Raw genomic sequence first — 114,393 nt, 5'->3', positions numbered from 1 at the left:
CGCAGGCAAACCGTCGCGGCGGGCTGAACGCCCACCTTACTGCGGCAGCAGCCCGAGCCGCTTGGCGATGATGCGGTCGAGCGTCCGTTTCGGCAGCACGGCACTGATCAGATAGCGCAGCGGCTCCGGCGTGATCTGGTAACGCACCTTGGGGCTTGCCGCGGTCAGCGCCTCGAATACGACCTCGGCCGGCGATCATGTAGGAGAAAGGTGCCAGGACGCAATGGCACATGGTCTCGCGCTACGCGTGATGAGACTGCGGATGAAGAGTCGAATGCTTGCCCCTGAAGAGGCAGACGTTTTGGTGCTGGAGAAGGCCGCGAGAGCGTCTGAAAAGGGACGCGAGATCAAGAAAGTGGTTTAAGCGTCAGTTCTTCGCGTTCAGGCTGCACTTCAGCTCGCGAAGAATTTGAATGAAGCAGCAATGCTTGGCGCGAGAATGAAAAGAGCGAACGCTGTTTGTGACTTCGCTCAACACTAATTGCGAAGGTTTAAGATTTGGTTTGACGAGCGAAGCTCGTGTTTTCGCTCATGTCCCGGACAAGCGCAGCGAAGCAGAGCACAGAGCCCGGACCCGGAAGCCGCAAGGGCCCCCGGCTCGGCAGCGCACCACTTGCGTGATGCGCTGCGTCCGGGGAACGGTGACTTAGTTCTTGCTCTTGTCGACCAGCGCGCCCTTCTTGATCCAGGGCATCATGTCGCGCAGCTTCGCGCCGACTTCCTCGATCGGATGGGCGGCGAGCTTGGCGCGGGTCGCCTTGAACGAGGTCTGGTTGACCTTGTTCTCGAGCATCCAATCGCGGGCGAACTTGCCGCCCTGGATGTCAGCCAGAACCTTGCGCATCTCCTTCTTGGTCTCGTCGGTGATGATGCGCGGGCCGGTGACGTACTCGCCGTACTCGGCGGTGTTGGAGATCGAATAGTTCATGTTGGCGATGCCGCCTTCATAGATCAGGTCGACGATCAGCTTCACTTCGTGCAGGCACTCGAAATAGGCCATCTCCGGCGCGTAGCCGGCTTCGACCAGGGTCTCGTAGCCGCCCTTGATCAGCTCGACCAGGCCGCCGCAGAGTACCACCTGCTCGCCGAACAGGTCGGTCTCGCACTCTTCCTTGAAGGTGGTCTCGATGATGCCGGCGCGGCCGCCGCCGATCGCGGAGGCGTAGGACAGGCCGAGATCATGGGCATTGCCCGAGACGTCCTTGGCAATCGCGATCAGGCAGGGCACGCCGCCACCGCGCTGATACTCCGAGCGCACGGTGTGGCCGGGGCCCTTTGGCGCGATCATCAGCACGTCGAGGTCGGCGCGCGGATCGAGCAGGTTGAAGTGGACGTTGAGGCCGTGCGCGAACACGAGGGCAGCGCCCTTCTTCATGTTGTCGTGCAGGTGTTCGCGGTAGATGTCGCCCTGAAGCTCGTCCGGGGTCAGCATCATGACGAGGTCGGCCCATTTGGCGGCTTCCGCAACTTCCAGCACCTTGAAGCCGGCAGCTTCCGCCTTCTTGGCCGAGGCCGAGCCGTTGCGCAGCGCAATGGCGACTTCCTTGACGCCGGAATCCTTCAGGTTGAGCGCATGGGCGTGGCCCTGGCTGCCGTAGCCGACGATGGCGACCTTCTTGCCCTTGATCAGGTTCAGGTCGGCGTCGCGATCGTAATAAACACGCATAGTCGTTTCCTCGTTCAGGGCCGAAAATCGGCCAATGGTCAGTGTCCGAAGGGTGAAATTTGCGGATTTCGGGGGCTGTCTAGAGCATTTTCAGCCCCGAGGGAAACCCGTTTCTGCATGGAAATCCGCGACATCATGCATCCATGAAAACGGGGTAGAGGGAAGCGAGCAGCAGGATCGCCATCAGGATATTGAAGACGCGGACCAGCCGCTCGGAGGTCAGGATCGGCCGCAACGCGGTGCCGAACAACGCCCAGACCACGGTCGAGACCGTGCCGACGACGAGGCTAATCACGGTCTGGATGGCGATGTTGAGCGGGAATTGGGCGATCGCGGCATAGGCGGTGATGGTACCGATCACGATCACCCAGCCCTTGGCGTTGATCCACTGGAACATGGCCGCACCCCAGAAGGTCATCGGGCCGCGGGCTTTCTCCTCGCCCGGCTTGGCCGGACCGGACATGGCGATCACGGCGGCCAGGTAAATCAGGTAGGCGGCGCCGGCGTATTTCAGGATGGTCTGGAAGATCGGATAGGCCAGGAACACGGTACCGAGCCCGAGGCCGACTGCAGCAACCATGAAGGCAAAGCCGAGGACGATCCCGACGATGTGCGGGATGGTGCGCCGGAAGCCGTAGGTCAGGCCCGAGGACAACAGCATGATATTGTTCGGTCCTGGCGTGAAGTACATCACGACCATGAAAATGAGGAAGGCATAGAACAGCGACTGGGACATGCTCACCTCACGCTGTCTTCGGCAGGACTTGCGGGCGCTTCGCCAGCACCATCACGGCGATACCACCGATCACGGTCAGCATGCCGGCAAGCCGCAACGGTCCGAACCGCTCGCCGAACACGATGCTGGAGGCAGCCGAGCCGACGAACGGCACCAGCAACGCGAACGGCACCACTTGCGCGGCGGGATAGTCGCGCAGCAGGCGGCCCCACAGCCAATAGGCGATGCTGGTGGAGATGCCGCCGAGCATCAGCATGCAGAGCACCGATGTCAGCGATATGTGCGTCAGAGACGTCCAAGTCGTCGCCGGCCCATTGGCGATCAGTGCCAGCACGAACAGCGGCACTGCCGAAGCGAGGCACAGCCACGCGAACAGATCGAACATCGGCACGCCGCGCGCGCTGCGCAGCAGCAGATTGCCGACGGCAAAGCTGAGCGGCGATATCATCAGCACTGCGAAGGCCGCGACGCTGAAATCATGGCCGACTGTGCCGCAGATCATCAGCAGGCCCGCCGCGGCAATGACGATGCCCAGCGTCTGCACCGGTGTGGGCCGCTCGCCGAATGCGAGCGCTGCGAAGCCGATCGTGAACAGCGCCTGGCTCTGCACGACGACGCTGGTCAGGCCCACCGGCACGCCATGGGCGATGCCATAAGCCTGGGACAGGAACTGACCGAGGAACAGCGTGAAGCTGATCGCGATCAGCAGCGACCAGGCCACCTTCGGCTTGGGAATGAACAGGCACGGCACCGCGGCGATCGTAAAGCGCAATGCCGTCATCAGCTCCGGTGAAAGCTCGTCGAGCGCGATCCGGCTCGCCACGAAGGCAAGCCCCCAGATGATCGCCACCATGACGGCGATGAGGATGTCGGCCGGCTTCATTGTTGTTTCCGGTTCTGCTTATCGTGCAGCCCTGTTGTTGTTCTGGTCTAACCTTGATCGCCGGCTTTCGGTTTCCGCAGCAGATACGTGCCGTGCATGGGGGCGTGGTAGTCGGCCGAGACCAGCGCGAAACCGACGTCGGTCAGCATCCGCTCCATCACCCAGCCGAAGGTGGAATATTCGTCGCGCATATGCGTCACTACGCTCTCCCGCGCGAAATCGTGGTTCTTGATCTGGAAATCGGCCCATTGCTCGACGTCGCGTTCGACAGCGTCAGGCATCGACGCATAGACGATGTCGCGCAAGTAAAAGCTCGCACCCGGCTTCAGGGCGCGATAGATCCGCGACATCGCCACCGCCTTCCAGAAATCCGGCAGATGGTGCAGCGTGAACTCGCTGACGATCAGGTCGTAGGACTCCGGACGGTAGGCGAAGCTGAGCAGGCCTGCGGACTGGGTGCGAACCGGCGCCTTGCGGTCGCGGGCGTAGATCTCGGCGAGCGCCAGCATCGCCGGCGAGATGTCGATGGCGTCGACCTCGGCACCCATCAGCGCGGCTTCGGTCGCAAGCACGCCGTTGCCGCAGCCGATATCGGCAATGCGCCAACCGCGCTGGACCCCGAGCATTTTCAGCGCGGCGCGCGCCCGCAGATCGGCATCGTCATGGTTGTCGTAGATCGATGCCACAGCGGGCTCGATCCCCATCCGGTTCCGCTCGTTATAGTACCAGTCGCGCGCCAGCATGGTTCACATCCCTTCAGGCCCGCGGCCGATCGCGGCAACACCGGTGCGCGACACTTCGACAAGGCCGAGCGGGCGCATCAGGTCGATAAACTGATTGATCTTGTCCGTATTGCCTGTGATCTCGAACACAAAGCTTTCGGTGGTGGCGTCGATCACGCGGGCGCGGAACGCGTCCGCCAGCCTGAGCGCCTCGACCCGATGCTCGCCCTGGCCACGCACCTTCACCATCGCCAGCTCGCGCTCGATCGAGCGCTTGGTCTGGGTCATGTCGACGACGCGATAGACCGGGATCATGCGGTCGAGCTGGTGCTTGATCTGCTCAATCACCATCGGTGTGCCCGTCGTGACGATGGTGATGCGCGACAGGTGCTTCTGCGCCTCGGTCTCCGAAACCGTGAGGCTCTCGATGTTGTAGCCGCGGCCCGAGAACAGGCCGATGACGCGCGCGAGCACGCCCGGCTCGTTCTGCACGAGCACGGCGAGCGTGTGCGTCTCGTTGGGATCGTGACGGTCCTCGATGAAATAGGCGGATGCGGGCTGGTTCATTGTCGTCCCCTCTTGTCTCTCCGTCACGCCATCGCTGGCGCATCCGTCCCGACCCAACGGCGGAACAGATCGAAATCGATGTTGCCCCCGGACAGCACAAGACCGACGCGCTTGCCCTTCATCTTGCTCTTCTCTTGCTGCGCGGCGGCGAGCGCAGCTGCACCCGCGCCTTCGGCGAGATTGTGGGTGTCTGTCCAGTAGGCGCGGATCGCGGCTGCGACCTCGTCGTCGGTGACCTCTACGATGCGCGAGGCGCCCTTGCGGATCAGCGCGAACGCATCCGCGTCCGGAATGCGCGTCGCCATGCCGTCGGCACGCGTGTTGCTGGTCTCGGTCGTAACGATCTTTCCGGCCGCAAACGACAGCGCATAGGACGGCGCCTCCGTCGACTGCACGCCGACGATCTCCGTCTTCAGGCCGAGCAGGTCGCGAGCCATGATGCAGCCGCAGATGCCGGAGCCCTGCCCGATCGGCACGTAGAGGATGTCGAGATCGGGCGCGGAGCGGAACAACTCGAGCGCGTAGGTGGCGACGCCGAGCACGAGATCGGGATGGAACGACGGCACCATGTGCAGGCCGGTAAACTGGGCGCGCCGCTGAGCCTCTTCGGCCGCCGCCTGAAAATCCTCGCCATGCTCGACCAGCTCGGCGCCGAAGGTCTTCATCGCGCGGTTCTTCTCGACCGAGTTGCCGCGCGGCACATAGATCACCGCCGGCACGCCGTGGCGCCCCGCGGCAAAGGCCAGGCTCTGACCGTGGTTGCCACGCGTCGCCGAGATGATGCCCGGCGTGTTCGGCCGCTCGCGCTTCAGCCGTTCGAGATAGACGAGCCCGCCGCGCACCTTGAAGGCGCCGATCGGGGTATGGTTCTCGTGCTTGACCACGACCTCGGTGCCGAGGCGCTCGGCGAGCAGCGGCCAGGCATGCGCCGGCGTTGCCGGCACCGCCCGCCCCACGATCGCATGTGCGCGCTCGAGCTCCTTCAGGTCGAACATTGGAGCCCTTCCATCGACGCTCCCAGACAGCAGTCATCCCCGCGAAAGCGGGAATCCAGTATTCCAGAGGCCCGCGAGATTGATCGCGAGGCCGCGGCGTACTGGATCGCCCGGTCGAGCCGGGCGATGACAGCGGAGTTTGTAATCATCGCGCTCACACCAGCGCCTTGCCGCCCGCGAACGCCTTGGCCGTGGCCTCGTCGTTGGCCTGCTCCGGCAGCAGCATCTCGTTATGCGCCTTGCCAGAGGGGATCATCGGGAAGCAGTTTTCGAGCGCGGCGACGCGGCAGTCGAACAGCACCGGTCGCTTGACCGAGATCATTTCCCTGATGGCGCCATCGAGATCGGCCGGCTTGTGCACCTGGAGGCCGACGGCGCCATAGGCTTCCGCGAGCTTGACGAAGTCCGGCAGCGCTTCGGAGTAGGAATGCGACAAGCGGTTGCCATGCAGCAGCTGCTGCCACTGGCGCACCATGCCCATGTACTGGTTGTTGAGGATGAAGATCTTGATCGGCAGCTCGTACTGAATCGCCGTCGACATCTCCTGCATCGTCATCTGCACCGAGGCATCGCCCGCGATGTCGATCACGAGGCTGTCCGGATGCGCCACCTGCACGCCGACCGCGGCCGGCAGGCCGTAGCCCATGGTGCCGAGACCGCCAGATGTCATCCAGCGATGCGGCTCCTCGAAGCCGTAGAACTGCGCTGCCCACATCTGGTGCTGGCCGACCTCGGTCGTGATGTAGGTGTCCTTGCCGCGCGTCGCCTCGAACAGGCTCTGGATCGCGTGCTGCGGCAGGATCACGTCGTTGCTCTTCTTGTAATAGAGCGAGTTGCGGGCGCGCCACTGCGCGATTTGCTGCCACCACGATTTGATGTCGGGCTTCTTCGCCTCCGCCTTGAACACCTGGAGGATGTCGCCGAGGACGTTGCCGCAATCGCCGATGATCGGCACATCGACCCGGATGTTCTTGTTGATCGAGGACGGATCGATGTCGATGTGGATCTTCTTCGAGCCCGGCGAGAACGCATCGACGCGGCCGGTGATACGGTCGTCGAAGCGCGCGCCGACGCACAACATGACGTCGCAATCATGCATGGTCATGTTGGCCTCGTAGGTGCCGTGCATGCCGAGCATGCCGAGCCAGTTCTTGCCCGACGCCGGATAGGCGCCGAGGCCCATCAGCGTCGATGTGATCGGAAAACCGGTGACCTCGACCAGCTCGCGCAGCAGCTTGGTCGCCTCGGGGCCGGAATTGATGACACCGCCGCCGCTGTAGATCACGGGACGCTTGGCATTCGCGAGCAGCGAGACAGCCTTGCGTATCTGCGTCGCATCGCCCTTCAGGCGCGGCGCGTAGGAGCGGTGCACGTCGGACTTGCGCGGCGGATGATAAGTGCCGGTTGCGAACTGAACGTCCTTGGGAACGTCGACCAGCACTGGGCCCGGACGGCCTGAAGTCGCGACATAGAAGGCTTCGTGCAGCACCTTGGCGAGATCATTGACGTCGCGCACCAGCCAGTTGTGCTTGGTGCAGGGACGCGTGATGCCGACGGTATCGCATTCCTGGAACGCATCGTTGCCGATCAGATGCGTCGGCACCTGGCCGGAGATGCAGACCAGCGGAATGGAGTCCATCAGCGCGTCGGTGAGCGGCGTCACCATGTTGGTAGCGCCGGGACCGGAGGTCACCAGCGCAACGCCCGGCTTGCCGGTCGAGCGCGCATAGCCCTCGGCGGCATGGCCCGCGCCCTGCTCGTGACGAACCAGGATGTGCTGAACCTGACTCTGCTGGAAGATCTCGTCATAGATCGGAAGCACCGCGCCGCCGGGATAGCCGAAAATGTCGGTCACGCCATGATCGATCAGCGCACGGACGATCATTGCGGCGCCGGTCATCTGGTTCGGATCGTGGCTCTTGTCGCTCATTGGCTTGCTCCGGATGCGCTGTTGCCAGCGCTTCATTCGTGTCGGGTTCGGGAAATAAAAAAGGCCCCGAAGAGGGCCCACGCACACCGCCTGTCTTATGGATGGCAGCTAGCCACCCCCGGCGGTGTGCCTGGGTACGACGGCGATAAGGAGGATGGTAATAATGTTACGCATGGCAGGCGCTCGGCTTCCCAAAGGTTGCGCGAAACATAGCGGCCAAAGCCCGGATGTCAAGGCAATGCGGCCGTTCCCGCGCGATTTCCGGAATGTAGCGGTGTTCCCGGGGTTCGGCGAGAGGTAAATTCGGGAACCCGGGCACAAAAGCGTGTCAGCCAGGGTCCTCAGTCGCGCTCACGATCGCGGTCAGCCACCCCCTCGCCTCATCCGGCCTCACCCATTCGAATTCCGGCAATTGGTGCCGGAACCAGGTGAACTGGCGCTTGGCATAATGGCGGGTATCGGCCCGGCCGATTCCGGCGGCCTCCTCCAGGCTCAGCTCGCCGCGCAGATGCCGGATCAAGGCCGGCACCCCATGGGCCTTCATCGCCGGCAGCAGCGGATCGAGATGTCTGGCGGCGAGCCGCTCGATCTCCCTCAGCGCACCAGCACCCAGCATGGCATCGAAGCGGGCATCGATGCGGGCATACAGCTCGTCGCGTTCGGGGGCGAGAAACACCGCGCGAAAGCTGTCCTTCGGCAGCAGCGGTGGCTGCCCCTCCTGCTGCCAGTCGAGCAGCGAACGCCCGGTTGCCTCGATCACCTCGAGCGCGCGCGCAATCCGGGTGCGGTCGCGCAAGTTCAATCGCTCGGCCGCGCGCGGATCGCGGCGCGCGAGTTCCGCGTGCAGCGCCTCGACGCCGTTCCGTTCCAACCGCGCGCGCACATCATCGCGCGCCTCGGCAGGGATCGGCGGCACCACGGAGAGGCCCGCCGTCAGCGCCTTGAAATAGAGCCCGGTGCCGCCGATGAAGATCGGCAGACGTCCCAGAGCCCTTGCTTCATCGAGCGCCTTCGCCGCGTCGCTTACCCAGGCACCAGCCGAGAAGTTCACGGCGGCATCGACATGGCCATAGAGGCGATGCGGCACGAGCGCCTCATCCGCCGCTGTCGGCCGCGCCGTGATGATGCGCAGATCGCGGTAGACCTGCATGGAATCGGCATTGATGACGACACCATCGGTCGCGAGCGCAAGCTCGAGCGCCAGCGCCGACTTGCCGCTGGCGGTCGGGCCTGCGATAAGCATGGCCTTGCCTGAATGCCCCTCGCTCACGAAAACCTCAAAATGTCCCTCGTTGCCACGCTGATCTGCAACCCTGACAATCCCGCGCTCGACTCGACCATCGTCGACGGCGCCCGCGCCGTGCTGCCTCAGGCAGCTCCCGCGCACTGGCTGTTCGACGGGGTTGCGGTCGACATTCCCTTCGGCGTCGACAGCAACCTCGAAGGCGACCGCCACGCCATCGAGCAGCGGTTGCGCGAGCTCCGCGGCGACCTGCCCATCGACATCGTCGTGCAGCCAGTCGGTTTCCGGCGCAAGAAGCTTTTTCTCGCTGACATGGATTCCACCATGATCGGCCAGGAATGTATCGACGAGCTCGCCGATTTCGTCGGGGTGAAGGCGCATGTCGCCGCCATCACCGAGCGTGCGATGCGCGGCGAGATCGAGTTCGAACCGGCGCTGCGCGAGCGCGTCGCGTTGCTCAAGGACCTGCCCGCCAGCGCGGTCGATGAGGTGCTGGCCAAGCGCATCACGCTGACGCCGGGTGGCCGCGAGCTGGTCGCGACCATGCGCGCCCATGGCGCCTACACCTGCCTCGTCTCGGGTGGTTTCACGCTATTCACGACCGCGGTTGCCGCCAAGCTCGGCTTTCAGGAGAACCGCGCCAACGAGCTCGTCGTGCGCGACGGCAAGTTCACCGGCGAGGTGAAGGAGCCGATCCTCGGCCGCGCCGCAAAGCTCGCGACGCTGGTGGACCTGATGGAGTCGTTCGATCTCGACGACCTCGACTCGGTCGTGGTCGGCGACGGTGCCAATGATCTCGGGATGATCCAGGCGGCGGGGCTCGGCGTAGCCTATCACGCCAAGCCGGCCGTGGCAGCCGCGGCAGCTGCGCGGATCGATCACGGCGATCTTACCGCGCTGCTCTATGCGCAGGGGTATCGGCGGGACGAGTTCGTGGAGGGCTAACTTCCTCCCGCTGTCATGCCCCGCGACCCGGCTACGCCAAGCTTCGCCGGGGTTGAGGCCCAGGGGGCGCCGAAGCTTTAGCGAAGGCGACAAGCGGGGCACCCAGTATTCCAAAGACCATGCGAGGATACGGAGAAGCCGCGGCGCACTGGATGCCCCGGTCAAGCCGGGGCACGACAGTTTGAGTGTGAGGCGCGAACAGCTCCCTACTGCACGCTCAGCGCGACAAACCGCAGCTCGCCGTCGGCGTTGGAGACCAGCAGCAGCACCGATTTCTTGCCGTCCTTCTTGAGCTGATCGACCCGCTTCTGGATGTCGGCGCCGCTCGACACCGTCTCCTGCGCCACCTCGACGATGACATCGCCGGCGGACAGGCGCTTCTCGGCGGCGTCCGAATTGGCGTCGACGTTGGTGACCACCACGCCTTTGACGCTGTCCTTGATCTTGTAGCGCGTGCGCAGATCCTTGTTCAGCGTTGCGAGATCAAGGCCGAGCGCCTTTTGAGTCACCAGCTTCTCCGGCGCCGGCTCGTCAGTCTTCACCGCAGCCTGCACCTTTTCGGGATCCTGGAGGCGGCCGAGCGTGACCTTCTTGGTCTCTTCCTGGCCCTTGCGGATGATGACGACATCGACCTCCTTGCCGACCGCCGTGTCGGCGACGACGCGCGACAGGTCTTTCGGGTCCTTGACGTCCTTGCCGTCGAACTTGACGACGACGTCGCCGGGCTCGATGCCGGCGGGCTTGGCCGGGCCCTTGTCATCGACGCCGGCGACCAGCGCACCGCGCGCAGGCTTGATGTTGAGACTCTCGGCAATCTCGTCGGTGACGCTCTGGATACGCACGCCAAGCCAGCCACGGCGCAACTCGCCGAACTGGCGGAGCTGGTCGACCACGCCCACCACCGTCTTTGACGGTACGGCGAAGCCGATGCCGATGGAACCGCCGGAGGGGGAGATGATCAGCGTGTTGACGCCAATGACGTCGCCGTCGAGGTTGAACAGCGGACCGCCGGAATTGCCGCGGTTGATAGAGGCGTCGGTCTGGATGTAGCTGTCATATGGCCCTGAGGAGATGTCGCGGTTCTTCGCCGAGACGATGCCAGCGGTCACCGTGCCCCCGAGGCTGAAGGGGTTGCCAATCGCGACCACCCAGTCGCCGAGGCGCAGCTTGTCTGAGTCGCCGAACTTCACCGCGACCAGCGGCTTCGGCGGCTTGATCTTAAGTACGGCGAGATCAGTCTTCTTGTCGACCCCGACCAGCTCGGCCTTGATCTTGGTACCGTCGTTGAGGATGACATGGATCTCGTCGGCGTCCGCAATGACGTGGTTGTTGGTGACGACGATGCCCGATGTGTCGATGATGAAGCCGCTTCCGAGCGAGTTGGTCTTGCGCGGCGGGTTGTTGTCGCCGCGCTCGCCGCCCTTGCCGCCACCGGGGCCCCGGCGGTTCTTGAAAAAGTCGTCGAAGAACTCTTCGAACGGCGAGCCGGGCGGCAATTGCGGCATGGTGTTGCTGCCGCTACCCTTGGCGTCGACCGTCTGCGAGGTCGAGATGTTGACGACCGCGTCGATCACCTTCTCGGCGACGTCGGCGATGCCATCCGGTCCGCGCGCATGGGCCGGCGTGCCGAACGCGCTGAAAGCACCGACGGCGAGCGCGGCCAGCCCAATTCGCACACCAAGTCGCACGCGACGGCGCGAGCGGGACGGGGCAGTGGTGGCAGCGGTCATTGTGATCTCCAGACAAAGGGATTCGGCGCCAGACTGCGCTCGAACGGGGGCATGGCGCAAGCGCGGAGCTTAACGGGCCTCAAGAGCCCGATAATAGGGCGAAAACCGGTCCGGCGCCTTCACTTTGGCGTTGGCCTGACACCTAAATCGGGCGCCGCATAACCCAGATCAGGACCAGGCCGGCCACGGCCGAGCCGATCCCGACCGCCCGCAGGATGTTGTCCGGCGTGGCGATGGCGCTCTTCATGGCTTTGCGCATCCAGTTGGGACTGGCCGCGAACAACAAGCCTTCCAGCACGAACAGGATGCCTAGGCCGATGAGGAAGTCGGCGAACGCAATGGACCTCATCGGAATGGAACCTCCCGGTATGCTGTTCTTGTCTGGACAAAGGGCGGCGAGATCCGCCGCCCTTGTCTAGCTTACGGCTTCGCCGGCGTCTCGGTTGCCGTCTTGCCGGACGGGTTACCGAAGTACCGGAAGAAATCCGAGTCCGGCCGCAGCAGGAAGCGGGTGTCGCTCGCACGCAGCCCGTTCTCATAGGCCGTCATCGACCGGTAGAATGCGAAGAAGTCGGCGTCCTTGCCATAGGCTTCCGCAAACAGGCGGTTGCGCTCGGCATCGCCCGCGCCGCGGGTCTGCTCAGCCTGCGAATTGGCTTCCGCGATGATGACGGTCGCCTCACGGTCGGCCTTGGACTTGATCTCCTGAGCCTTCTGTCCACCCTGTGCACGGAACTCGGCGGCCTCGCGCTCACGCTCGGTCTTCATGCGCAGATAGACTGCCTGGCTGTTCTGTTCCGGCAGGTCGGCGCGGCGTATCCGGACGTCGACGACCTGGATGCCGTAGCCGTCGGCCTCGCGATCGAGCTGGTCGCGGATGCGCAGCATCAGCTTCTCGCGGTCGTCGCGCACCACGTTGATGAAGGTGACCTCGCCGAGCACGCGGCGCAGCGCCGCGTTGAGGAGCGTGGTGAGCTGGATGTTGGCGGCCTGGATCGAGCCGACGCTCTGATAGAAGCGCAGCGCGTCCTTGATGCGATAGCGCGCGAAGGCATCGACCACGAGCCGCTTCTGGTCGGACGCGATCGCTTCCTGCGACGGGTTCTCCAAGTCGAGGATCCGCTTGTCGATGTTGATCACCGAATTCCACGGTGCCTTGAAATGCATGCCGGGCGCGGTGACGACGTCGACGGGCCTGCCGAACTGGAGCACGATGGTCTGCTCCGTCTGCTGCACCGTGAACAGCGACATATAGGCCACGATCAAGACCAGGAGCAGCCCGAGCAGCGTGGCGAAACCTGTAACCGGAGACCTCATCGGCTGCCTCCGCTCGACTGCGGACCGGTCATAGGTGTCCGCTTGGGCGCGAGTTCGGGAAGCGGCAGGTAGGGCACGACGCCTTGGCCTGAGGGGCCGCCGTCATAGACGAGCTTGTCGGCGCCGCCGAGCACGCGCTCCATCGTCTCCAGGTAGATCCGTTCGCGCGTCACGTCGGGCGCCTTCTTGTATTCGTCGTAAATCTTCAGGAAGCGCGCGCTCTGGCCCTTGGCCTCGGCAACCGCCTGCTCCTTGTAGCCTTCGGCATCCTGCAGGATCTTGGCCGCGCGTCCGCGCGCCTGCGGCACGACTTGGTTGGCGTAGGTCTGCGCTTCGTTCTGCAACTGCTCCTGATTGGCGCGCGCCGCCTGCACGTCGCGGAAGGCATCGATCACTTGCGCCGGCGGATCGACTTTCTGCATCTGCACCTGGGTGATCTGAATGCCCGCTCCGTAGCTGTCCAGGGTTCGCTGGATCAGTTCCTGCACACCCTGCTCGGTGACGTTGCGCGCTCCGGTCAGGATCGGCTGGATCTGCGAGCGGCCGATCACCTCGCGCATCGCGCTCTCGGCGACCGCCTTCACGGTGCCTTCGGGATTCTGGATATTGAAGAGGAAATCGCCGACGCCGTCCGGCTTGATGCGCCAGAGCACGGTGAAGTCGACGTCGACGATGTTTTCGTCGCCGGTCAGCATCAGGCTCTCTTCCGGGACGTCACGTATGGAGCGGCCGCGACGCGCCGGATCTTCGATCAGCGTCATACCGATGGAGATGGTGTTGACGCGCAGCGCCTTGGGCAGCAGCACTGTCTCGATCGGATAAGGCAGATGATAGTTCAGGCCCGGCTGCACGGTGCGGACATGCTTGCCGAAACGCAGCACGACACCGAGTTCTTCGGACTGCACGCGGAAGAAGCCCGACAGCAGCCAGAATGCGACGATCAGCAGGATGATCAGCGTGATGCCGATGCCGGAGAAATAGCCACCCGGCATGATCTGCTGGAGGCGGTCCTGGCCGCGCCGCAGAAGATCCTCCAGATCCGGCGGCCTCGGCCCGACCGGTTGCGGACCTGAGCCCCATGGTCCCTTTGGACCCGAGCCCCATGGGCCACCGCCCTGATTCTTCCACGGCATTCGACGCTCTCCTCGGCAGGGTGGAATTGCCCCCGCCCGCTTTGTCCGGTCCGGCTTTATAGGGGACAGGCAGGTCCCTTACAACGCGGCCTTGGCCATCTTCCGAGCTATGCTTGGGCACGAAAAAGTCAATGTAAACATTAACGAATGCGGTTAATGGCCCGCCCGCCGACGATATGTCACATAGGAGAAGTCGGCGCTGTCGTCGGGCCCGGCGGGATGACGGACGCGGGTCACCTCGTCCCACTCCGCCTTGTCGATGTCGAAATGCGTGTCACCGTCGGGCCGCGCATGCACTTCGGTGATTTCGAGGCGATCGGCGCGAGCGAGCCATTGCCGAAAGATCTCGGCGCCGCCGATCACCGCGACCTCAGTGACCGAACGCCGCAGGGCATCGCCGCGCGCAACCGCGTCCGCATCCGCCGCCGATGTCGTGACGATGGCACCTGCGGCGCGATAGGCCGCATCGCGCGTGATGACGATATTGGTGCGGCCCGGCAGGGGACGGCGGGGCAGGGATTCGAAGGTCTTGCGGCCCATGATCACCGGCTTGCCTATCGTGAGCGCCTTGAAGCGCGCCATGTCGGACTTCAATCGCCACGGCATCGCATTGCCCGCGCCGATGACGCCGTTCTCGGCGATGGCGACGACGAAGACGATCTCCATCAGGGCGCACTCCCGGCAAGCCGCGTCAGCGCCGGCCCGGTGACGCGGCACAGCGTCCAGTCGTCCATCATGACCGCGCCGAGCGATTTGTAGAACGCGATCGACGGCGCGTTCCAGTCCAGCACCGCCCATTGCAGACGCGACCAGCCGTTCTCGACGCATTCCCTGGCGAGATAGGCCAGCAGCGCCTTGCCGAGGCCCCTGCCCCGATGCGACGGCCGCACGTAGAGATCTTCGAGGTAGATGCCGTGGCGGCCGCTGAAGGTGGAGAAATTCGCAAACCACACCGCGAAGCCGACCGGCTCGCCGTTCCACTCGGCGATCGCGCAATAGAGCTGCGGTCTCTCGCCGAACAGCGCCTCCGCAATGTCAGCCTCGGTCGCCTCGACCTGGTGCGAAAGCTTTTCGTACTCGGCGAGCTCGCGGATGAACGCAAGAACGAGCCCGGATTCGCCGGAGCGCGCGCGGCGGATGTTGACCGACATCTGCGCTAGACCGCGACGTCCGCCTTGATATGCGGATGCGGATCGTAGCCGACGAGTTCGAAGTCCTCGTAGCGGAACGAGAAGATGTCCTTCACATCAGGGTTGATCCGCATCACCGGCAGCGCGCGCGGCGCGCGGGTGAGCTGAAGCCGCGCCTGCTCCAGATGGTTGGAGTAAAGGTGGGTGTCGCCGAGCGAGTGCACGAAGTCGCCGGGCTTCAGGCCGGTGACCTGCGCGACCATCATGGTGAGCAGCGCGTAGGAGGCGATATTGAAGGGCACGCCGAGGAAGACGTCGGCCGAGCGCTGATAGAGCTGGCACGACAGCTTGCCGTTCGCGACATAGAACTGGAACAGCAGGTGGCACGGCGGCAGCGCCATCTTCTCGACGTCGGCCGGATTCCAGGCCGTGACGATCAGCCGGCGGGAATCTGGAGTGCGCTTGATCATGTCGACGACATTGGCGATCTGGTCGATGCTGCGCCCGTCGGCCGTGGGCCAGGAGCGCCATTGATGGCCGTACACCGGGCCGAGATCACCATTGGCGTCCGCCCATTCGTCCCAGATGGTGACGCCGTTGTCGCGCAGATATTTGATGTTGGTGTCGCCCTTCAGGAACCAGAGCAGCTCGTGCACGATCGCCTTCAGCGGCAGCCGCTTGGTGGTCAGCATCGGGAAGCCGGCGGACAGATTGAAGCGCATCTGGTGGCCGAACACCGAGAGCGTGCCGGTGCCCGTCCGGTCGGTCTTCTCGGCGCCGTCCGAAAGAATCCGCTCGAGCAGGTCCTGATACTGGTGCATGTGCCAAAAACCTCAAGAAGACGGGAGCCTTCGGGGAGGCGGCGAACTTAACGGCCACCCCCGTGCTGCGACAGCGGCGATTCGCTGCTCCCATCGATTATACCCGGAAAAATGAGTGTTCCCGGCACAAACGACAAGGGCGGAACCGACGTCCCGCCCTTCTGCCTATCAGCTTGATTGCGTTGCCTAAGTTGCCGGCTTGAGCACCGGGGTCCACTTCGCGATCTCGCTCTTGACCAAGGCTGCCAGCGCCTCCGGCGTGCGGTCCGCACGAGCCGGAATGACGCTGCCGAGCTCGAGCAGGCGCTTGCGCACGGTCTCGTCATCGAGCGCCTTGACGGCCGCAGCGTTCAAGCTCGCCACGATTGCAGGCGAGGTTCCCTTCGGGGCGAACATCGCGTTCCAAGCCTGGGCCTGGAACGTCGGCAAGCCCGCTTCCGCCGTCGTCGGCACGTTCGCCAGCGACGGATTGCGCTCTGGTGTTGCGATAGCATAGGCCTTGATCGTGCCGGCGTTGATCTGCGGCACGGCATTGACGATCTGGTCGCACATGTAATCGACTTGGCCCGCCACCAGCGCATTCATCGCGGGGCCCGTGCCATTGAAGGGCACGCCGACCGGCTTGACGTTGAGGATCGAGTGCAGCAGCTCGCACGAGACGTGCGAGACCGAGCCGACGCCGGCATGCGCGGCGTTCACCTTCTCGGCATTCGCCTTCACATAGGTGACGAACTCCTTGAGGTCCTTCGGCGGCAAGTCCTTGCGCGCGAGGATCAGGATCGGCGTGCCCGCGAGCAGCGCGATCGGCTCGAAATCCTTCTCGGGATGATAGGCGAGCTTCGGATAGAGCGGCACCGATGCTGCATGGGTGCCCATGTGGCCGGTGATCAGCGTGTAGCCGTCATTGGCCGCGCGCGCAGCGCGTGTGGTCGCGGTGGTGCCGCCGGCACCGACGACATTCTCGATGATGATGCTTTGTCCCAGCGTCTGCGCCATGTGCCCGGTGACGATGCGCGCGATCACGTCGGTCGGGCCGCCGGCCGCGAAAGGCACGATCGTGGTGATGCTGCGCGTCGGGTAGATTTGCGCCTCAGCCGGCGCAGCAAAGGCGCCCAGCGATGCGAGCGCTACGGCACATGCGCCCGCGAGCGCGCGAATGAAGGTCATGTCGATCCCCTGTAATCCCTTTGGGCCACAAACAAAATGCCGGCCCAAAGGCCGGCATTTTCATTTCACGAAGCCGTCACTCAAGTCGATTCGACTTCCGAATGCGGCGCGCGGACGCAGGGCGGCGTTCAATTCTCGGATTCGGTGAATACCTCGTCACGCTTGGCGCGTAACACCGGTAGCACCGTAAGGACAAGCAGGCTCGCCGCGACCGCCAGCAGCACCGCCGACAACGGACGCGTCAGGAACACGCTCCAGTCGCCGCGCGAGATCAGCAGCGCCCGGCGCAGGTTCTCCTCCATTAGCGGTCCGAGCACCATGCCGAGCAGCAGCGGGGCCGGCTCGAAATCGTGCTTGATCAGCCAGTAGCCGACGAGACCGAACACGCCGGCGAGGATGACGTCGACCGGCGCGTTGTTCACCGAATAGATGCCGATCGCGCAGAAGATCACGATCGAGGGGAACATCAGCCGGTACGGCACGCGCAACAGCCGCACCCAGATTCCGACCAGCGGCAGGTTGATGATGATCAGCATCAGATTGCCGATCCACATCGAAGCGATCATGCCCCAGACGAGGTCGGGCTGCTTCTGCATCACTTGCGGACCGGGCACGATGCCGTGGATGGTCATCGCGCCCACCATCAGCGCCATCACCGCGTTCGGCGGGATGCCGAGGGTGAGCAGCGGGATGAACGAGGTCTGGGCTGCGGCATTGTTGGCGCTCTCCGGGCCGGCCACACCCTCGATCGCGCCGCGACCAAAGCGCGACGGGTTCTTGGCGAGCTTCTTCTCGAGCGTATAGGCCGCGAACGAGGCGATCACCGCCCCGCCGCCCGGCAGAATGCCGAGGATCGAGCCGAGCACGGTGCCGCGCAGGATCGGCGGCGTCGAGTCGGCCAGATCCTTCCTGGTCGGCATCAGGCCGGTGATCTTCTGCTGCACGAGGTCGCGGTTCATCTCGGCGCCGTGGTCGAGGTTGCGGATGATCTCGGCAAAGCCGAACACGCCCATCGCCACAGTCGCAAAGCCGAGGCCGTCGGCGAGCTCCGGAATGTTGAAGGCCATGCGCGAGGCGCCGGTCTCGATATCCGAGCCGACCATCGACAGCAAAAGGCCGAACACGATCATCGCGATCGCCTTCAGCACCGAGCCCTTGGCGAGCACGACCGCGAAGATCAGGCCGAGCACCATCAGAGAGAAATACTCGGCCGGACCGAAGGCCAGCGCGAGCTTCGTGAGCGGCGCGCCGAGGATGGCAATCAAGACGGTCGCGACGCAGCCGGCAAAGAACGAGCCGATCGCGGCGATCGCAAGCGCCGGGCCGGCGCGACCCTGCTTCGCCATCTGGTGACCGTCGATGGCGGTGACGACCGACGTCGCCTCACCGGGTATGTTGACCAGGATCGACGTGGTCGAGCCGCCATATTGGGCGCCGTAATAGATGCCGGCGAGCATGATCAGTGCGCCGACCGGCGGCAGTCCGAAGGTGATCGGCAGCAGCATCGCGACGGTCGCGATGGTGCCGATGCCCGGGAGAACGCCGACCAGCGTGCCGACCAGGGCGCCGATCAGGCACATCAGGAGGTTGATCGGGGAGAACGCGACGGCGAAGCCGTGAGCGAGGTTGGCAAAGATATCCATCACGCCCTCACTGGATCAGGAAACGCGGAAACATCGGCATCGGCAGCCCGAGCACGTAGGGGAACAGGATTGCGCAACCGAGCGTCAGGCAGGCGCCGACGATGGCCGCTTCCAGCCAGCGCGTCTCGTGCGAGCCCGTCGCCGCGATCATGAAGCTGGCGAAGGCGGTGGCCACGAGGCCCAGCGACCGGATCGCAAGCGCGAAGAAGAGGATCGCCGCCATCACGAACAGCGGTCCACGCCAGGAATAATGGGCGAGCGCCGCTCCCTCGGTCACGAGGCCCGTCAACGCGATGCCGGCAGACAGGGCGACCAAGAGCCCACCGAACATACGTGGCGCGGTGCCCGCACCGAAGGAGAAGCCACGCATGCCCTGCAGGTCGCTCCCTGCCCACAGCGCGAACAGGGCAACCGCCATGAGGACGACGCCTCCGACATAGTCCTGGGCCGACCGGATCGTCATGAACAGCGTGAGGATCGCCACCACGAACAGCGGGTAGGAATAGATCAGCGCGAGCAGCACCTCGGACGATGCCTTCTTTGTGCCTCCACCGAACGAACCGAATATGGCACTGGGCGCGCCGGCGAACAGCGCCGTCGCGTGACTGGTGACGACCGCCGCCGGGCCGCGGCCGGCGCCCCAGCCGAAGATCGTCCCGATCGACCAGATCAATTCGAAAATCTGCGGCGCAATCGCCAGCAGACAAAAGCCGAGCGCCAACCGGGTGTTTCGGGTGGCTGTCGCTGAGTGGCCCATCGTGTCGGCCATGCCTGTCTCCTCCGCGACCCGTAAGTCACGAGCACTGTTGTTCTAAATCGGCTGGAACTGGATACCCCGCCCGGATCACTGCCTAGCGATTTTCATCACACAATGCCAGCAAAACCCAACACGCCTCCAGCGAGCAAGAGCCAGAGTGGATTGATGCGCGAGACCGATGCGATTACCGCAACCATCTCGGGCACCGCAGCCGTAGGGCCGCCGGTGCGAACAGCGACACCGGCGTTGCTCGACAATCGCCGAACCCGGCCAGCGACATCCGGGCGAGGGCCAGAAACAGCGCGACGAGGCCTAGGCGCGCGTGGCGAGATCGTCTGGACGGCCGGTCCTGGATCTGTGGACATGCCAGGAGCTTAGAACCCGGATCAAGCCGCGACCAAACGACCCGGAGCCGATTCCGAGGAACCGCAGTCAATTCGCTCGAAACCCCTGTTTTTCGAAAGCTTTGCCCCCTATATTAGCCGTGCCGGTTCGCCGGCTATGGAAATAAACGGTCGTCGCAATAAACCATTCGGACCCGGGGGCGGTACCCGGCGCCTCCACCAAAGCCCACCATCGGGCATCCCCGGAAGCGGGCTTTGGCGGGGGCGAAATAGGATCGACGAGGGCGTAAAGGGCGAACTTTTTCCCGGTATTGTTCCGCCGTTATCGGGCTACTGCAATAGTTGCCAACGACAACTTTGCTCCGGTTGCTCAGGCTGCGTAACGCAGTTTGAAAGACCACTCTAAAGTCCTAGCGGGTTAAGCTCCGCTAGGCGGGGTTCGGAGGCACCTGGCAACAGAAGCCTCCACTTTAACTCTTTAGATTTCTTCCCCGGCGGGGACTCCTGCTCATCCGTCAGGCGCGGTACTATTGCGGCTTGACGAGTCGGGCCGGCAGGGTCTGGCTTCGGGGATGCAACAGGACCACCATGGCGACCGATCATATCCGATACGATGTGCTGGCCCGCGACGCGCTGCGCGGCGTGCTGCGGAAGGTGCTGACCGATGCCGCAGCCCATGGCTTGCCGGGCGAGCACCATTTCTTCATCACCTTCGTATCGAAGGCCGAGGGCGTGAAGTTGTCGCCGCGGCTGCTCGCGCAGTATCCGGACGAGATGACGATCATCCTCCAGCACCAGTTCTGGGACCTGACCGTGCTCGAGGACCGCTTCGAGGTCGGCCTGTCCTTCGGCGGCATTCCGGAACGGCTGGTGGTGCCGTTCAGTGCCATCAAGAGCTTCCTCGATCCGTCCGTGAAGTTTGGCCTCCAGTTCGACACCTCCGACGTCGCCGAGGTCGCACCCGAGAATTTGCCGGCAGCGCCCGCGCCGTCGGCCGTATCGGTCCCGGCACCTGCCATGGAAAAGACAGAAGCTGCCGATGAACCGCCCCCGCCGAGCCAGGGCGGCGCCGAAGTCGTGCGGCTCGATCGTTTCCGCAAGAAATGATCTAGGTTGGGCCCGAGCCCGTCGCACACGGCCTAACTGCCTGTATAGAGAAGCACATGAAAAGGCCGCGCGGCGTTTCGCGCGGCGGAATGGATGTGCTCATGGCCAAAGCTTCCCGCTCGAAGACCGCCCGCCCCGCGACCCGCACCGAGACCGACAGCTTCGGTGCGATCGAGGTGCCCGCCGATCGCTACTGGGGCGCCCAGACCGAGCGTTCGCGTCAGAATTTCCGCATCGGCACGGACCGCATGCCGATCTCGCTCGTGCATGCGCTCGGCATCGTCAAGCTCGCCGCCGCGCAGTCCAACCTCGAGCTCGGCCTGCTCGACCAGCGCCGCGCCAATGCCATCATCCGCGCCGCGCGCGAGGTGATCGAGGGCAGGCTGGACGATCATTTTCCGCTTGTCGTGTGGCAGACCGGCTCCGGCACGCAGAGCAACATGAACCTCAACGAGGTGATCGCCAACCGCGCCAATGAGCTGCTCGGCGGCGAGCTCGGCGCCAAGAAGCCGGTCCATCCCAACGACCACGTCAACATGAGCCAGTCGTCGAACGACTCGTTTCCGACCGCGATGCACATCGCGGCCGCAAGCCGCATCAATGCCGATCTCGTCCCGGCCCTCGGCGAGCTGCTGCGCGCGCTGCGCAAGAAGGAAAAGGACTTTTCGCAGATCGTGAAGATCGGCCGCACCCATACCCAGGATGCGACGCCCCTGACGCTGGGCCAGGAATTTTCCGGCTATGCCGCGCAGGTCGAAAGCGGCATCGCCCGGCTCAAGGTCGCGGTGAAGGACCTTTATCCGCTGGCGCAGGGCGGCACTGCCGTCGGCACGGGCCTCAACTCGAAACCGCGCTTTGCAAGACTGTTCGCAAAGCACGTTGCCGGGATCACGAAGCTTCCCTTCACCAGCGCCGCCAACAAATTCGAGGCGCTGGCCTCGAACGACGCCTATGTGCTGGCGCACGGCGCCATCAATTCGGTCGCGACCGGCTTGTTCAAGATCGCCAACGACATCCGCCTGCTCGGCTCCGGCCCGCGTTCGGGCCTCGGCGAATTGATCCTGCCGGAGAACGAGCCGGGCTCCTCGATTATGCCGGGCAAGGTCAATCCGACGCAGTGCGAGGCGATGACCATGGTGTGCTGCCAAGTGTTCGGCAATCACACCGCCATCACCGTCGCCGGCAGCCAGGGCCATTTCGAGCTCAACGTCTACAAGCCGGTGCTGGCCTACAACATGCTGCACTCGATCCGCCTGCTGGCGGACGCCGCACGCTCCTTCACCGAGCATTGCGTCAGCGGCATCCGCGCCGACGAAAAGCGCATCAAAGAGCTGATGGAGCGGTCGCTGATGCTGGTGACGGCGCTGGCTCCGAAGATCGGCTACGACAACGCCGCCAAGGTCGCCAAGACGGCGCATGCCAACGGCACCACGCTGAAGGAGGAGGCGCTGCGGCTCGGCTTCGTTTCGGCGGAGGAGTTCGACCGCCTGGTACGCCCGGAGAAGATGACCAGCCCGGGATAAATTCCGATAGGCTCCGTAATGATACGGACGCTCGGCGCCCAAAAATATGCGGCTTTGCTGGCGGGATTTGATTACCGTCAATGTTGCGGCGGGGCGGGGTGCTACGCAGCCCTCTGCCCTCGAGGGGGCGAAATCATCGTTTCATACCCCAAGGGGCCGATTGACGAGGACGAGCGAATGGCGATCAAGTCTTGCAGGGCGCAACGCGGCACCCTGTTTCTGAATGTTTCATCCTACCTGAAGAGGAGCGGATGATGGAGACGCGGCATGGGGAACGTCATCAACCTGAATCGTTTCAGGAAGCGCGCCCAGCGGGAAGCCTCGGCGAAGCAGGCGGACGCCAACCGGGCGAAATTCGGGCGCACGAAGGCGGAACGGTCGGCGGAGGAGAAGCGGGCGGACCAGGCCAAGGAGCATCTGGACCAGCACCGGATCGATCGCGAGGAGCAGCCATGAAGTCGCCGGTCGTGAAACGATCGATCGTCGTCGCCGGTCACAAGACCAGCGTCAGCCTGGAAGAGGCGTTCTGGAACGGCATGAAGGAAATCTCCGGCCTGCGCAACATGACGTTGTCCGAGCTGGTCGGCGAGATCGACAACAACCGCCAGCAGGGCAATCTGTCGTCGGCGATCCGTCTCTTCGTCCTGGACTACTTCAAGAGCCGCGCCATGGCTGCCCAGCCGGACAAGGTCCCGGCGCAATAGCCGTCAGGGGGCGTCCTCGACGGCGCCCCGGCCTCTGCACTTTAAAATCACTCTAAGATGCAGCTTCGGCGGGCGCGCGCGCTTGACCTCAATGCCCTGCGTTGAAAATACAGGGCATGACCGACACCACTGACACGCGTTCGCATATGCCGCTGGGTCTGGCCCAGCGTGGCTATACCGGCGTCATCCAGCACCTTGCCGCCAAGCAGGCGGGCTCGGCGCTCTCGGATGTCGAGCTCGAGAGCCGCCTGATCGAACTCGGCTTCGTCGAGGGCGCCCGGGTCGAGATCTTGCATGAGGGGCTGGTCGGGCGCGACCCGATCGCCGTGCGGGTCGACAGCATCACCATCGCGGTCCGCCGTCGCGAAGCCATGGCCATCATCGTCGCTTAGACCGCGACGGGACGCCTTATCCCGGGCCTTGATACATGGAATTACCCCTGCTGCATCTCGCCCTGGTGGGCACGCCAAACAGCGGCAAGACCTCGCTGTTCAACGCCCTCACCGGCAGCCGGCAGAAGGTCGCGAACTATCCCGGCGTCACCGTCGAGCGCAAGGAAGGCTTCTTCGTCACCCCCTTGGGGCGCCAAGTCTCGGTGGTCGACCTGCCCGGCACCTACTCGCTGCGCGGCCGCAGCCCTGACGAGGAGATCACCCGCGACTTCGTGCTCGGCAAGGCCACCGGCGAGACGGTGCCCGACCTCGTGCTATGCGTCGCCGATTCCACCAATCTGCGCCTGACCATCCGCCTGCTGCTCGAGCTCAAGCGCACCGGACGGCCGATGATCCTCGTGCTCAACATGTTCGACATCGCGAGCCGCCGCGGCGTCACGGTCGACGTCGTGCGGCTCGCCAAGGAGCTCGGGGTGCCCGTGGTCACTTCGATCGCGGTGCGCAAGGGCGGCACGGCCGACCTGCTGGCGCTGACCGACGAGATCTCGGCCAAGCTTGTCACTGAGGCACAGGAGAACAGCTGGCGCGCGCTCAGCGTCAGCGAATTGCGCGCCACCCAGCGCGAGGCCGACCGCATCATCGCCGACTGCGTCAGCCTGCCTGCCAGCCCCGACACCTGGACAGCGCGGATCGACGCCGTGGTGCTGCATCCAGTGGGTGGCCTCATCGTGCTCGCGCTGATCCTGTTCGTGATGTTCCAGGCGGTGTTCGCCTGGGCGCAGCCGCTGATGGAGTTGCTGCAATCCGGCTTCGAAGCGCTGGGCGAACTGGTCCACAACGCCCTGCCCGACGGCCTGTTGCAGAGCTTCCTTCAGAACGGCGTGATCTCGGGCGTCGGCAGCGTGATCGTGTTCCTGCCGCAGATCATCATCATCTTCCTGTTCATCCTGCTGCTGGAAGATTTCGGCTACATGGCGCGCGCCGCGTTCCTGATGGACCGCATCATGGGCGGCGCCGGCCTGCACGGCCGCGCCTTCATTCCGCTCTTGTCGAGCTTTGCCTGTGCCATTCCCGGCATCATGGCGACGCGCGTGATCGACAACAAGCGCGACCGGCTGACCACGATCCTGATCGCGCCGCTGATGACCTGCTCCGCGCGCATTCCGGTCTACACGCTGATCATCTCTGCCTTCATTCCCGCCAGGGACGTCTGGGGCTTCATCAACCTCCAGGGCCTCGTGATGTTCGGCCTCTACGCCATCGGCATCGCCAGTGCGCTGCTGGTGTCGTTCCTGATCAAATTCTTCATGCTGCGCGACTTTGCGCCGGCGCCGTTCATGCTGGAGCTGCCGGACTACAAGGTGCCGCGGCTGAAATCGATCGCGATCGGCATCTACACCCGCGCCAAGATGTTCCTGGTGCGCGCCGGCACCACGATCTTCTCGATGATGGTGCTGATCTGGTTTCTGGCCTCGTTCCCGCAGCCGCCGGCAGGCAGCACCGAGCCCGCCATCGACTTCAGCCTGGCGGCGATGATCGGCAAGTCGCTCGCGCCGCTGCTCGCGCCGGTCGGCTTCAACTGGCAGATCGCGGTCGCGCTGATCCCCGGCATGGCGGCCCGTGAGGTCGCGGTCGCAGCCCTCGGCACCGTCTATGCGATCGAAGGCGGCAAGGAAGCGGCCGAGCAGATCGGCCAGGTGCTGGCGACCAAATGGTCGCTCGCAACCGCCCTGTCGATGCTGGCCTGGTACATCTTCGCCCCGCAATGCGCCTCCACGCTCGCCGTGATCCGGCGCGAGACCGGAAGCTGGGGATGGATGGGTGCGACCTTCACCTACATGCTGGTGCTGGCTTATGCGGCGAGTCTCGTGACGTACAACGTCGCGGTCGCGCTGGGGGCGGGCTAGCGCCTTCCAGAACAAAAACTGCGAAAACAACCCCATGCACAGTAGACGGGGGTTGTGAAATCAATGGGTTACCCGCAGGCAAGAAATCATTCGACCGTAGCCCGGATGGAGCGCAAGCGAGATCGGGGGGAGTACGTCAGAGTTCAAGATTCCCCGATTGCGCTTCGCTCCATCCGGGCTACGAACTCTGCTCGGTTGACCCGTCGAGACTGAGCAAGAACTCGGCATTTTGGTGAGTTGATGTACGATTCTGTTCATGACGAATCGCACATTCAAGACCGGCGAGAGCCGCGACCAGGCCAGCCTGCTTCCTGCTCGGATTGAGGACTATGTCGGACCGGACAACCCCGTCCGGGCGATTGAGAGCTTCGTTCGTGTCCTCGACCTTGCCAAGCTCGGCTTTCGCCATGCGGATCGCAAGGCTGAAGAGGTCGGCCAGCCGCCATACGATCCAGCCGATCTGCTGAAGCTCTACCTTTACGGCTACATCAACCAAATCAGGTCGTCGCGTCGGTTGGAGCGGGAGGCCGGCCGCAATCTGGAACTGATCTGGCTGCTGAGGAATCTGAAGCCGGGTTATCGGACGATCGGCAATTTCCGCAAAGAGAACTGGGCGGCGCTGAAGGCAGCCAACCGCAGCTTCGTGCTGCTGATGCGCGAGCTTGGTCTTGTCGGCGGCAGCGTTGTTGCAATTGACGGCTCGTTCTTCCATGGCGACGCCAGCAAGGCCAGCATCTTTACGCGCAAACGGCTTGCCGATCAGATCATCAAGCTGGACCAAGAGATCGAGGCTTACGGCAAGTGCCTTGAGGACAATGATGCCGCGGAAGCCAAGAAGCCGGGCAAGGATGGCCCCGATGGCGGCGGCGGAGGTGGCGGCGACATCGGTGCGAAGATCGCGGCGCTGCTGGCGAAGCGCTTGCGCGCACAAGGCGACCTTGCTCGGCTGGAAGAGAATGGCGCGACGCAGCTATCCCTGACTGATCCGGATGCCCGGCTTCTGGTCAAGAGCGGCCAGGGCGTCGCAGGCTACAATGTGCAGACCGCCGTCGATGACAAGCACAAGCTCATTGTCGCCAGCGAGGTGGTGAACGACAGCAGCGATGTCGGCCAGCTACATGCGATGGCCATGGCGGCAAAAGAGGCTCTCGAGGTCGGGGCCCTGCAGGCGCTGGCAGATGAGGGCTATTACAGCAGTCGCGAACTGAAGGCCTGTGAAGACGATGGCATCACGCCCTATGTGCCGGTGCCGGAGGGCAACGCCCGGCTCGAGAAGCAAGGCCGCTTTGCCCTCAAGGACTTCAACTATGATGGCGCAACCGACACCTACCGTTGTCCTGCCGGCCAACCGCTACATCCGATGAAGAGCAGGCAAAAGAACACCAGCGGCCGCATCGAGATCCGCTATGCGGCGCGCGGAGCGATCTGCAGGACCTGCCCGCTCAAGGTCCAGTGTCTCTCGTCGAACGCGGCCTACCGGACGATCGGTCGCTGGGAGCATGAAGGCGTTCTTGAACGTCATCGCGCGCGGATGCAGGGTGCAGGCGAGCTGATGCGCCGTCGTTTTGCCATCGTCGAGCATCCGTTTGGCACGCTCAAATGCCGCGCCGGCTATCGTCATTTCCTGGTCCGCGGCTTCGATAAGGTCCGCGGTGAGTGGAACCTGATGGCGCTCTGCTACAACTTTACCCGCGTGCTCAACATTCTTGGCTTAGACGTGTTTCTGGCCGCCCTCGCAAAGACGCTCGCTCCTGGCCGAGGCACCCTCGCAGCCCTCCTGCAGGGCATCCAGCTTGCTCCAGAGGCCTTCTGGATCAATCACCCGCCTCCGATCGCAATCGGTCGCCCACACCGGCCTGACTCCGCCAAAACCAGTAATTCTTGCTCAGTCTCGTCGGGCAAAACAGGGGCATGATGTCATGATCAGCCCGCAGCGATACTAGCATGAACGACGACACGCCACGGAAGCGGCGATCTGTCTCAATGAACCATTTCAGTACCGACAGACTCACCGCCGAGTGGCTGCACGAAAGTCACCTTGCCGATCTTGTCGCGCTCCATCTGGATCCCGAGGTGTCACGCTATATCGGCGGCGTGCGCTCGGCGGAGACAACGAAGGCTTACCTCGACGTCAACGTCGCGCATTGGGACGAGCACGGCTTCGGGCTGTGGGCACTGGGATCGAGCGACGGCGCATTCGCCGGGCGGGCGGGCCTTCGGCACCTCCTGGTCGATGACATCGACGAGATCGAGATTGCCTACGCGTTCAGACGTGAATTCTGGGACCAAGGATTTGCAAGCGAGATCGCGACTGCGCTGACGGACATCGGTCTGTTACAGCTCGCCCTGCCGTCTCTCATCGCCATCGTGAATGTCGGGAACGGCGCATCCCGCCGCGTGCTGGAGAGGTCAAACTATCTCCTCGAGCGGAGCACGAGGCGTCACGGCGAGGACGTGGTGATCTATCGCGTTCGGCAGTGAGCGAGACAACCGTCCGTCATTGCGAGCGCGGCGAAGCAATCCAGACTGTCCCCGCGGAAGGACTGGATTGCTTCGCTTCGCTCGCAATGACGGTGTTGATGCCGTCGTGAGGGACGAGCCCTACCTGAAATACCCCAGCACGAGATCGATATCGGAGCTGCCGGCCACCGTGCCGTTCAGCTCGGCGTCGATGACGCGGCGGCAGGCGTCCACCGCGGCGTGGTCGCCGAGGTCGTTGGCGGCTTCCAGCACGAGCCAGGCGGCGTCCACCGAGGCCTTATCCGGAGCTGCGCCGCCGAGATCGGCGGTGACGGCATTGCTGAGATTCTTCTTGCGAACGGCGGTGCCGAATTGAGGCAACATTGCAGATACTCCCCTCTCGATTCCCGCTGAGTGAACCCGCTCAGTGTATTTGGAGCTCGGGCTGACGGCCCGTCGCGGCTTCGGCGCCAGCGCTGTTCTTGCGCGACTGGTAGAATTTCAAGATGCTGCGCGAGGTCTCGATCTTGAGCCGGCCGAACTCGCGCTCGTTGTCCTGGAGGTCGCGCGCCGTGATCAGGTGATCCTTGGCGCCGAGGAACAGGAGCGACATCGTCGTGTCCCAGGAGAAGTCGAGCGCCTTGCACAAGACCAGGATCATCTCGCGGTTGCGGTCCATCAGCGCACGCTCGATCACGTCGACAGGCAGTGACGAGAGCAGCGACAGTCCGATCTGCACCTCGTCGAAGCGGTGCTGGCGCGCATAGTTCGAGATGGAGTCCTGATTGAGATTGCCCTGCCGGTACTGCGTCGTGACCACGCGCTTGGCGACGAAATAGCTGCGCGAGGACGGGCCGAACTTGGACTGGAGATCGCCGGTGACCTCGGTCACCGAGCTCTGGATCTGCGCCATCATCTCGGGCCGCTCGGTCTCGAGGCGGCGGCGGACGTCCTCCGACGCCTTCGAAATGAGCTGCTGGAAGATGTGGCGCGGCACGTCCTTGCGCAGGCCGAGCTGTTCGGCAAGGATCGAATCGCCCTCGGCGCGGCGGACCATGTGCAGCAGGCCCGATCCGGAGAAGCGCGCGCCTTCGTTTTTCGCAACCGACGTCACGACCTCCTGGTTGCCGCGCTTGACCAGCACGTCGGTCACGGCCTCGCCGAGCGACTGGCGCTGGGAAATCGCGAGCAAATGCGCCTGGCCCTTGGTCATGGCGCTCTCGACCAGCATCTTCTCGTCGATACGCGTGGAGTCGCGCAGCACGGGACCGGCGACCTCGATCTCATCGTCGAGGGCGAGCTTTTCGATCACGTTGAGCGGGGCGTGATCGCAGGCCGACATCACCTCAGAAAGCTGTGCGCGCGCAGCAACCTCGATCTCGTCGGCGAGCCGGCCGATGACCTCGCCGAACATGCTGATCTCGTCGTCGCTGTAGCGGCCGGTGATCAGAATATCGGTCGCATGCCACAACGCCTTCGCCCTGCTTTCGTCGGTGCCGCGCGCGATCGCGTCGTCCAGATCCTGTAGAAGGGATTTCGCCCCGTTCATCTCGATCACCCCAGTTCTTGGTAGCCCTTCGGCGCGCCGTCCCGCCGCTCGTGGCGAGACGCCAAATTCCTTTGGGAATCGACGCTAGAGATGAAACGCGAGAATTCAGTAAAATCGGCAAATCAGTTTTGCCGACGAGAATTCATTCAAATGCGAGGGAATGGATTCACTGATGCGCAGTCTCCCGAGTGCCGAGAAGCTTGAGGCACCGAAGCCTCTCCGGCGTCATGGCCGGGCTTGTCCCGGCCATCCACGCATCGCCGCACGGCGCAAAGAACGTTGATGCCTGGGACAAGCCCGGGCATGACGAGCATCGGCGATGTAGCGATTTAGCTGGAGTCGCCTCACGGATTCTGCGGCGTCAGCACCAGTGGCGGCTTTGGCTTGGGCTTGGGAGGTGGCGGGCCCGGGGCAGGCTTCACGTCGATTGGCGGCGGCAACGGCGCGGCCTGCTGGCTTGCGAGCGGCGGGCTTGTGAGTGGGGGACTTGGCGCGGCGGGAGCGGCCTGCGGCGCCTTCGGCGTCGGCGCGGCCTTCTTGGGCGGCGGCGCACGGCGCGGATCGCGGCCGGGCAGCGGCACATCCAGTAACGGCGGCTCCGGATCGGGCGAGACCAGCGTCGGCAGCGCGGCGGTGGCCGGCGGCGGCTCGCCGCGCTCGATGGCATCGAGCCGCCGCGTCTCGCGATCGATCGTGCGCACCGCAAGCCATGACGAAAGCGGCGCGAGGTCGATGGTGCGACTCAACTTGTCGGGAGGCCCTGCCGCGAACAGCTGGATCTCGGGCGGTGCGCCGGAGAGGCCGGTCATGATCGGCGTCAGGCTGGCGCGAATGTCGGCCTGGTCGGCGGGAATGTCGTAGCCGCCGGAGACGATGGCGCGGGCGTTCTTCGCTTCCAGCGGCGTCGCGCCGACGCGCAGGCGGCCGTCGCGGATCGTGAACGGAATCTGCGCCGAGGGCACCGCAATGGGACCCGCCGACAGCGCAGGCTCGACCAGCTGCCGCAGCCGGTTGTCGTCACTGACCTGGCCGCCGTCGCTGGCGCGGATGGCGATCTCGAAGGCACGGGGATTGAGGCCGGTGATCTCGGCGGACTCGAGCGTCACCGTGCCGTTGCCGGCGAGCGCGCCGGTCAAGGCCGCGACGCTGCGGCCCTGGCTGGTCAGCGCCATCTGCACCGAGGCGCGCCCCTTGGGCAGCGCGAGATCGCGATAGCGCAGCGCCGCCGCGTCGACATTGCTGAGCTCGATGCGCGCGTTCAGCGCAAGGCCAGCCGCGCCATTGCGCGCGTCAAGGCTCGCGGACATCTCGCCGCCGCCGAGGCCGCCCTTGAGCGCATCGAGCGCGAGCGACTGGCCGTCGCCCCGGATCGCGCCGCCGAAGGGGCGCAGCTCGATGCCGCCGGGCAGCGTTCCGCGCAACGCCTGGAAGGCGATGCGGCCGCGCCAGCCGCTGACGAGTCCTGCACTGAGCGGCTCGCCGGACTCATGTCCGGCCGCGCCGATGGCGATTGCGAGCGCCGGCGCGAGATCGAGCGAGTCGAGACCGACCTCGCCGTCGACGTTCTTGTCCTGATCGAGCGTCACCGCGAAACGCCCGCGCAGATGCGAGCCAGCCGCGCTGCCGTCGAGATCGTTAAAGGTGAGGTGGTTGCCGGAGAGCGTGAGGCGCGAGGACAGGCTGACGCCCTGCATGGACTTGTCGGCCGTGCCGGTCCCGAACAGCGGCGCGAGGTTGACGTTGCGCACGCGCAAATTCACGCTGCCTTTAGGCTCCGACAGGTCGACGCTGCCCTGTGCATCCGCGTCCAATCCGCCCCCGCTGATTTTCGCGTTCAGTTGCAGCGGTCGCCGCCAGGCACCGCTCAAGCGGCCTTCGAACTGCGAAGCGCCCTCGCCCGCGGCCACCATGCGATCGAGCCCGAGCAGCGCCAGCAGCGCGCCGGCCTGCGGCGCCGAGACTTTCGAGTCCAGCGTGAAGTCGCTGTTGCGCAGGCGGTCGAGATCGAGGCCGCCGATGGCGGCGGCCGGCGTCTGCGCTGCCAGCGTCGCGGTCGCCTTGAGCTGCGGCGCGTCGAGGTCGAGCACGGCGCGGGCATTGCTGCGGTCGGCATGCTCGGCGTTCTTGTCGAGGCTGAGATCGAGCTTGAGACGGGTCGCGCCAGGCATTGACGGGAGGGCATCGAAGCGCGCGCGCACCGCGGGCGCGAACGGCTCAATCAGCGCGGTCAGCTCACGCAGCGAATTGGCCGAGGATTTCAGCGCGAGCTTGCCGGTGGCGTTGGTTCGGTCGAAGCTGCCGCTCGCCTCCGTGGTCACGCCGCCGACCTGGCCGAAGCGCAACTGCTGCAGCGACAGCGATGCGGGGCTGTAAGCGAGCTTGGCCGCGAACGGCCGCAGCTCCTGGCCGGCGGAGATCGCGCGGCCGATATCGAGCGAGAGCTTTGCTTCCTCCGGCCATTCGCCCTGAGGCCCGGCAAGCGCGCGCACGAAGCTCGCGGCGGCATCGAGATCGAGCCGGTCGGCCCTGAGCTCCGCATCGATCCGCGAGCCCTTGCTCGCGCCTGTCTGCACGAAGGCGATGCGGCCCTCCACCGCGCCGCCCTCGATGTCGGCCTTCAGCCTGTCGATGGCGAGATGATTGGCGGCGATCGTCACGTCGCCGGCGAGACGCAGCGGCCGCGTGCTGCGGCGGTTGATCTCGCTGCGCCCCTGCAGCCAGGCCACCAGCGTGTCCGGGTCTGAGGACTCGACGCTGAGCCGGCCGCTGAAACTGTCGGCGCCGGGAGCTGCGCCATTGAGGGAGAGCTGCGTCATGCCGGGCGCGCGCAGCTCGAGCCGCCGGAAGGTCCAGGACCTGCCGTCGGTCGCAAGCTCGGTCGCGATGTTCTGGAGCGGACGGCCACCGAGCATGATCTGATCGGCATTGAACTCGATCTGCGCCGGGATCGGCACCTGCGGGATCGCGGCGAGCCCTGCGCGTAGCGCCGGCATGACGCGCTGCGGATCAGCATCGTCCTTGGCGGTCAGCTTGTCGGCATCGACCTGCCGCGCCGACAGCACCGCGCGCAGCAGCGGCGAGGCGCCGAACCTGAGATCGCCAACGCCGCCGAGCTTCAGCGCGGTGTCCTCGGTGCCGAAGCTCGCATCGATCTGCTCGAATTTCGCGCCGGCCGGATCGGCCTTGAGCCTGGTCGCGAGCTTCCAGGGCGTCGGTCCCACTTCGCCTGCCTTCTTGGTCGCGGGCACCGCGAGCGTCAGCGCGCCATCGAATTTCGGCTGGCGATTGTCGAAGGCGAGCATGCCCTCGAGATCGGCGAGGATGGCGCGCTCGCCGGGGTCGATGTTGAGGTGGAGACGGGTCGCGCTGCCGTCGGCGCTCGGCCCGGAGGAGACGCGGAACGGGTAGCGCACTCCGCTAGTGGTGAAACTGCCGTCGCCCCGCACCGAGCCTGCGAGCGAGCGCACGTCGCCGGAGAAGGCGATGTCGTTCAATTCCAGCGTCGAGCGGCTGGCGGCATCGTGCAAGGCGATGCGGCCGGTGAGGTTCAGCCGCTCGATGGCGAGCGACGCCAGATTGAAGGCGCCGCTCGCGGTGGACGGCAAATCGACCCGCCCGCGCGCATCGAGGCCAACATCGAGCGCCATGCCGCCCACCGAAAGCTCGGTGGCGCGCCATTCGCCGCGCATCAGGGAGCCCAGGCTGAACTCGACGTCGAGCTTGTCGGCGCGCAGGCGGCCGAGATCGTTGTTGCCGCCGAAGGTGACGGCGCGCAGCCGCAGCGTCGGCGTCGGCAACAGCCGCGCGTCGAGCTCGCCCCCCACCCGCACCGGCACGCCGATGATCTTGCCAGCCTCCGCCTCGAACTGGGGCCTGAACTGGTTCCAGTCGATGTAGTAAGGCCCGATCAACGCGGCCAGCAGCGCAATGATGAAGGCAATCGCCAATCCGAGCAGCGTCGTCTGCACGGGTCTCCCCTCGGCCAAACCGGCCCGGGCCGAACCTGAGGGCCTCAGGCGCGCCGGAACAGCCCCTTATATAGGGGGAAGTGTGGCGAAGTCACAGCGACTGTTGCGCGCGGAGGTTAACGCGCGCCCTCACCAGCTCGCCGGCAGCCGCTTCAGCCCGCGGAGCACGAAGGTCGGCCGCCATTCCGGGTTTGCGACGTCGTCGATGCGCAAATCCGGCAGCCGCCGGAGCAGCGTGGCGATGGCGATCTCGGCCTCGATGCGCGCCAGCTGGGCACCCAGGCAGAAATGGATGCCGCCGCCGAACGACAGCGGCTTGACGTTCGCCCGGGTGACGTCCAGCCGGTCGGGCCTGTCAGGATACACCGCGGGATCGCGGTTGGCCGAGCCGAGCAGGCACAGCACGGTCTCGCCCTTGGGAATCTTCACGCCGCCGAGATCGTCGATATCCTCCAGCGTGACGCGCCCGGTCATCTGCACCGAGGAATCGTAGCGCAGGAATTCCTCGATCGCGCCTTCGATCAGCTCCGGCCGCGCCTTGAGCAGCGCAAGCTGATCCGGATTGCGGTGGAGCGCGAGCAGGCCGTTGCCGATCAGGTTGACCGTGGTCTCATGGCCGGCGCCGAACAAGAGGATGATGTTGGCGGTCAGTTCCTCGTTGGTGAGCTTGTGGCCGTCCTCCTCGGCCTGCACCAGCTGGGTGATGAGGTCGTCCCCGGGATTGCGGCGGCGCAATTCGAACAATTGCTGGAAATACATCTGGGCCATCAGGTTGCCGGCGTTGCCCTGGCTGATCTCCTCCGGCGAGAGCGGCACGGGATCGAGCAGCCGTCCTCCGTCGCGCGAGCTCTTGTAGAACACCTCGCGATGCTCCTCGGGGATGCCGAGCATGTCGCAGATGATGGTGACCGGCAGGCGGAAGGCGAAATCCTCGATCAGGTCCATGTGGCCGCGATCCATCACGGCATCGATGGCCTGGTCGACAATCTCCTGGATCCGCGGCCGCATGTCCTCGACGCGACGAGCGGTGAAGGCCTTCACCACGAGGCCGCGCAGGCGGGTGTGGTCCGGCGGATCGGCTTGCAGCATCCAGTAGCTCATGCTGCGAAACACCGGCTCCTTCATGATTTCAGGACCGTAGCGGCGCGTGGTGCGCTCGACGAAATCCTTGCCGAAGCGCTTGTCGCGCAACACGAGACTCACCTCGGCGTGGCGGCTGGTGACGAACTGGCCGAACGGCGTCACATGGATCGGGTCGATCGTGCGCAGCCGTTCATAGTGGGGATAGGGATCGCGGATGAAATCCGGCGAGAGCGGGTTGAACAGCGGTCCGCCGGCGGGCTGCACTTGCTCGTTCATGGTGACCTCAGATCGGTTGCCGCATGACACGAATACGCAAGGCTGCCCCAATCACCTGGCGTAACCATCCCTGAAATTGTCAACTCGATACATTGTTGTATCGAGTTGCAGTTTGCCCTAACCTGCGCCGATGTCAAGGGTGAGAACCAGACCGACCAGGGACGACACGCGCGACAAACTGTTCGAGGCGGCCGCGTGCGTGTTCGAAGAGGACGGCATCGGCGGCGCGAGCATCGAGGCGATCGCGGCGGCGGCGGGCTTTACCCGCGGTGCGTTCTACTCGAACTTTAGGAGCAAGGACGAACTGATCATCGCCATGCTCGAGGACCATGTCGAGCAGTCGATCCGGCGCAACATGGACATCCTCGCGCAGCACGACACTCTCGACGATTTCATCGCGGCATTGAAGACGATGGATCGCAGCCGGCAGGATCCGCTCGGCCGCTCGCCCCTCCTGCACATGGAGATGATCCTGTTCGTCGCGCGCGCCGAGAAGCGCCGGCCGGAACTTGCCAAACGCCTGCGGGCGCGACGCAAGCTGGTCGCCGACATCGTCGAGGCGACATTGAAGAGCAACGGGCGCAACGACAATCTGAATCCGCCCTGGATAGCCTCCGTCGTGCTCGCGCTGGAGGACGGCTTTCGCCTGCACCGGCTGATCGACCCCGAGACGACGCCGGCCGACAGTTTTCTGCGCGCGATCACGGATCTCAGGCGCAGGACGGGGCTGGCCTCAGCCTAAAGCGGGCGAGCTGCGAGATTTGTCGCAGGATCGGACAAGGCATGTCCGCTTTGGGAAAGACGCTTCGATCCGCGCTGCGCCACAAGCAAGTCCCATCGTTTGAATCCAGGGTTCCGTCCTGCCAGAACTCCCGAGCGGCGCAGCCACGCCGATGTCCCTTGTCGACGCCCTGCGGGCGGTTGCCGGTCTTCCGCCAAAGGCGCGGGCGAGTTTTTGCTGGGGCCGATGCGTTCGCGGCACTTACGCCCCCTCGGATCAGGCCAAGGAGATCACCAAGTCGCGCAGCTTGACCATGCCCTGCCGGGTGCTGGCGCGCTTCTCGGCGGACTGCGGCATCGCCAATGCGGTCGGCACCGACGGGTGCTCGCTGCGCGGCTTCAGCTTTCGGCTCGGCAGCGGCAATCAGCGCTCCGAGATCCTGACCCAGAGCGCCCCGGTTCATTTCGCCAGAACGTCCGACCAGATGCTGGCCTTCCTGCAGGCGCACATGCCGGGACCGGACGGCAAGCCGGACATGGCGCAAGTCGCGGCATTCTCCGCCGCCAATCCCGAAACGCAGCGTCAGGCAAGCTACCTTGCCGCGAATCCGCCGCCCGCAAGCCTTGCCTGCACGACCTATTGGGGCGTGCACGCCTTTCCCGCAACGAACGCTCGGGGTGAGACACGGTTCATCAAGTTCAAGGTGATGCCGGTCGGCCAAGAACGCAGGCCGGCCGAGGACGCAGTCAAGTCCACCGGCTTGTGGCGCGATCTCGAAGCCCGGATTGCGGCGCGCGATGTCAGGTTCAGCGTGATGGTGCTGCTGGACCGTCCCGGCGACCCCGTCATGGACGTGACCATCCGCTGGCCCGACGAGGATGGGCGCGAAGCGGTACGCCTCGGAACGATCGTGATAACAGGCACTGAACCAAGCGAGGCGTGTGACGCGGCTGTGTTCAATCCAGCCAATCTTGCCGAAGGCATCGGCCATCCGCCGGACGAGATATTTGCGGCGCGGCGCGCCGCCTACGTCATCTCCCGGACAAGGCGCCGCTGAGCGGAAACTCAGGTTTCGCTGTCCAGCACACCCTGCGCCTCACGGCGCCACATTCCCGGGCTGATGCCGACCGCCGAGGAGAACACCCGGGTGAAGTGGCTTTGATTGGCGAACCCGGCCGATATCGCAATCTCCGCCAGCGACAGGTCGCGCACCGTCATCAATTGCTTGGCCGTGTCCACGCGCTGACGCAGCAGCCATTGGTGCGGCGGCAGGCCGGTCGAGACGCGAAATGCGCGCGAGAAATGACTGACGGAGAGATCGAACTCGGCTGCGATCTTCTCCAGCGAAAGCTTGCCGCGGAGATCGGACTCCAGCCTTTCACAGGCCCGCTTCACCTGCCATGGGGCAAGGCCGCCGCGCGCCGGCTCGGCGGCGCGCCGCAAACCGCCGTAGGTCGTCGCGACATGTGCGGTGAGCGCGAGCATCATGTGGTCGATGAAGAGCTGGTTGGCCTCTTCAGGCTGTCGCAGCGCCGCCAGGAACGACGCGCCGAGATGGCGGATCGTCACATCGTCATGGCCGACGCCGGGCTGATAGGCGAGTTCGCCGATGCGCGGTGCGCCGGCTTGCCTCGCCATGTCGTCCAACGCCGACCGGGGCAGATGGAAGAACAGGGAATGGAAGGGCTTGTCGATCACGTAGCGCGGATCACGTTTCAGATCGTACAGATAGGTAGCGCCGGCGCGGATATCGCTCTTGATCACGCATCGGCCGCGCTCCCAGCACTCGCAATCGGCGAAATCGCGGAATTTGAGGCTGACGAGATAGGCGTCCTCCGAGGGCATCGACTCGGAAAGTCGCGTCATGGGATGATCATCCCGGGTTTCGGTGACGGCGAGCTCGGCGCTGCGCAGCGAACGCGTGACCAGCGTTGGTGGTGCATCCTTCAAATGCAAAAATCGTTCGAGCTTCTGCGCGAAGGCGCCCTGTGCCATGGGATGCATCTCATATGTGAGCAGACTGGGGAGCGGAGGCGCCACCGCCAAATCACATCCAATTATCCGACATCTGAGAACGACGGTCCAGACTTGCGCCTGGAACCGTAGCCGTGTGACTCCTCGTCGCATCCATTGTCACAAGACGTTTTCACAAGGGATTTCAACGGATTTCGATTCCGCTCGCGCGATCTCCGCTCAATGCTTCGACAACTCGTCGTCTGTCCATCGTGCATTTGTGAAAGCGCGCGCCCGCTCGGAGCATTCGCCTGCGCCGGTCGATCAAATCCTGAGACAACGGCCGGCGCACCGAACCTATTCGGATCCCGCTTTGAGCTCGTGCAGCCGGCCGGCCACGGCCCGCACCTTGCGCGGCGCGGCCTGCCAGATCGCGAACGCCGACAATCCGCTCACGACCATCGCGACGACGAAAGCCAGCGTGTAATCGCCGGCGCGGTCATAGAGGAAGCCCGTCACCCACGGTCCGGCCGCACCACCCGCCAGCGCCGCCAGCATGATCGTGCCGAAGATGCTGCCCTGGTGCCTGCCCTGGAAAATCTCGAACACCACCGCGCCCATGATCGAGGTGAGGCCGTAGCCGAGCGCACCTTGCGTGAACACCATGAGATAGACCAGCCAGAACGAGGATTGATACTTCAGCGCGATCAGCGCGGCGAAGCAGACGACAAAACCTGCGCAGCTGATCGCCCAGACCCATTCCCGGCCAATGCGGTCGGAGACATGCCCGAGCGCGATCTGGCCTGGAATGCCGAGCAGGCTGACGACGCCGAGCGCCCACACCGCAACGCTGGGGCTGAAGCCGATGTCGAGCAGAAACTTGGTCTGGTGCACCTGCACCGCGTACCAGATGTAAAGGCCGCAGAAATAGCCGAGCGCGATCCACCAGAACCGTGCGGTCGCGACGGCGCGTTGCAGCGTCCATTCGGTGCCGGCCCAAACGGGATCGACGATGTTGGAGACGGATTTCGCCGCGCCTGCGGCCGGCGCGGCATCGCCGTCCGGTTGAAGGCCGATGTCCTCGGGGCGCTTGCGCAGCAGCAGATTGATCGGCGCCAGCGCGATCAGGACGAGCAGCCCCATCGCGGTGCAGGCGGTGCGCCAGCCGGTCTGTTCGATCATGTGCTGCACCCACGGCAGCAGCGTCACCGAGCCGATGCCGACACCGGCGAAAGCGATACCGATGGCGAAGCCGCGCTTGCGGATGAACCAGTTCGGCAGGAACAGCGATTGGCCGGAATAGCCGAGACAGACGCTGCCGGCGCCGACCATGACGCCGATGGTCACATAGAGATGCCAGGGCTGGCTGGTCAGCGGTGCGAGCAGCAGCCCGCCGCCCATCAGCACGACACCGAGTTCCATCACCGCGCGCGGACCAGCGCGATCCATCAGTCGGCCGATCAGCGGGCTGACCACGCCCGACACCACGAAGCCGAATGAGAAGGCGCCGGCGGTGACGCCGCGCTCCCAGCCGAATTCGGAGATGATCGGCGGAAAGAACAATGAAAAGGCGGTGCGCGCGTTGACGCCGATGGCCATGGTGACGAAGGTCACGGCGACCACAACCCAGCCGTAGAAGAACGGAAGCCGCATGTTGTGTTTGTTTCATCCCTGGACGGTCCTTCGGACCATCTTGGGATATTGCGGTCAAGCGCTTTTCGCGCATGCCCCTTAGGCGCGCTCAGGCGGCGTCGAGCTCCGAGGATTTGACCGGTGCGTCGAACAGGATCCGCTCGATCGGCCGCGGTCGTCCGAACAAATAGTCTTGCGCAAAATTGACGCCGAGCGTCTTCAGCCGCTCGAACCCCGCAGCTGTCTCGACGCCCTCGGCCGTGACCGACATGTCCAGCCCGCGCGCCAGCGTCACGATCGAGGAGATGATGGCGGAAGAGCGCGGCTGGTGCGTGAGGTTGCGGATGAACGACTTGTCGATCTTGATCTTGTCGAGCGGGAACGCGGTGAGATAGCTGAGTCCGGCGTCAGCGTCGGGACGTTCAGGGCGGTGGACCGGCTGTAGGGGCTAGCGATCGGACTTCTTGCCGTTCGCCTGGCCGTAAGGAGGCTTGTTGTCGGGTTCGGATGTGAGGCAGGCGCTCAGTGACACGCCAATCAGGATCGCCAGCGCCGCTGCGGTCAGAAACTTCATCTGCTCAACCTGCTCAATGAACAATTTCTCGACAAGCACGGAACTTTGACGTCGCAGATCGGGACGAGGTTCAAGGCAGAACAGGATTTGCGGGCCGCCGCGTCCAGCGGTCGGCGTTGACGGCGCCTTGCGGGACCTCGCCTTTGACGATGGCCTCGACCTGCCGCACGGTTTCCAGCGACTGGTATTCGATCGCCTGCGGCGTCAGGCCGCCGACATGGGGCGTGGCGATGACGTTGGGCAGCTTTGCCAGCTCGGGTGTCGGCATCTGGTCGGGAGCGCGGCCGACATCCATTGCCGCGCCGGCAATGCGGTTCTCGCGCAACGCGCGCGCCAGCGCGGCCTCGTCGACGAGATTGCCGCGGGAGAGATTGATGAAGACGGCATGCTTCTGCATGCGCGCCAGCGCCGCCTCCCCGATCAGGTTCTCGGTCTGCTCGTTGGCGATGGCGAGACAGACGACATAGTCCGATGCGGCGAGCAGCTCGTCGAGGCCGACCTGCCGGATTGTGCTGTCGTTGACGGCCGCAAAGGGATCGGAGACAAGCACCTCCATGCGCAGCACCTTTGCGATCTCGGCGAGATAGCGCCCGATGCTGCCATAGCCGATGATGCCGATCCGGCTGCCGGCGAGCTGGCAGCCCATCCGCGCCTCGGGCTTTCGCCCGGCCTGATAGTCCGCAGTGGTCCGCGACACGCCGCGGGAGAGGTCGACCATGAAGCCGAGCGCGAGCTCGGCCACCGCCTGCACGAAGCCGGGCCCGGCGCGGGTCACGAGCACGCCGGCTTGCGAAGCCGCATCCACGTTGACGTTGCGGATGTCGACGGCACAGCGGACGAACGCGCGTAGGCGCGGCAATTGCGCAAAGATCTCGCCGCGGCCTTCCGTCATGCGATCGGCGACGATGATGTCGGCGTCTTTGGCGGCGCGCACGAGGCCGGCTGCGTCCAGCGGATCATCGCCCTCGTGCAGGATCACCTCGGCGGCTGCGCGCAGGCCGTTCAGGCTACGATCGCCGTAATAATTGCGCCGCATCTCCGGGGTGTGCGCGAGAAGAACCTTCACGACAAGCCTCCTTCAGTAGCCGAATGCCCGCGGCAGTGCGGTCGAGAGCCATGGCACGAAGGCGATGACAAGCAGGCAGAGGAACAGCAAGCCGAGATAGCCCATGATCGGCTTCACTGTCTGCTCGATCGGCACGTTGCCGATCAGGCAGGCGCCGTAGAGGCCGAGCCCGAGCGGCGGCGCGAACAGCCCGATGCCCATGGCGATGACGAGAACGACGCCGAAATGCAGGGGATCGACACCGAGCTGCACGGCGACCGGCAGCAGCAGCGGCCCGAAGATGATCAGCGCGGCGGCGCCCTCCAGCACCGAGCCCATCACGATCAGCACTGCGATCGCGAGCAGGATGAACAGCCAGACGCCCGAGGTCTTGGAGAGGCCGAGCATGAAATCGCCGACAGCATGCGGCACCTGCTGCAAGGTCAGCGTGAACGCCAGCGCCTGCGCGGCAGCGACGATGAACAGCACGAGACCCGCGCGCGTTGCTGCCTGGACAAAACTTTGCGCGGCCGATTTGAAGCCGAGCTCGCGAAACACCACGCTGCCGACGACCAGCGCATAGGCCACAGCGAAGGCCGAGATTTCCGTCGCGGTGGCAAAGCCGCTCTTGAAGCCGAAGAAGATCATGAAGATCAGGCCGAACGAGGCGATCGCACCGCTCCACAGACCCGACACCGGCATTTGCGGCTCGACATCCTCCGCCTTCGCCGGCCGCTTGCCGAAGATGATGGACACCGCGATCAGCACCAGCGCCATCAGCGCCGACGGCAGCAGGCCTGCGACGAACAGGCCGCCGATCGACAGATTCGCCACGAAGCCGAGGATGATCAGGTTGATGCAGGGCGGAATGGTTTCCGCCATCACCGCGGAAGCCGCGAGCAGCGCCACCGCGCCGCCCGGGTTCTGCTTCGAGCGGCGCGCGGCCGGGATCAGCACGGAGCCGACCGCGGCGACGTCGGCCATCTTCGAACCTGATATGCCCGAGAACAGCACCATCGAGGCCACCATCACGACGTTCAGGCCGCCGCGCATGCGCCCGACCGCACGCTGCAACAGCTCGATCAGGCGCACCGACATGCCGTTGGCTTCCATGAGATAGCCGACGAGGATGAAGAAGGGGATCGCGAGCAGCACGAAATTGTCGATGCCGCGCGCCATCTGCTGGGCGAAGATCACGCCGGGCAGCGCGCCCTCGACCCAGATGAAGATCAGCGCGGCGAGCGCCAGCGCAAAGCCGATCGGCAAGCCGCCGAACAAGGTTGCAAAGAAGCCGATCAACATCAAGGTGCCCGCCGACGGCACCGAGGCTGGCGACAGATAATCCCAGGCGAGATAGAAGCCGGTCACGACGATGATCGCGGCGAGGCCCCTGACGATGTCTGGGAGCGGCCTCGCGCAGAGATGGTCGATCGCGAACACCGTCATGAACAGCGCGCCGATGCCCATCGGGTAGAAGGTCAGCTCCAGCGGCAGGCCGGAGCCGGTGGTCTGGCCTGAAGTCAGCGAGCCCAGCTTGATGGCGTTGTAGGCGACGTAGCCGGAGATCAGCACGATCAGCAGCGCGCTGACGGCATCGACCAGCGTCTGCAGCCGCAGCGGCAGCAGATCGCGGAAGAAGGAGACGCCGACATTCTCGCCGCGCGCGAGCGCGCTCGCCGCGCCGAAGAAAGCCGAGCCGACCATCAATCCGCGCGCGACGTCGTCGGACCATTCGACCGGCGCGTTGAAGAAGAAGCGCAGCAGCACGGAGGCGCACACCACCACGAGATCGGCGGCAAGCAGGATGGCCGCGATCGCGTCGCTGACGCGAAGCAGCAGCGTGATGCTGCCGTGGCGGTCGCCCGGGACGGGCACGGCGGCTGACATTGCCACGTCAGATTTGGTCATCTCAGGCTTGCGTCGCGCGGATGATGTCGATGACGGCCTTGGACTCCGGCCGCGCCTTGATGAAGTTCTCGGTCTGCGGTGCGACGCGCTTCTTGAACGCCTCGCGGTCGCACTCGGCCACCGTCACGCCTTTCTCGGTCAAGGCCGCCAGGGCCTCCTTCTCGACCGCGAGTCCATGGGCCCGGGTATCGGCCGCGGCCTTCTTGGCGGCATCGAGAAAACCCTCTCGCAGCTTAGGATCCATCCGGTTGTAGGTCATTTCGCTGAAATAGATCGCGAGCGGTGAGAAATTGTGCTGCGTCAGCGCATAGAACTTCGACGTTTCGAAGAACTTGCTGGCGAGGATCGTCGGCGGGTCGTGCTCGAGGCCATCCAGCACGCCGGCCTGCAACGCCGTGTAGATCTCGCCGAACGCCAGCGGCGTCGCGGCCGCGCCCATCAGGCGCAGGCATTCGGTGATGACGGGATTTGGCAGGGTGCGGATCTTGAGGCCGGCGAGATCCTCCGGCGTCTTCACCGGCTTCTTCGCCAGCACGCTGCGCGAGCCGAAATTGTAGGCCCAGGCGATGATGCGGATGTTGCCGCCTTTGAGCAGCGCGTCCTCGATCGGCTTGGCGGCGCCGGCATCGAACGCCTTGGTCTGCTGCGGGAAGCTCGAGAACAGGAAGCCGAGATCGAAGGTGCCGACCAGCGGCACCAAATTGGCCGAGATCGACGAGCCCGACACCATGAGGTCGATGACCCCTAACTTCACCGAATTGATAACGTCGATCTCCTGGCCGAGCTGGTTGTCGGGAAAGAACGCGACCTCGACCTGCTCGCCGAGTCCGTTGCCCTTCAGGTTCTTGACGAGGTTGTCAAAATAGACGCGGCCGTTGGCGTATTTGGGATCGTTCGGCAGCGACGAGGAGCATTTCAGCTTCAGAGTCGCAGCTTCGGCGCGGCCGATGATGGCGGGAGAGAGCGCGAGGCCGGCGGTGACCGCCGCCGATGACTTGATGAACGCGCGGCGGTTCACGGGCACGACGGTCATGGTGCGGTCTCTCCCCGGCTCTTCTTGTTCGCTGCGGTCGTTGCCGCAGCTTGTTGCAAAGACTGTATGGTCAAAGCGACGGCACAGGCAAGCGTGGCGGCTGGCCGTCGCGGAGCAGTGCGTGACGATCATCAGCAGCGCGGGCGCACCGCGAAACGACGGGATTCTTCCGGAAATTATCGCTGAGGATCGGCTTGCGGGCCGATGTCCGACCAGGACGCCGTCGCGCACAGTTCGACATCGATCCAATTGGAGCATTGATCGATGCGCAATCCACATGGATTGTCCCGGACCGATGCTGCGCCTTCGGCAGCCTCCCTGCCCCATTTTGCCGCGGCCCCTGCGTGATCCAGCGCACAGACGGCCTCATGGCGCCGACGTAGGAAAAGTGACATCATCGCGCGCATTGCCGATGGAGGTGACATCATGCGCCGTCCAATCCTTTGCAATTTGTTGCTTGCGTCCGGTCTTCTCGCACTCACCCAATTGACGACGCCAACGGAGGCCGCCGCGGAAGCGCGGCTTGCACTGGTGATCGGCCAATCCGCCTATCGCACAGTGCCGGAGCTGCCCAACGCCGCCAACGACGCCAAGGGCATGACGGAGCTGCTCGGCAGTGCCGGCTTCACCGTCACCACGGCCGCCAACCTGGCGCAAACCGAGATGCGCGCGGCGATCACGGATTTCGCCGGCAAGGTCAGTGCCAGCGGCGCCGACACCGTCGCGCTGGTGTTCTATGCCGGCCACGGCCTGCAGATCGACGGCGAGAACTATCTGGTGCCTGTCGATCTCGATCCCAAGCGCGAGGCCGACATTCCGCTTCAGGGCGTGCGGCTGAACGATCTGCTCAACACGCTCGGCGCGCTGCCGACGCGGGCCCGCATCTTCATGCTCGATGCCTGCCGCAACAATCCGTTCCCGGCGCTCAGCGGCGCCGGGCACGGCCTTGCGATCGTCGACACCAAGGCCGGCGCGCCCGGCTCCTTCATCTCCTATTCGACCTCGCCCGGCGCCGAGGCCGAGGACGGCAACGGCATCGACAGCCCCTACACGACCGCCGCGCTGACCATCGCCAAGCAGCCCAATCTGCCGATCGAGGAAGTCTTCAAGCGCATCCGCGTCGCCGTGGCGCAATCGACCGAGGGGCGGCAGATTCCTTGGGAGAGCTCGTCACTGACCACCGATTTCAAGTTCTTCGGCGAAAGCAGCGGCAGTCAGGCTGCTACTCCCGGCGCTTCCGCGATGGCGCTCGCCAGCGGCACGCGCAGCGTCGCAGACTGGCGCAAGGATTTACAGGGCAAGGATGCCAAGGCCGCCTACGAGCTCGTGATCACTGAGGACACCGTCGAGGCGTACCAGGCCTATATCGAGCTCTACGCGCAGGCTTCCTACACGCCGCGCCTGCGCACTGTGCTGGAGCGCCGGCGCCAGATGCTGGCTTGGGAGCGCGCGGTCGCCATCAACACCCGCGCCTCGTTCGAAGCTTACCTCGCGAACTGGGACAACAGCGATCTCGCGGCAACCGCGCGCCGGCTGCTGCTGCGCGTGCAGAACCGCAACTATGCCTTGCCGGTTGCCGCCGCGGCGACGCCTGTCGCGGTCGCGATGGCTCCGACCTGCCCGTGCTCGACGCCCACGACACCTGCAACGCCGGTCAACCCGTCGGTCGCGCCCGTCATCAAGAAGCGCGTCGACGAAACGTCGCCGAAGCGCAAGGTGGTCGAGACGCCACCCAAGCGACGACCGCCGTCTGACCAAGTGGTCTACGAGCGCGCGCCGCCGCCGGATCGCGGTCCGCCGCCCGAGGCTGTCATGCAAGGCATCGGCATCGGTGTTGGTATCGGCCTCGGCATGGGAATGGGCGGCCGCGGCGGAGACCATTATCGCGGCGACTACCGCAGATACTAAGGCTTGTCCGTCTCAAACACGGCATCCGCGCTCGCGCCAACCGCGCGAGCGCGGAGTTACTGCGACAGGGCCGGGTAGTCCCGGAGCACGGCTTCGCGTATCCAACCTGCCTGGATTGCACGCGACAATATCTGTGCGGTCTTGATGTCCTCAGCCTTCATGCAGAGGTCGACGATGCGGCGCACCGCATCGTCGCGCATCAGATCGTCGGCGATCTTCATCGCGATTTCCATCGCGACGCGGGCTGCCCGTTCGTAGCGCTCGCGCTCGCGCTTGCCGGTCTGCGCGGAACCTGCGACAGCTTCGGCGCTCGCCCCCGCCGCCTGGCAGATGTTGCGAATTCGCGCGACCGCGTCGATGTCGCCAATAGGTCCTTGGACCGGCTCATCCCAGATGTCGGCCGGCTGCTGCGTTGCGAACCACTTCATTGCCCCACCCATGGTCTGATTGCGCGCGACATTCAGGACATGCGGCGCGGCCCGATCGCCTCGAACTGCGCCTTCTGCTCGTCGCTCAGCGTGGCATAGAAATCGTCAAGCGCCGCGCGCACCGACTTGATCCCGTCCAGCATCACGTCGAGGCGCTTGCGGATCGCGGTCATGCGGGCGGGCGGTGTCATCACATCATTGGGCTCGCAGGCCGCCTTGAGCGATGCGCTGACTTTGGCGCTGGTGTCCTGGAGCACCTGGAGCGCCGCGCGCTGAGTGTCGTTGGGACGAAGTCTTTCTTCGATCGTGGCGCCGGGCCAATCAAACGCGGCGGGCACGCTGCAATTCTGCACCGACGATCCGCCCGCATTGTTCGATGCCGTGGCACGACGCTGATCGTCGGCCAGCGCATTGAAGCGCGCCTTCTGCTCGTCGTTAAGCGAACTATAGAACGTCTCAAGCGCGGGCTGGACCAGATCGACCGCCTTCTCCATCGCCTCGACACGCTGCTGCATCGCCGCGAGCCGGCCCGGGGCCGTCGCTGCGGCCTGGGTCGGGCAGGATGTCCGGATCAGCGCTGCCGCGTCGATCGAGGCGTTGCCGAGCGCATCGAGAGCGGCGCCTTGCGCATCCGTCGGCTGCACCGCGGCTGCAATCTGATCGATCGGCAGACCGACGATGGCGCGGCGGTCGCTGCCGCAGAGCTGATCGAGCGGCGCGCTGCGCGCCCGCCGTCGTCCCTGCGGCTGCTGCGGCAGATAGGCCGACAGGCGATCATAACCGTAGGGGCCGAAAATGCCGGCATAGATGTCCGGATAGCCGTAGCCCCAGAAGCCGAGCCCGTCGCCCCAGATCGTGTAATCGTAGAGGTCGTTATAGGCGAACGGCCAGAACAGCGGTCCGACCCAGCCATAGCCGCCGCCCGCATGCTGCCACCATCCGCTGCTTGCGCCGCTCCAGCCGGCGAGTGCGGCTGCCGCAGCGATCTGCGCGCGGGCCGCCGGATTGCTGATCAGCCGGCCGTTCCGGAATGCGCTGGCGTTCAGGGCGTTGCGGAAGTTCGCCGGCCGTATTGCGGCATTGCGGATCTGACCGAAGTTCGGGCCGCCACGTCGAGCGCCGGTTACAAACCGCATCCCGCGATGATGCCCTCCGCCATGCGCATGCCCGCCACTGTGCCCGCGGAAATGGCCGCCGCCGTGATGACCACCGCCGTGCCCGCCTCCGTGTCCACCTCCATGGCCGCCGCCATGTCCGCCGCCATGTCCGCCCTTGGCCAGCGCCGCACCCGCCAGCATGCAGGCGAAGGCCATCGCCGCAATTCCAATGACCGGTCGCACCATCGCACCCTCCCGCGCACAGTCCTGCCATTGAGGCATCGGAACTTGGCGGGAATTGGAACCGGGAAGATCGCCTAAAGTTCCCGGTCCCTGGCTGCGCGGGCCTTAAGCCTCCGGCACGATCTTGCCGGGGTTGAAGATGTTGAGCGGATCGAGCGCCTTCTTCAGCGCCCGCATTGCATCGAGCGCCTCGGGGCCGAGTTCGGCCTTGAGATATTTCTGCTTGCCCTGGCCAATGCCGTGCTCGCCGGTGCAGGTGCCGTCCATCGCCTGCGCGCGCTCGACCAGGCGATGCATGAACTCCTCGCCGCGCGCCATCTCGTCGGCATCGTTGGTGTCGCAAACCAGCGAGCAGTGGAAATTGCCGTCGCCGACATGGCCGACGATCGGCGACAGCAGGTTGAGGCGCTTGAGATCCTCCTCGGTCTCGCTGACACAATCGGCGAGCCGCGAGATCGGCACGCAGACATCGGTCGCGACCACGCCAATGCTGTCGCCGGGCCGCAGCGCCTTCACCGACCAGTATGCGTCGTGCCGTGCCTGCCACAGTTTTGTGCGATCCTCCGGCTTGGTGGTCCAGGAGAAATCGCCGCCGCCGCACTCCTTTGCGATCTCGCCGAACGCCTTGGACTGTTCGGCGACCTCGATCTCGCTGCCGTGGAACTCCAGCAGAAGCAGCGGCGTCTCCGGCAGCGTCAGCTTCGAATAGGCGTTGCACGCCGTCACCTGTGCGGCATTGAGCAGTTCGATGCGCGCCACAGGGATGCCGGTCTGGATCGCCAGGATCACGGCCTGACAGGCGCCGTGCACGGTCTCGAACGATACCGCAGCAGCGGCGATAGTCTCAGGGATACCGCGCAGGCGAATGGTCAATTCCGAGATGATGCCGAGCGTGCCTTCAGCGCCGACGAACAGATGCGTCAGGTCGTAGCCCGCCGACGACTTCTTCGCGCGCGTGCCGGTCGTGATGATCTCGCCATCGCCGCGCACCACCTTCAGCGCCAGCACGCTGTCGCGCATGGTGCCGTAGCGCACCGCATTGGTGCCGGAGGCGCGGGTCGAGGCCATGCCGCCGAGCGAGGCATCCGCGCCGGGATCGATCGGGAAGAACAGGCCCTGGTCGCGCAGATGCTCGTTGAGCGCCTTGCGGGTGACGCCGGGCTGGATCACGCAGTCGAGGTCCTCGGCATGCACCGCGAGCACCTTGTCCATGTCGCGGAGGTCGATCGAGATGCCGCCGGCGGGCGCGTTGACCTGGCCTTCGAGCGAGGTGCCGGTGCCGAAGGGAATGACGGGCACGCGATGTTTCGCGCAGATCCGCACCACGTCCTGGATGTCGGCGGTCTCCTGCGCCATCACGACGCCGTCCGGCGGCTGGTTCGGGATCCAGGTGGTGGTATGGCCGTGCTGCTCGCGCACGGCCTGCGAGGTGATGAGGCGGTTGCCGAAGCGTGCGGCAAGCTGCTCCAGCGTGCTCGCGAGGGCTTTCGGCTCCGGCCTCGGCGGATTATTGGTGATGGTCGTACCCACGGAATTCCTCCCGACAGAAAGAACCGTGGCAAAGGACATAAAACCGGTCAAGTCAAGGGACCGGACGCATAGCTGGAAAGGACACATGCCGGAGACCGCCGCCTCAGCGCCCAAAGCCGAGCCGTTCCGCGCCTCGATCATGCAGATCGAGCCGCAGTGGATCGACTATAACGGCCATCTCAATATGGCCTATTACAACGTGACGTTCGACCGGGCGATCGACCAGCTCTGGCTAGAGCTCGGGATGGGGCCTGGCTACATGAAGGAGCGAGGCGGCTCGAGCTTCACCGCCGAATGCCACGTCCGGTACTTGCGCGAGATCCACCTCGGCGATCCCGTGCAGATTTTCGTCTGGCTGCTGGAGGCCGACGACAAGCGGCTGCACACGTTCGAGGAAATGCGGCACGCGAGCGAAGGCTGGCTGTCGGCAACCTCAGAGAACATGTCGCTGCACATGGACATGACCGCGCGCCGCGTTGCGCCGTTTCCGCCCGATATCCGCGAGCGTATCGCGGCAATCGCAAAAGCCCACAGCGCCGTGGCGCGACCCGAGGGCATCGGCCGAAGCGTGGCGATGCCCTCGAAGCGGTGACACCTAGTCCGCGCTGTACCTCTCCCTACGGGAGAGGTGAAGATAGCCGCTATATCCTGTTGCGGCCGCGGGCGAGGCCGACCACGGCCGAGACCAGGAACAGGACAACTGCGATGAAGAAGATGATCTTGGCGATCTCGATCGAAGCACCGGCGATGCCGCCAAAGCCCAGGATGCCGGCGATCAGTGCGATAATCAGAAACGTCACAACCCAGCCAAGCATGGTCAAACCCTCGTCTTGATGTCGTCTGCGTCGACGCGGCTGGCCGCGCCATCTGACTTGACAATCTCGACGCGGGAACGATGGTTCCGGCACGTACAACGGCGAAATTCGCGCCTCCCGCTGGAACAAATCGGCCTGCCGCGCACGTGGAAAAACCCCGCCCGGCGCCCCATATAGGCACCAATCCCTGTTAAGAAGGCTCCCTTCCGTCACCCCGCGGTGCCATCGTGGGGCCAATGATTCGCATGACCGAGCCGAGCAAGATCACAGCCGTACCCGACCACCAGCCCGCAGCCGGCGGCATCGCCGCGCGTGCGCGCGCCTCGGTCGGCCCGAAATACCTCTCCGGGCTCAATCCGGAGCAGCGCGAGGCGGTGGAGACGCTGGATGGGCCGGTTCTCGTGCTCGCCGGCGCCGGCACCGGCAAGACGCGCGTCTTGACCACGCGCATCGCCCACATTCTGAGCCAGGGCCGCGCTCGTCCCGCCGAGATCCTGTCGGTGACCTTCACAAACAAGGCCGCGCGCGAGATGAAGCACCGGCTCGGTCAGATGCTCGGCCACGCCGTCGAGGGCATGCCGTGGCTCGGCACCTTCCACTCCATCGGCGGCCGTATCCTGCGCACCCATGCCGAACTGGCGCAGCTCAAGTCGAACTTCACGGTGCTCGATGTTGACGACCAGGTCCGGCTGCTCAAGCAGCTGCTGCAGGCCGAGAACATCGACGAAAAACGCTGGCCCGCGCGCATGCTGGCCGGCCTGATCGACGGCTGGAAGAACCGCGGTCTGATGCCCTCGCAAGTGCCCTCGGGCGAGGCCGCAATGTTCGCCAACGGCAAAGGCGGCAAGCTCTATGCGAGCTACCAGGAGCGGCTGAAGATCTTGAACGCGGCGGATTTCGGCGATCTCTTGCTGGAGAACATCCGCATCTTCCGCGAGCACCCTGACATCCTCAGACAGTACCAGCAGCGCTTCAAATTTATCCTGGTCGACGAGTACCAGGACACCAACGTCGCGCAATATTTGTGGCTGCGTCTGCTGTCGCAGGCGCCTTCTTCGGCCAAAGCCGTCATTCCGGGGCGGCTCGAAGAGCCGACCCCGGAATCCAGCAGTGAGTCCGATGATCGAGATTCCGGGTCTGCGCCTTCGGCGCATCCCGGAATGACGGCGGCTACTGCGTCCCTCACCAAAAACATCTGCTGCGTTGGCGACGACGACCAGTCGATCTATGGCTGGCGCGGCGCCGAGGTCGACAACATCCTGCGCTTCGAGCACGATTTCCCCGGCGCCAAGGTCATCCGCCTCGAACGCAACTACCGCTCGACCGGCCACATCCTCGCCGCCGCCTCGCATCTGATCGCGCATAACGAAGGCCGGCTCGGCAAGACGCTGCGCACCGAGGACCAGGACGGCGAGAAGGTCACGGTCACGGGCTCCTGGGATTCGGAAGAGGAAGCCCGCGGCATTGGCGAGGAGATCGAGCAGCTGCAGCGCCAGGGCGAGAAGCTCAACGAGATCGCGATCCTGGTGCGCGCCTCCTATCAGATGCGCGAATTCGAAGACCGCTTCGTCACGCTCGGCCTGCCCTACCGCGTCATCGGCGGCCCCCGCTTCTACGAGCGCGCCGAGATCCGCGATGCGCTGGCCTATTTGCGCGTCATCAACTCGCCGGCCGACGATCTCGCCTTCGAGCGCATCGTCAACACGCCCAAGCGCGGTCTCGGCGATGCCACCGTGCAGATGCTGCACGACCACGCCCGCAAGCGCCGCATCCCCTTGTTCGAGGCGGCGCGCGCGGTGGTCGAGACCGACGAGCTGAAGCCGAAGGCGCGCGGCTCGCTTCGCGACCTCATCACGCAGTTCGACCGCTGGCGCGCCCAGTGCGAGGTCACCGCGCACACCGATCTCGCCCAGATCGTGCTCGACGAGAGCGGCTATACCGAGATGTGGCAGAAGGACCGCTCCGCGGACGCCGCCGGCCGGCTGGAGAACCTGAAAGAGCTCGTGCGCTCGATGGAGGAGTTCGAGAACCTGCAAGGATTCCTGGAGCACATCTCTCTGGTGATGGACCGCGAGGGCGGCGCCGAGGACGACGCGGTGTCGCTGATGACGCTGCATTCGGCCAAGGGGCTCGAATTCGACAACGTGTTCCTGCCGGGCTGGGAGGAAGGCCTGTTTCCGAGCCAGCGCACGCTGGACGAACAGGGCCGCGCGGGCCTGGAAGAAGAGCGCCGGCTCGGCCATGTCGGCCTGACCCGGGCGCGCCGCCGCGCAAAGATCTACTTTGCGACCAACCGGCGCATCCATGGCACCTGGTCGACCACGATCCCCTCGCGCTTCCTCGATGAATTGCCCGCGGCCAATGTCGAGATCACGGAATCCAAGGGCGGCTCGGCCTGGGGCGGTACCGGCGGTTACGGCGCCTCGCGCTTCGACGACATGGAGGCGTTCGGCTCCAGCTATTCGACGCCGGGCTGGCAGCGGGCCCAGGCCAACCGCAACCGCGGCGGCAGAAGCGGCGGCTTCGAGGAAGAGGCCGCGACGTTCTCATCCACCTCATCGGCCGGGCCCGATTTCGGCAGCTTCTCCTCGCGCCGCCGCGGACCCCTGACCATCGAGGGCGAGCTGGTGGCCAAATCGACCGGCACCACCTCTGAATTCTCGCTGTCCGACCGCGTCTTCCACCAGAAATTCGGCTACGGCCGGGTCACCAAGATCGACGGCAACAAGCTCACCATCGCCTTCGACAAGGCCGGCGAGAAGAAGGTCGTGGACAGTTTTGTGCAGCGGGCGTGAGCCCTGCCATGCCTCACTACGTCGCCATCATCGAGGACGCCGACCCCGACGCCGTCAGCTTGTGGTTTCCCGACCTTCCCGGCTGCATGTCCGGCGGCGACGATGTCGACGAGGCCCTGGAGAATGCGCCCGAAGCACTCGCATTCTATGCGCAAGACCTGATTGCGGACAGCCGGCAGCTTCCCCCGCCGCGGACGCTGGCTGAGCTCGAGGCCGACCCTGAATTTGCCGATGACCTCAGGAACCACACTGCGGTCTTAATCGAATGGCCGGCCCGCACCGAGACCACGGAGTGAGGACTGTTCGCCGCACCTGTCGAACTCTCGGCAGTTCTCCCCCGAACAGCCCTTGACCACCGCAAACTTCCCCGTATCAGATAAACCCATGGTCCGGGGCTCCATCACATTGATCGTGCTTGCATTGGTTATGCCGTCGCTTGCGGCGGCGGAGACCATGAGCTTTGGCGATTCGATCGGAAAGCTGGCGGCGAGCTGCGGCGCGGAAATCGTCGCCAATTGCCGCGGCGTCAATCCGGACTCGACCCGGCTGAAGGAGTGCCTGTCGCGCAATCGCGACGTGCTCTCGCCGCAGTGCGCGAGCGACTATCTCGGCGTCTTCGACGCCATCCAGAAGCGCGTCGCTGCGCGCGTCACGGTGGCGAACGCCTGCCAGCGCGAGATCGTCAAGGTCTGCGGCGGCTCGACCAAGGAGACCAGCAAGTCGATCCCCTGCCTGGTCTCGACGCCCAAAGGCATCAGCAACAACTGCCTGAAGGCCGTCGACGACGCGGGGTATCGCTGATGCGCGGGAGCAGAATCGCCATTGCGCTCGGCCTCGCGTTGCTCGCTGGCGCAGCGCGCGCGCAGACGGCGGCGCCGACCCGCGACGACATCGTCGGCAAGCTGAACCATTTTGAGGAAGCCGCCGAGGTCGATCTGCCCGCGCTGAAGCAGCTGGTGATCGAGCGCGCCAAGACCAGGATCAAGAACGATCCGGGACCGGTGAACCGGCCGCTGATCGCGCCTGATCTCGCCAAGCTGCCGGCCTTCAATGCGCAGATCCAGTTCGACGCCGACACGCCGATCATCCAGCCGGCCTCCTACCAGACCGTCGGCCGCATCGCGGACGCGCTGGTTCACTCCTCGCTGCTGCCTTACACCTTCCTGATCGTCGGCCATGTCGAATCCAATTCGAAGACGCGCGAGGCCAATGCGATCCTGAGCCAGCGCCGGGCCGATGCGATCCGCGACGTCCTGGTGAACACGTTCAAGATCTCGACCAAGCGGCTGCATCCGGTCGGTCTCGGTGAGGAGCAACTTCTCGACCGGGCCAAGCCGACCTCCGCCGTCAACGGCCAGTTGCAGATCCTGACCTATGCCAAGCTGCCTGAGGAGGCGCCGCGTCCGGCTGCGGCTCCTGCGCCTGCGGCGAAAAAACCCGCCAAGAAGCGCTGAGCGAGCGCGACCTCGCAGCTGACGGAACCCTTTGAAGTGCTGATCATTTTGCAGCCTGTCCCGGGCGCGCGAACACGGGCGCACGCGACAAAAGCGCCGGTTTGTGCACCGCCCGGTCCAGTGCTATAGCCTCTGTTCGCCCTTCCCGACCCTGTGCTGCATGAGACCGAAATGGGTGGCTTTTTTCAGCGCCAACTTGCCGTGTACGTCGAGTACCATCGCGATCCCCGGAACACGGCGATGCATGTGATCGGCATTCTGCTGCTGTTCACCGGCGCCGTGCTGCCGCTGACGCTGGTCAAGCTTCCGCTGCTCGGGTTCAATGTCAGCCTGGCGGTGATCCTGGCCTTGCCGGTATTGATCTATTGGCTGCTGCTCGACGCGGCGCTCGGGCTCGGCATATTGGCCGTCTCCATCGTGCTGTTTTCGGTTGCGACAACCATTGCGGCGCAAGTCAGCCCCGCGACGATGTGGGCGATTTTCGCCACGCTGGTGGTGCTCGGCTTTGCCGCGCAGGCCATCGGCCACAAGGTTTTTGAGGGTCGCGAGGCCTCGTTATTCACTTTCCCTTCGCATCTTTTGCTCGGACCGATGTTCGTCATGGCAAAATTATTCATTGTATTGGGCTTCCGTCGCGACCTTGCCGCGATTCTGGCGCCTCTTCCGGCCAATTCCCTTTCAACCCGATAACTCTAGAAGCGAACAGCAACCTCCTGCATGGCTCTCGTCCTGGTTACCGGTGGCAGTGGCTTCATCGGACATCACCTCGTAGAAGCGCTCCGCGCCCGTGGGCAGCGGGTCCGTGTTCTCGATGTCCGTGCGCCGACCGCGGCGAACGTGGACGTTGAACACGTCCACGGCTCGGTGCTGGACGGCGCCGCGGTCGATGTCGCGATCGCCGGTGTCGATCAGGTCTATCACCTCGCCGGCCTGCCTGGCATGTGGGTCGCCAACAAGCAGGACTTCCACGATGTCAATTGCCGCGGCACTGAAATCGTGCTCGCGGCGGCAATGAAGCGCGGCGTGTCGCGCTTCCTGCACTGCTCGACCGAATCGATCCTGTTCCCCTATTCCGACCTCAAAGGCGTTCCCGCCGAAGAGGCGCTGCAGCCGGCTGACGCGATGCCCGGCGCCTATACGCGATCGAAATCGCTCGCCGAGCATCATGCCGCCAAGGCGGCGGCCGCGGGCTTCCCGCTCGTGATCGGCACGCCGACCATGCCGATCGGCGCTGCCGACCACAATCTGACGCCGCCGACCGCGATGCTCTGGTACTTCCTGCAGAAGAAAGTGCAGCCGCATCTCAACTTCCTGGTCAATCTCGTCGACGTCCGCGACGTCGCCATGGGCCTGGTGCTGACCATGGAACGCGGGCGCATCGGCCACCGCTATATCCTCGGTGGCGACTGCGTACCGCTCGGCAACATCCTGCGCATGATGTCGGCGATGAGCGGCCGCCGGCAATTTCCGGTCGTCGTGCCCGGAAAGATCGCCGAGCTCTCCGCCATCATGCTCGAATACATCGCCGATCACGTCACCCGCCGGCCGCCCAACGGCACCGCCGAGGGCGTGCGCATCGCGCTCGCCGCCAGCGACCTCTCGATCGGCAAGGCACGCACCGAGCTCGGCTATTCGCCGCGCCCGATCGAGCCGGTCTTGCGCGAAACCATCACCCATCTGCTCGCCCGCAACGGCCAGCAGCCCTCCGGCGCCATCGAGCATCACGCGCTCTCCTCGCGCGCCGGCTGAAGCCACCGCCTAACGCAAAGAACCTTCATGTCCTTCGATTTCAGCAAGCTTCTCTCTGTCGCCTGGGGTGGCTGGACCACGACCTGGCCGACGCAACTGCTCGCCCTGATCTGGCTCGCCTGGCTCGCCAGCTGGGTCGGCGCCTCGTTCTGGCAAGGGCGCACGCAGAAGCAGGTGATGACGCTGGAGTCCGGCCGCTATCGCATTCCGATCCTGGTCGGCGGCATCCTGTTCACGCCGTGGACCGCCGAGGTGCTGAACGAAAAGCCGCTCTGGGTGTTCAGCAATACGGGCGTTTACATCACGGCGCTGATCGTGCTCGCCGGCATCTCCTTCACCTGGTGGGGGCGACTGCATCTCGGCAAGTTCTGGTCGAACACCATCACCCACAAGGAAGACCATCGCGTCATCGACACCGGCCCGTACGGCATCGTCCGTCATCCGATCTATACCGGCCTGATCGCCGGCATGCTGGCAACCGGCATCGCGGTCGGCACCGTGACCGCGATCCTCGGCGCCATCCTGATCTCGCTCGGCATGTGGCAGAAGGGCCGGATGGAAGAGGTGTTCCTGTCGAAGGAGCTCGGCGAAGACGCCTACGGCGCCTATTGCCGCCGCGTCCCGATGATCATTCCGTTCCTGTCGCCGCGGTGAGGGCGTAGCAAGTCGCGCTACTTTCGTGTCCCGGACGCGCAGCAACGCTTAGCGTTGCTGCGCTGAGCCGGGATCCAGATAGCGATACATCGCATGACGGTGAGATGGGCCCCGGCTCTGCAGCGCACCGCGCCGGACGATGCTTCGCATCGCCGGGGGCGCTGCGCTGCGTCCGGGGCACGAGCGCACGGCTGGAGCGGCAGATCGGTCGCTGATCTCCGGACTAGGCTCATCGGCCTTCGTCCCATGCAAATTCGATCGGCTGCCATTCCACGGGAATAGGCCCCGCCGGCGCGCCGCACAGGTTGACGTCTGCTCCGTCAGCCAGTTGGATGCGCGCGCACAGAGGGGCTTCTCATGACGTTTTCCAGCATCTTCGCGCAGTTCGTCGCGTTCATCGGCGGCATCGCGCTGCAATGGCGAAAACTGTCGGGCACCGAGCCCGCGCCGGCATGGGGAGAGAAGCCGGCCATCCCCGAGGCGAAGCCGCAAGGCGCGATCCCGACGCTGAAGATGCCGACCGCGCGCGGCTGGCGCGAGGGCCAGAAGCCGACGGTCGCGCCCAGGCTCAAGGTCAACGCGTTCGCGACCGGCCTCGACCATCCGCGCTGGATCGAGGTGCTGCCCAATGGCGACGTGCTGATCGCGGAAGCGACGCAGATCGCAGGTCCCCCGCGCACCGTGTTCCATTATGCGATGCAAGCGACGATGCGGCGTGCCGCGGCGCTCGGCGTCTCGGCCAACCGCATCACGCTGCTGCGCGACAAGGACGGCGACGGCGTCGCCGAAGTTCGCGGCGCCTTCATGGAAAATCTCAGCCAGCCGTTCGGCATGGCGCTGGTCGGCGACACCTTCTATGTCGGCAACACCGACGGCGTGATGGCGTTTCCTTACCTCGCCAATGCCGATCGCATCACCGCGCCGGGCAAGCGGCTCACGACGTTCAAGCCAGGCGGACACTGGACGCGCAGCCTGCTTGCCAGCCCCGACGGCAAGAAACTCTATGCTGGCGTCGGCTCGCTCAGCAACATCGCCGAGATGGGCATGGAGGTCGAGGAAGGCCGCGCTGCGGTCTATGAGCTCGATCTCGTCGCGGGCACGCATCGCATTTTTGCGGCCGGCCTGCGCAATCCGGTCGGCCTTGCCTGGGAGCCGACGACGGGCGTGCTCTGGACCGTCGTCAACGAACGCGACGGCCTCGGCGACGAGACGCCGCCCGACTATCTCACCTCGGTGCGCGACGGTGGATTCTATGGCTGGCCCTATTGCTACTGGGGCAAGACCGTCGACGACCGTGTGCCGCAGGATCCGGCGATGGTCGCCAAGGCGCTTCAACCGGACTACGCGCTCGGCGGCCACACCGCCTCGCTCGGCCTGTGCTGGATGCCCGCAGGCACCCTGCCCGGCTTCCCCGACGGCATGGTGATCGGCCAGCACGGCTCGTGGAATCGCAGCAAGCTGTCCGGCTACAAGCTGGTGTTCATTCCGTTCGAGAACGGCAAGCCCTCCGGCCCCGGCCGCGACATTCTGTCGGGCTTCCTGTCCCCGGACGAGAAGGAATCCTACGGCCGCCCGGTCGGCGTCGTGATCGGCCCTGACAAGAAGTCGCTGCTGATGGCCGACGACGTCGGCAACGTGATCTGGCGCGTGACGGGCGCATAAAGCGCGATGAAATTCGATGGAATTGGCGTGGTTCACCTCTCCCCAGCGGGGAGAGGTCGGATTGCGCCTGGCGATGCGAAGCATCGTCCAGTGCAATCCGGGTGAGGGGCCGCGGCGTTCGGTGAGGCCGTAACCCCTCACCCCGGATCGCATCTTTCGATGCGATCCGACCTCTCCCTTCGGGAGAGGTGTTTCGAGTTCTGGGCGCACATCGTTTGTACCAAACCTCATTCCGCTCTAACGCTACGTCCCCACGCACAACGTGGCGCGCTGCTTGCGCAGCAGCGCGATCACGGAGAGTGCGGTGATCAGTCCGGTCTTGGGATTTTCGGACGGGATGTTTTCGATTCCCATCGTGAAGCGCGCCGAATCCGCCTCGACCTCGATGCGATGAACGTTGCGCGTCACGGTCGGGTCGGCCCAAACCTGGATTTGGGTGCGATCGGGCCCGATCCCCGCCAGCGACAGCGCGACGGCGACATTGACGTTCGCTGGAAAGCCCTTCGCGGCTTCGCGCGCGCTGCCCTCGAACAGCTTGACCGGCTCGCGCAGATTGTCGATGTCGATGTTGTTCTGAACGATGAGCGGCGCGCCCTTCAGCCCGTCGATCGGCTTGCGCGTGACCATCTTCACCGAATGGATAGTGCCGATCGCGGCGGCGTTGACGGCATCGAGGCCGATCAGCGCGCCGGTTGGCACGAGAATGCGGCCGCCATTGGCGCGGGCGAGATCGACCAGATCGAAATTGTCGAGCAGGCCGCCGACGCTGACCACGACCGCCGACTTGCCCCGCTTCACCGCGGGCTCGACAATTGCACGCAGATGCCGGCTCGGAGCGCATTCGACCACGATGTCGGCGACCGCGCCGAGCTGGTCGATCGGCAGGATTTGTGGCGAACGGCGCAGGCCATTGATGAAGGCCTGATGCTTTGCGGGATCGCGCACCGCGACGGCCGACAGCGTCAGGCCGTCGATGCCCTGGTCGAGCGCGGTCGCGATCTTGGTGCCGATCGAGCCCAGCCCGGCGATGGCCACCCGCAATTCACCCGACGCGTTCTGTTCAGTCATCGCATCCACCTTCTCTCCAGCTTAGGTCATAGCCGCTCAAGCCTCTCGCGCATAGCTGCGCAGGCGCGCCTCTAGTACCGCCAGCATGGCGTCACGAGCCGGATCGCGCGAACCGCGCAGCCACGCGGCGGCGAGCGGCAGCCGGCCAACCGGGCCGCTCTGCCTCGGCCGAAGCGGCACGAAGCGCACGCCCGAGACCGCCATCCGTATGGTCCAGCGCGGCACGATCGCGACTCCGAGCCTCGTTGCGACCAGGTTGATGATGGTCTGCTTCTCATCGGCAACCTGCACGATGCGCGGTGTCAGGCCGGCCTGCTCGAACAGCTTTATGGTGAGGTCGTGACTGTGCGGCCGCGAGCGGCGGTCCGGCACCAGCAGCGCCTCCTCGGCGATATCCGCCAGCGTGATCGACTTGCGCGCGGCCAGCGTATGCCGCTGCGGGAACGCCACGATCGCGGTCTCCTGCAGCAGGTCGCGGAATTCAAGCCGCTTGTCCGGCCGGTCAGGCGGACGGACGAAGGCGAGATCAAGCGCGCCGGTCAAAATCTTCGGCAGCAGCCGGACGGTCTTGTCTTCGAGGAGCTGCACCGCGATCTCAGGATGCCTGGCACGGAAATCGCGCAAGAGCGCCGGCAGCAATCCCGCCGCCGCGCTGTCGATGGCGCCGACCCGCAGCCGCCGCGCGGCCCCCGCGCGCGAGCGGTTGCGCAGATTGCTCTCGACCGCCTCGACCTTAGCGAGGATGGCGCGGGCATCGCGCAGCAGCGTCGCACCGTCTTCCGTGAGCGACACCGCGCGCGTGGTCCGTGCGAACAGGCGCGTGCCGAGATCCTCCTCCAGCAGCCTGATCTGGCGGCCGAGCGCCGAGGGCAGCATCTGGAGCTGCTGCGCCGCGCGGCCGAAATGCAGCTGCTCGGCTGCCGCCACGAAGCATCGGAGCTGATGCAATTCCATTCCTCATCCTCTCGTCTCGCCCGGAGAGGATTATATCATTTTTTTGTATAAAGCAGCGCCAATTGAGTATGCCTCTTCCTCCCGCCTAGGCTCATTGCCGGCGTGGACCTCTCACGGTCCGCCGACACAACAACAAGCCGGAACCGAGGAGGCCAGGGTGGCGAGCGAGATTCAAACGCGCGTGCTGCGCAAGATCACCTTGCGCATCGTTCCTTTCATCATGCTGCTGTACTTCGTCGCCTTCATCGACCGCGTCAATATCGGCTTTGCCTCGCTTACGATGAACAAGGACATCGGCCTGTCGCCGGCGGTCTACGGCTTTGGCGCCGGCATCTTCTTCTGGGGCTATTTCCTTTTCGAGGTGCCCTCCAACATCATCCTGCACAAGATCGGCGCGCGGATCTGGATCGCGCGGGTGATGATCACCTGGGGCCTCGTCTCGGCGGCGATGGCCTTCGTGCAAGGGGCAACCAGCTTCTACATTCTACGCTTCCTGCTCGGCGTTGCAGAGGCCGGCTTCTTTCCCGGCATCATCCTCTATCTGTCCTACTGGTTCCCGGCGCGGCAGCGCGCGGCGGTGACGGCGCTGTTCATGGCGGCCGCGCCGCTCTCGACCGTGCTGGGCTCGCCGATCTCCGGCGCGCTGCTGGAGATGGACGGACTGCTCGGCTTCAAGGGCTGGCAATGGCTGTTCGTGCTCGAGGCGCTGCCGGCCGTGCTGCTCGGCTTCGTCGTGCTCGGCTTCCTCACCGATCGCCCGGAGAGAGCGAAATGGCTCGCCGAGGACGAGCGGCGCTGGCTGGTCGAGACCATGAACGTGGAGACCACCAGCAAGGCTGCGACCGCGAGCCACAGCATCTGGAGCGGGCTTGCCGATCCGCGCGTGCTGGCGCTGTCGCTGATCTATTTCGGCACCTCGGCCGGGCTCTACACGCTCGGCGTCTGGGCGCCGCAGATCATCAAGCAGTTCGGCCTGTCCTCGCTCCAGGTCGGCTTTCTCAATGCATTGCCGGCCACCGCGGCGGTCATCGCCATGATCCTGTGGGCACGGCATTCGGACCGCACCGGCGAGCGCACCTGGCATGTCGTGTGGGCCTGCCTGATTGCGGCTGCAGGCCTCGCCTATGCCGGCCTTGCGGCGGGCGTCGTCGCGGTGCTGGTCGCGCTGACGCTCGTCAACATCGGCATCTCGTCGGCAAAACCGCCGCTATGGAGCATGCCGACGCTGTTCCTGTCCGGCCCCGCGGCCGCAGCCGGGATCGCCACCATCAACTCGATCGGCAATCTCGGCGGCTTCGCAGGTCCTGCCATGATCGGCTGGATCAAGGACCAGACCGGCAGCTTCGTCGGCGGACTCTATTTCGTCTCCGGCCTGCTCGTTCTCTCCGCAGCCCTCACTTTGCTATTGTCGCGCGCGAAAACCGCGCCCATCGAACCCGTCCCGCAATCTCACTGACTTCTCAAACGGAGCCTTCCCATGCGCACCCATTCGATCGCAGCCATTCCCGCCGACGGCATCGGCCCCGAGGTGATCTCGGCCGGTGTCCGCGTGCTGGAGGCGCTGGCCAAGCGCAGCGGCGATCTCGCCTTCAACGTCAAGACCTTCGACTGGGGCTCGGACTATTACAAGAAGCACGGCGTGATGATGCCGGCGGACGGCCTCAGCGAACTGAAAAAGTTCGACGCGATCTATTTTGGCGCGGTCGGCGCCCCCGATGTGCCCGATCACATCACGCTGTGGGGCCTGCGCCTGCCGATCTGCCAGGGCTTTGACCAATACGCCAATGTGCGGCCGACCAAGATCCTGCCGGGCGTCGCCTCGCCGCTGCGCAATGTCGGCGTCGGCGATCTCGACTGGGTGATCGTGCGCGAGAATTCGGAAGGCGAATATGCCGGCATGGGCGGCCGCGCCCACAAGGGCCTGCCGGAAGAGGTCGGCACCGAGGTCGCCGTCTTCACCCGCGTCGGCGTCACCCGGATCATGCGCTATGCGTTCCAGCTTGCGCAGTCGCGCCCGCGCAAGCTGCTGACCGTCGTCACCAAGTCGAACGCGCAGCGCCATGGCATGGTGATGTGGGACGAGATCGCCGCCGAGGTCGCCGGCGGTTTCCCCGACGTGACCTGGGACAAGGTGCTGGTCGATGCCATGACGGTGCGCATGACGCTGCATCCGAAGAGCCTCGACACCATCGTCGCGACCAACCTCCACGCCGACATCCTCTCGGACCTTGCCGGCGCGCTGGCGGGAAGCCTCGGCGTCGCGCCGACCGGCAACATCGATCCGCAGCGCCGCTTCCCCTCGATGTTCGAGCCGATCCACGGTTCGGCCTTCGACATCACCGGCAAGGGCATCGCCAACCCGGTCGCGACGTTCTGGACCGGCGCGCAGATGCTCGAGCATCTCGGCGAGAAGGATGCCGCCGCGCGGCTGATGGCAGCCGTCGAGCGCGTCTGCGCAGCCGGCGTGCTGACGCCGGATGTCGGCGGCAAGGCGACGACGAAGGACGTGACCGACGCCGTGATTGACGCGATCCACGGGTCGAATGTGTAGATTTGGCCGCGCCCGCGCGGCAACGACAATGTGCTCCCTCGCCCCGCTCTTACGGGGGCGCGACGAGCTTCGCTCGCGCTGAGAGGGTTGGGTTGAGGGGCTGCTTCCGCGAAAACGGTGGCAGACCGACTCGCGGAGGGTCCCCCTCACCCGGAATTTGCTCTCGCAAATTCCGGCCTCTCCCCGCACGCGGGAAAGGCGAAGAGCCTCTACTTCCGCGACGTCGCCGCAGCCGGAGGCGGCACCGCCATCGCGGCGGCCGGCTCCGGCGGTGTCAGGTGGCGCGGGACGATGATGGTCTGGCCCGGGGTGAGCTGCGCGTTCTCGGGCAGCGAGTTGCTCTGCGCGAGCGTCCACAGCGGCACGCGGTTGGCTGCGGCGATGCTCTCCATGGTGTCGCCACGGCGTACCGGCACCCGTACGCCGCTATCCCACAATTCGACCAGCGTATCCGCAGGCACGAGGTAGCGCAGCGGCACCGCATCGGCCTGGGTTTGCGGCGGAATGCGCGGGAGCTGCGTCACCATCTCGACGATCTGGCGGTGGATGTCGTCGGACTTCTCGATGTTGATGTGCGAGACGCGCGCGTTTTCCTTCAGATCGTAGCTGGCATAATGGCCGCGAAAGCCGGGCACGGCCACAACGTCGCCGCCACCGAGCACGCTGTCGGACAGGAAGATGTTGATGAAGCGCTCGACATTGAGCGGCACGTCGCCGGTCGCATGCGCGGGGTCAATGGCGATGACGAGGCTGATCGGGATGTTCTCCTTGGCCGCCATCTCCGAGATAACGATCGAGCACAGCCCGCCCATGGAGTGGCCGATCAGCACGATCGGCGCCGCCTTCTCCTTGTAGCTGGCGATGACGCGGTTGCCGATCAGCCGGCACAGGGTGAATTCATAGACGTCGGCCGAGAAGCCGGCCTGTGTCAGCTTCTCGCTGAGCCGATCCATGCCGGTCGAGAAGATCGGGCCCATGGCGCCGCGAAACAGGTAGATTTTCGGCGGCGGCAATGGCTCGAACGGCGGGGGCGGCGGCGCGGCGGGTGTGACCGCGGCGGTCTTGGACTTAGCTTGAGAAGCAGCGGCCATGCCGCTGCTCAAGGCGAGCAGAACGATCGCTGCCAGCGTGACTAGTCGCCTCGAATGAATCATCAGTCCAGCAGTCCCACCACGGGAGGCAACGGTCTCCCCTAACGGGGCTTAGTGACCACCGATTGGGTGGATTTTGGGGCATGGGAACCGATGCGCGACGCACCGCCGCGTGCATCAAGGCTCCGTGACCGGGCGGGCCGCTTTCGGCCCGTCACTGCCTGCTCTTGAGCCGGCTGCGATGCGCGGCCTGCTTGGCGCGGTTGCCGCAGATCGCCATGGTGCACCATCGCCGCGCCCGCCGACGGGTGTGGTCGGCGAACAGCATCGTGCAGTTTAGGGCTTGCTCTCTCCCACGCCCTCAGTTCCTCGCCGGAGCCGCTGCCGCGGCAGCGCGCGCGGGCCGCGGCGCGCCGGGTTCGGCGACGGGAGCAGCCGGGGCACGCGAGCGCATGATCGCGGCATCGATCTCGGCGATGACGCGGCGCTGGATCGCCTCGTTCTTGTCGATCGAGATGTGACCGACGCCGGTGCCGCGGACGTCGACATTGTCGAGCTTGCCGCGGAAACCCGCTGCGGCCCGCACCGGCTCGCCGGGGCCGTCGCCGATATAGATGTTGATGTAGCGCTCGGCGCCGGTCGAAAGCTTGGTCTTGAACACCGAGTCGAGGCCAATCGCGAGCTTCACGGGCACGCCGAGCTGATTCAGCTTGGCGATCATGTCCGGCAGCGCGGTCGCGCCGGAGGAATGGCCGACCAGGATGATGGTCTTGAGTCGGCCGGCCTTGTAGGCAGCTGCCGCTTCATCGGCGAGCGAGGACCAGGAGACGAAGTTGGCGACGGTCACCGGGATGCCCTGCGCCTGCAGCCGCGCGCCGATCGTGTCGAGCCCGAGCGAGAAGATGTTGAGCACGCCACGGAGCAGGTAGACATGCGTGGTCGCCGCTGCGGCCTGGCTCGGCGCGGCCTTGGCGGTGGTTGGGCTGATGGCAACAGCTGACAGCAGGAGCAGGCCTACCGCCCACACACGGAGAGCGGACAACTGGCTGGCGCCGGCGGTGTGACGGCCGTTCGGTCTCATCGATGTTTTCCCTGGAGACGATACGCTTCGCGATTGGCCGGAATCGTAGCCATGGCCCGCTCGCAGACGCAACAAAGAGCCGCGTGAGCGACAATCTTAGCGGCAGTCCGTGGCGGTTGCGCAACACTTGCCCGAAACCTGCCACTGAACGGCCTGTTTTGAGACCATTTTTCCCCGGCCAATTGCGGCCCGACAAGGACATTCCTATCTCAGGGATCCGCTGACCTAGCCTTCCCGGCAGGTTCCAGCCTCCCCTCCCCAGCCTTTGCTCCTTAGCCTTGCGGCCATCATGTCCTCGATCATCTCCGTCGCCAATCTGTCGAAGACCTACGGGTCCGGCTTCAAGGCGCTCAAGAACGTCAATCTCGATATCAAGCGCGGCGAAATCTTCGCGCTGCTCGGCCCGAACGGCGCGGGCAAGACCACGCTGATCTCCATCATCTGCGGCATCGCCAACCCCAGCGAAGGCAAGGTTCTGGTCGGCGGCGAGGACATCCAAGCCTCCTACCGCAAGGCGCGCTCGCTGATCGGCCTCGTGCCGCAGGAATTGCACACCGACGCTTTCGAAAGCGTGTGGGCGACCGTGAGCTTTTCCCGCGGCCTGTTCGGCAAGCCAAAGAACCCTGCGCATATCGAGAAGGTGCTGAAGGACCTCTCGCTCTGGGACAAGAAGGACAACAAGATCATCACGCTGTCCGGCGGCATGAAGCGCCGCGTGATGATTGCCAAAGCGCTGTCGCACGAGCCGCAGATCCTGTTCCTGGACGAGCCGACCGCGGGCGTCGATGTCGAGCTGCGCAAGGGCATGTGGGAGGTGGTGCGCGGCCTGCAGCAGTCCGGCGTCACCATCATCCTCACCACGCATTACATCGAGGAAGCCGAGGAGATGGCCGACCGCATCGGCGTCATCAACAAGGGCGAGATCGTGCTGGTCGAGGACAAGACGACCTTGATGCAGAAGCTCGGCAAGAAGCGGCTGACGCTGCATCTGCAGAACAAGATCACGTCGCTGCCGGAAAGCCTTGCGCAGTACCAGCTCGACCTCTGCGATTCCGGCGCGACGCTGGTCTATGACTACGACACCAAGGGCGAGCGCACCGGCATCACCAGCCTGCTCGGCGATCTCCGCACCGCCGGCATCCGCTTCAACGATCTCGACACGACGCAATCGTCGCTCGAGGACATCTTCGTCGACCTCGTGAGGACGTCATGAATCACCGCGCCATCCGCGCCATCTATCTGTTCGAAATGGCGCGCACCTGGCGCACGCTGCTGCAAAGCATCGTTTCGCCTGTCGTTTCGACCTCGCTCTATTTCGTGGTGTTCGGCGCCGCGATCGGCTCGCGCATCAGCCAGGTCGAGGGCGTCAGCTACGGCACCTTCATCGTGCCGGGCCTGATCATGCTCTCGGTGCTGACGCAGAGCATCGCCAACGCCTCGTTCGGCATCTACTTCCCGAAATTCACCGGCACGATCTACGAGATCCTGTCGGCGCCGATCTCCTATTTCGAGATCGTGCTCGGCTATGTCGGCGCCGCCGCGACCAAGTCGATCATCTTGGGCCTGATCATCCTGGCAACGGCCGGCCTGTTCGTGCCGCTGCACATCCATCATCCCATCTGGATGCTGGCCTTCCTGGTGCTGACGGCAGTGACGTTCAGCCTGTTCGGCTTCATCATCGGCATCTGGGCCGACGGTTTTGAAAAGCTGCAGATGATTCCGATGCTGGTGGTGACGCCGCTGACCTTCCTCGGCGGAAGCTTCTATTCCATCGACATGCTGCCGACGGGCTGGCGCACGGTCGCGCTGCTCAACCCGGTCGTCTATCTGGTCTCGGGCTTCCGCTGGAGCTTCTACGAGATCGCCGACGTCAGCGTATCCGTCAGCATCGGCATGACGCTGGCGTTCCTGGTGATCTGCCTGATCGTGATCTGGTGGATTTTCCGGACCGGATACCGGCTGAAGAACTGATCTGTCATTCCGGGGGCGCCCGAAGGGCGAGCCCGGAATCCATTCATTCACTCGCTCTGCCGCCTAATGGATTCCGGGCTCGCGCTACGTGCGCCCCGGAATGACGGCCGTGGACTCACCGATAGCAATGAAAGCGGTGATAGCCGTCGTAGTATCCACGGCAGTGACGGTAATGGCGGTGAGGAATGCCGAACACGCCCTCCACCGCACCCACGGCGCCGCCGACACCGGCGCCGACCGCGCCACCCACCACGCCCCCCACGGGACCGGCGATCCGGTTGCCCTCATAGGATCCTTCCTGAGCGCCGCGCACGATGCCCTGCGCGTGACCGGCTTGCGGCAAGGACGATAGCGCGAGAAGGGCGGCGGCTGCGAACAGCAGGCGGACGGGGAAGCCGGCCGGCAGGACGGCGGCGTTGACACGGGCTTTGTTCATCTTCAGTCCCAATCGGCAAAAGCGGCGGCGAAATCCGCCAATCGGCAGGTCATCATCAACGCGCCGAACGGCCAAATGGTTGCGCCTTTGTGACGAATTGTCGGCGATGTGAACGCATGTCCGCTCGCGAAAATGTCAGCATCGCCGCTACCTGCGCGGCACAAAGCGGCCTTGCTTACATCTGCCTTCACGTTAACGATGGGCGGCGGGCCGCTGGAACGAAAGCCGGATTGCAGGCATATTGCACGCCGGGGGACGGAGAGCCGCGGCACTAGCGTGAACAGGCCGGAGGCCAAGAGTCAGATGCGTTCATTTTTAGTCGCTTTCACCTCCCTGATGCTCTTGAGCGCGAGCACCGCGCAGGCCAAGGTCGACATCACCATCGACAAGGACAATCAGCAGATGACCGTCGCCGTGGATGGCGTCGCGCGCTATCACTGGCCGGTATCGACTGGCATCCCCTCGCGCGAAACGCCGAACGGTGCCTTCCGCGCCTTCCGCATGGAGGAGGATCACTTCTCCAAGGAATTCGACGACGCGCCGATGCCGCATTCGATCTTCTTCACCAAGGTCGGGCACGCCATCCACGGCACGGATTCGGTCAGCCGGCTCGGCACGCCCGCCTCCCATGGCTGCGTGCGGCTGTCGCGGCAGAACGCCTCGACGCTCTATGCCCTGGTGCAGCAGCAGGGCGTGCTCAACACCACGGTGACGCTGACCGGCTCGGCGCAGGTGGCGCTGGCGCGCAATCCGCGCGGCCGCAATGCCGTGGCCCGCGCACCGCAGCCGGCCGAAGAGCAATACGCGACCACAGGCGATCCTGTGAACCTGTCGCCGCCGGCGCAGCCCGCGCGCCGCTACATGCCGCAGGACCACAACTACATCTATCCGGCCGACGGCAGCGACACCGGTGCCCGCTATCCCGCGCCGCGCTCGGCAAGCCGCCCGCTTTATGACGCGCAGGTCTATCAACAGCAGCCGCAGCCATATTACAATCAAGGCTACGGCCAGCAGGGCTACTATCAGCCGCAGCCCCGGCAGTATTATCAGCCGCGCGGCTATTACTATCAGAACTGACGCAGCCTGATTGAGACGCCGGGCGCGGCAGCGAAGCGAAAAGTGCTGCTACGCCGGGCGCCGCGGTGGACGGCGCAAAATTCAGGCCGGGCTGGGTACGAATCGAGCAGCTCACCGAAGCAGGAAGGCAACAGTCCCCAACCTTCAACGCTGCGGCGTCTGGCCCAAATTGACAACCTTGGGGTCGCCCGTATTGTCGTTCCCATTGTTTCTGGGAAATGACATGACACGCGAGCAGATTTCGGATTTCTGCATTGCCGCCTTGGCCAACATCCTGCGCATCTCCAGGGATCGGGTCGACCCCGCGACCAAATTCAGCCGCCTCGGACTCGATTCGGCGATGCTCGTTTATCTCATGATGGAGCTCGAGGAGAAGCTGGACCTCGAACTGTCGACCGACGACTTTTACGACCACCCGACCGTGGAGGCCCTGTCGCGATTTCTCGCCGACAAGCATGCGCTCCGCACCGCGGCCTGACGGCGGCTAGAACCGGCACGGACGGATGAACAATCTCCGCTCGCTTGTGGCGCTTTTGGCCCGGCGTGCGGAGGAGCAAGCCGATGAGCGCGCCTACGTCTTCGTCTCCGATCGCGGGACTGAAGAAGCTGCCTTCACCTTCCGCCAGTTGCGTGATTGCGCAAGCGCGCTCGCGGCGCGCCTGGCCGCGGTCGCGCGCCCCGGCGACCGCGCCATCCTGGTGTTTCCACCCGGCCTCGAATTTCTGGCGGCATTCTTCGGCTGCCTGATGGCCGGCATCATTGCGGTGCCGATGATGATGCCGCGGCGAAACAGTGCGCGCGATGCCAGCGCCGCGATCCTCGCCAATTGCGCGCCGGCGGTGGCGCTGACCAATTCGGCTTTCGCGCTCCGCGGCGATCTGCAAACGCGCTTCGCGCATGAGAACATCCGTTGGATCGAGGTCGATCTCGGTCCGACGACCATCGCGCCGGTCGCCTTGCCGGACCCGGCAACGGATGACATCGCCTTCCTGCAATACACCTCCGGCTCAACCTCCGAGCCGAAGGGTGTGATGGTCAGCCACGCCAATCTGCTCGCAAATCTCGAGATGATTCGGATCGCGCTCGGCAACACCAGGCGATCGACCTATGTCAACTGGGTGCCGCTCTATCACGACATGGGGCTGATCCTGAACGCGCTGCAGACGCTCTATGTCGGGGCGACCTGCGTGCTGATGGCGCCGAACGCGTTCATGCAGCGGCCGCTCGGCTGGCTGCGCGCGATCTCGCACTATCGTGCGGAAGTCGCATGCAGTCCCAATTTCGGCTTCGATCTCTGCGTCAGCCGCTACCGCGCCGACCAGATGGAGGACGTCGACCTGTCTTCGCTCAGGATCGCGCTCAATGGCGCCGAGCCGGTGCACGCGGAAACAATCGAACGGTTCATCGCGACATTCGCGTCGCATGGCTTCGATCCGCGCGCGATGTATCCGGCCTACGGCATGGCAGAAGCGACGCTCCTCATCTCGGGGGGAACGCGCAGCTGCGGTCATGTGGCGCGTCGCGTCAGTCAGGCGGCGCTTCAGGCGCATAGAGCAGAGGCGACTTCCGAGGCGGACGATACTCAGATCGTGGTCGGCTGCGGGCGCGCGCTCGCCCGTGAGCGGATCGCCATCGTCGATCCACAGAAGCGCACACGCCTGCCCCCCGACCGCATCGGGGAGATCTGGGTCAGCGGTGCCAACATCGCTCGCGCCTATTGGCGCAACAACGCGGCGACGCGCGAGGTGCTCAACGCAGAGATCGCCGGCGAGCGCGGCGCATGGCTACGCACCGGCGACCTCGGCTTCCTCGATGCAAACGACGAGCTGTTCGTCACCGGCCGGATCAAGGACCTCATCATCATCCGCGGCATGAACCATTATCCGCAGGACATCGAGCGCACGGTGCAGTCGCTGGACGAAGACCTGCGCGAGAACTGCGGTGCAGCATTCTCGGTGCCGGACGAGAGCGGTGAAGAAACCCTCGTCATCGTGCAGGAGGTCGAGCGCACGGCGCGTCATAAGATTGACAGCGACGAGATCAAGGGCCGGATCCGTGAGGCCGTTGCCGACTGCCACGAGCTGTCCGCGCGCCACATTACGCTGATCCGGCCCGGCGCCCTGCCGAAAACCACGAGCGGCAAGATTCAACGCACGCTGGCGCGTAAGCTCTGGCTTGATGCGGCCTTCGACGAAATCGGCTGACCTGCTCAGAAATCGATCTTTGCGCTCTCCCCGTCGCGCAGGCTCGCAGCAATCCCCTGCTCGATTTTGCGCGCCAGCACTGGGCGGTAGTGGATGTAGTCCGCGAAACTGGCGCGGTCACGGGTGAGCTCGTTGTCGACGCGGTAGCTGACAAAGTTGCTGCGCGGCCGTCCGGCCACGACCTGCGCGAGCGCGGCATCGCAGGCATTGCGCTCCAGCGCGGCTCGCGTGCCGGGCTTTGCCACGGTGGCAGCGAAGGTCGGCGGCACGATGATGACGACGGGCACGGCGGCAGGCAACTTGCGGACGACGTCCTTTAGGGCCGCGATCTCGGGGAAGACCGCTCGCTCCTTCGAGGCCGCGGGTGCGGGATCTCTGGGAGCGTTGATCTGCTTGAATTGGCCGGGTGGCCAGATGTCCTCGTAGCTGACAAAGCCGTCGGGGTTCATCCGCTGCCGCAGCCCGAGCCCGATGCTGATGCGCTGGAAGACCTGCTCGATCGCCTGCCAGGAGATCAGCCGCACCGCATACGCGACCACGCTATCGTCATAGAGCCAGTATGGGAACGGCGCCCCCTCCTCCTTCGGCCCAGCATGCACGCACCAGCCGGGATCGGCGGCGACGACCAACGCGCCGATCTCCCTGTGATGGCGCAGAAAGAAATCGAGCACAGCGAGCTGCTCGCGTGGGCTCGCACCGGTCATATAGAGCTGGACGAAACGGAAGCCGGTTGCGCGGGACAATTCCGCCGGCTCGATCAATTGTGCCGTCGAGTTGCCGAGAATGGCAGAGTCGAAGTTCGCATCGCGTGCGCGGCTCGCCGCGGTGATCTGCGTCAGACGATTGTCGACGCCCTCGATGCCTAGCAGCCCGAGCTTGCCGCTGTCATACGGATCGATCACGACCATCAGCGCGAGCACCAGCAGCGCTGCGCCCACCAGCGTGCCGAGGCACGCCAGCAGGCTGCGCCCCCAGCCGGGGTCGGTCTCAGAACTTGAAGTAGACGAACTCATGAAGATCCCGACCACCCATGTGGAGCAGCAATGCGAACAATCCGATGCCGAGCAGGCCGGCGAGCCATGGTTTAGGATGGCGCGTGAGCATCGCGACGATGTCCTGGCTCGCCGGCAGCAGGAAGGCGAACAGCGGCGCTGCAATCAACGGCCACAGATGCTTGCCACGCTCCAGCGGCAGCGGTGAGACCAGCCCGGCGAACACATGCCAGGCCGCCTCCACCGAGCCGGCCCGAAAGATCACGCCGGTCGCGAGCACGAACAGCACGGTGAGCGCCCAGCCGAGCCATGACGGAAACTCCGGCCCATAGCGGCGCCACAGCGCGCAGGCCACCAGCGCAAGACCGTGCAGCACGCCCCACAGCACGAACGTCCAGCTCGCGCCATGCCAGAGGCCGCACAGCGCCATCGTGATCATCATCGCGCCGAAGAACTGGATCGGCAAGAAGCGGCGCGGCAACAGGCGCAGATTGACCAGCGGATAGAAGACATAGTCGCGCAGGAACACCATCAGCGTGATGTGCCAACGCTGCCAGAAATCCTGGATATTGGTCGAGCGCAACGGCGCATTGAAATTGTAGGGCAGTTGCACGCCGAACAACAAGCCGAGGCCGATCGCGATGTCGGAATAGCCGGAGAAATCGAACAGAATCTGGAACGAGAAGCAGAACGCGAGCCAGGCATCTCCGCCTCGAAGCGGTCCGCTTGCCGCCTGCGCGTAGATGGGATCGAGCAGATGCGCGAGGCCATCGGCGACCACGACCTTCTCGAACAGGCCGATCGCGATGAAACAGGTGGCGATGCAGAACTGGCGCTGCCAGCCCGGCGCGTAGACCTGCCGGCCGAACTGATGCATCACCTCGGACCAGCGCGCCAGCGGGCCCGCGATCGCCTGCGGGAAGAAGGCGATGTAGAGCGCGTAGCGATCGAGCGCGTAGAGCGGCGCCTTGCCGCGCTTCAGATCGACCAGATACATAATGTGGTGGAAGGTGAAGAAGGAGATGCCGAGCGGCAGGCCGATGTCGAGCGTGGGAAGCCTCGTAGCCAGCGCGAGGCTCAGATTGGCAAGCAGGAAGTTGGCGTATTTGAATAGCGCCAGCACCGCGATATCGAGCACGATCACCAGCGTCAGCACTGCCGGCCATTTCACCCATCCGTAGGCAACCGAAGCGAGCCAATTGATTGCAATCGAGGCGATCAGGAGCAGGATGAAGGATGGGCTGCCCCAGGCATAGAAGGCGAGCGACAGCGCGACCTGCACGCCGATCCGCAGATGCGGATAGGGATCTGCCAGGCGGTAGATCAGCAATGCCGCGGGCAGGAAGACCAGGAGAAAGGGGTAGTCGTTGAAGAGCATCGGATCAAAGCTGCGCCATCACCGGCCCTCGCGCCGGCCGGTGATGCTCAGCCCGCCTCCAGATCGGGGGCAGCATCGCCCGGCTGTCGCAGCATGCGCCGTAGGATCTTCTCCTCGCTCGGCACCTTGACGTCCCAGGCGAGCCCGAGCGCTTCCAGCGCGCGGATGAAGATGAAGCCGGGATCGAACTCGAACCAGCGCAGGCCGAAGGCCGCCGAATACGGGAAGGCGTGATGGTTGTTGTGCCAGCCCTCGCCCCAGGCGAGCCAGGCCATCACGCCGAGATTGCGGCTGTTGTCGTCGCGGGTAACGAAGGGCTGCGCGCCGAAGCTGTGCATGACCGAGTTGATGGCAGACATGGTCTGCTCGACCACGAACATTCGCACCACGCCGCCCCAGAGGAAGCCGGTCAGCGCGCCCCACGGGCTCATCGTGGCCAAGCCGCCGATCAGGGCCGGCAGCAGCAGGCCGAGACCGACCCAGCTGTAGTAGTGGCTGTTGACGGCAACCAGCCTGCGGTCAGCCATCAGGTCCGGCACATAATGCGCGGCGTTGGGATAATCATGTGCGATCATCCAGGTCAGATGCGCGTGCAGGAAGCCGCGCAGGCGGCCAAGCAGACCCTCGCCATGCAGCCGCGGCGAGTGCAGGTCGCCATCATGGTCGGACAGCTCGTGATGCCGCCGGTGCATCGCCGCCCAGGACAGCATAGGGCCACGGCCGGCCATCGAGCCCATGATGATCAGGATCGCGCTGATCGTCGTGGAGGTCGCGAAGGCACGGTGCGTGAACAGGCGATGATAGCCGACCGTGAGGCCAAGACCGGTGATCAGCCAAAAGCCGAAGAACAGGCCGACCTCCATCACGCCGATCGCGCGGTAGAACAACAGGCCTAGCGCAACCAGCGTGCCGATGAACGGCAGGACGTCGAAAATGATGAAATGCCGCCGCTGCATCTTGTGGAAGTGCCGGCTGCGGATGATGCGATGATCGCGTTTCTGTTGCACGGTCGGGATTCCAGGGCGGCTCATATGAGTGCATACAAGCCTGGCGAGCGCAACCCAAGCCGCAACGCCCAGGGTTTCAACAGCCGCGAAAGCCTATAGAAAAAGCCTATAGAACAGGTCTGCGATGCAAAATGCGTTCAAATCCGGCCCTTTTCACTTGCCGTTAGAGCCACCATGCCGTCACGTGTCGCGACAATTCTGAGTGTGATCTCGATTGTGATAGCGGGATCGGCCATGGGGGCGGATGTGGCCTTCGACCTCGAGGCGCATCGCGGCGGGCGGGCGCTGTTGCCGGAAAACACCCTGCCCGCCTTCGCCAACGCGCTGTCGATGGGCGTGGACACGCTGGAGCTCGATGTCGGCATCACCGCCGATGGCGAAATCGTCATCTCGCATGAACGCGGGCTCAATCCGGATCTCGCACGCAGCTCCAATGGAGCCTACATCACTCGCCCGGCACGCCTTTCGTAAAACTGCGGCTCGACGAGGTCAGGACCTATGACGTCGGCCAGATCCGGCCGGACAGCGCCTATGCGAAACAATTCCCCGACCAGCGTGCGGTGCCGGGAACGCGCATTCCCAACTTGCGCGAGCTGTTCTTGCTGGTCCGCAAGTCCGGCAACACGCAGGTCCGCTTCAACATCGAGACCAAGATCGATCCGAACCACCCCGACGAAGCGCTAGATCCGCAGGCCTTCGTCGCGAAGCTGCTCGGGGTGATCGAGACCGAAGGATGTTCCGACCGCGTCATGATCCAGTCGTTCGACTGGAGGATCCTGCAGCTCGTCCAGCGGCAGGCGCCCACGATTCCGACCGTGTACCTGACGCTCCAGCGCGGCTCGGGCCAGACGGTGGCGCTCGACAAGGCGACGAACTGGACGGCCGGCTTCAATCCGGCCGATCACGGCGGCTCGCTGCCACGGACGATAAAGGCTGCGGGCGGCGCGATCTGGTCGCCCTATTTCGGCGATGTGACCGCGGCGCTCGTCTCGGAGGCTCACGCGCTCGGGCTGCGCGTCGTGGTCTGGACGGTGAACAAGCCAGACGACATGGCCCGCATGATCGAGCTCGGCGTCGATGGCATCATTTCGGACAGGCCGGACCTGCTGCGGCAGATCGTCGGCGAGAAGGGACTCGCGTTGCCGGCGGGAACGCCGGTCGAGCCGTAACTCCGATCCCGTGTCCCGGACGCGGTGCAGCGTGCAACGCTGCTCCGCAGAGCCGGGACCCAGAACGCCGTGCCATGGGCCCCGGCTCTGCAGCGCATCACTTCGTGCTGCGCAGCGTCCGGGGCACGAGATATCGCGTCGCCCCTACTCCCCGTCCCGCAAACGCCGATACAGCGCGCCCAGGATATTCGAATAGTCGTCGGTCCAGACCCGCACCCTGTCATCGGCTTCGGTCTGTTCCCATTGCTTGGAGGACGCGAGCCTGCCGATGTCGGCCTCCTCCCGCGCGGAGATGACGACGTCGGTCGAGAAGATGTAGTCGGAATCGCGGCCGGAATCCTCGTTGAAGACCCAGCTCTTGAGATCGTTGGCATCGGCAATGCCGACCACGACGGTCTCGAGATCCAGATGCCGGTTGGAGACGTGCATCACCACGGCGCCATGCGGCGCGAGCTTGTCCTTGTAGATCTTCATCGCCTCTTCGGTCGCAAGATGGATCGGGATCGCATCGGACGAATAGGCATCGACGATGATGAGATCATAGGCGCCATCGGGCTCCTTCGCGAAGGTGAGGCGCGCGTCGCCGATCACGGGCTTCATGTCCGGCATGCAGCTCGAGATGTAGCGGAAGTTCCTGGGATCACGCGCGGCGTCGACCATGGACTGGTCGATCTCGAAGAAGGTCCAGCTCTCCCCTCGCTCGGCAGCGCAGGCGAGCGTGCCCGAGCCGACTCCGATCGCGGCAACCTTGAGCGGCGCGCCCTTGCGCTCGCGGATCGCGCTCACGGCCTGACCGATGCCACCGTCTTTATGATAGTAGGTGATCGGCTCGGGCCGCCCTGCGACCGGCGTGCCGTCATTGCTGCGGAAGCGCTCGGCACCATGAATGGTGGTGCCGTGCATCAGCACATGGAAATAGCCGCCCGGCGTCACCACGATCTTGTGCACGCCGAAGAAGCTGCGCACCGTCGTGACACGGCCCTCGTCTGCGGGATAAACGCGGATCAACAACAGCGCGAGCGCGACGGTGGCAAAGATCTTCCAGCGGCCGGCATTGAGGATCAGCGCGAGCAGCGCGGCGAGCACGCCGACGGCGCCGGCGACCCAGACGCGATGATCCTCGAACCAGGTCGAGAGATCGCCCGTCGTATAGGACGGCGCGACGAGCGCCACGGCGAGCGCAGCGAGCGCCAACCAGTACCATCTCACAACGCCTGCAAGCCGTTCGTTCGCGGACGGACGGCAAAGCGCGGCGAGCGCGATCAGGATCGGATATTCGGCGATCCATGTGAAGGTGAAGGGCGCAGCGAGCCCTGCGAACAGGCCGCCGACCATGCCGCCGAACGACAGCGCGACATAAAACCCGGTGAGATATCTGGCCGCCGGTCGCGTCCGCGCCAGTTCGCCGTGGCAGGCCATGGCAATGACGAAGAAGCACAATTGATGTCCGCCGAGCGTCAGCAGCAGGTTCTGCTCCCCGCCAAAGGCCAGCAGCACGACGATCCCCGCGATCGCGACTGGCTGCAGCATCAGCATCCATTTGTGCGGCAGCAGCGGCCGCGACTGGAACACCACGACCCAGGTCAAAAGGTACAGCGACAGCGGCAGCACCCACAGCAGCGGCGCCGCCGCGACGTCGGTCGAAATGTGTGCGGTGACGGCGATGAGCAGGCCCGACGGCACTGCGGCGAGGAATATCCAGCGCAGCCGCGTCAGCAGGCCGGGCGCGGGCGCATTCACGTCCTCGGCCCGCGTGTCGGCCATCGCCAGCTTCGGCGAACGCAGCAACAGCACACCGCAGGCGACAATGAGAAGAATCAGCAGGCCATAGCCGCCGGTCCAGAACCAGTTCTGCATCTGCAGCGTGAACATCGGCTCCAGCAGGAACGGATAGGACAACAGCGCGAGGAAGCTGCCGATGTTGGAGGAGGCGTAGAGGAAATAGGGATCGTAGGCGGCGGGATGGCCGGTGCGGACGAACCATGCCTGCAGCAGCGGATTGTTGGCCGCGAGCGCGAAGAATGGCAGCCCGATCGAGACCGCGAACAGGCCGAGCAGCCAGAACGCATAGCCCGAAGCGGGCGGCTCGCCATAGGCGGAGGCGATGCCGAGCGGCAGCGTGGCGAAGGCCGCGATCAGCAGCACCAGATGCACCGCCACCGGAACGATCCGGTTCCTCACCTGCATCAGCAGATGTGCGTAGGCGTAGCCGGCGAGCAACAGCGACTGGAAGAACACCATCGCCACCGACCAAACCGCAGGCGAGCCGCCGAGCCGCGGCAGCACCATCTTCGTGAACAGCGGCTGCACCGAGAACAGCAGCAGCGCGCTGACGAAGATCGCGGCGGTGTAGACCGTCAGCAGCAGCCGGTTGCGTGAAGGAGACGACTGCTCCGTGGTCGCGGGTTGCACGATCGAATCCATGGGAGCTCCGGCAAACAATCCCCGGCGGGCGCCGGACGCGCGCAATGGAGCACAAGGCGCCTGAACGGGCAATAAAGGGTGTCGTGATGTTGCAGCGGGAAATGCTTGATGTAGAGATGTAGTTCCGGGGCGATGCGAAGCATCGAACCCGGAACCTCGAGATTCCGGGTCGCGCTCCGCGCGTCCGGAATGACGGTCGATTGGACTTGAACCCTAGATGAGCGAAACCGACGTCGTCATCATCGGCGCTGGCCATAACGGCCTCACTTGTGCGGCCTATCTCGCGATGGCAGGCCTGCGGGTGCGCGTGGTCGAGCGCCGCAAGGTGGTCGGCGGCGCCGCGGTCACGGAGGAGTTTCACCCCGGTTTTCGCAATTCGGTCGCGGCCTACACCGTGAGCCTGCTCAATCCGCGGGTGATCCGGGACCTCAAGCTCGCCGAGCACGGCCTGCGCATCGTCGAGCGGCGTGCGCAGAATTTTCTGCCCGCGCCCGATGGCAACCATCTGCTCACCGGCGAGGGACGGACGAAGGCGTCGGTCGCGCGGCTCAGCGCGCATGATGCGGAGGCCCTCGACGGCTTCGCGCGCGAGCTGGAAGACATCGCCGACGTGCTCAGGCAATTCGTGTTGCGCGCGCCGCCGAACCTGCTCGAGGGTTTCGGTACGAATGCGATCCGCGAGGCCGTGAATGCGCTCCAGAGCGCCAATATCCTGCGCGGCCTCACGCTGGAACAGAGCCGCAGCCTGCTCGATCTCTTCACCCGTTCGGCCGGCGAAATGCTGGACGAACGTTTCGAACATGATCTGGTCAAGGCGCTGTTCGGCTTCGACGCCATCGTCGGCAACTATGCCAGCCCCTACGCCGCCGGCTCGGCCTATGTGATGCTGCATCACGCCTTCGGCGAGGTGAACGGCAAGAAGGGCGTCTGGGGCCACGCCATCGGCGGCATGGGCGCGATCACGCAATCGATGGCGCGCGCGGCGCGCGGCCACGGCGTCGTGATCGAAACGGATGCCGGCGTCCGTGAGATCATCGTCGAACGCGACCGTGCCGTCGGCGTCGTGCTGGAGAACGGCTCTAGCATCCGCGCGAAATATATCGCGGCCAACGTCAATCCGAAGCTGCTCTACACGCGACTGATCGCGGCGGACGCTCTCCCTGCGGATTTCCTCGCTCGCATCCGGCACTGGAAGAACGGCTCCGGCACTTTCAGAATGAACGTAGCGCTGGACCGCCTGCCCTCCTTCACGGCGCTGCCGGGCGAAGGCGATCATCTCTCGTCTGGCATCATCCTGGCGCCGAGCCTCGACTATATGGACCGCGCCTATCTCGATGCGCGGGCGCAGGGCTGGAGCCGTTCGCCCGTCGTCGAGATGCTGATCCCCTCGACGCTCGACGACACGCTGGCGCCCGCCGGCAAGCATGTCGCGAGCCTGTTCTGTCAGCATGTCGCACCAAGGCTTCCCGATGGGAAGTCGTGGGACGACCATCGTGAAGAGGTCGCCGATCTCATGATCGCGACGGTGGACAAGTACGCGCCGGGTTTTGCGGCGAGCGTGCTCGGCCGTCAGATCCTGTCCCCGCTCGATCTCGAGCGGCAGTTCGGTCTGCTGGGAGGCGACATCTTCCACGGCGCGCTGACGCTGAACCAGCTGTTCTCGGCGCGGCCGATGCTGGGCCACGCCGACTATCGCGGGCCGTTGAGGGGCCTCTACCATTGCGGCTCCGGCGCCCATCCTGGCGGCGGCGTCACCGGGGCCCCCGGCCACAACGCGGCCCAGGTGATCCTGCGGGATCACCGCTCGCTGTTCGGAAGCCGTGGATAGGTCTGTGGATTGCTTGTGGACAGACTGTCGAAAGGTCTGTGGTCGGGCAGAGGATGCCTGGGCAAGGCCGTCGCGGTCTATCCTGGGGAAAGTCGGTGGAAAATCGGAGGGACAATTGCGGGAGAAAGGGGTGGATAGTATCCCGGCAAGCAGGCGGACAACCTGTGAATATCCCGAGAGAACATACGTGGCAAAAACGACCTCGCCCACCAGGGGAATCCCCTAGCGGGCGGTGATCAGGAACAGCCTCTGAAGAAAAATAGCCCCCGCTGGGAAATGCAGGCGGAAATTACTTCAAGGAGGTGCTAATCGAACTGAACTTCTCGTTCATGGTGGTGCCCAGGCTGTTCACCACGGTGATGATCGCCAGGGCGATGCCCGCGGCAATCAGACCGTACTCGATCGCGGTTGCCCCCGACTCGTCCGACCAGAACTTCAGAACCATGCGCTTCAAGACTCGCCTCCGTTTCAATTCCAAGCTGTGCTGGCTTGTTTCAACATCCGGAAATGTACGGGAGACAAGCTACAGGCGGGTTAACCCGCGAACTGCAACTTGCCCGGAAAATTGGCACCAAAAGTTGCAAAAATTGAGCTCAACGGAACCCTGAATGCAGCCTTCCCCCACCCATCGCGCCAGCTTTTCGATCGGCAGCGAGGCCGACGCCAGACGCGTCGTCGACGTGCTCACCGAGGTGTTTTTCGATGGCGACGCGGCGGTCGCCGCGTTCGAGCGGCCGGACGGACAATGGGACGTCACGCTCCATTTCGCTGAGGCGCCGGATCAGGCATGGTTGCGCGAAATCGTTGCAACGTCAGCGGGAAATGAGATCGCAGCGACGCTCGCCTTCGACACGATCGAAGCCAAGGACTGGGTCAAGGCCAGCCTGGAGGATCTCGTCCCGGTCCCGGCGGGGCGCTTCGTCGTGCACGGCAGCCATGACCGTGACCGTGTGGCGCCGAACAAGCTCGCCATCGAGATCGAGGCGGCGCTCGCCTTCGGCACCGGCCACCACGGCACGACGCGCGGCTGTTTACTTCTGCTTGACCATGTCCTGAAGAGTTCCCGACCGCGCAACGTGCTCGACCTCGGTACCGGGACCGGCGTGCTGGCGATCGCAGCCGCGAAGGCGCTGCATCGCGCAGTGCTTGCCTCCGACATCGATCCGCCCTCGGTGCGGGTGGCGGCTGAGAACGCCTCGCTGAATGAAGCTGGCAATCATGTGCGGGTGATCCGCGCCACCGGCTTTGCCGCGCCCGATTTTGCGCGCGCGGGTCCGTTCGACCTGGTCCTCGCCAACATCCTTGCCAATCCGCTGCGGCAATTGGCGAGCCCGATGGCGCGGCACCTCGCGCCTGGCGCCTGCGTCATCCTCTCGGGCCTGCTGACGCATCAGGCCCCCGCCGTAATCGCCGCCTACCGCGCGCGCGGCTTGGTGCCGTTGAAGCATCTGCGGATCGAGGGGTGGAGCAGTCTGTTGCTGAGGAGGCTGGGGTGACCGAGGTGCTGTAGGGTGGGCAAAGCGATAGCGTGCCCACCATTTCGTCCGCCATAGCGGAAAGATGTGGGCTCGGCGCTTCGCGCCTTTGCCCACCCTACGGCATCATCAATGCAGCTACTCCGCCGGCTTCTCGTCGCGGCGTATCGCGCGATCGTCCTGCAAGGTGCGCCGCGCGCGGCGCTCGGCGAAACGGTCAATCATCTGGCTGATGAGGCCGCGCGGCTTCTTCGGTACCGCCGCAGTCGGGGCGCGGCGCACCGGCGGCGAAATCTTCTCAAACGTGAACGCCGGCATCGTGTGTCCCCTCGCCGTTGAGATGAACCACCCGCTCGAATTTCCCTGTTATCCGGACGAAGCGCAACTGCCGCATCCTTTACTCCACTCAATTCGAATGGAACTATTTCAAGCACGGTCCATGCCAGATGCGACGCAAATGCGTCTAGATTGCGGACTGATCCCCATGATCCTAAAGTGATCCACCATGTTCGAAGCACACTTCCAGACATTCGAGGAGCCGGAGGCCGGCGTCGCATTGACGGCACGGCTGGCTGCACTTCGCGAAGAACTCGCCCGCCGCAAGCTCACCGGCTTCGTCGTTCCGCGCGCCGACCAGCAGCAGAACGAATATGTGCCGCCATCGGAAGAGCGGCTGGCCTGGCTGACCGGCTTTACGGGCTCGGCGGGCCTGGCGGTGGTGCTGACGCAGGAAGCCGCGGTGTTCGTCGACGGCCGCTACACGCTTCAGGCCGCCAAGCAGGTCGATGCCAAGGCCTGGGCCGTGGAATCGCTGATCGACCCGCCGCCGGAGAGCTGGGTGTCGGCGCATCTGAAAGCCGGTGACCGCCTCGGATTTGATCCGTGGCTGCATACTTTTTCGGCAGCCGAACGCCTGTCCGCAGCCTGCGCCAAGGCCGGCGCCGAGCTGGTGGCCGTCGACAGCAATCCGATCGACGCGATCTGGCAGGACCGGCCGCAGCCGCCGCTCGCCCCCGTCGCCGTACACAGCCTTCGGCATGCCGGTGTCACCGAAGCTGAGAAGCTGGCGCAGATCAGGGCCGAGATCGTCAAGCTCGGCACCGATGCGCTGGTGCTGTCGGACAGTCATGCGGTGGCCTGGACCTTCAACATCCGCGGCGCCGACGTCGCCCATACGCCGCTGCCGCTGTCCTATGCGCTGGTGCCGAAGGACGGCCGCCCCACCATCTTCATCGATCACCGCAAGCTCTCCAACCTCACACGCGACCATCTCGAGCAAGCCGCCGACGTGCGCGAACCGGACGCAATGGCGCCGACGCTGATGGCGCTGGCCAAAAGCGGCGCGGCGATCGCGCTCGACAACGCCACCGCGGCCGACGCACTCAGCCGGCTGATCGCGGGCACCGGCGGCAAGCCGGTGCGTGGCAATGATCCGGTTGCACTGCTCAAAGCGGTCAAGAACCCGACCGAGATCAAGGGCACCAAGACGGCCCATGCGCGCGACGCCGCAGCGCTGGCGCGCTTCCTCGCATGGATCGATCGCGAGGCGCCAAGCGGCAAGCTCACCGAGATCGACGCAGTCGAGGCGCTGGAAACCTTCCGCCGCGACACCGGCGCGCTCAAGGACGTATCGTTCCCAACCATCTCCGGCACCGGTCCGAACGGCGCCATCGTGCACTACCGCGTCACCCGCAAGAGCAACCGGCGGATCGCGCCCGGCGATCTCCTGCTGATCGATTCCGGCGCGCAATATGAAGACGGCACCACCGATGTCACGCGCACCATGGCAGTGGGCGAGCCGACGGACGAGATGCGCGACCGCTTCACCCGCGTGCTGCGCGGCCATATCGCGATTGCGCGCGCCGTCTTTCCGGATGGCACCACGGGCGCGCAACTCGACACGCTGGCTCGACAATATCTCTGGTCCGCCGGCCTTGATTTCGAGCACGGCACCGGCCACGGCGTTGGTAGCTATCTCTCGGTGCACGAAGGGCCGGCGCGAATTTCGAAGCTCGGCACCACGCCGCTGAAGCGCGGTATGATCCTCTCCAACGAGCCCGGCTACTACAAGACCGACGGTTTCGGCATCCGCATCGAGAACCTCGAGCTGGTGGTCGCGGCCGACATCAAGGGCGCCGAAAAGCCGATGAACGCGTTCGAGACGCTGACCTTGGCGCCGATCGACCGCCGGCTGATCGACGTGGCGATGCTGAGCAAGGACGAACTCGACTGGCTCAACGCCTATCATGCACGCGTGAAGGCCGAGGTGCGGCCGGCGCTGGACGATGCGACGAGGGCCTGGCTCGACCAGGTGACGGCAGAGCTGAAGCTCTAAATCCGTCATAAGACTGCCCGCGTAGGGTGGGCAAAGCATCCGCTGCCGCTCGAAGAGCGGAGGCGGATGCGTGCCCACCATCCATCTCCGCGTGACGGCAGCAATGGTGGGCACGCCGCGCAAAGAGCGCGTCTTTGCCCACCCGGCCCTGCGCCTTGACGCCTTGCGCATAGCCGTATGCCGAAATGGCCGTATTCGCTCGCAATGCGATGCGGCTAGTGTCCGGAGATGCACGGCATGATCAGCAAGCCGCCGGGAGCGGCGACCAACCTCGCGACCTCGCGCGGGGTGCTGCTGTTGCTGGTCATGATGACCGGCGTCGCGCCGATCTCACTCTACATATTGGTTCCGGCACTGCCGGTGCTGGCGACGAATTTCGGCAGCGACATCTCGATCGCGCAGATGACAGTGTCGCTCTACATGGTCGGCATCGCGCTGTCGCAGCTGATCATGGGGCCGCTGTCGGACCGGTTCGGACGGCGCCCGGTATTGCTCGGAGGGCTGGCGCTGATGGTCGCCGCCAGCATCGCCTGCATCTTCGCCGAGACGCTGCCGCAGCTGATTGCAGCGCGCTTTTTCCAGGCGCTCGGCGGCGCCTCCGGCATGGTGATCAGCCGCGCCATCATCCGCGACATCTACGAGCGCGACCGCGTCGCCTCCATGATCAGCCTCGTGGTGGCAGCGCTGATGATCGGGCAGATGGTGTCACCGCTCACCGGCGGCCTGATCGAGACCGCGTTCGGCTGGCGCGCCATCTTCTACGCCATCACCATCGCCGCAATCATTGTCGCCGTCGGGATCGCGGTGGCGCTACCCGAAACGCGTCGCAGCCGCGCCGCCGGCAGCGGCTTCCGTAGCGACGTCGGCATCCTGATTAAGAGCCGCGCCTTCGTCGGCTATGTGATGTGTCAGGTGCTGGCCTCGCAGATCATTTTCACATTCGCGGGCGGCGGCCCCTACATCGTGGTGACGCAGATGGGCCGGACCAGCGCCGAATACGGCGCCTGGTTCGCGACCTCGGGCTTCGCGTTCCTGGTCGGCAATCTGCTCTGCGTGCGCTTTGCGCCGCGGCATTCGCTGGAAAAGCTGATCTGGTTCGGGCTCGCGCTGCAGCTCGCCGGCAGCCTGTTGAACCTGCTGTGGAGCTTCGCCGGCTGGAACGAGGCTCCAAGCTGGCTGTTCGGCACGCAGATGATCGTGATGGTCGGCAATGCCTTCGTGATGGCGAATTCCGCGGCCGGAGCGATCAGCATCCGCCCTGAAGCTGCCGGCGCCGCATCAGGTGCCATGGGCTTTCTGCAACAGGGGATCGGCGCGCTGATGTCACAATTCGGCGCCTATCTCGGCGGTCACTCAGCCACGACGCTGCCGCTGACCTCGGCCGTCGTCGCCATCTCACTGCTCTGCGCCTGCATGATGATCTTCGTCGTCCCCCGCCGTGAGGTGACGGTGAGCGAGACGCTGATCAAGCAGGCGGAGGAGGAAGAGAGCGGGATGATGTGAGGGGCCCTGTGCTCTCTCCCCAGTCATTGCGAGCGGAGCGAAGCAATCCAGACTGTCACTGCGGAAAGATTCTGGATTGCTTCGTCGCCAGCGCAAAATTGCTTCGCAATTTTGTCGCGGGCTCCTCGCAATGACGGAGAGAGAGCTCACTCCCCAATCAGCTTCAGCCACTCGTCCTCGGTCAGCACCTTGACGCCGTGCTTGTTCGCTTCCGCGAGTTTCGAGCCCGCGCCGGGGCCGGCGATGACGAGATCGGTCTTCTTCGATACCGAGCCTGACACTTTGGCTCCTAACCGCTCAGCTGTCGCCTTGGCTTCATCGCGCGTCATCTTCTCCAGCGAGCCCGTGAACACCACGGTCTTGCCGGCGACGGCCGAGTTGCTCTTCGGCTTCTCGGCGTCGACGATCTCGACCTCCCTGGTCAGCCGCTCGACGATGCCGCAGTTGTGGCTCTCGCCGAAATAATCGGCGATGCTCTTGATCACGGTGTCGCCGATCTGGTCGAGCGCGTCCATGTCCGCGATCGCCTCCTCGTCGCCGTGAGCGACCTTGAGGCAAGCGTCGTGGAAGGCGTCCCACGAGCCGTAGCCGCGCGCCAGCGCCAGCGCCGTGGTCTCGCCGACATGGCGCATGCCGAGCGCATAGATGAAGCGCTCCAGCGCGATTTTTCGCCGGTTCTCAATGGCGGCGAACAGGTTGCGCACCGAGGTCGCACCGTAACCCTCGACCTCCTCGAGCTTGAGCTTCGCGTTGCGCTGCTCCAGCGTGAAGATGTCGGCGGGCTCCTTCACCCACCCCTCGTCGAAGAAATACTGGAGCTGCTTCTCGCCAAGGCCGTCGATGTCGAAGGCTCGCCGCGACACGAACAGCTTGAGGTGCTCGATCTTCTGATAGGGACAGGCGAACTCGCCGGTGCAGCGGGCGCGCGAGCCCTCCTCGCCCGTCGCCGTCTCCTCACGCACGACGTCGGTGTGCAGCGGACACGGGCACTTCTTCGGAAAGTGGAATTCCCTGGCGGTCTTCGGCCGCTTGTCGAGGACGACATCAACCACCTGCGGGATCACGTCGCCGGCACGCTGGATCACGACGGTGTCGCCGATCCTGATCTCGCGTCCCTCGCGCAGCACCTCGCCCTTGTTGCCGATGCCTTTGATGTAATCCTCGTTGTGCAGTGTGACATTTTGCACGATCACGCCGCCGACGCCGACCGGTTCGAGCTTGCCGACCGGCGTGAACGAGCCGGTGCGACCGACCTGGATCTCGATGTCGCGCAGCACCGTCATGGCGCGCTCGGCCGGGAATTTATGCGCGACGCCCCAGCGCGGCGTGCGCGAGACGAAACCGAGCCGCTCCTGCCAGTCGATGCGGTCGATCTTGTAAACGACGCCGTCGATGTCGTAGTCGAGCCGTGCGCGCTGCTCCTCGATCGCATGATGGAAGGCGAGCAGCTCCTCGACGGAATGGCAGAGCTTGGTCAGCGGATTGGTCTTGAAGCCGCAGCGCTCGAACCAACCGATCATGCCGCTCTGCGTATCCTCCGGCATCGCGCTCATCTGCCCCCACGCATAGGCGAAGAAGCCGAGGGGACGGGAGGCGGTGATGGTCGGATCCTTCTGCCGGAGCGAGCCGGCGGCGGAATTGCGCGGATTGGCGAAGATGGTGCCGCCTTCCGCCTTCTGCCGCTCGTTGAGCGCGAGGAACGCCTTCTTGGTCATGTAGACTTCGCCGCGCACCTCGCAGATGTCGGGGATGTTGCGGCCCTTCAGCTTCTGCGGCACGTCTTCGAGGGTGCGGATGTTGGCGGTGACGTCCTCGCCGACCGCGCCGTCGCCACGCGTCGCGGCGGTGACGAGCTCGCCGCCCTCGTAGCGCAGCGACATCGAGAGGCCGTCGATCTTCGGCTCGGCGGAGAAATCGACCTTGTCGTCGTCGAGCTTCAGGAATCGGACGATGCGGCCGACGAAATCGCGCACATCCTCTTCCGCAAAGGCGTTGTCGAGCGACAGCATGGGGAGGGAATGCCGGACTTTCTTGAAGCGGCCTGACGGCGCGGCGCCGACCTTCTGCGAGGGCGAGTCCGCGGTGACGAACTCGGGGAAGCGGTTCTCGATGGCATTGAGGCGCTGGCGCAGCGCGTCGTATTCGGCATCGGTAACGGTGGGCGCGTCCTCTTGATAGTAGCGCTCGTTGTGTCCCTCGATCTCGAGCGCCAGCCGCTTGTGCTCGACCTTGGCCTGGGCCTGGGTGAGGTCGGCGACGTCGCGAAGCGGTGTTGCTTTGGATTTTGCTGCTCTGGCCATGGTGCTTGGATACGACGGAGCGGGTAGCACGGTAAAGGCGTGTGGAAATCTCGTGCCCCGGACGCAGCGCAGCGCTCCCGGCGATGCGAAGCATCGTCCGGTGCGGTGCGCCGCCGAGCCGGGGCCCATTGTGGCAGCATTCTGGGTCCCGGCTCGCGCTGCGCGCGTCCGGGACACGAGACCTAAGCCGTCGCCGCCTTCAGCAATCTCTCCGCGGCCGCCCTCGCCTCGGCCGTGATCTCGGCGCCGGCGAGCATGCGGGCGATTTCCTCGCGGCGGTGGTCGGCAGCGAGCGCATTGACGCGGGTGGCGACGCGCTTGCCCTTGTCGAGGGCGTCCTTGGAGATCAGGAGGTGCTGGTCGGCGCGGGCGGCGACCTGTGGGGCGTGGGTCACGGCCATCACCTGGACCTTGCCGGCGAGCCGCGCCAAGCGCCCGCCGATGGCGTCCGCGACCGCGCCGCCGACGCCGGTGTCGATCTCGTCGAACACCAGGGTCGGCGCCGAACCGCGGTCGGACAGCACGACCTTGAGCGCCAAGAGGAAGCGCGACAGCTCGCCGCCGGAGGCGACCTTCATCAGCGGACCCGGCTTGGTGCCCGGATTGGTCTGCACCCAGAACTCGACGCGATCGAAGCCTTGCGGCCCCGGCGCGGCCTCGTCGGTCTCGACCTGGGTCATGAACCTGGCGCGTTCGAGCTTGAGCGGCGCGAGCTCGGCATTGACCGCCTTGTTGAGCTTCTCCGCCGATTTCTGCCGCGCCAGTGACAGCTTCTTGGCGGCGGCCGCATAGCGGCTATCTGCCTCGACCGCGGCCTGCTCCAGCTTCTTGAGCCGCGAGGCGCCGGCATCGATCAGGATGACGTCGGCGGCATATTTGGCGGCGAGCGCAGCGAGGCCATCGACCGGGGTCGAATATTTGCGAGACGCCGCACGCAAAGCAAAAAGCCGCTCCTCGATGCGTTCGAGCTCGGCCGGATCGAAATCTGTTGCGGCCAACGCCGCCAGCAGATGCTGATCGGCTTCCTCCAGCGCGTTGATCGCCGCGTCGATCGCCTTCACCGCAGGCTCGACCAGCGCCGGCGAGTTGACGCCGCGGCGCTCCAGCCGGCGCACCGCCGCCGACAGCGCGGCGACCGGCGAATGATTGCCGCCGACCGCTTCCTGCGCCTCGCGCAGGTCGGAGGCGATCTTCTCGCCCTGCATCATGGTGGTGCGGCGCGAGGCCAGCGTGGTCTCCTCGCCGTCCTTGGGCGCAAGCTGCTTCAGCTCGTCGGAGGCGTGGCGCAGATAATCCGCCTCGCGCGCGGCATGCTCCATGGCGGCGCGATGCTCCTCCAGCGCGGTGTTGGCGGTGCGGCGCTCGTCCCAGAGCGCTTCGACCGCTGCGACGTCCTTTTCGAGGCCGGCAAAAGCATCGAGCAGGCGGCGATGGGTGGCGGCATCGACCAGCGCGCGCTCGTCGTGCTGGCCGTGGATCTCGACCAGGGCGGCGCCGACCGCCTTCAGCGTCTGCACGCTGATCGACTGGTCGTTGATGAAGGCGCGGGTGCGGCCGTCGGCGAGCTGCACGCGGCGCAAGATCATCTCGCCGGTGTCGTCGAGGCCGTTCTCAGCCAGGATCTTGGTCGCGGGGTGACTTTTGGGGACATCGAATACGGCAGTGACCTGCCCCTGCTCCGCGCCGTGGCGCACGAGGCCGGCATCGCCGCGGCCGCCGAGCGCCAGCGCAAAAGCATCGAGCAGGATGGATTTGCCTGCACCGGTCTCGCCGGTCAAAACCGCGAGGCCGGAGGCGAATTCGATATCGAGCCGTTCGATCAGGACGATGTCACGGATCGACAGACGCGCCAGCATGGAACCCCAATTTCCTAGCCGAGACCCATTTTCTTGAAGGTCTTGCTGATCCAGGACCCCTGATTCTCGCTCGGCTCGAGACCGCCGGATTTTACAAGATTATAGGCGTCCTTGTACCAGCGGCTGTCAGGAAAATTGTGCCCAAGCACGGCCGCCGCGGTCTGTGCCTCACCGACGATGCCGATCGCCATGTAGGCTTCGGTCAACCGGTACAGCGCCTCCTCGACATGGCGGGTGGTCTGGTATTGCGTGACAACGGTCTTGTAGCGGTTGATCGCCGCCGTGTAGTCGCGCTTCTGGGCGTAGTAGCGGCCGACATTCATTTCCTTACCGGCGAGCTGGTCGCGCGCGCCCTCGATCTTGGCCTTGGCCGAAGTCGCATATTCGGACGTCGGATATTTGCGCACCACCTCTTCCAGCGCGGCGATCGCCTTCTCGGTGCGGGCCTGATCGCGGCTGATATCCGGGATCTGGTCGTAATGCGAGGCCGCGATCAGATATTGCGCATAGGCGGCGTCCGGGCTGCCGGGATGCAGCGTGACATAGCGCGTAGCGGCGCCGATGCAGCCATCATAGTCGCCGCCCTGGTAGGACGCATAGGCCGACATCAGCAGCGATTTGCGGGCCCAGTCCGAATAAGGATGCTGGCGGTCGACCTCCTCGAACTTCTTGTTCGCCGCCTTCATGTCCTTCTTCTCGTTCATGAGGTACAGGCCCTCATTATAGATCTTGTCGGCGGGCTCCTCGACGAAGGTGTCGTCCTTGGCGGTGAATTTGTCCCAGAGCGAGCCGGTGCCGCATCCGGCGAGCGGCAGCGCGAGCATGATGAAAGTGACGGCCTGAAGCAGCCCACGGGCTCGCGACGAGACCGAGAAATATCCGCGCGTCATACGCTGTGCCGACATGAGTTTAAGCCCTGACGCCCTGTGATGCGGTGTCCGCCAGCCCACGACCCCCGTCATGGGCGCGAAATGTGCCGTGGTGCCTGCCATGCGACCACGCCGATGTATCCGAAAAGCGATCTTTAACCAACCGGATAGGCAGGCATTTCGCCCGGATTAAGGCGAACTTGCCGCAATGCTAGCCCATCATGGTTACCAGGAGTTTCCCGGGGAAGCCGCCAACCAAACGCCAGGGGGCGACAGGTCTCTTCAGGACACATCCGGTCCGAATGCCGCGGCGATCCGGCCACCGACGATGCCGCGACCGACTTCGCCCACGGGACGCGTGGTGCGGCGGGCAGCCTCGCCCTCGACCACCCGCCAAGCGGTCCGGTCGGCGAGCAGCGCGGTCAGGACTGCGTGATTGAGCTTGTGGCCGCCACGCACCGACCGATAGGCGCCAAGCAGCGGCAACCCGGCCAGCGAGAGGTCGCCGATCACATCCAGCACCTTGTGACGGGCGCATTCATCGGCGTAGCGCAAGCCCTCGGTATTGAGCAGCCGCTCATCATCGAACACGACGGTGTTATCGAAGGAGGCGCCGAGGGCATAACCGGCGCTCCAGAGCCGCGCGACATCGCCCATCAAGCCGAAAGTCCGAGCCCGGCCGACTTCGCGGCGGAAACCTTCAGGGTTGAGGTCGAAGGCGTAGCTCTGCTGGCCGATGACGGGATTGGTGAAGTCGATCTCGACCTCGACGCGGAACCCACTGGCGTGGGGCCTGATCTCGCCGAAGGAGTCGCCGATCTTGACCGAGATCGGCTTCAAAACCTGAATGAAGCGACGCTGCGCGGGCTGCGTGACGATGCCGGCCTGATCGATCGCCGCAATGAAGGCCGCAGCGCTGCCGTCCATGATCGGTACTTCGGGACCGTCGATCTCGATGGTGGCGTTATCAACGCCCATGCCCCGCAAAGCAGCAAGCACGTGCTCGGCAGTGGACACCAGCGGGCCATCGTGGTCGCCGAGAACAGTGGCAAAGTCGGTCGCGATCACCTGATCGGCGGTGGCCTGGACTTCGCGGTCACTTCCCTCAAGGCCGGTGCGGACAAAAATAAAACCCGCGTCCACGGGTGCAGGCCCAAGCGTGACAGTGACGGGAAGACCGGAATGAACGCCCACGCCTGCCACAGAGGCTTGCGCACGAAGCGTTGTTTGCCGGCTAAACTTCATCAGGAATCCGCCCCACTACGACCCACTGCGACTTATACGAGGTTCACTCGGCCGGCGAGTGCCGACAGTTGCGAATCTCCGTATCCCCAAGTCACGGCGAACCATAGTTGCTGCCCCAAACAGCGCCAACTCACGCTTTTTTACCGATTGTTACCCCAAACCTGCCGTATTCGCGCCAAGGCTTAACCAAATTGCGCCGAGGTTTGAGGCCGCTACCGGCAGTTTTACCGAACCACCAAATGCGTAATTAATCATTTAAAATCAGTTGCTTGGCTGCACGATCCGGGCATGCACGGGACAAAAGGAAAGGTCCCGGCAAGCTTCTCGCCGGGACCTCTTTTCGTCTGCCTTGTTGTAACAATCCTCAGGTCGCCTGCCGCCGCAGGAAGGCCGGGATATCAAGATGGTCGTCACCCTGTGGCACCGGCGCAACAGGAGCGGGGCGGCCATGCATGTCCAGACCCTGCGGCGCAGGACGGCGGGCATACTCAGATACCGGCTCGTTGGTTGCGATTTGCTGCGCCACGGTCTTCTGCGGCCGACGCTCAGGCAGCGGCGGCATCGCGGGACCGGCGGTGCGGGCCGAGACCGGCGGCTCACTTTCCTCGTCGCGACGGCCAAGCCCGACATTGGCGAGGCGCTGCAGCAGCGACAGGCGGGTCTTCTGCGGGGTCTCTTCTTCAACCTCGCCGCGGGCCTGACGAATCTCGGCCTGGGCCGGCATCGGCAGCTCGTCGATGCGCGGCATCCGCGGCGCGCGGGCGGGACGCTCTGCCTGCGGCGGGATGAAGGTTTCGGGCGTCATCGGCTCCTGCATTGCGACCGGGGCCATGTCCGGCTCCGGGAACAGGGTCGGCTTCTGCGCGATCGGTCGCACGGTGACGTCGCCATAGGTCTGCGGCGCTGGCGCCTGCGGGGCTTCAGCAACTGCAGCGGCGATGGCGGCGAGCGCAGCACGCTCGACGTTCGGACGGGGCGCGGCAGCAGCCGGAGCCGGCGCGCCGGCCGGGGTCTGGGCTTCCAGCTTCTGGGCGCGTTCGGCCAGACGCTGGTTGTCGGCACGGAGCCGCGCGGTGAGATCGGCGAGACGGGTCTCGGCAGCGGCGGCCGGTGCGGCGGCCTGCTGCACCTGCGGGGCCGGGTTTGCGACGGGAGCGGAGGTCGCCTGGCTGTTGCGGGCGATCGCGGCTTGCTCGATGCCAGTGGCGACCACCGAGACGCGGATCAGGCCGTCGAGCGCCTCGTCGAAGGTCGCGCCGACGATGATGTTGGCGTCCTGGTCGACCTCCTCGCGGATGCGGGTCGCGGCCTCGTCGACCTCGAACAGCGTGAGGTCCTTGCCGCCGGTGATGGAGATGAGGAGGCCCTTGGCGCCCTTCATCGAGCTGTCGTCGATCAGCGGGTTGGCGATCGCTGCTTCAGCGGCGGTCAACGCACGCTTGTCGCCGGAGGCTTCGCCGGTGCCCATCATCGCCTTGCCCATCTCGCGCATGACCGCGCGGACGTCGGCGAAGTCGAGGTTGATCAGGCCTTCCTTGACCATGAGGTCGGTGATGCAGGCGACGCCCGAGTAGAGCACCTGGTCGGCCATCGCGAAGGCGTCGGCGAAGGTGGTCTTCTCGTTGGCGACCCGGAATAGGTTCTGGTTCGGGATGATCAGGAGCGTGTCCACGACCTTGTGCAGCTCGGCGATGCCGGCTTCAGCGGTGCGCATGCGGCGGCCGCCTTCGAAGTGGAACGGCTTGGTCACGACGCCGACGGTGAGGATGCCCATGTCGCGCGCGGTCTTGGCGATGACGGGGGCAGCGCCGGTGCCGGTGCCGCCGCCCATGCCGGCAGTGACGAACACCATGTTGGCGCCCGAGAGATGGTCGCGCAGCTCGTCGATCACCTCTTCCGCCGCCGCGGCGCCGACGTTCGGCTGCGAACCGGCGCCGAGGCCTTGCGTGACCGCCGTGCCCATCTGCACGATGCGCTGCGCCTTCGACATTGTCAGCGCCTGCGCGTCGGTGTTGGCGACCACGAAGTCGACGCCCTGCAGGCCCGCCGTGATCATGTTGTTGACGGCGTTGCCACCGGCGCCGCCGACGCCGAACACGGTGATCCGGGGCTTCAGTTCGTGAATATCAGGAACATTGATGCTGATGGTCATGGTTGCCTCTCGATCACGCGCGCGTGGGTTCGCCCCGGCCGGCGGCCGCGGGAGTTGGTGAAAATCGAAGATTGCGGAAAGCAGTCATCAGAAGCCCTCGCGTAGCCATCGTCCGACCTTTCCGAAATATCCGCCGGTCCCTGTCTTGACCTGCTGCCGCGTATGCCGCGGTTCGACATGTTCGAGGTGAACATATTGCGGGTAGACGAGAAGTCCGGTCGGCACCGCGAACGCGGCGTTCTTCGCCTCGTTGGGCAGCCGACCGAAACCAAGCGGACGGCCGACCCGCACGGGCCGGCCGAGAATCCGGGTGCCGAGCTCGACGAGTCCGGTCAGCTGCGAGGCGCCGCCCGAGAGCACGACGCGGCCGTTTGGCTCTGAGGCGAAGGGCGAATCCTTCAGCTTGTCCCGAACCATTTCGAAGACTTCCTCGGCACGGTGCTTGACGATATTCGCGATGGTGGCGCGGGAAACGATCTGCGGCAGATCCTGCTCGTCACCGGCTGTCGGCACAGACATCAGCTCACGCGAGTCCGATCCGCCGGTGATGACGGTCCCGTATAAGGTCTTGATTCGCTCGGCATCGGCAATGGTCGCCGAGAGTCCGCGCGCAAGATCCATCGTGATGTGTTGCCCGCCAACCGCAAAACCCGCCGCATGCACGAAGCGGCCGCCTGAATAAACAGCAATCGTGGTTGTGCCCGCGCCCATCTCGACGACGGCGGCGCCGAGATCGGCCTCGTCGTCGGTCAGCACCGACAGGCCGGCGACATAGGGGCTCGCCGCCATCGCTTCGACATTGATGTGGCAGCGTTCCACCGCCAGCATCAGGTTCCGCGCCACGGTGGCGTCACAGGTGACGACGTTCATGTCGACGCCGAACTGGTGCGCGACCATGCCGCGGGGATCGCGGATGCCCTTGACGCCGTCGAGCGTGTAGCCGACCGGCAGCGCGTGCAGCACGGTGCGACCTTCGCCGGTGGCATGGCGCATGCCGGTGGAGGTGACGCGGCTGACATCGGCGGGCGTCACGGCGCCGCCGCGGATGTCGGCGGCGGCTTCGACCAGCTGGCCGGCGGGCCGGCCGCCGGAGACCGACAGCAGCACCGACTCGACCCGTACCTTGGCCATCTTCTCCGCAAGCCCGACGGCCTGGCGCACCGCCTGCTCGCATTCGCCAAGATCGATCACCGCGCCGGCTTTCATGCCGCGCGCCTGGATCTGGCTGTATCCGATCAATTCCACCGCATGGGTCCGGCCGCGCAGCGCATCGCTCGGCGGCGACGGCTTCAGCCGTGCGATCATGCAGGCGATCTTGCTGGTGCCGATGTCGAGGCAGGCGACGAGGCCGCCGCGCTTGTGCGGCATCGGGCGCGTCTTCGGCGTCTGGGTGCGATCGAGACCGGTCATGCGGAATCCCCGGCCTTCTTTTTCTTCTTGTCCTTGAACTGCTCCTCACGCGCCTTGGCGGCGTCCTCGGACAGCTGCACCACCAGCCGATCGGGCAGGCGCATGTCGACGGCGACGATATCGCGGGAGAACAGCCTGTCTTCCTTGTCGAGCTTCGACAGCATCGCAAGCGCGTTGCCGACGTCCTGCTCGGGCAGGCGGATGTCGAGGCCGTCCTTGAGCCTCAGGTTCCAGCGCCGCTCGCCGACGAAGATCGCGGCTTTGGTGATCGAATTGACCTGCGGATAGCGCGCTAGGAGTGCCAGGAAATCGCGCGCCTGCGTCTCGGCGCCCTTGCCGACCACGAGCGGCAGCGTCAGGAAGCGGCGCGAGACGTAGGGCTCGAGCACGGCGCCGTCGTCGGCGATGACCGAGAGGCGGCCGGCCTCCTGCCACAGCGCGAACGCCTTGCGCTCGGTGAGTTCGATCATGAGCTGGCCCGGATAGAGCTTCAGCACGGTCGCATCCGCGATCCAGGGATTGGCCTTGAGCTTGTCGCGTACCGCATCGGCGTCGAGGAACAGCAGCGAGGAACGGCCGCTGACGCCGCCGATCGCGAGGATCTCGTCCTGGGTCAGCTGCTTGCGGCCGTTGATCACGACGGAGGTGATGCGGAAGCCGGCGGAATTGGCCAGCGCGTTGCGGGCATCGCTGACCGCAGTGATGAAATCCTGGAGATGGCCGCCCTTGACGATGCCAAAGCCGCAGCTGCCGATCAGGAGCAGCACGGTCATGGTGAGGCCGACCCGGCGCGGCAGATAGCGCTCGACCAGCGCAACCACGCGCGGCGGCGGCTCACGCTCGACGGCGGCCTTGGCCCTGGCTTTGGCCTTGTCCTTGGCGGCAGCGCGCGCCTCTGCGTGCTTGTCCTGCACCCACTCGCGCAAAAGCACGACCGCTCCGATAGCGGCCGCCTTCAGGTCAGCTTGGGGCCTCAGCGATCTGAAAACCGATCGGGAAAGGCTTCCTGCTCCATCCATTGCACGAGCTCGTCAACAGTTTGCCCGCGACATCGCGCGGATCCTGGCGAACATGACGTCTCGGTGCCGGGCCGGGTGCTGGTCTTCAGCAGAAGAAGCCTCTCCCCTTCAAAGCGTTCGCTGGAGGTGACATCACCCGCGACAGCTCACGCGCCGGCAGCCAAAGCGCCATATGCGCCGCCAGCGTTAACCTTCGGACGTCCTGGTAAACAAAAGGTAAAATTCGTTAACGATTTGCGCATTTTGCCCCGCGATATCCGGCCCTTGTGCCGCGATATCCGGCATTTTACCGGTTTTGGTCGCCAAACTGGGCCGTTTCGCCCATCCGGTCGTTAACCAGTCCTAATTATTTCCGCACGCGTTGCCCCGCGAGCTCGACCAGCCCGTGCAGGAAATCGACGAACGCGATGCCTTCCGCCTTCAGCGCCTTGGGGTAGAGCGAGGACTTGGTCAGCCCGGGGAGTGTGTTGGTCTCGAGATAGACGAGGCCCTTGTCCGAGACGATGAAGTCCGAGCGCGAGTAGCCGGTACAGGACATCGCGCGATGGGCCAGCATCGCCTGCTCCTTGAGCGCGCCGGTGATCTCCGGTGCGAAGCGGCCGGGGCAGATCTCCTGGGTCGACTTCAGCAGATATTTCGCCGCGTAGTCGAAATTGCCCTCGCCCGGAATGATCTCGATCGGCGGCAGCGAGATGATCGAGCCATCGGTGCGCTCCAGCACGCCGCAGGTCGCCTCCACGCCGGCGATATAGGGCTCGATCACGTATTCTTCGTGTTTCGCGGCATTGCGGACCGCGACGAGGTCCTGCTTGGCGTTGACGAAGATCAGGCCATAGCTCGACCCATCCCGCGCCGGCTTTGCGATCAACCGGCCGTATTCGGCGAAGGCCTCGTCGATGTCATCAAGTGCAACATTCGCAGGCGGCGTCACACCGCCGAGCGCGGCGAAGCGCTTGGCGGCGATCTTGTCGAAGGCGAGATGCGATGACGCCGAGCCCGAGCCGGTGAAGGCGACGCCCCGCGCCTCGCACATCACCTGCAATTCGCCGTTCTCGGCACGCCCGCCATGCAGGCCAAGCACCAGCACGCGGCCTTCGGTCTTGGCCTGGTCGAGCGCCTGCGCCAGCGGAATGCCACGCGTGCCCGGCTTGAACTCGTCCTCGAACGGACGGGCATGTTCGAGCAGTTGCTTCGACTGCACCACATGCACCTTGTCCTCGACGTCCCACCACCACAGGTCGGCCTCGGGCAACGCCTGATGCAGCGCCTGGGCGGAGGCAACCGAGACAAGACGCTCGCGGTTGGAGCCGCCGAAGAGGATGGTGATGCGCATGTTCGTTGGTCCGTCACCTATCTGTATTCGTCATTGCGGGGCGATGCGCAGCATCGAACCCGGAATCTCGAGATTCTCAGGTGCGCAATTGCGCACCATAGTTGCGCTTCGCGCCCCCGGAATGACACTCACCCGGGAATCCCGATCCGCTTGATTTCCCAGTGTAGCTCAATTCCGGAATTTGCCTTTACCCGCTCGCGCACGGTCTCACCGAGTGTCTCGATGTCGCGCGCGGTGGCATCGCCCGTGTTGATCAGGAAATTGCAGTGCATCTCCGACACCTGCGCACCGCCGACGCGCAGGCCGCGGCAGCCGGCGGCATCCACCAGCTTCCAGGCGGAGTGGCCCGGCGGGTTCTTGAAGGTCGAGCCGCCGGTCTTCTCGCGAATCGGCTGCGCGGTCTCGCGATGCGTCTGCACCTCCGCCATGCGCGCGCGAATTGCCTCCGCATCCGTGATCTCGCCACGAAAGCGCGCGGAGGTGAAGATGATGGAGGGATCGACGCCGCTGTTGCGGTAGACGAACTTCATTCCGGCGTTGGAGAAGACATGCTTCGTGCCGTCGCGCGCGACACCCCTCGCCTCGATCAGCACATCCTTGGTCTCGCCGCCATTGGCGCCCGCATTCATGCGCAGGGCGCCACCGATCGTGCCGGGAATGCCGAAATAGAATTCGAGCCCGCCGATATTGGCGGACGCCGCCACTTCCGCCACGCGCTTGTCGAGCGCGGCAGTGCCTGCGGTGATGATGTCGCCAAGCGCAGTCGCCTCGCCGAAGGCGCGCGGCGCAAGACGGATCACCACGCCGGCAATGCCGCCGTCGCGCACGATGAGATTGGAGCCGACACCGATGACATAGACGGGAATGTCGCTGGCGAGATGCGCAAGGAAGTAGGCGAGATCGTCCTCGTCGGCGGGCGTGAACAGCACCTGCGCAGGGCCGCCGACGCGAAACCAGGTGAGCTCGGCCAGCGACTGGTTGGCGAGCAGCCGACCGCGAAGCTCGGGCATCGCGGCTTTGAGCGCCTGTGTGATGTCGGGGAAGCTCACTGCCCTACCCCAGCGCCTTCAATTGGTCCGGCAACGCATACGCCCATTGCGTGATGTTGCCGGCGCCGAGGCACACAACGAGATCGCCGGATTTCGCCAGCCCCTTGACGATGCCGGCGAGCTCCGTCGCGGCCGGCAGCGGGATCACTTCGCGGTGCCCATGCGCGCGCAGGCCCGAGACGAAATGATCGCGGTCGATGCCTTCGATCGGCGCTTCGCCGGCGGCATAGACGTCGGCGACAACAACCGCGTCAGCATCGTTGAAGCAGGTGCAGAATTCCTCAAACAGCGATTGCAGGCGGGTGTAGCGATGCGGCTGCACAACGGCGATGATCTTGCCGTTGGTGGACTCCCGCGCCGCCTTCAGCACCGCCGCGATCTCGACGGGGTGATGGCCGTAATCGTCGATCACGGTGACGCCGTTCCACTCGCCGGTCCTGGTGAAGCGGCGCTTGACGCCGCCGAAGCCAGCGATCGCCTTGCGGATCGCATCGTCGGAGACACCGAGCTCGCGCGCGACCGCGATCGCGGCCGTCGCGTTGGAGGCGTTGTGGCGGCCCGGCATCGGCAGCATGAGATCGGTGATCTCGTGCACGCTGCCGGTCTTGCGATCGCGGAACGCGACCTTGAATTTCGATCCGCCACCCATCGGCGTGAGGTCGACGAGCCGCGCGTCGGCCTGCGGATTCTCGCCATAGGTGATGATGCGGCGATCCTCGATTCGGCCGACGAGGCTCTGCACCACGGGATGATCGATGCACATCACGGCAAAGCCGTAGAACGGCAGGTTCTCGACGAAATTTCGGAACGCATCCTGCACGGCCTCAAACGTCTTGAAGTGATCGAGATGCTCGGGATCGACATTGGTGACGATCGCAACATCGGTCGGCAGCTTCAGGAAGGTGCCGTCGCTCTCATCGGCTTCCACCACCATCCAATCGCCGGCCCCCAGCCGCGCATTGGAGCCGTAGGCATTGATGATGCCGCCGTTGATCACGGTGGGATCGAGCCCGCCGGCATCGAGCAGCGTTGCGACCATCGTGGTCGTCGTGGTCTTGCCGTGCGTGCCGGCGATGGCCACGCAGCTCTTCAGCCGCATCAGCTCGGCCAGCATCTCGGCGCGGCGCACCACGGGAATGCGACGTTCGCGCGCCGCGATCAGTTCCGGATTGTCGCGCTTGATCGCTGTGGAGACCACGACGACCTCGGCACCGTCGATATTCTCGGCCTTGTGGCCGACCGACACTTTCGCGCCCTTCTTGCGCAGACGGTCGAGATTGTAATTGTCGGCGGCGTCCGAGCCCTGCACGGTATAGCCGAGATTGACCAGCACCTCGGCGATGCCGCTCATGCCGATCCCGCCGATCCCGACGAAGTGGATAGGTCCGATCTCGCGCGGCAGTCTCATGCTCAGTTCCCTGACCTTGCCGCCGGAAAGGCGGCACCTGGCGAAGGTCACGGCCAAATCAGCCGCGCGCCTTTCCTACTGGATGCCCCGCTTTGGAACGCGAAGACAAGGGCTTTTTCGCGTCAGAGTCCCGCGACCTTGACCACCAGATCGGCCAGCCGTTCGGCGGCATCAAGCCGCCCTGCTCCCTTCGCAGCGGCGGCCATGGCGGCAAGGCGCGCGGGTTCGGCGGCGAAGGCGGAGATCTCGGCTGCGAGACGATCCGAGGTGAATTCGGTCTGCGGGATCCGGATGGCGCCGTCGACCTTGGCCAGCACGCCGGCATTGGCGAACTGGTCCTGGTCGATCGAGCCGGGCAGCGGCACCAGGATCGACGGCCGGCCGATCGCCGCGAGCTCGGCGACGGTGCCCGCGCCGGAGCGCGATATCACGAGATGATTGGAGGCGAGCCGCGCCGGCAGATCGGTGAAGAACGGCGCGAGCTCCACCTTGATCTTGAGCTTGTCATACACCGCGCGGACACGCGGCATATCCTCTTCGCGCACCTGCTGGGTGAGGACGAGGCGGCTCCACAGTGCAGGCTCGAGCCGCTCGATCGCGCCCGGCACGATGTCGGCCATGATGCGAGCGCCCTGGCTGCCGCCGATGACGAGCAGCCGCAGCGGCCCGTTCACCTCGGGCGCGGCATATTTCACCGCAGCCGCCGCGAGGATCGCCGGACGCATCGGCGTGCCGACGGTCGTGGTCTTGCCTGCGAGCGCCGGATCGCGATCGAGCACGCCCGGCAAGGACGTCGCGATGGCACGCACGCGGCTCGACAGGAACCGGTTGGCGCGGCCGAGCACCGCGTTGGCATCGTGGATGATGCTGGGCACGCCGGCGAATTTCGCAGCGACCAGCGGCGGCAGCGTCGGATAGCCGCCGAAGCCGACGACGGCAGCCGGCTTCAATCGCTTGATCAGGCCAAAGGCGGAGAGCGTGCCGACGGCGAGCGTGAGGCTGGCATAGGCGAGCTGGAACGGATTGCGGCTGCGCGCAGTCTCGCTCGAGACGACGTCGATCATGTCCTTGCTGAACAGCCCGCTATAGCGCAGCGCGCGCTCGTCGGTGACGAGGCGAACGCGAAAGCCGCGCCGGATCAATTCGACGCCGAGCGCCTCGGCCGGGAACAGATGGCCGCCAGTGCCGCCCGCGGCGAGAAGAATCAAGGGGGACGTGTCCATGGTGAAGGGTTTTACAAGGAGTTTTCGATCATTGCGAGCCGGCTGCACGGCGCGCGTGCCCCGGGCGCACGCAGCGCGTCGCTCTTGGCGGCGTGGGTGCGCTGCTGAACCGGGGCCCGTAGTTGCAGCATTCTGGGTCCCGGTTCTGCGGAGCGTCACTTCGTGCCGCACCGCGTCCAGGACATGAGAGCGGTTACGCGTAACTGCGCATCGCCTCGGCATGGCCGCTGGCCTCGACCTCGGTGCGCGGACGCAGCCGCGTCAGCGCCAGCATCATACCGACGCCGTAGGCCAGCGATACGATCGAGGAGCCACCGTAGGAAATGAACGGGAGCGTCATGCCCTTGGCGGGGATGAGCTGCAGGTTCACCGACATGTTGATCGCCGCCTGCACGCCGAACAGGATCGCTAGGCCAGAGGCCGCAAAGCGCGAGAACATGTCCTCATTGGCGTAGGCGCGCGACAGCGTGCGGATGACAACAAAGGCGAACAGCGCCAGCATCGCAAGGCACAGGATGATGCCGAACTCTTCGGCAGCGACCGCGAACACGAAGTCGGTATGGCTGTCCGGCAGGCTGCGTTTTGCGATGCCTTCGCCCGGCCCGAGCCCGAACCATCCGCCGTTGTAGAAGGCTTCCATGGCGGTATCGACCTGGAAGGTGTCGCCCGAGGCCGGGTTCATGAAGCGCTTGATGCGCCCCGCGACGTGCGGGACGAACAGATAGGCGCTGAACAGGCCGGCAGCTGCCGCACCGGCCAGGCCGAACACCCAGATCATGCGCATGCCCGCGATGAAGAACAGCGAGCCCCACACCATCAGGATCAGCATGGTCTGGCCGAAATCCGGCTCCATCACCAGCAGCGAGACCAGCATCAAGAGCAGCACCAGCGCCATCGAGGTCGCCGGCATCTCCGGCCGCTTGGTCGATTCCGCGAACAGCCAGGCCGCGATCACGACGAAGGACGGCTTGGCGATTTCCGAGGCTTGGATGTTGACGCCGAGCAGCGTGATCCAGCGCCGCGAGCCCTTCACCTCGGGACCGATGGCGAGCGTCACCACGATCAGGATGATGCTGATGGTGAAGATGATCAGCGCGCTGCGCCGGATCGATCGCGGCGACAGGAAGGACACGCCGAGCAGCACCAGGCAGGACGGGAGTAGGAACAGCACGTGCCGGCTGAAAAAATGGAAGGGATCGAGCCCAATGCGGGTCGCAACCGGCGGGCTCGCAGCCAGCGACAGGATGACGCCGGTCAGCATCAGCCCCAGGATCGCGCCCATCAGCGGCTTGTCGACGGTCCACCACCACTCGGAAAAGGGGGTACGTTCTTCACGGGAGAGCATGGGCGGCCGCTTTCGGACAGAGGTCCGTCCATTGGTCGCCGAGGTTGGTTACCGGGGGGTTAATGGGGGCATTCAAGTTTTGAAGAGTCTCGTGCCCCGGACGCAGCGCAGCGCCCTTGCGGTGCGCTGCAGAGCCGGGGCCCAGCGGCTTCTGGGTCCCGGGCTCAGCGCAGCAGCGTTCCACGCTGCAGCGCGTCCGGGACACGAGAGCCCTAGTCGTAGCTGATCACGACATCCCCCGCGCGCTGATCGCGCTTGTAGATCTGGACTGTCCCGGGAATGAACCCAATCCTGACGGCCTGCTCGCTACTCCAGGCAACGAGAACATCCTGATGCTCGCGCACGCTGAGAAAAGTTGGCGTGCTCTCGGGCGAGAACGTCTGGCCGCGCGTCACGATGCTGGCCTGCGTGCTGTCGGGCACGGTGGCGCCGCACTCCTTCCAGACCACGACGACCAACTTGCTGCCGCTTGGGGACGCATATGCTTTCTGGCGAACGACGCGACAAGCGCCGAATCCGCTCATGACCTTGTCAACAAGGACAACAAAGAAGAAACCCGCGGCGACCGGGACAGCAAGAGCAGCGACGGTAATTCCGATCCAGCGTCGCCGCGACATCCTCACACCACCGGTTTCACGCCCGGCAGCGCCTGCACCAAATCGCGGAATTTTGTGCCGCGGATCTCGAAGTTGCGGTACTGGTCGAACGACGCGCAGGCGGGCGAGAGCAGCACGACCGCGTCCGTGAGTCCCGACGCCTCAGCATCGCGCGCGGCGTGCTCGACGGCGACGTCCAGCGTTTGGCTGATCTCGTGCGGCACCTGTGTGCCCAGCGTTCCCGAAAACTCCTGCGCGGCCTCGCCGATCAGATAGGCTTTTCGGATGCGCGGGAAGAAGGAGGTCAAGCTGGTGATGCCGCCGGCCTTGGGCTTGCCGCCGGCGATCCAGAAGATGTCCGAGAAGGACGACAGCGCGTGCGCGGTGGCATCCGCGTTGGTGCCCTTGGAGTCGTTGACGAACAGCACGTTGCCGCGACGGCCGACCTGTTCCATGCGATGTGCCAGGCCCGGAAAGCTGCGCAGGCCGTTCTGCAGCACGTCCTGGCTGATGCCCATCGCGAGTGCCGCAGCGGCCGCGCAGGCCGCATTCTGCGCATTGTGCAGGCCGCGCAGCGAACCGATGCCGCCGAGCGCGGCGACCTCGCTGCGGGCGCCGCCCGAGGCGCGCACGATATTGCCGTGCTCGAAATAAATGCCGCTCGCCAGCGGATTCTTGACCGAGATCCGCACCACGTTCTTGCCGGCGCGGTCGAGCCGGTCGGCGACATCGCGGCAATAACCGTCATCGACACCGACGATCGAGGTGCCGCCGCCTTGCACGCCGGCAACGAGGCGCTCTTTCACCGCGGCGTAGTGCCCGATGGTGCCGTGCCGGTCGATGTGATCCTCGCTGACATTGAGCAGGATGCCGACGGAGGGATCGAGCGAGGGCGTGAGGTCGATCTGGTAGGACGACATCTCGATGACGTGGACGCGGCCCATGCGCGGCGACTCCAGCGACAGGATCGCGGTGCCGATATTGCCGCCCATCTGGGTGTCGTAGCCGGCGACCTTTGTCAGGTGCGCGATCAGCGCCGTCGTGGTCGATTTGCCGTTGGTGCCGGTGATGGCGACGAACGGCGCATCCGGCGCGTGGCGGCGCCGCTCGCGGCAGAACAGCTCGATGTCGCCGATCACCTCGACGCCGGCCTCACGCGCCTTCAGCACGCTCCAATGCGGCGCCGGATGGGTCAGCGGCACGCCGGGCGCAAGCACCAGCGCGGCGAAATTCGCCCAGGAGACGTTGTGCAAATCCGCGGTGATGAAACCGGCCTGCGCGGCCTTCGCGACGTTCTCGGCATTGTCGTCGGCAGCGATTACCTCGGCGCCGCCCGCTTTGAGCGCGTGGCAGGAGGCGAGCCCGGAGCCGCCGAGCCCGAACACCGCGACGGTCTTGCCGGCAAAGGACGTGACAGGGATCATCGATCGATCACCGCAGCTTCAGCGTCGACAGCCCGGCGAGCGCCAGCATCACCGAGATGATCCAGAAGCGGATCACGATCTGCGGCTCGGTCCAGCCAAGCTGCTCGAAATGATGATGGATCGGCGCCATGCGGAAGATGCGCTTGCCGGTGAGCTTGAACGACACCACCTGCACGATGACGGAGACCGCCTCCAGCACGAACAGGCCGCCGATCACCGCGAGCACGATCTCGTGCTTCACGGCGACCGCGATGGCGCCCAGCATGCCGCCGAGCGCGAGCGAGCCGGTATCGCCCATGAAGATCGAGGCCGGCGGCGCGTTGAACCAGAGGAAGCCAAGGCCGGCGCCCAACAGCGCGCCGCAGAGCACGGCGAGTTCGCCGGTGCCCGCGACATATTTGATCTGGAGATATTCGGCGAACACGGCGTTGCCGGCGAGATAAGCGATCATCGCAAAGCTCGCGGTCGCGATCATCACGGGAACGATTGCCAAGCCATCGAGGCCGTCGGTGAGGTTCACGGCGTTGCCGGAGCCGACGATGACGAAGGCGCCGAAGATGACGAAGAACCAGCCGAAATGCAGCACGGTGTCCTTGAGGAACGGAATCGTCAGCGCGGTCGAGGCGGGATCGCGGTTCAGCCGCACCAGCGCGTAGCAGGCGACCAGCGCGATCGCCGCCTCGATCAGCAGCCGAAGCTTGCTGCCGAACCCGGTCGTGGTCTGCTTGGTCACCTTGAGGTAATCGTCATAGAAGCCGACGAAGCCGAAGCCGAGCGTCACCGCCAGCACGATCCAGACATAGGGGTTGAGCGGATTGGCCCACAGCACCGTACCGACCGTGAGCCCGGACAGGATCATCAGCCCACCCATGGTGGGCGTGCCCTTCTTGGCGAGATGCGATTGCGGCCCGTCGGTGCGGATCGGCTGGCCCTTGCCTTGGCGGATGCGCAAATGATCGATGATCCAGGGTCCGAACAGGAACACGAACAGCGCGCCGGTGACGACGGCACCGCCGGTGCGGAAGGTGATGTAGCGGAAGACGTTCAGGACCGTGCGGATTGCACCGAAGCCCGGAAATGTGTTGGAGAGCTCGATCAGCCAGTAAAACATTCAGATGGTCCTATGGCGCCTTTGCACGCGCAGTTCTCGGCCTTTATCCTGGCCTCGACGTGCCTCACGCGCATTCGCTGGTCTTCATCATCGGGTCGGACGCGACCTCAGGGGAAACGGACGGCTTCGTGCCGCAAAGGGGGATTCGGGAACAGCGCCTTCCAAGCAGTTTACGCCTTTGCCTGCAAGGCGGCCACCAGGCCCGGCACAAACTTGTTGACCCAGAACATCTTCTTGCTGCCCTTGACAACCACGACGTCGCCTGCCTTCAGCAGGCGCGCAACCTCGGTGGGCTTCAGCGTGGCGGGATCGTCGTGCCAGCCGAGGCCCTTGCCCGGTGGCAGCACGTCGTAGAGGTGACGCATCAGCGGGCCGACGCAGTAGATCCCGTCGATGCCGTCGAGATGCCTGGCGAGCCCGATGTGATAGCTCGGTGCGTCTTCGCCGAGCTCGAGCATGTCGCCGAGCACCGCGATGCGGCGACCGCCGCTGATGTTGCGCGCCTCAAGGCTTTGCAGCGCAGCCGCCACGCTGGCCGGATTGCCGTTGAAGCTGTCGTCGATCACGGTGATATCGCCGATTGCCTGCTCGACGCCGCGGCCGGTCATGATGCCGACGCGGTCGAGCTTGATCGCGAGCGTCGCGACGTCGAGATGCGCAGCATGAATCGAGGCCAGCGCAGCCAGCGCATTGTGCACCCGGTGCGGCGCGCCAGGGGTGAGGCTGAAGGCGATCTCCTTCTTGCCGATCATGGCCACGACCTGCCAGCTCTCGCCGTGAGGCGCGTGCGCGACCTCGTGCACCTCGGCATGGTCGCCGCCGAAGCGCACGACCTTGCCCTTCCACTCGGGCGCCTTGATCCCGGCGGGCAGCACCAGCACCCCGTCCCCGGGCAGGCCAAGCGCGATCGACACTTTCTCGCGCCGGATGGCGTCGAGCGAGCCGAGCTTCTCCAGATGCACCGGCTGGACGTTGACGACGAGCGCGACGGTCGGCCGCGTCAATTCGCTGAGCCGCGCGATCTCGCCTTGCTGGTTCATGCCCATCTCGACCACCCAGAGGCTGGCGTCCGGCCTGGCATTGCACAGCGTCAGCGGCACGCCCCAGAAATTGTTGAAGCTCGACGGGCTGGCATAGGCGTTCGGATAGGCGGCGAGGAACTCCTTGGTGCTGGTCTTGCCGGCGCTGCCGGTGAGCCCGATCACCGGCCCCTTGAAACGCGCGCGTGCGGCGCGCGCAAGGGCCCAGAGACCGTCGATCAGCGTATCCTTCACCACGATCTGGGGAATGCGGATGCCTGTGATCTCGTGCGGCACGATCATTGCGACCGCGCCCGAAGCTTCAGCCTTGTCCGCGAACTCCCAACCGTCGCGCGCGCTGGCGAAGGCCGAGATGAAGCCGCCGCTCGGCGTGCCGCTGAGCGCGACGAACAGGCTGCCCGGCTTCACAAGGCGGCTGTCCTGGGTGATGAAGTCGATCGGCGTATCCGGGAAAGTTCCGGCTACGCCCAGCGCACGCGCGACCTCGGCAACCGTCCATATTGGCGCGCTCATGCAACCCTCGACGCTAGTGCGGCGGCAACCGCCTCGTGATCACTGAAGGGCAGCACCTCTCCGCCGACGATCTGCCCGGTCTCGTGGCCCTTGCCGGCGATGAGCAGTGCATCGCCCTCCTGCAATTCCTCGATCGCGGCGCGGATCGCGGCAGCGCGGTCGCCGATCTCGCGTGCGCCCTTCGCAGCGGCGAGGATCGCGGCGCGGATGGCTTCCGGCCTCTCGCTGCGCGGATTGTCGTCGGTGATGATGACGCCGTCGGCATTCTCCGCCGCGATCGCGCCCATGATCGGACGCTTGCCGGCATCGCGGTCGCCGCCGGCGCCGAACACGACGACCAGCCTGCGCTTCGCATAGGGCCGCAGCGCCTGCAGCGCCTTCGCCAGCGCATCGGGCTTGTGCGCATAGTCGACGAAGATCGGCGCGCCGTTGCGCTCGCCGACGCGCTCGAGCCGGCCCTTGGCGCCTTCGAGATGTTCGAGGCTTGCGAACACGTTTGCAGCGTCGCTGCCGGTGCCGATGGCAAGGCCGGCCGACACCAGCGCGTTCTCGATCTGGAATTCGCCGACCAGCGGCAGCCGGATCGCATAGCCCCTGCCGCGATGTTCGACCGTGAGCTTTTGCGCAAAGCCTTCGACCACGGCCTCGGTGAGGCGGATGCCCTCGCCTGCGCCATCGCCGTTGCGGCCAACCGCCATGACGCGCAGGCCGCGCGACTTCGCCGCGTCGATCGCTTCGGCCGAGCAATCATGATCGGCCGAGATCACCGCTGCGCCGCCCGGCGGCACCAGCTCGCGGAACAGGCGAAGCTTTGCCGCGAGATAATGCGCAACGGTCGGATGGTAATCCATATGGTCGCGCGAGAGATTGGTGAAGCCGCCGGCCGAGATACGCACGCCGTCGAGGCGATACTGGTCGAGCCCGTGCGAAGAGGCCTCGAAGGCGAGATGCGTCACGCCCTCGCGCGAGATCTCATCGAGCTGCCGGTGCAGCGCGATCGGATCCGGCGTCGTCAGCGAGCCGTAGACGGTGCGCTTGGGCGAGACGAGACCGATCGTGCCGATGCTGGCGGAGGCATGCCCCAACCTTTCCCAGATCTGCCGCGTGAAGGCGGCAACCGAGGTCTTGCCGCTGGTTCCGGTCACAGCGGCAATGGTCGCAGGTTGCGCGGAGAAGAATTTCCCGGCGGCGAGCGCCAGTGCGCGGCGCGGATTGGCGACCGCGACGAACGGCACCTTGCATGCTGCCGGCGCATGGTCGCCGACGACTGCGATCGCGCCTGCGGCAACCGCAGCATCGATGAAGCGTGCGCCGTCGGTCTTGCTGCCCGCGAGCGCGAAGAAGAGATCGCCCGGCTTGACCACGCGGCTGTCGAGCGCAACGCCGCTCACGTCGAGCGCCGCAACGGCGGGCTCGATCGCGGCATCATTGCCCAGAACGTCCTGACCTAAGAGGTCGCGCAGCTTCATGGTCTTCCAGTCGACATGCCCTGCCGGAAAGCCGAATCCGTGGGGAAAATCCCGACTCAGCAGCGGCGATGGCTCACCCGGTTGATTACTGGGTTGTCCTGGATGCTGCAAGAATAAGGCGCTCGGACGGCGGCAGGTCGAACCGTGGCTCGAGGCCCAGAAGCGGCGCGATCCGCTCGATCACCTTGCCGCCGGTCGGCACCGCGTTCCAGCCCGAGGTGATGAAACCCTTCGTTTCAGGGATCGCCTGCGGCTCGTCCAGCATGATCAGGACGTGATATTTGGGATCGTCGCAGGGCAGGATGGCGGTGAAGGAGTTGAGCACACGTTTCTTGGCGTAGCGCCCGTTGATGACCTTCTCGGACGTGCCGGTCTTGCCGCCGACGTAATAGCCCTTGATGTCGGCGGACTTCGCGGTCCCGATCTCGGCATTGAGCCGCATCAGATACCGCATCTTGTCGCTGGTATCCTGCTTGATCACGCGCTTGGCTAGAGCCGCGGCTTCGGATTCGCTGCGCTTCATGAAGGTGGGCGGAATGAGATAGCCGCCGTTCACCAGGGCATTGATGCCCATCACTGCTTGCAGCGGCGCCACGGAGAGGCCCTGGCCGAACGCGGCAGTCACCGTGTTCAGCTCGCTCCAGCGCCGCGGAATCAGCGGCGCCGCGCTCTCCGGCAATTCGGTGCGCAGCCGCGTCAACTGCCCCATCTTGGCGAGGAACGCCTTGTGCGCCTCGACACCCTGGCCGAGCGCGATCCGCGCCGCGCCGATGTTGGACGAGAAGGTGAACACCTCCTTGGTGTTGATGAAACGCCCGAGCGGATGGCTGTCGTGGATCGTGAACTTGCCATAGTGCAGGTTTCCGCGCGCATCCCACATCGAGTTCAGGTTGATCTTGCCGGAATCGAGCGCCATCGCCAGCGTGAACGCCTTAAACGTCGAGCCCATCTCGTAGACGCCGGTGGTCAGGCGGTTGATGCGGTCGGGGTCGTGCGCTTCCTTGGGATTGTTGGGATCGAAGTCCGGAAGCGAGACCATCGCCACGATCTCGCCGGTCTTGACGTTGGAGACGATACCGGAGGCGGCCTTGGCGTGGAACTTGTCCTTGGCCTTCAGCAGCTCATCGCGCAGCGCATGCTCGACGCGCAGGTCGACCGAGAGCTCGATCGGCTTCTGCAGCCGATCGGTGGCAAAGCCGGCGCGGTGGAGATCGGCGAGCCCCTGATTGTCGAGCCACTTCTCGAGGCCAGCGATGCCCTGGTTGTCGATGTTGACGAGACCGATGAGGTGGGCAACCTCGTTGCCGGTCGGATAGACGCGCTTGTTCTCGCGCAGGAAGCCGATGCCGGGAATGCCGAGCTTGTGGACGGCCTGCTGCTGCGCCGGCGTGACCTCGCGCTTGAGCCAGACGAAGCCCTTGCGCGTCCTGAGGCGCTCGCGCACCTCGGCCTCGTCGAGGTCGGGAATGGTCGCGGTCAAGAGCTCGATCGCCTCGTCCTTGTCGATGATGCGGCGCGGCTCGCCGAACAGGCTCGACGCCTTGACATCGGTCGCAAGGATCGCGCCGTTGCGGTCGACGATGTCGGGCCGCGCGGTCGCAACCACCTCCTGCGCCGCGGCGCGGCGGGCGCCGTGAGCGTCGGCGCCGATGGCAAACATCACGAGCCGGCCGCCGATCAGAACGTAGACCGAAGCGAAGGCAAGCATTGCGAGGCCCACGCGCGCCCGCGCCTTCGCGGCGCGATCGACATTGCGCCCGTAGAGCAGGCTGCGGATCAGCCGCTGCCGCCAAGGCTCGGTCGACTTCTCGGTTGGTCTTGCAGGCGTTGCCGGGCTCATTGCTTGTCCTCGGGCTGAGGCACGGAACCCGTCACCGTGTCAGGGTCGCTCGCGGCTTCGATGGTCTTGAGCATGGCCCCGATCGGATCGGGCTCGCCCGGCCTGAACATCCGCGGCGGACGCTCCGGCAAGTTCTTCAGCGAATCATATTGCGTGCCGTTGACCGGCTTGAGATGCAGATGCCGATCGGACAGGCCTTGCAGCCGCAGCGGCGCATCGAGCTTTGCCCACTCGGACCGCAGAGCCGCGATCGCATCGCGCTGTTCGCGGATCTCCGCACGCAGCCGCAGCACCTTTTCGGTGCGCGCCGTGGAGTCCATCTTGATCCGGTAGACATGGGCGGCTGCGAAGATCAGCGCACCGATGACGAGGAGGTGGATGATGCGCATGCGCTAGCCGCCTCTCATCACGTCGGAGAGTTTTGGCCAGGACGATGCCTCGTCGGTCTCATGCGCCGGCGCCGAGGTGCGCTCGGCGGCGCGCAGCTTTGCGGAGCGCGCGCGCGGATTATGCGCAACTTCGTCCTCACCGGCGACGACCGGCCGCCGCGTCAGCAGTTGGAAGCTCGGCGCGACTTGGGCGACTTCCGGCAGATGCCGCGAACCGCCGCCCGTCTTGGAACGCTCGCCGAGGAAATTCTTGACGATGCGGTCCTCCAGCGAATGGAACGAGACGACGACGAGGCGGCCGCCGGGCTTGAGCACGCGCTCGGCCGCAGCGAGCGCGCTCTGGAGTTCCTCGAGCTCTTCGTTGACGAAGATGCGCAGCGCCTGGAACGTCCGCGTCGCCGGGTGAATGTCCCCGGGCTTCGATCGCACGACCCTGCCGACGAGATCGGCGAGCGCGCGCGTGGTCGTGAACGGGGTTTCCTGGCGGTCCGCCACGATGGCGCGAGCGATGCGGCGTGAATGCCGCTCTTCGCCGAAGAGATAGATGATGTCGGCAAGATCGCCTTCGGAGGCGCGCGCAACGACGTCGGCCGCGGTTGGGCCTGTTTGCCCCATCCGCATGTCGAGCGGACCGTCGAGACGGAACGAAAAGCCGCGACCGGCCTGATCGAGCTGCATCGAGGACACGCCAACGTCCATCACGAGGCCGTCGATCGTCTCAACGCCCTGAGCCGCGCAGACCTCGGCAAGGTTGGAGAAGCGGTCCTCGACCAGCGTCAGTCGGCCCGCGGAACGTTCGACCAGCTCGGCACCGCCGGCAATCGCGGTGCGGTCGCGATCAATGGCGATGAGTCGGGTTCCCGGCACCTCCAGTATCGCGCGGCTATAACCGCCGGCACCGAAAGTCGCGTCGACATAGATGCCGCCCTCGCGCGGAGCGAGATGCGCGATGGCCTCACGGCCAAGAACCGGGATATGCGGCACCGAGCTCATGCGCGGCGCCTGCCGACCGCCCAGCCTGACATCCGAGCGAGATCGGGGTCGAACAAGCCCATAACGCCTCGAATCATTGCGCGTCGCGGCGGTTCCACGACAAAGCCCCCGTCCAGCATGGTTACCAAGCCCGGTCGTCCCGGGCCACCAACCCAGTGTTCCCAGTGGAATTTGTCGGGCAGCCATGGGATTTCGAGCCAAAATACGCTTTGGCCGCCTCCGGACGCGGGTCGGCTCTTCATCTCTCAGTAACGGCCCTTAGCGTTAAGAAAGCGTTGCTCGGCTCGTGACAAGTGGAAAAGGTGACGAGGGGGTGATGCTTCATCCACACACATCGCCAAAATGCATTCGTTAATCGCGCCACGTGATTGCGCACGGTGCTGGGTAAAGGAATAGTAAAGAGAAGGGCTTGCCCCACTCTCCGTCCGTTTGAGCTGCTCATGCCCTCCGGTTCGTCCACGCCGTCTGGATCTGATTCGAAGCGTCACCGTGTTCTCCCGGTTCCCAAGACCGTGGCGAGCCTGCGGACGTTCGAGCCCGATTCCTCGATCGTCTCGGACATCATCCCATCGCCCAATTACGGCGAGCGCAACAAGGGACGGCAGCCGGACATGATCCTGCTGCACTACACCGGCATGCCCGATGTCGAAGGCGCGCTGGCGCGCCTCTGCACGGCCGGCACCGAGGTCTCGGCGCATTATGTCGTGCTGGAGGACGGCCGCATCGTGCAATGTGTGCCCGAGATCAAGCGCGCCTGGCACGCGGGCGTCTCCTCCTGGGCCGGCGAGGACGACATCAACTCCTGCTCGATCGGGATCGAGATCATCAATCGCGGCCATGACTGGGGCTATCCCGAGTATCCGCTGCGCCAGATCGCCGCCGTGATCGCGCTGTGCCGCGGCATCATGCTCCGCCGCAAGGTGCCGGCGCACCGGGTGCTCGGCCATTCCGACGTCGCGCCCGCTCGCAAGAAGGACCCCGGCGAAAAGTTTCCGTGGCATTCGCTGGCCAATTCCGGCGTCGGTCACTGGGTAACGCCTGCGCCGATCGTTCGGGGCGAGACGCTGATGCTCGGCACCATCAGCGACGCGGTGCTGAGCATGCAGCAGGCACTCGCCAGGTACGGTTATGGCGTGCCCCTGAACGGCAAATACGACGCGGCGACGATGGAGGTCGTCACCGCCTTCCAGCGCCACTTCCGTCCGGCACGGCTCGATGGCGTCGCGGATCATTCGACGCTGTCGACCTTGCAGGCGCTGCTGGCGAGCTTGCCGGCGGAGGGGACGACGGTGGCGTCGAAGTGAGGGCGTAGCCGCGCAATTCGCTCTCGTGTCCCGGACGCGCGAAGCGCGCGCCGGGACCCAGTCGGCGACACGGCCGGCTTGCGAGATGGGCCCCGGCTCTGCAGCGCAGCGCCAAGGAGCGCTGCGCTGCGTCCGGGGCACGAGACCTACCCCATCTCCCTCACCCGCCGCGCATAGAGCCTCCGCAACGGCTCGAGTTGCGTCGCCTCGGTTGCCGCACGATACGCCTCGCGCGCTTCTTCCTTCCGTCCCACTCGCCGCAACAAATCCGCGCGCACCGCCGGCAACAGCTCATAGCCGCGAAGCCCGCCGCGCGCGGTGATGGCATCGACGAGATCGAGCGCTCGTGCCGGCCCATCGACCATCGACACCGCCGCCGCATGGTTCAGCTCGATCACCGGCGAAGGGCTGATGCGCAGCAGCACCTGGTAGAGCCCCGCGATCTGCGGCCAATCGGTCTCCTCGAAGCTCGGCGCACGCGCATGCAGGGCCGCGATCGCGGCCTGCACCGCATAGGGCTGCGGCCGGCCCGGCACGCGCAGCGCGTCCTCCACCAGCCGCAGGCCGTCGTCGATCTGCGCGCGGTTCCAGAGCGAGCGGTCCTGCTCTTCGAGTAGCACGACGTCGCCGGCCGGCGTCTCGCGTCCGGCGCGGCGCGCGTCGTGCAGCAGCATCAACGCCAATAGGCCCTTGATACCGGCGCGGTCGGGCATCAACCGGTCCAGCAGGCGACCAAGCCTGATGGCCTCGACGGCGAGATCGGGCCGCATCAGGTCCGCGCCCTCGGTCGCGACATAGCCCTCGGTGAAGACGAGATAGATCACCGCGAGCACGCCATCGAGCCGCTGCGCCAGCGCCTCGCGCTCCGGCACCTCATACGGGATGCCGGCAAGCCTGATCTTCTGCTTGGCGCGGACGAGCCGCTGCGCCATCGCCTCCTCGCCGACAAGGAAGGCGCGCGCCACCTGCGTGGTCGACAGCCCGCAGACGGTGCGCAGCGTCAGCGCGACCTGGACCTCGGCCGCGAACGCGGGATGGCAGCAGGTGAAGATCAGCCGCAGCATGTCGTCGTCGAGCGTTGCCGGCGGCTCTTCGGCGGCTTGTGCGTTGAGTTCGAGCTCATGCACCAGCGCCTGCTGCTTGCCGCGGAAGACGGCCTGGCGGCGGATGCGGTCGATCACCTTGTGCTTGGCGACGTTGACCAGCCAGGCGCGCGGATTGTCAGGGGCCTCACACGCCGCCCAGCGTTCCAGGGCGACGGCAAAAGCATCCTGGAGTGCGTCCTCGGCGAGATCGAAATCGCCGACGAGGCGGATCAGCGTGGCCAGCGCCCGCCCCGCCTCGTCGCGAAAGATTTTGTCGATCTCGCCAGGGGTCATGCGGCGACGCGCGGCTCGGCCGTCACTTGTCGTAGACCCAGATCGGCCGCACTTCGATCGAGCCGATGCGCGCGCTGGGAATCCGCGCCGCGATCTCGATCGCCGCGTTCAGATCCTTCGCCTCGACCAGGTAGTAACCGCCGAGCTGCTCGCGTGTTTCCGCGAACGGACCATCGGTCGTCAGCGTCTTGCCCTCGCGCACACGCACGGTCGTTGCAGTCGTGGTCGGCTGCAGGCGGTCGCCGGCCTTGAAGTTGCCGCTCTGGATGATGGATTGCGTGAAAGCCTGGTATTCGGCCAACATCTTCTGGCTGGTCGCCGCGTCGTTCTTCGCGTACTCGACCTCGTTCTGGTAGATCATCAGCAGATATTGCATGGCTTCACTCCTGTTGTTCGGCTCACTCGCCGACATCCAGTCGAACGGGGCACGCTCCAAACGACATCTTCAGGATAAATTATTTTCGACGACGCGTGCGTGGCGATCTCGGCTTGACGGAACCGCCATAAATGCCCATGCGTAGTCCCGTCAGTCGGCCGGACGGCCGCTCCGGCAGGTGCCGAAAGGCCGCCGGGGAGGAAAGTCCGGGCTCCCTTGACATGCGGTGCCGGATAACGTCCGGCGGGGGCAACCCCAGGGAAAGTGCCACAGAGAACGAACCGCCCCGCTTCGCCTTCGGCTTCGC

98 protein-coding genes, 2 other RNA genes and 4 pseudogenes (1 of these 104 running past the window's edge) are annotated in these 114,393 nt (G+C 65.2%); 36 read left to right on the top strand and 68 right to left on the bottom strand.

Annotation, left to right across the window (positions count from 1 at the left end):
- Positions 1–36: 36 nt before the first annotated feature.
- From P6U29_RS12975 to miaA, 9 genes and pseudogenes are all read right to left on the bottom strand, one after another.
- Positions 37–189: pseudogene (locus tag P6U29_RS12975) on the bottom strand (oxidoreductase); the annotation flags it as partial.
- A gap of 457 nt (positions 190–646) precedes the next feature.
- Positions 647–1,666, bottom strand: a complete 1,020-nt coding sequence (gene ilvC, locus P6U29_RS12970) for a ketol-acid reductoisomerase (RefSeq protein ID WP_407117950.1) — start codon at positions 1,664–1,666, stop codon at positions 647–649.
- A gap of 133 nt (positions 1,667–1,799) precedes the next feature.
- Positions 1,800–2,402, bottom strand: coding sequence for a LysE family translocator (locus P6U29_RS12965; RefSeq protein WP_407117949.1), 603 nt, complete (start codon positions 2,400–2,402; stop codon positions 1,800–1,802).
- Between the two features lie 7 nt (positions 2,403–2,409).
- Positions 2,410–3,285, bottom strand: a complete 876-nt coding sequence (locus P6U29_RS12960; RefSeq protein WP_407117948.1) for an EamA family transporter — start codon at positions 3,283–3,285, stop codon at positions 2,410–2,412.
- 47 nt (positions 3,286–3,332) lie between these two features.
- Entirely contained in the window at positions 3,333–4,028 is a 696-nt protein-coding gene (locus P6U29_RS12955; RefSeq protein ID WP_407117947.1) for a class I SAM-dependent methyltransferase, read from the bottom strand.
- Positions 4,029–4,031: 3 nt separating this feature from the next.
- Positions 4,032–4,574 (bottom strand): acetolactate synthase small subunit, encoded by a 543-nt coding sequence (ilvN, locus tag P6U29_RS12950; RefSeq protein ID WP_027572493.1) that lies wholly within the window; start codon positions 4,572–4,574, stop codon positions 4,032–4,034.
- 23 nt (positions 4,575–4,597) lie between these two features.
- On the bottom strand, positions 4,598–5,569 hold the full coding sequence (locus P6U29_RS12945) for a threonine dehydratase (RefSeq protein WP_407117946.1): 972 nt from the start codon (positions 5,567–5,569) through the stop codon (positions 4,598–4,600).
- A gap of 154 nt (positions 5,570–5,723) precedes the next feature.
- Entirely contained in the window at positions 5,724–7,499 is a 1,776-nt protein-coding gene (locus P6U29_RS12940; protein ID WP_407117945.1) for an acetolactate synthase 3 large subunit, read from the bottom strand.
- A 328-nt stretch (positions 7,500–7,827) separates the two neighbouring features.
- Positions 7,828–8,742 carry a tRNA (adenosine(37)-N6)-dimethylallyltransferase MiaA gene (miaA, locus tag P6U29_RS12935; protein WP_407119309.1) on the bottom strand — a complete coding sequence of 305 codons (915 nt, stop codon included), beginning with the start codon at positions 8,740–8,742 and terminating at the stop codon, positions 7,828–7,830.
- A 39-nt stretch (positions 8,743–8,781) separates the two neighbouring features.
- On the opposite strand from miaA, the gene serB reads away from it, so the two are divergent.
- Positions 8,782–9,687, top strand: a complete 906-nt coding sequence (gene serB / locus P6U29_RS12930; RefSeq protein WP_407117944.1) for a phosphoserine phosphatase SerB — start codon at positions 8,782–8,784, stop codon at positions 9,685–9,687.
- Positions 9,688–9,893: 206 nt separating this feature from the next.
- Here the strand turns inward: serB and P6U29_RS12925 are convergent, their stop codons facing one another.
- The 10 genes from P6U29_RS12925 to P6U29_RS12880 form a co-directional block, all read right to left on the bottom strand.
- Positions 9,894–11,417 (bottom strand): Do family serine endopeptidase, encoded by a 1,524-nt coding sequence (locus tag P6U29_RS12925; protein ID WP_407117943.1) that lies wholly within the window; start codon positions 11,415–11,417, stop codon positions 9,894–9,896.
- 142 nt (positions 11,418–11,559) lie between these two features.
- Positions 11,560–11,766: a DUF2065 domain-containing protein gene (locus tag P6U29_RS12920; protein ID WP_407117942.1), complete on the bottom strand. Its 207-nt coding sequence runs from the start codon at positions 11,764–11,766 to the stop codon at positions 11,560–11,562.
- Between the two features lie 71 nt (positions 11,767–11,837).
- Entirely contained in the window at positions 11,838–12,734 is an 897-nt protein-coding gene (gene hflC, locus P6U29_RS12915) for a protease modulator HflC (protein WP_407117941.1), read from the bottom strand.
- Positions 12,731–13,867: an FtsH protease activity modulator HflK gene (gene hflK, locus P6U29_RS12910; RefSeq protein WP_129144000.1), complete on the bottom strand. Its 1,137-nt coding sequence runs from the start codon at positions 13,865–13,867 to the stop codon at positions 12,731–12,733. The genes hflC and hflK overlap by 4 nt, the downstream gene beginning before the upstream one ends.
- Positions 13,868–14,020: 153 nt before the next feature.
- A complete protein-coding gene (locus tag P6U29_RS12905) occupies positions 14,021–14,533 on the bottom strand; it encodes a dihydrofolate reductase (RefSeq protein WP_407117940.1) in 513 nt (170 codons plus the stop codon).
- Complete coding sequence (locus P6U29_RS12900) at positions 14,533–15,018, bottom strand: GNAT family N-acetyltransferase (protein ID WP_407117939.1); 486 nt, start codon at positions 15,016–15,018, stop codon at positions 14,533–14,535. Before P6U29_RS12900 ends, P6U29_RS12905 begins: the two co-directional genes overlap by 1 nt.
- A gap of 5 nt (positions 15,019–15,023) precedes the next feature.
- Entirely contained in the window at positions 15,024–15,818 is a 795-nt protein-coding gene (locus P6U29_RS12895; RefSeq protein ID WP_407117938.1) for a thymidylate synthase, read from the bottom strand.
- Between the two features lie 186 nt (positions 15,819–16,004).
- Positions 16,005–16,985: a tripartite tricarboxylate transporter substrate-binding protein gene (locus P6U29_RS12890; protein WP_407117937.1), complete on the bottom strand. Its 981-nt coding sequence runs from the start codon at positions 16,983–16,985 to the stop codon at positions 16,005–16,007.
- A 128-nt stretch (positions 16,986–17,113) separates the two neighbouring features.
- The gene (locus tag P6U29_RS12885) at positions 17,114–18,628 is read right to left on the bottom strand and encodes a tripartite tricarboxylate transporter permease (RefSeq protein ID WP_407117936.1); all 1,515 of its coding nucleotides are present in this window, start codon (positions 18,626–18,628) and stop codon (positions 17,114–17,116) included.
- A 7-nt stretch (positions 18,629–18,635) separates the two neighbouring features.
- Entirely contained in the window at positions 18,636–19,397 is a 762-nt protein-coding gene (locus tag P6U29_RS12880; RefSeq protein WP_407117935.1) for a tripartite tricarboxylate transporter TctB family protein, read from the bottom strand.
- Positions 19,398–19,832: 435 nt separating this feature from the next.
- Here P6U29_RS12880 and ssrA point away from each other — a divergent pair.
- The 9 genes from ssrA (at position 19,833) to P6U29_RS12835 (ending at position 27,843) form a co-directional block, all read left to right on the top strand.
- Positions 19,833–20,199, top strand: a transfer-messenger RNA (tmRNA) gene (gene ssrA / locus P6U29_RS12875).
- 118 nt (positions 20,200–20,317) lie between these two features.
- Positions 20,318–20,836 (top strand): SspB family protein, encoded by a 519-nt coding sequence (locus tag P6U29_RS12870; RefSeq protein ID WP_407117934.1) that lies wholly within the window; start codon positions 20,318–20,320, stop codon positions 20,834–20,836.
- Positions 20,837–20,925: 89 nt separating this feature from the next.
- Positions 20,926–22,359: a class II fumarate hydratase gene (gene fumC, locus P6U29_RS12865; protein ID WP_407119308.1), complete on the top strand. Its 1,434-nt coding sequence runs from the start codon at positions 20,926–20,928 to the stop codon at positions 22,357–22,359.
- 267 nt (positions 22,360–22,626) lie between these two features.
- Positions 22,627–22,815, top strand: a complete 189-nt coding sequence (locus tag P6U29_RS12860; protein ID WP_407117933.1) for a DUF4169 family protein — start codon at positions 22,627–22,629, stop codon at positions 22,813–22,815.
- Positions 22,812–23,063: a ribbon-helix-helix domain-containing protein gene (locus P6U29_RS12855; protein WP_025038043.1), complete on the top strand. Its 252-nt coding sequence runs from the start codon at positions 22,812–22,814 to the stop codon at positions 23,061–23,063. Before P6U29_RS12860 ends, P6U29_RS12855 begins: the two co-directional genes overlap by 4 nt.
- Before the next feature lie 116 nt (positions 23,064–23,179).
- Entirely contained in the window at positions 23,180–23,455 is a 276-nt protein-coding gene (locus tag P6U29_RS12850) for a ferrous iron transport protein A (RefSeq protein ID WP_407117932.1), read from the top strand.
- A 35-nt stretch (positions 23,456–23,490) separates the two neighbouring features.
- On the top strand, positions 23,491–25,362 hold the full coding sequence (locus P6U29_RS12845) for a ferrous iron transporter B (RefSeq protein WP_407117931.1): 1,872 nt from the start codon (positions 23,491–23,493) through the stop codon (positions 25,360–25,362).
- A 256-nt stretch (positions 25,363–25,618) separates the two neighbouring features.
- Complete coding sequence (locus tag P6U29_RS12840) at positions 25,619–27,277, top strand: IS1182 family transposase (RefSeq protein ID WP_407117930.1); 1,659 nt, start codon at positions 25,619–25,621, stop codon at positions 27,275–27,277.
- A gap of 68 nt (positions 27,278–27,345) precedes the next feature.
- Positions 27,346–27,843 carry a GNAT family N-acetyltransferase gene (locus tag P6U29_RS12835; protein WP_407117929.1) on the top strand — a complete coding sequence of 166 codons (498 nt, stop codon included), beginning with the start codon at positions 27,346–27,348 and terminating at the stop codon, positions 27,841–27,843.
- Between the two features lie 120 nt (positions 27,844–27,963).
- On the opposite strand, the gene P6U29_RS12830 is transcribed toward P6U29_RS12835, so the two are convergent.
- The 4 genes from P6U29_RS12830 to P6U29_RS12815 all read right to left on the bottom strand — a co-directional run bounded on the left by P6U29_RS12830 (position 27,964) and on the right by P6U29_RS12815 (position 34,698).
- Positions 27,964–28,206, bottom strand: a complete 243-nt coding sequence (locus P6U29_RS12830; RefSeq protein ID WP_407117928.1) for a hypothetical protein — start codon at positions 28,204–28,206, stop codon at positions 27,964–27,966.
- Positions 28,207–28,246: 40 nt separating this feature from the next.
- Complete coding sequence (locus P6U29_RS12825) at positions 28,247–29,371, bottom strand: DUF2336 domain-containing protein (RefSeq protein ID WP_407117927.1); 1,125 nt, start codon at positions 29,369–29,371, stop codon at positions 28,247–28,249.
- Between the two features lie 344 nt (positions 29,372–29,715).
- The gene (locus P6U29_RS12820) at positions 29,716–33,339 is read right to left on the bottom strand and encodes an AsmA-like C-terminal region-containing protein (protein WP_407117926.1); all 3,624 of its coding nucleotides are present in this window, start codon (positions 33,337–33,339) and stop codon (positions 29,716–29,718) included.
- 129 nt (positions 33,340–33,468) lie between these two features.
- On the bottom strand, positions 33,469–34,698 hold the full coding sequence (locus P6U29_RS12815) for a cytochrome P450 (RefSeq protein WP_407117925.1): 1,230 nt from the start codon (positions 34,696–34,698) through the stop codon (positions 33,469–33,471).
- A gap of 130 nt (positions 34,699–34,828) precedes the next feature.
- Here P6U29_RS12815 and P6U29_RS12810 point away from each other — a divergent pair, with 130 nt between their 5' ends.
- A complete protein-coding gene (locus P6U29_RS12810; RefSeq protein WP_407117924.1) occupies positions 34,829–35,440 on the top strand; it encodes a TetR/AcrR family transcriptional regulator in 612 nt (203 codons plus the stop codon).
- 118 nt (positions 35,441–35,558) lie between these two features.
- A complete protein-coding gene (locus P6U29_RS12805; RefSeq protein WP_407119307.1) occupies positions 35,559–36,476 on the top strand; it encodes a catalase in 918 nt (305 codons plus the stop codon).
- 8 nt (positions 36,477–36,484) lie between these two features.
- Here P6U29_RS12805 and P6U29_RS12800 read toward each other — a convergent pair whose 3' ends face one another.
- The 7 genes and pseudogenes from P6U29_RS12800 to P6U29_RS12770 form a co-directional block, all read right to left on the bottom strand.
- On the bottom strand, positions 36,485–37,414 hold the full coding sequence (locus P6U29_RS12800; RefSeq protein ID WP_407117923.1) for a helix-turn-helix domain-containing protein: 930 nt from the start codon (positions 37,412–37,414) through the stop codon (positions 36,485–36,487).
- Positions 37,415–37,729: 315 nt separating this feature from the next.
- Entirely contained in the window at positions 37,730–39,025 is a 1,296-nt protein-coding gene (locus P6U29_RS12795; protein ID WP_407117922.1) for an MFS transporter, read from the bottom strand.
- Positions 39,026–39,113: 88 nt separating this feature from the next.
- Positions 39,114–39,410: pseudogene (locus P6U29_RS12790) on the bottom strand (EAL domain-containing protein); the annotation flags it as partial.
- Positions 39,411–39,452: 42 nt separating this feature from the next.
- Positions 39,453–39,578 (bottom strand): hypothetical protein, encoded by a 126-nt coding sequence (locus tag P6U29_RS12785; protein WP_407117921.1) that lies wholly within the window; start codon positions 39,576–39,578, stop codon positions 39,453–39,455.
- Between the two features lie 70 nt (positions 39,579–39,648).
- A complete protein-coding gene (locus P6U29_RS12780) occupies positions 39,649–40,644 on the bottom strand; it encodes a hydroxyacid dehydrogenase (protein ID WP_407117920.1) in 996 nt (331 codons plus the stop codon).
- Between the two features lie 12 nt (positions 40,645–40,656).
- Positions 40,657–42,510 carry a TRAP transporter large permease subunit gene (locus P6U29_RS12775; RefSeq protein WP_407119306.1) on the bottom strand — a complete coding sequence of 618 codons (1,854 nt, stop codon included), beginning with the start codon at positions 42,508–42,510 and terminating at the stop codon, positions 40,657–40,659.
- Between the two features lie 22 nt (positions 42,511–42,532).
- Positions 42,533–43,564, bottom strand: a complete 1,032-nt coding sequence (locus tag P6U29_RS12770; protein WP_407117919.1) for a TRAP transporter substrate-binding protein — start codon at positions 43,562–43,564, stop codon at positions 42,533–42,535.
- A gap of 426 nt (positions 43,565–43,990) precedes the next feature.
- Here P6U29_RS12770 and P6U29_RS12765 point away from each other — a divergent pair, with 426 nt between their 5' ends.
- Positions 43,991–45,472: a caspase domain-containing protein gene (locus tag P6U29_RS12765; RefSeq protein ID WP_407117918.1), complete on the top strand. Its 1,482-nt coding sequence runs from the start codon at positions 43,991–43,993 to the stop codon at positions 45,470–45,472.
- Positions 45,473–45,528: 56 nt separating this feature from the next.
- On the opposite strand, the gene P6U29_RS12760 is transcribed toward P6U29_RS12765, so the two are convergent.
- From P6U29_RS12760 to P6U29_RS12750, 3 genes are all read right to left on the bottom strand, one after another.
- Positions 45,529–45,900, bottom strand: coding sequence for a hypothetical protein (locus P6U29_RS12760; RefSeq protein WP_407117917.1), 372 nt, complete (start codon positions 45,898–45,900; stop codon positions 45,529–45,531).
- A 32-nt stretch (positions 45,901–45,932) separates the two neighbouring features.
- On the bottom strand, positions 45,933–47,243 hold the full coding sequence (locus tag P6U29_RS12755) for a Spy/CpxP family protein refolding chaperone (RefSeq protein ID WP_407117916.1): 1,311 nt from the start codon (positions 47,241–47,243) through the stop codon (positions 45,933–45,935).
- A gap of 102 nt (positions 47,244–47,345) precedes the next feature.
- The gene (locus P6U29_RS12750) at positions 47,346–48,770 is read right to left on the bottom strand and encodes an FAD-binding oxidoreductase (RefSeq protein ID WP_407117915.1); all 1,425 of its coding nucleotides are present in this window, start codon (positions 48,768–48,770) and stop codon (positions 47,346–47,348) included.
- An 85-nt stretch (positions 48,771–48,855) separates the two neighbouring features.
- Between P6U29_RS12750 and P6U29_RS12745 the strand changes: the two genes are divergently transcribed.
- Positions 48,856–49,362, top strand: a complete 507-nt coding sequence (locus tag P6U29_RS12745; protein ID WP_407117914.1) for a thioesterase family protein — start codon at positions 48,856–48,858, stop codon at positions 49,360–49,362.
- A 49-nt stretch (positions 49,363–49,411) separates the two neighbouring features.
- On the opposite strand, the gene P6U29_RS12740 is transcribed toward P6U29_RS12745, so the two are convergent.
- The gene (locus P6U29_RS12740) at positions 49,412–49,585 is read right to left on the bottom strand and encodes a DUF1328 domain-containing protein (RefSeq protein ID WP_407117913.1); all 174 of its coding nucleotides are present in this window, start codon (positions 49,583–49,585) and stop codon (positions 49,412–49,414) included.
- 236 nt (positions 49,586–49,821) lie between these two features.
- Between P6U29_RS12740 and P6U29_RS12735 the strand changes: the two genes are divergently transcribed.
- From P6U29_RS12735 to P6U29_RS12700, 8 genes are all read left to right on the top strand, one after another.
- Positions 49,822–52,380 carry an ATP-dependent helicase gene (locus P6U29_RS12735; RefSeq protein ID WP_407117912.1) on the top strand — a complete coding sequence of 853 codons (2,559 nt, stop codon included), beginning with the start codon at positions 49,822–49,824 and terminating at the stop codon, positions 52,378–52,380.
- A gap of 8 nt (positions 52,381–52,388) precedes the next feature.
- Complete coding sequence (locus P6U29_RS12730) at positions 52,389–52,676, top strand: type II toxin-antitoxin system HicB family antitoxin (RefSeq protein WP_407117911.1); 288 nt, start codon at positions 52,389–52,391, stop codon at positions 52,674–52,676.
- Between the two features lie 88 nt (positions 52,677–52,764).
- Entirely contained in the window at positions 52,765–53,181 is a 417-nt protein-coding gene (locus P6U29_RS12725) for a hypothetical protein (protein WP_211405530.1), read from the top strand.
- On the top strand, positions 53,181–53,834 hold the full coding sequence (locus tag P6U29_RS12720; RefSeq protein ID WP_407117910.1) for an OmpA family protein: 654 nt from the start codon (positions 53,181–53,183) through the stop codon (positions 53,832–53,834). Before P6U29_RS12725 ends, P6U29_RS12720 begins: the two co-directional genes overlap by 1 nt.
- A 171-nt stretch (positions 53,835–54,005) precedes the next feature.
- Positions 54,006–54,524 (top strand): DUF962 domain-containing protein, encoded by a 519-nt coding sequence (locus P6U29_RS12715; protein ID WP_407117909.1) that lies wholly within the window; start codon positions 54,006–54,008, stop codon positions 54,522–54,524.
- Positions 54,525–54,551: 27 nt separating this feature from the next.
- Positions 54,552–55,583, top strand: coding sequence for an NAD-dependent epimerase/dehydratase family protein (locus P6U29_RS12710; protein WP_407117908.1), 1,032 nt, complete (start codon positions 54,552–54,554; stop codon positions 55,581–55,583).
- A gap of 27 nt (positions 55,584–55,610) precedes the next feature.
- On the top strand, positions 55,611–56,237 hold the full coding sequence (locus P6U29_RS12705) for an isoprenylcysteine carboxylmethyltransferase family protein (RefSeq protein WP_091879119.1): 627 nt from the start codon (positions 55,611–55,613) through the stop codon (positions 56,235–56,237).
- A gap of 357 nt (positions 56,238–56,594) precedes the next feature.
- Positions 56,595–57,899 (top strand): PQQ-dependent sugar dehydrogenase, encoded by a 1,305-nt coding sequence (locus P6U29_RS12700; RefSeq protein ID WP_407117907.1) that lies wholly within the window; start codon positions 56,595–56,597, stop codon positions 57,897–57,899.
- Between the two features lie 243 nt (positions 57,900–58,142).
- On the opposite strand, the gene P6U29_RS12695 is transcribed toward P6U29_RS12700, so the two are convergent.
- Entirely contained in the window at positions 58,143–58,967 is an 825-nt protein-coding gene (locus P6U29_RS12695; protein ID WP_407117906.1) for an aspartate dehydrogenase, read from the bottom strand.
- Positions 58,968–59,003: 36 nt separating this feature from the next.
- Entirely contained in the window at positions 59,004–59,921 is a 918-nt protein-coding gene (locus tag P6U29_RS12690) for a LysR substrate-binding domain-containing protein (RefSeq protein WP_407117905.1), read from the bottom strand.
- Between the two features lie 157 nt (positions 59,922–60,078).
- Between P6U29_RS12690 and P6U29_RS12685 the strand changes: the two genes are divergently transcribed.
- Positions 60,079–61,377, top strand: coding sequence for an MFS transporter (locus P6U29_RS12685; RefSeq protein ID WP_407117904.1), 1,299 nt, complete (start codon positions 60,079–60,081; stop codon positions 61,375–61,377).
- 21 nt (positions 61,378–61,398) lie between these two features.
- Entirely contained in the window at positions 61,399–62,472 is a 1,074-nt protein-coding gene (locus P6U29_RS12680) for a tartrate dehydrogenase (RefSeq protein ID WP_407117903.1), read from the top strand.
- Positions 62,473–62,681: 209 nt separating this feature from the next.
- Here the strand turns inward: P6U29_RS12680 and P6U29_RS12675 are convergent, their stop codons facing one another.
- The 3 genes and pseudogenes from P6U29_RS12675 to P6U29_RS12665 form a co-directional block, all read right to left on the bottom strand.
- Positions 62,682–63,626, bottom strand: a complete 945-nt coding sequence (locus P6U29_RS12675; RefSeq protein ID WP_407117902.1) for a LysM peptidoglycan-binding domain-containing protein — start codon at positions 63,624–63,626, stop codon at positions 62,682–62,684.
- A gap of 151 nt (positions 63,627–63,777) precedes the next feature.
- Positions 63,778–63,897: pseudogene (locus tag P6U29_RS12670) on the bottom strand (CGNR zinc finger domain-containing protein); the annotation flags it as partial.
- 27 nt (positions 63,898–63,924) lie between these two features.
- Positions 63,925–64,644 (bottom strand): hypothetical protein, encoded by a 720-nt coding sequence (locus P6U29_RS12665; RefSeq protein ID WP_407117901.1) that lies wholly within the window; start codon positions 64,642–64,644, stop codon positions 63,925–63,927.
- 289 nt (positions 64,645–64,933) lie between these two features.
- On the opposite strand from P6U29_RS12665, the gene P6U29_RS12660 reads away from it, so the two are divergent.
- Positions 64,934–65,857, top strand: coding sequence for an ABC transporter ATP-binding protein (locus P6U29_RS12660; RefSeq protein ID WP_407117900.1), 924 nt, complete (start codon positions 64,934–64,936; stop codon positions 65,855–65,857).
- A complete protein-coding gene (locus P6U29_RS12655) occupies positions 65,854–66,615 on the top strand; it encodes an ABC transporter permease (RefSeq protein WP_407117899.1) in 762 nt (253 codons plus the stop codon). Before P6U29_RS12660 ends, P6U29_RS12655 begins: the two co-directional genes overlap by 4 nt.
- Positions 66,616–66,730: 115 nt before the next feature.
- On the opposite strand, the gene P6U29_RS12650 is transcribed toward P6U29_RS12655, so the two are convergent.
- The gene (locus tag P6U29_RS12650; RefSeq protein ID WP_407117898.1) at positions 66,731–67,051 is read right to left on the bottom strand and encodes a hypothetical protein; all 321 of its coding nucleotides are present in this window, start codon (positions 67,049–67,051) and stop codon (positions 66,731–66,733) included.
- Between the two features lie 303 nt (positions 67,052–67,354).
- Between P6U29_RS12650 and P6U29_RS12645 the strand changes: the two genes are divergently transcribed.
- The 3 genes from P6U29_RS12645 to P6U29_RS12635 all read left to right on the top strand — a co-directional run bounded on the left by P6U29_RS12645 (position 67,355) and on the right by P6U29_RS12635 (position 70,332).
- Positions 67,355–68,128 (top strand): L,D-transpeptidase, encoded by a 774-nt coding sequence (locus P6U29_RS12645; protein ID WP_407117897.1) that lies wholly within the window; start codon positions 67,355–67,357, stop codon positions 68,126–68,128.
- 223 nt (positions 68,129–68,351) lie between these two features.
- Positions 68,352–68,606 carry an acyl carrier protein gene (locus tag P6U29_RS12640; RefSeq protein ID WP_407117896.1) on the top strand — a complete coding sequence of 85 codons (255 nt, stop codon included), beginning with the start codon at positions 68,352–68,354 and terminating at the stop codon, positions 68,604–68,606.
- A gap of 25 nt (positions 68,607–68,631) precedes the next feature.
- Positions 68,632–70,332 carry a fatty acyl-AMP ligase gene (locus P6U29_RS12635; protein WP_407117895.1) on the top strand — a complete coding sequence of 567 codons (1,701 nt, stop codon included), beginning with the start codon at positions 68,632–68,634 and terminating at the stop codon, positions 70,330–70,332.
- Between the two features lie 5 nt (positions 70,333–70,337).
- Here P6U29_RS12635 and P6U29_RS12630 read toward each other — a convergent pair whose 3' ends face one another.
- From P6U29_RS12630 to P6U29_RS12620, 3 genes are read right to left on the bottom strand one after another with little or no spacing between them, the layout of a single operon-like run.
- Positions 70,338–71,345 carry a hypothetical protein gene (locus P6U29_RS12630; protein WP_407117894.1) on the bottom strand — a complete coding sequence of 336 codons (1,008 nt, stop codon included), beginning with the start codon at positions 71,343–71,345 and terminating at the stop codon, positions 70,338–70,340.
- Positions 71,320–72,702 carry an MBOAT family O-acyltransferase gene (locus P6U29_RS12625; RefSeq protein WP_407117893.1) on the bottom strand — a complete coding sequence of 461 codons (1,383 nt, stop codon included), beginning with the start codon at positions 72,700–72,702 and terminating at the stop codon, positions 71,320–71,322. The genes P6U29_RS12630 and P6U29_RS12625 overlap by 26 nt, the downstream gene beginning before the upstream one ends.
- A gap of 47 nt (positions 72,703–72,749) precedes the next feature.
- Complete coding sequence (locus P6U29_RS12620; RefSeq protein WP_407117892.1) at positions 72,750–73,709, bottom strand: acyl-CoA desaturase; 960 nt, start codon at positions 73,707–73,709, stop codon at positions 72,750–72,752.
- 174 nt (positions 73,710–73,883) lie between these two features.
- Here P6U29_RS12620 and P6U29_RS12615 point away from each other — a divergent pair.
- Positions 73,884–74,878: pseudogene (locus tag P6U29_RS12615) on the top strand (glycerophosphodiester phosphodiesterase).
- A gap of 144 nt (positions 74,879–75,022) precedes the next feature.
- On the opposite strand, the gene P6U29_RS12610 reads toward P6U29_RS12615, so the two are convergent.
- Positions 75,023–77,302 (bottom strand): fused MFS/spermidine synthase, encoded by a 2,280-nt coding sequence (locus P6U29_RS12610; RefSeq protein WP_407117891.1) that lies wholly within the window; start codon positions 77,300–77,302, stop codon positions 75,023–75,025.
- 217 nt (positions 77,303–77,519) lie between these two features.
- On the opposite strand from P6U29_RS12610, the gene P6U29_RS12605 reads away from it, so the two are divergent.
- Complete coding sequence (locus tag P6U29_RS12605) at positions 77,520–79,130, top strand: phytoene desaturase family protein (RefSeq protein WP_407117890.1); 1,611 nt, start codon at positions 77,520–77,522, stop codon at positions 79,128–79,130.
- A gap of 289 nt (positions 79,131–79,419) precedes the next feature.
- On the opposite strand, the gene P6U29_RS12600 is transcribed toward P6U29_RS12605, so the two are convergent.
- A complete protein-coding gene (locus tag P6U29_RS12600; protein WP_407119305.1) occupies positions 79,420–79,575 on the bottom strand; it encodes a Flp family type IVb pilin in 156 nt (51 codons plus the stop codon).
- 163 nt (positions 79,576–79,738) lie between these two features.
- Between P6U29_RS12600 and P6U29_RS12595 the strand changes: the two genes are divergently transcribed.
- Entirely contained in the window at positions 79,739–80,626 is an 888-nt protein-coding gene (locus tag P6U29_RS12595; RefSeq protein ID WP_407117889.1) for a 50S ribosomal protein L11 methyltransferase, read from the top strand.
- A gap of 117 nt (positions 80,627–80,743) precedes the next feature.
- Here the strand turns inward: P6U29_RS12595 and P6U29_RS12590 are convergent, their stop codons facing one another.
- Entirely contained in the window at positions 80,744–80,923 is a 180-nt protein-coding gene (locus P6U29_RS12590) for a hypothetical protein (RefSeq protein ID WP_122401984.1), read from the bottom strand.
- Between the two features lie 187 nt (positions 80,924–81,110).
- Here P6U29_RS12590 and P6U29_RS12585 point away from each other — a divergent pair, with 187 nt between their 5' ends.
- Positions 81,111–82,940 (top strand): aminopeptidase P family protein, encoded by a 1,830-nt coding sequence (locus tag P6U29_RS12585; protein WP_407117888.1) that lies wholly within the window; start codon positions 81,111–81,113, stop codon positions 82,938–82,940.
- 228 nt (positions 82,941–83,168) lie between these two features.
- Positions 83,169–84,443, top strand: coding sequence for a multidrug effflux MFS transporter (locus tag P6U29_RS12580; RefSeq protein ID WP_407117887.1), 1,275 nt, complete (start codon positions 83,169–83,171; stop codon positions 84,441–84,443).
- A gap of 146 nt (positions 84,444–84,589) precedes the next feature.
- Here P6U29_RS12580 and ligA read toward each other — a convergent pair whose 3' ends face one another.
- From ligA to rsmH, 20 genes are all read right to left on the bottom strand, one after another.
- Entirely contained in the window at positions 84,590–86,743 is a 2,154-nt protein-coding gene (gene ligA, locus P6U29_RS12575) for an NAD-dependent DNA ligase LigA (protein WP_407117886.1), read from the bottom strand.
- 182 nt (positions 86,744–86,925) lie between these two features.
- On the bottom strand, positions 86,926–88,599 hold the full coding sequence (recN, locus tag P6U29_RS12570) for a DNA repair protein RecN (protein ID WP_407117885.1): 1,674 nt from the start codon (positions 88,597–88,599) through the stop codon (positions 86,926–86,928).
- 14 nt (positions 88,600–88,613) lie between these two features.
- Positions 88,614–89,504 carry an outer membrane protein assembly factor BamD gene (locus tag P6U29_RS12565; protein ID WP_407117884.1) on the bottom strand — a complete coding sequence of 297 codons (891 nt, stop codon included), beginning with the start codon at positions 89,502–89,504 and terminating at the stop codon, positions 88,614–88,616.
- A gap of 246 nt (positions 89,505–89,750) precedes the next feature.
- A complete protein-coding gene (gene lpxC / locus P6U29_RS12560) occupies positions 89,751–90,713 on the bottom strand; it encodes a UDP-3-O-acyl-N-acetylglucosamine deacetylase (RefSeq protein ID WP_407117883.1) in 963 nt (320 codons plus the stop codon).
- Positions 90,714–91,077: 364 nt separating this feature from the next.
- Complete coding sequence (gene ftsZ, locus P6U29_RS12555; RefSeq protein ID WP_407117882.1) at positions 91,078–92,865, bottom strand: cell division protein FtsZ; 1,788 nt, start codon at positions 92,863–92,865, stop codon at positions 91,078–91,080.
- Positions 92,866–92,952: 87 nt separating this feature from the next.
- Entirely contained in the window at positions 92,953–94,275 is a 1,323-nt protein-coding gene (gene ftsA / locus P6U29_RS12550) for a cell division protein FtsA (protein WP_407117881.1), read from the bottom strand.
- Positions 94,272–95,294 (bottom strand): cell division protein FtsQ/DivIB, encoded by a 1,023-nt coding sequence (locus P6U29_RS12545; RefSeq protein WP_407117880.1) that lies wholly within the window; start codon positions 95,292–95,294, stop codon positions 94,272–94,274. The genes ftsA and P6U29_RS12545 overlap by 4 nt, the downstream gene beginning before the upstream one ends.
- Before the next feature lie 346 nt (positions 95,295–95,640).
- A complete protein-coding gene (locus P6U29_RS12540) occupies positions 95,641–96,627 on the bottom strand; it encodes a D-alanine--D-alanine ligase (RefSeq protein WP_407117879.1) in 987 nt (328 codons plus the stop codon).
- A gap of 128 nt (positions 96,628–96,755) precedes the next feature.
- Positions 96,756–97,676 (bottom strand): UDP-N-acetylmuramate dehydrogenase, encoded by a 921-nt coding sequence (gene murB / locus P6U29_RS12535; RefSeq protein WP_407117878.1) that lies wholly within the window; start codon positions 97,674–97,676, stop codon positions 96,756–96,758.
- A gap of 4 nt (positions 97,677–97,680) precedes the next feature.
- Entirely contained in the window at positions 97,681–99,084 is a 1,404-nt protein-coding gene (gene murC / locus P6U29_RS12530) for a UDP-N-acetylmuramate--L-alanine ligase (RefSeq protein WP_407117877.1), read from the bottom strand.
- Between the two features lie 122 nt (positions 99,085–99,206).
- Positions 99,207–100,307: an undecaprenyldiphospho-muramoylpentapeptide beta-N-acetylglucosaminyltransferase gene (gene murG / locus P6U29_RS12525; RefSeq protein WP_407117876.1), complete on the bottom strand. Its 1,101-nt coding sequence runs from the start codon at positions 100,305–100,307 to the stop codon at positions 99,207–99,209.
- 193 nt (positions 100,308–100,500) lie between these two features.
- Positions 100,501–101,652, bottom strand: coding sequence for a putative lipid II flippase FtsW (gene ftsW / locus P6U29_RS12520; protein WP_407117875.1), 1,152 nt, complete (start codon positions 101,650–101,652; stop codon positions 100,501–100,503).
- 212 nt (positions 101,653–101,864) lie between these two features.
- On the bottom strand, positions 101,865–102,176 hold the full coding sequence (locus tag P6U29_RS12515) for a hypothetical protein (protein ID WP_407117874.1): 312 nt from the start codon (positions 102,174–102,176) through the stop codon (positions 101,865–101,867).
- A 95-nt stretch (positions 102,177–102,271) separates the two neighbouring features.
- The gene (murD, locus tag P6U29_RS12510; RefSeq protein WP_407117873.1) at positions 102,272–103,672 is read right to left on the bottom strand and encodes a UDP-N-acetylmuramoyl-L-alanine--D-glutamate ligase; all 1,401 of its coding nucleotides are present in this window, start codon (positions 103,670–103,672) and stop codon (positions 102,272–102,274) included.
- Between the two features lie 7 nt (positions 103,673–103,679).
- A complete protein-coding gene (mraY, locus tag P6U29_RS12505; protein WP_122401968.1) occupies positions 103,680–104,783 on the bottom strand; it encodes a phospho-N-acetylmuramoyl-pentapeptide-transferase in 1,104 nt (367 codons plus the stop codon).
- A 170-nt stretch (positions 104,784–104,953) separates the two neighbouring features.
- Complete coding sequence (gene murF, locus P6U29_RS12500; RefSeq protein WP_407117872.1) at positions 104,954–106,336, bottom strand: UDP-N-acetylmuramoyl-tripeptide--D-alanyl-D-alanine ligase; 1,383 nt, start codon at positions 106,334–106,336, stop codon at positions 104,954–104,956.
- Complete coding sequence (locus tag P6U29_RS12495; protein WP_407117871.1) at positions 106,333–107,805, bottom strand: UDP-N-acetylmuramoyl-L-alanyl-D-glutamate--2,6-diaminopimelate ligase; 1,473 nt, start codon at positions 107,803–107,805, stop codon at positions 106,333–106,335. Before P6U29_RS12495 ends, murF begins: the two co-directional genes overlap by 4 nt.
- An 85-nt stretch (positions 107,806–107,890) precedes the next feature.
- A complete protein-coding gene (locus P6U29_RS12490; RefSeq protein WP_407117870.1) occupies positions 107,891–109,645 on the bottom strand; it encodes a peptidoglycan D,D-transpeptidase FtsI family protein in 1,755 nt (584 codons plus the stop codon).
- A complete protein-coding gene (locus P6U29_RS12485; protein WP_407117869.1) occupies positions 109,642–110,034 on the bottom strand; it encodes a hypothetical protein in 393 nt (130 codons plus the stop codon). Before P6U29_RS12485 ends, P6U29_RS12490 begins: the two co-directional genes overlap by 4 nt.
- Before the next feature lie 3 nt (positions 110,035–110,037).
- Positions 110,038–111,027: a 16S rRNA (cytosine(1402)-N(4))-methyltransferase RsmH gene (gene rsmH, locus P6U29_RS12480; RefSeq protein ID WP_407117868.1), complete on the bottom strand. Its 990-nt coding sequence runs from the start codon at positions 111,025–111,027 to the stop codon at positions 110,038–110,040.
- 440 nt (positions 111,028–111,467) lie between these two features.
- Here rsmH and P6U29_RS12475 point away from each other — a divergent pair, with 440 nt between their 5' ends.
- Positions 111,468–112,331, top strand: a complete 864-nt coding sequence (locus P6U29_RS12475) for an N-acetylmuramoyl-L-alanine amidase (protein ID WP_407117867.1) — start codon at positions 111,468–111,470, stop codon at positions 112,329–112,331.
- 146 nt (positions 112,332–112,477) lie between these two features.
- On the opposite strand, the gene P6U29_RS12470 is transcribed toward P6U29_RS12475, so the two are convergent.
- Positions 112,478–113,710 (bottom strand): RNA polymerase sigma factor, encoded by a 1,233-nt coding sequence (locus P6U29_RS12470; RefSeq protein ID WP_407117866.1) that lies wholly within the window; start codon positions 113,708–113,710, stop codon positions 112,478–112,480.
- Positions 113,711–113,732: 22 nt separating this feature from the next.
- Positions 113,733–114,086 carry a YciI family protein gene (locus P6U29_RS12465; RefSeq protein WP_122401961.1) on the bottom strand — a complete coding sequence of 118 codons (354 nt, stop codon included), beginning with the start codon at positions 114,084–114,086 and terminating at the stop codon, positions 113,733–113,735.
- Positions 114,087–114,236: 150 nt separating this feature from the next.
- Here P6U29_RS12465 and rnpB point away from each other — a divergent pair.
- Positions 114,237–114,393: RNase P RNA component class A (rnpB, locus tag P6U29_RS12460), an RNA gene on the top strand; it runs 269 nt beyond the window's last position.

The organism is Bradyrhizobium sp. LMG 9283 (genome assembly GCF_045571415.1).
In the GTDB taxonomy this organism is placed as follows: Bacteria; Pseudomonadota; Alphaproteobacteria; order Rhizobiales; family Xanthobacteraceae; genus Bradyrhizobium.
The sequence above is the reverse complement of the archived record's forward strand: the minus strand, read 5'-3'. Positions and strand labels throughout refer to the sequence as shown.

What these genes read in the sequence shown, in the direction of transcription:
- ilvC (WP_407117950.1), bottom strand. Translation starts at nt 1,666, where the DNA reads ATGCGTGTTTATTACGATCGCGACGCCGACCTGAACCTGATCAAGGGC.
- P6U29_RS12965 (WP_407117949.1), bottom strand. Translation starts at nt 2,402, where the DNA reads ATGTCCCAGTCGCTGTTCTATGCCTTCCTCATTTTCATGGTCGTGATG.
- P6U29_RS12960 (WP_407117948.1), bottom strand. Translation starts at nt 3,285, where the DNA reads ATGAAGCCGGCCGACATCCTCATCGCCGTCATGGTGGCGATCATCTGG.
- P6U29_RS12955 (WP_407117947.1), bottom strand. Translation starts at nt 4,028, where the DNA reads ATGCTGGCGCGCGACTGGTACTATAACGAGCGGAACCGGATGGGGATC.
- ilvN (WP_027572493.1), bottom strand. Translation starts at nt 4,574, where the DNA reads ATGAACCAGCCCGCATCCGCCTATTTCATCGAGGACCGTCACGATCCC.
- P6U29_RS12945 (WP_407117946.1), bottom strand. Translation starts at nt 5,569, where the DNA reads ATGTTCGACCTGAAGGAGCTCGAGCGCGCACATGCGATCGTGGGGCGG.
- P6U29_RS12940 (WP_407117945.1), bottom strand. Translation starts at nt 7,499, where the DNA reads ATGAGCGACAAGAGCCACGATCCGAACCAGATGACCGGCGCCGCAATG.
- miaA (WP_407119309.1), bottom strand. Translation starts at nt 8,742, where the DNA reads ATGCTTATCGCAGGCCCGACCGCCAGCGGCAAGTCGGCGCTGGCGCTC.
- serB (WP_407117944.1), top strand. Translation starts at nt 8,782, where the DNA reads ATGTCCCTCGTTGCCACGCTGATCTGCAACCCTGACAATCCCGCGCTC.
- P6U29_RS12925 (WP_407117943.1), bottom strand. Translation starts at nt 11,417, where the DNA reads ATGACCGCTGCCACCACTGCCCCGTCCCGCTCGCGCCGTCGCGTGCGA.
- P6U29_RS12920 (WP_407117942.1), bottom strand. Translation starts at nt 11,766, where the DNA reads ATGAGGTCCATTGCGTTCGCCGACTTCCTCATCGGCCTAGGCATCCTG.
- hflC (WP_407117941.1), bottom strand. Translation starts at nt 12,734, where the DNA reads ATGAGGTCTCCGGTTACAGGTTTCGCCACGCTGCTCGGGCTGCTCCTG.
- hflK (WP_129144000.1), bottom strand. Translation starts at nt 13,867, where the DNA reads ATGCCGTGGAAGAATCAGGGCGGTGGCCCATGGGGCTCGGGTCCAAAG.
- P6U29_RS12905 (WP_407117940.1), bottom strand. Translation starts at nt 14,533, where the DNA reads ATGGAGATCGTCTTCGTCGTCGCCATCGCCGAGAACGGCGTCATCGGC.
- P6U29_RS12900 (WP_407117939.1), bottom strand. Translation starts at nt 15,018, where the DNA reads ATGTCGGTCAACATCCGCCGCGCGCGCTCCGGCGAATCCGGGCTCGTT.
- P6U29_RS12895 (WP_407117938.1), bottom strand. Translation starts at nt 15,818, where the DNA reads ATGCACCAGTATCAGGACCTGCTCGAGCGGATTCTTTCGGACGGCGCC.
- P6U29_RS12890 (WP_407117937.1), bottom strand. Translation starts at nt 16,985, where the DNA reads ATGACCTTCATTCGCGCGCTCGCGGGCGCATGTGCCGTAGCGCTCGCA.
- P6U29_RS12885 (WP_407117936.1), bottom strand. Translation starts at nt 18,628, where the DNA reads ATGGATATCTTTGCCAACCTCGCTCACGGCTTCGCCGTCGCGTTCTCC.
- P6U29_RS12880 (WP_407117935.1), bottom strand. Translation starts at nt 19,397, where the DNA reads ATGGCCGACACGATGGGCCACTCAGCGACAGCCACCCGAAACACCCGG.
- P6U29_RS12870 (WP_407117934.1), top strand. Translation starts at nt 20,318, where the DNA reads ATGGCGACCGATCATATCCGATACGATGTGCTGGCCCGCGACGCGCTG.
- fumC (WP_407119308.1), top strand. Translation starts at nt 20,926, where the DNA reads ATGGATGTGCTCATGGCCAAAGCTTCCCGCTCGAAGACCGCCCGCCCC.
- P6U29_RS12860 (WP_407117933.1), top strand. Translation starts at nt 22,627, where the DNA reads ATGGGGAACGTCATCAACCTGAATCGTTTCAGGAAGCGCGCCCAGCGG.
- P6U29_RS12855 (WP_025038043.1), top strand. Translation starts at nt 22,812, where the DNA reads ATGAAGTCGCCGGTCGTGAAACGATCGATCGTCGTCGCCGGTCACAAG.
- P6U29_RS12850 (WP_407117932.1), top strand. Translation starts at nt 23,180, where the DNA reads ATGACCGACACCACTGACACGCGTTCGCATATGCCGCTGGGTCTGGCC.
- P6U29_RS12845 (WP_407117931.1), top strand. Translation starts at nt 23,491, where the DNA reads ATGGAATTACCCCTGCTGCATCTCGCCCTGGTGGGCACGCCAAACAGC.
- P6U29_RS12840 (WP_407117930.1), top strand. Translation starts at nt 25,619, where the DNA reads ATGACGAATCGCACATTCAAGACCGGCGAGAGCCGCGACCAGGCCAGC.
- P6U29_RS12835 (WP_407117929.1), top strand. Translation starts at nt 27,346, where the DNA reads ATGAACCATTTCAGTACCGACAGACTCACCGCCGAGTGGCTGCACGAA.
- P6U29_RS12830 (WP_407117928.1), bottom strand. Translation starts at nt 28,206, where the DNA reads ATGTTGCCTCAATTCGGCACCGCCGTTCGCAAGAAGAATCTCAGCAAT.
- P6U29_RS12825 (WP_407117927.1), bottom strand. Translation starts at nt 29,371, where the DNA reads ATGAACGGGGCGAAATCCCTTCTACAGGATCTGGACGACGCGATCGCG.
- P6U29_RS12815 (WP_407117925.1), bottom strand. Translation starts at nt 34,698, where the DNA reads ATGAACGAGCAAGTGCAGCCCGCCGGCGGACCGCTGTTCAACCCGCTC.
- P6U29_RS12810 (WP_407117924.1), top strand. Translation starts at nt 34,829, where the DNA reads ATGTCAAGGGTGAGAACCAGACCGACCAGGGACGACACGCGCGACAAA.
- P6U29_RS12800 (WP_407117923.1), bottom strand. Translation starts at nt 37,414, where the DNA reads ATGGCACAGGGCGCCTTCGCGCAGAAGCTCGAACGATTTTTGCATTTG.
- P6U29_RS12795 (WP_407117922.1), bottom strand. Translation starts at nt 39,025, where the DNA reads ATGCGGCTTCCGTTCTTCTACGGCTGGGTTGTGGTCGCCGTGACCTTC.
- P6U29_RS12785 (WP_407117921.1), bottom strand. Translation starts at nt 39,578, where the DNA reads ATGAAGTTTCTGACCGCAGCGGCGCTGGCGATCCTGATTGGCGTGTCA.
- P6U29_RS12775 (WP_407119306.1), bottom strand. Translation starts at nt 42,510, where the DNA reads ATGTCAGCCGCCGTGCCCGTCCCGGGCGACCGCCACGGCAGCATCACG.
- P6U29_RS12770 (WP_407117919.1), bottom strand. Translation starts at nt 43,564, where the DNA reads ATGACCGTCGTGCCCGTGAACCGCCGCGCGTTCATCAAGTCATCGGCG.
- P6U29_RS12765 (WP_407117918.1), top strand. Translation starts at nt 43,991, where the DNA reads ATGCGCCGTCCAATCCTTTGCAATTTGTTGCTTGCGTCCGGTCTTCTC.
- P6U29_RS12760 (WP_407117917.1), bottom strand. Translation starts at nt 45,900, where the DNA reads ATGAAGTGGTTCGCAACGCAGCAGCCGGCCGACATCTGGGATGAGCCG.
- P6U29_RS12755 (WP_407117916.1), bottom strand. Translation starts at nt 47,243, where the DNA reads ATGGTGCGACCGGTCATTGGAATTGCGGCGATGGCCTTCGCCTGCATG.
- P6U29_RS12745 (WP_407117914.1), top strand. Translation starts at nt 48,856, where the DNA reads ATGCCGGAGACCGCCGCCTCAGCGCCCAAAGCCGAGCCGTTCCGCGCC.
- P6U29_RS12740 (WP_407117913.1), bottom strand. Translation starts at nt 49,585, where the DNA reads ATGCTTGGCTGGGTTGTGACGTTTCTGATTATCGCACTGATCGCCGGC.
- P6U29_RS12735 (WP_407117912.1), top strand. Translation starts at nt 49,822, where the DNA reads ATGATTCGCATGACCGAGCCGAGCAAGATCACAGCCGTACCCGACCAC.
- P6U29_RS12730 (WP_407117911.1), top strand. Translation starts at nt 52,389, where the DNA reads ATGCCTCACTACGTCGCCATCATCGAGGACGCCGACCCCGACGCCGTC.
- P6U29_RS12725 (WP_211405530.1), top strand. Translation starts at nt 52,765, where the DNA reads ATGGTCCGGGGCTCCATCACATTGATCGTGCTTGCATTGGTTATGCCG.
- P6U29_RS12720 (WP_407117910.1), top strand. Translation starts at nt 53,181, where the DNA reads ATGCGCGGGAGCAGAATCGCCATTGCGCTCGGCCTCGCGTTGCTCGCT.
- P6U29_RS12715 (WP_407117909.1), top strand. Translation starts at nt 54,006, where the DNA reads ATGGGTGGCTTTTTTCAGCGCCAACTTGCCGTGTACGTCGAGTACCAT.
- P6U29_RS12710 (WP_407117908.1), top strand. Translation starts at nt 54,552, where the DNA reads ATGGCTCTCGTCCTGGTTACCGGTGGCAGTGGCTTCATCGGACATCAC.
- P6U29_RS12705 (WP_091879119.1), top strand. Translation starts at nt 55,611, where the DNA reads ATGTCCTTCGATTTCAGCAAGCTTCTCTCTGTCGCCTGGGGTGGCTGG.
- P6U29_RS12700 (WP_407117907.1), top strand. Translation starts at nt 56,595, where the DNA reads ATGACGTTTTCCAGCATCTTCGCGCAGTTCGTCGCGTTCATCGGCGGC.
- P6U29_RS12695 (WP_407117906.1), bottom strand. Translation starts at nt 58,967, where the DNA reads ATGACTGAACAGAACGCGTCGGGTGAATTGCGGGTGGCCATCGCCGGG.
- P6U29_RS12690 (WP_407117905.1), bottom strand. Translation starts at nt 59,921, where the DNA reads ATGGAATTGCATCAGCTCCGATGCTTCGTGGCGGCAGCCGAGCAGCTG.
- P6U29_RS12680 (WP_407117903.1), top strand. Translation starts at nt 61,399, where the DNA reads ATGCGCACCCATTCGATCGCAGCCATTCCCGCCGACGGCATCGGCCCC.
- P6U29_RS12675 (WP_407117902.1), bottom strand. Translation starts at nt 63,626, where the DNA reads ATGATTCATTCGAGGCGACTAGTCACGCTGGCAGCGATCGTTCTGCTC.
- P6U29_RS12665 (WP_407117901.1), bottom strand. Translation starts at nt 64,644, where the DNA reads ATGAGACCGAACGGCCGTCACACCGCCGGCGCCAGCCAGTTGTCCGCT.
- P6U29_RS12660 (WP_407117900.1), top strand. Translation starts at nt 64,934, where the DNA reads ATGTCCTCGATCATCTCCGTCGCCAATCTGTCGAAGACCTACGGGTCC.
- P6U29_RS12655 (WP_407117899.1), top strand. Translation starts at nt 65,854, where the DNA reads ATGAATCACCGCGCCATCCGCGCCATCTATCTGTTCGAAATGGCGCGC.
- P6U29_RS12650 (WP_407117898.1), bottom strand. Translation starts at nt 67,051, where the DNA reads ATGAACAAAGCCCGTGTCAACGCCGCCGTCCTGCCGGCCGGCTTCCCC.
- P6U29_RS12645 (WP_407117897.1), top strand. Translation starts at nt 67,355, where the DNA reads ATGCGTTCATTTTTAGTCGCTTTCACCTCCCTGATGCTCTTGAGCGCG.
- P6U29_RS12640 (WP_407117896.1), top strand. Translation starts at nt 68,352, where the DNA reads ATGACACGCGAGCAGATTTCGGATTTCTGCATTGCCGCCTTGGCCAAC.
- P6U29_RS12635 (WP_407117895.1), top strand. Translation starts at nt 68,632, where the DNA reads ATGAACAATCTCCGCTCGCTTGTGGCGCTTTTGGCCCGGCGTGCGGAG.
- P6U29_RS12630 (WP_407117894.1), bottom strand. Translation starts at nt 71,345, where the DNA reads ATGAGTTCGTCTACTTCAAGTTCTGAGACCGACCCCGGCTGGGGGCGC.
- P6U29_RS12625 (WP_407117893.1), bottom strand. Translation starts at nt 72,702, where the DNA reads ATGCTCTTCAACGACTACCCCTTTCTCCTGGTCTTCCTGCCCGCGGCA.
- P6U29_RS12610 (WP_407117891.1), bottom strand. Translation starts at nt 77,302, where the DNA reads ATGGATTCGATCGTGCAACCCGCGACCACGGAGCAGTCGTCTCCTTCA.
- P6U29_RS12605 (WP_407117890.1), top strand. Translation starts at nt 77,520, where the DNA reads ATGAGCGAAACCGACGTCGTCATCATCGGCGCTGGCCATAACGGCCTC.
- P6U29_RS12600 (WP_407119305.1), bottom strand. Translation starts at nt 79,575, where the DNA reads ATGGTTCTGAAGTTCTGGTCGGACGAGTCGGGGGCAACCGCGATCGAG.
- P6U29_RS12595 (WP_407117889.1), top strand. Translation starts at nt 79,739, where the DNA reads ATGCAGCCTTCCCCCACCCATCGCGCCAGCTTTTCGATCGGCAGCGAG.
- P6U29_RS12590 (WP_122401984.1), bottom strand. Translation starts at nt 80,923, where the DNA reads ATGCCGGCGTTCACGTTTGAGAAGATTTCGCCGCCGGTGCGCCGCGCC.
- P6U29_RS12585 (WP_407117888.1), top strand. Translation starts at nt 81,111, where the DNA reads ATGTTCGAAGCACACTTCCAGACATTCGAGGAGCCGGAGGCCGGCGTC.
- P6U29_RS12580 (WP_407117887.1), top strand. Translation starts at nt 83,169, where the DNA reads ATGCACGGCATGATCAGCAAGCCGCCGGGAGCGGCGACCAACCTCGCG.
- ligA (WP_407117886.1), bottom strand. Translation starts at nt 86,743, where the DNA reads ATGGCCAGAGCAGCAAAATCCAAAGCAACACCGCTTCGCGACGTCGCC.
- recN (WP_407117885.1), bottom strand. Translation starts at nt 88,599, where the DNA reads ATGCTGGCGCGTCTGTCGATCCGTGACATCGTCCTGATCGAACGGCTC.
- P6U29_RS12565 (WP_407117884.1), bottom strand. Translation starts at nt 89,504, where the DNA reads ATGTCGGCACAGCGTATGACGCGCGGATATTTCTCGGTCTCGTCGCGA.
- lpxC (WP_407117883.1), bottom strand. Translation starts at nt 90,713, where the DNA reads ATGAAGTTTAGCCGGCAAACAACGCTTCGTGCGCAAGCCTCTGTGGCA.
- ftsZ (WP_407117882.1), bottom strand. Translation starts at nt 92,865, where the DNA reads ATGACCATCAGCATCAATGTTCCTGATATTCACGAACTGAAGCCCCGG.
- ftsA (WP_407117881.1), bottom strand. Translation starts at nt 94,275, where the DNA reads ATGACCGGTCTCGATCGCACCCAGACGCCGAAGACGCGCCCGATGCCG.
- P6U29_RS12545 (WP_407117880.1), bottom strand. Translation starts at nt 95,294, where the DNA reads ATGGATGGAGCAGGAAGCCTTTCCCGATCGGTTTTCAGATCGCTGAGG.
- P6U29_RS12540 (WP_407117879.1), bottom strand. Translation starts at nt 96,627, where the DNA reads ATGCGCATCACCATCCTCTTCGGCGGCTCCAACCGCGAGCGTCTTGTC.
- murC (WP_407117877.1), bottom strand. Translation starts at nt 99,084, where the DNA reads ATGAGACTGCCGCGCGAGATCGGACCTATCCACTTCGTCGGGATCGGC.
- murG (WP_407117876.1), bottom strand. Translation starts at nt 100,307, where the DNA reads ATGGACACGTCCCCCTTGATTCTTCTCGCCGCGGGCGGCACTGGCGGC.
- ftsW (WP_407117875.1), bottom strand. Translation starts at nt 101,652, where the DNA reads ATGCTCTCCCGTGAAGAACGTACCCCCTTTTCCGAGTGGTGGTGGACC.
- P6U29_RS12515 (WP_407117874.1), bottom strand. Translation starts at nt 102,176, where the DNA reads ATGAGCGGATTCGGCGCTTGTCGCGTCGTTCGCCAGAAAGCATATGCG.
- murD (WP_407117873.1), bottom strand. Translation starts at nt 103,672, where the DNA reads ATGATCCCTGTCACGTCCTTTGCCGGCAAGACCGTCGCGGTGTTCGGG.
- mraY (WP_122401968.1), bottom strand. Translation starts at nt 104,783, where the DNA reads ATGTTTTACTGGCTGATCGAGCTCTCCAACACATTTCCGGGCTTCGGT.
- murF (WP_407117872.1), bottom strand. Translation starts at nt 106,336, where the DNA reads ATGAGCGCGCCAATATGGACGGTTGCCGAGGTCGCGCGTGCGCTGGGC.
- P6U29_RS12495 (WP_407117871.1), bottom strand. Translation starts at nt 107,805, where the DNA reads ATGAAGCTGCGCGACCTCTTAGGTCAGGACGTTCTGGGCAATGATGCC.
- P6U29_RS12490 (WP_407117870.1), bottom strand. Translation starts at nt 109,645, where the DNA reads ATGAGCCCGGCAACGCCTGCAAGACCAACCGAGAAGTCGACCGAGCCT.
- P6U29_RS12485 (WP_407117869.1), bottom strand. Translation starts at nt 110,034, where the DNA reads ATGCGCATCATCCACCTCCTCGTCATCGGTGCGCTGATCTTCGCAGCC.
- rsmH (WP_407117868.1), bottom strand. Translation starts at nt 111,027, where the DNA reads ATGAGCTCGGTGCCGCATATCCCGGTTCTTGGCCGTGAGGCCATCGCG.
- P6U29_RS12475 (WP_407117867.1), top strand. Translation starts at nt 111,468, where the DNA reads ATGCCCTCCGGTTCGTCCACGCCGTCTGGATCTGATTCGAAGCGTCAC.
- P6U29_RS12470 (WP_407117866.1), bottom strand. Translation starts at nt 113,710, where the DNA reads ATGACCCCTGGCGAGATCGACAAAATCTTTCGCGACGAGGCGGGGCGG.
- P6U29_RS12465 (WP_122401961.1), bottom strand. Translation starts at nt 114,086, where the DNA reads ATGCAATATCTGCTGATGATCTACCAGAACGAGGTCGAGTACGCGAAG.